The following is a 111,807-nucleotide window of genomic DNA, read 5'->3' as shown; positions in this document are numbered from 1 at the left end:
GGTCGAGCTGCTCCTCACTCAGCCGGCCCTCCAGGAAGGCGCGGGCGTAGATCCCCGGCGAGGCGTGACCCTGGAAGTAGACCTGGTCGTGCTCGCCGTGGAAGAAGTGGTTGAAGCCGACCTCGTAGAGCCAGGCGGCCGAGGCGTAGGTGGACAGGTGGCCGCCGAGCCCCAGCTTGCTGCCCCTGGTGATCATCGCGGCGGCGTTCCAGCGGTCGTACGCCGCTACGCGCTCCTCCAGCTCCAGATCACCCGGGTAGTCGGGCTCGTCATCGGTCGGCACCGTGTTGACGTAGCGGCTGCTCGTGGCCAGCCGCCGCAGCAGGAACTCGGCCCGGTCGGGGCCGGCCTCCCGGCGGACGGCTTCGAGCGACTCCAGCCATTCCGCCGTCTCTTGGGGGTCCCAGTCTGTCTCCATGCATCCATCCTATGATCGATCATCCCATGTGCGAAGACGGCTAGGATCGTGGCGTGAAACCGGTGGTGAGGGTCCCGCTGCGCGACCGGATCCGATCCTCGATCATCGAGGGTCTGATCGACGGCCGATGGGCGCCCGGCGACCGCATCGTCGAGCGCCGGCTCGCGGCGGAGCTCGGCGTCAGCCAGGCCCCGGTCCGCGAGGCGCTGCGCGAGCTGGAGACACTGCGCCTGATCGAAACCTCCCCTAACAAGGGCGCACAGGTGCGCGGCTTCACCGAGGCCGACCTGCGTGAGGTCTACCAGGTGCGAGCCGGCCTGGAGGAGACCGCCGTCCGTCTCGGCCGCCCCTCCCCCGACGCGCTCCGAGACAACCTAGCCCACCTGCGGCAGGCCATCGCCACCGGCTCCCGCACCGACCAGGTCCGCCACGGCGTCGCCTTCCACCGCGAGATCGTCGCGGCGGCCGGCAACGAGGTGCTGCTGGCGGTGTGGGAGTCACTGGGCGTCGAGGTCTGGACCCACCTGTCGATCCGCCTGCTGGGCCTGCGCCCCCACGAGAACGCCCTGGACCACGAGCCCTTGGTGGAGGCGATCGAACGCGACGACCCCGCCCTCCCGGTCCTCATGAGAAACCACGTCCTCGCCTACGCGCCCTGACACGGGCAAGGGCGATCGGGCAGGCGCTCGACCAGCGTCGCCACCGGCTGCGAAGCCATGATCATGGGCCCGAGGGAAGGAATACCAATTCCCGCTACCGGCGCACGCAAGCCCGCGAAAAAGACCAGCGAATACCGCCATGCCCCTATTAGAGTTCGATAAGTCGGCGGAAAGCGACAAAGGGGCGAAATAAGCACAGACGACCGCACGGCCCAGGAAATCAAAAGAGGCCATCCGCGTGATCACGAATGGCCTCCGAGCTGCGGTGGGCGATACTGGGGTCGAAACAGTGACCTCTTCGGCGTAAAGCAACAACGACGGTTGCGAGACCTGGCGTTTGCCCTGGTCAAAATAATTGGTGACCTGCGCGGATGTGCGCAGGTGGGCATGCCGGAGCACGTCGGGTGTCACTCAGTTTGTCACCTACGTGGGGGCAGCGAAGATGGGGATGCTGCTTCAACCAGACGTAATCTCATGCTTCGCTGCGAGAACTGCTGCGGCGCCGGTCACGCAGGTACACGATCATACGAGTCTGTTGTCCATCCGATACCTGGCTGCGATGTGGGGGGCGCCACCTTGCCCTACCGTGGCCGATCATGATGCGGGTTGTCTGTTCGAAAAAGCTTCATGCGATAGAGACAAACGAGGTGGTGATAAGGACGGCTGGTCACTGGTCCCTGAGGGCAGCCGAGGCAGCCGGCACCGATGAACATGCGCAGCGATGGCTAGGTTGGCCTTCTGACGTGGTGCGAGCCTACGAAAGCTCGCGGGACGAGCTGCTGGACCGCGAACTGGAAGATGAGCCGGACCCCGCCGACCCTCGTTGGTTTGCACTCATCAGTAGGCGTAATCGCCGGATTATGGGAGCTGTAGTTATTACATCGTCGCGATCGAGCAGGCCTGAGATGGGCGGGTATCTGGCGCCGCGATACCGGGGTCAGTTAGCGTCCACGGAAGTGGTGTACGAGTTTGACCTGGTCAGCAGGTGTGGCGTCGTGAAATGCGAACGGTCATCGCGTGATCCTTCGTAGCAACGATTCCAAGGAGAACGGCGATGACCGCGGACAACAGTGTGACGCCTGAGCGGTGGCCGGCGCAGCAGATCGAGACCGGTGACCCGGACATGTTGCGATCCATGGTGAAGACCATGGCCGAGACGTTGATGTCGGCCGAGGTCGACAGCCTGTGCGGGGCCGCCTATGGCCGGCGCAGCGAGGAGCGTACGAACTCGCGTAACGGCTACCGGCTGCGAGAGTGGCACACCCGCGCGGGAACGATCGACCTGGCGATCCCGAAGCTCCCGCCAGGGCTCGCTGCACCGCCGAACGACGCATGCGCGCACTCGGCCTGCAAGGCGCCCGGCGGGGAAAGAAGCCGCCCGACGAGTTCGAGGCCATCTACTACGCTCACCACCACCCCCACGAAGCCCTAGCAATCAACCGCTGAGGTCTCCACCAAAGCCGGGGCGATTCACGGGCAGCTTCAACCATCGTCACGAAGCGGACTCTGGCCGAGAAGCACATCGTTCCGGACCTCGGGGCCTGCAAGGTCCGGGAGCTTGGGTAGGTCTGGACGGCCGTCCAAGGCTCACCATGGAGCGGGCGGCAGCGGTCCTGGAGGCCGGCGAGACGGCCAAACCGTGGCTGCGGGCCTACGTCCTGGTGTCGCTCCTCGTCGGCCTGCGCACCGAGGAGGTACGCGCACTGCGCTGGGCGTACGTCGTAGCCCTCGACGAGAGGACCGGGACCTGGTCGTCCGTGAAGGAGGCCGGATGGGATCACAGCGAGTTCGGGATCTACGTATGGCGATCCGTGCGGACCGGCGGGGACACCAAGACCCCGCGATCACGTCGGACTCTGAAGCTGCCTCAGCGATGCGTCAGCGCTCTACGGGCTCTCTGGGCTCACCAGAGTGACGTCCGTGAAAAGGCCGGCGATCGGTGGCACGACGACGATCTCGTGTTCGCCACTCGTACGGGTGCCAAGCTCAGTGCCGCCAACGTTCGGCGGGAGGTGCGGCGTGTGATCAAGAGGGCGGGACTCGTGCCCGAGGAGTGGACTCCTCGCGAGCTACGGCACAGCTTCGTCTCTCTGCTCTCCGCTGATGGCCTGCCCATCGAGCACATCGCTCGTGTGATCGGCCACGCAGGAGGGTCGGCCGTGACGGAGAAGATCTACCGGCAGCAGATCCGTCCGGTGATGCAGGAAGGGACCGTGATCATGGATCGCATCTTCGCCGCGCCGGATCACAGCAGCGAGGAACCGTAAGTCACTCACTTTGTCACTCAGAAGATCAGAAAGGCCGCTTCCCGACATGGGAGCGGCCTTTGAGCTGGTGGGCGATACTGGGATCGAACCAGTGACCTCTTCGGTGTGAACGAAGCGCTCTCCCGCTGAGCTAATCGCCCGCCCTGCCGGCCCCTTGCGGTTCCGACGGGGAAAACCATACCGCACTCCGGGACGTACGGCGAAACCAATAGCCCGGGGAGGCCCGCCGTGGGCCGCGTCAGAGGGATTCGGGTGAAACGCGGCGGTTGCCCACCGGCGCGGCGGGCGTGTGGCATACCATCGTCCTGTCCGGGAAGCATCGGCCACGATCTTCGGCCAGGATCTTGAGCGGGAAACGTTCATGGACGGCGCGTCCGGGGCAGGCTCCACAGCACGCAAAACCCTTGCAAATACGACCCGATTGATGCCGTTTAGCCTGGTAGATGCCTAAATGTCCAGCTGTGATGTGCGTTACAGAAGGCCCCTGGGGCGGAATCTTTCCTACAGGTTTCTTCGTTCCGCGTCATAGCTCCGGACGAAGTCCGTCAGAGCAGTGAAAGCCCCGAAGAGGGGACCTACGACGAAAAGGTTTGGCTGACGATGAACAGCACCACCGTCTCCGCCGAGCTTGGCCTTCGGCTTGTGGTCCCCGACCGTACTACCGTCCCCCTGCTCGCCGGGCTGAGCTACACAGCCGACGATCCGTACGCCATCCGCATGGCCTTCCACGTAGGGAACGACGAGCCGGTCGAGTGGATCTTCGCCCGCGAGTTGCTCACCGTGGGCATCGTTCGGCGTGTCGGTGACGGCGACGTGCAGGTGTGGCCCGCGCGCGCCGACGGCGAACGCACCCTGCACATCAGCCTCACCTCCCCGTTCGGGCAGGCGTTGTTCGAGGTGCCGCTGGCTCCGCTCACGGAGTTCCTGCACCGCACGTACGAGAAGGTTCCGGCCGGTCGCGAGACCGACTACATGGACCTGGACGCCGAGCTGACCAACATGCTCTGGCCGTCCTGACCGAAGAAGGCGGCACGTCGTCCGGCGATCTCCCCCAGGAACGCCGGACATGATCATGCAGGGGCCCCTCACGCCGGCAGCGACTCCAGCACCCGTCGCATCCGTGCGATCTCGATGCTCTGCCCCGAGTAGACGTCCTTGGCGAGCAGTCGCATGCGCTGGTCGCGCCCGCCGGCCAATTGCTCGCCGGCCATCTTGACCGCGCCCTCGTGGTGGCGGGTCATGAGCTGCAGGAACAGCCGGTCGAAGGCGCCGTTCCTGGCGCCCCGCAGCGCGTTCAGCTGCTCCTGGGTGGCCATCCCGTACGCGGCCCCCTGCGTGTGGTCGTGACCGGCGGGGGCGCGGCGGCCGAGCTCGGCGAGCCAGTTCGTCATGACCTTGATCTCCGGCGTCTGGGCGGCGGAGATCTGGCGGGCCAGCGAGCGGATGCTCCCGTTCGTCGTACGGGCCTCGACCAGCGCGGTCATCTCCAGCGCCTGGCGGTGATGGGGGATCATGCCCTCGGCGAAGCGCACGTCGGCGGCGACGGCGGCGGAGGGCGTGCGCCCGACCCGCTCCCCCGGCCGGGCGGTGCGGGCGGGAGCCCCGGGGCTGCCTGGCACGATCACCGGCGCCTCGGTGCCCACGGGTGATGGCCCGGCCGGCGCGGGAGGCTCCTGCGCACAACCCGCAAGGGCAAATGTCGCCATAAGTGTGACGATTACCGTACGCGTCCCCGATCCTGCTGACATAGCTTCCATAGTGAGCTACGAGACAAAGGGGATGCGCGTTGATCTTCGCCATGTCGCGCGGTACCAAGGTGCGCGGCACCACGCTGCGGGCCACGCTGGTGTCGGCGGTGCTGGTCCTGGCCTCCGCCTGCGCCGCGGCGCCCGCCGCCGAGCCGGGAGCGGCGTCCTCCGCCGAGCCCCCGCCGGCCACGACCGGCTCCCGGGAGGGCGGCACGTCCTCGGGCGGGAGCGGCGCGCAGACCAGCCCCAATATCCGGCATGTCGCCAACGTGCCGCGGACCGCCCCGCTGAACGGCGAGGAGGACTTCAACACCGACCTCGCTTTCCAGGGCGACTACGCGTACGTGGGCAACTTCGGCGGCTTCGCGATCTACGACATCGGCGATCCGGAGAAGCCCAGGGTGGTCAGCCAGGTCTCCTGCCCGGCCCAGCAGAACGACGTCACGATCCACGGTGACCTGCTGATCCTGTCGATCGACGAGCCGCGCGCGGGCCCCGAGTGCGACGCCGCCGACGGCCCCCGCGCGTGGGAGGGCCTGCGGATCTTCGACGTCAGCGACAAGCGGAGCCCGCGGTACGTCGGCGCCGTCCAGACCGAGTGCGGCTCGCACACCCACACGATGGTCCCGGCCGGTGAGACGCTCTACGTGTACGTCTCCTCGCCCGGCCCGGAGCCCGACTCCCCCACCTGCCCGGCCCCGCACGAGCTGCTGCAGATCGTGGAGGTCCCCCTGGCGGCCCCGGAGAACGCGAAGGTGGTCGCCAAGCCGAACCTGTTCCCCGACCGCGCGACCAGCGACCTCGACTCCGGCTGCCACGACATCACCGCCTACCCGGAGAAGAAGGTGGCCGCGGCGGCCTGCTTCGGCGACGGCGTGCTGCTCGACATCAGCGACCCGGTCGATCCGCGGGTGGTGCAGGAGCTCACCGACACCGAGAACTTCCAGATCTGGCACTCGGCGACGTTCAACAACGAGGGGACGAAGGTGGTCTTCGGCGACGAGCTGGGCGGCGGCAGCCAGGCCACCTGCGACCGCAACACGCCGCAGACCAAGGGCGCGAACGCCATCTACGACCTGGTGGACGGCCGGCTGGAGAAGCGCGGCTACTTCAAGATCCCGCGCGAGCAGCAGCAGAACGAGAACTGCGTCGCGCACAACGGCTCGCTCATCCCGGTGCCGGGCAAGGACGTCATGGTGCAGTCGTGGTACCAGGGCGGCGTGTCCATCTGGGACTTCACCGACTCGGCGGCCCCGAAGGAGATCGGGTTCTTCGACCGCGGCCCGTTCCCGGGCGACGGCATCGCGGGCACGTGGTCGGCGTACTACTACAACGGCTACATCTACTCCAGCGACATCAGGGCCGGCCTGGACGTGCTGAAGATCGACGACCCGCTCACCGACCCGGCGGCGAAGGTGAAGATGGACGACTTCAACGTCCAGACGCAGCAGTCGTACTGACCCGGGCGGTCAGGCGGGCCGGCCGGACGACGAGCGCTTGGCGGCGCGGGCGATGGCGGCGCCGTCCAGCGTGACGGCCGTGAGTTCTGACGCGGGCCCACGGCCACTCCAGGGTGAGCAGCAGCTCGTCGGGCGGCGGCCCCGCCGCGCGTCACGACGGGGCGGCCTGGGTCACGGGTTGAGGTCGGCGGCGGAGCGCTCGGCGAAGATCCGCATGGCCTTGGTGGTGATGGGGCCGGGGGCGGCGGGCAGCTCGGTGTCGTCGACGAGCTTGATCGGCTGCACGTCGCGGGTGGTGGAGGTGAGAAACGCCTCGTCGGCTTCGTACAGGGCCTGGAGGGGGACGTCCGCCTCCTCGGCGCCGCACCATTCGAGCACCAGCGCGCGGGTGACGCCGGCCAGGCAGCCGGAGGCGAGGGTGGGGGTGAGCAGGCGGCCGTCGCGGACGACGAAGATGTTGGAGCCGGTGCCCTCGCAGAGGTCGCCCGCCAGGTTGCCGAAGATCGCCTCGCCGCCGCCGCGCCGCTTGGCGTGCAGCAGGGCCTTGGCGTTGTCGCCGTAGGAGGTGCTCTTGACGCCGGCCAGGGCGCCGCGCTCGTTGCGCGGCCAGGGGACGACGGCGACGTTCGCGGTGGCGGGGAAGGGCTTCTGCTCGTCCACGATGACGACGCTGGTGGTGCCCTGGTCGCCGCGGTCGGAGCCGAGGGGACCGGGGCCGCTGGTGTAGGTGACGCGGATGCGGCCCAGCTCCCAGGCGGGGGCGGCGTCGAGCAGCTTGTCGATGCCGGCGGCGATGGCCTCGACGTCGGGCTCGGGCAGGTCCATGCGCTGGGCGGAGAGGGTGAGCCGATCGAGGTGGCGGGTGAGCGCGAACGACTTGCCGTTCATGATCTTGATGGTCTCGAAGACGCCGTCGCCGACCATGAGCCCGTGGTCGAAGACCGAGACGGTGGCCTCAGCGGGGTCGATCAGCTCCCCGTTGACCCAGACAGGGATGTTCATGCAGTTGCCTCCTGTGATGCCAGCGCGATCAGCCTGGCTGCCTTGAGCTCGGTCTCGAGCCATTCGCGCCCGGGGTCGCTGCCCCAGGTGATGCCCGCTCCCGTGCCGAACCGGATCTCGCCGGCCGAGATCTCGAATGTTCTGATGCCTACGGCCAGCGCCGCCCTGCCTCGGTCGGCGTCGACCCAGCCCACGGCCCCACAGTACGGGCCGCGCGGTGCTGGTTCGAGCTCATTGATGATGCGCAGGGCCGACGACTTGGGCGCGCCCGTGACGGACCCGGGCGGGAACGTCGCCTCGAACAGCTCCGGCCAGCCCGCGCCCGCCTGGAGCCTGGCGCGCACGGTGGAGACGAGGTGGACGGAGCCGGGGTATTCCTCGGCCACGCACAGCGCGGGCACCTCGACCGAGCCGACCTCGGCGACCCTGCCCAGGTCGTTGCGGACCAGGTCGACGATCATGACGTTCTCGGCGTAGTCCTTGTCGAGCAGGTCGGCCTCCGTGACGCCGGTGCCCTTGATCGGGCGCGACTCCACGACGTCGCCGTCGCGCGACAGGTAGAGCTCGGGCGAGGCCGTGACGACGCTCAGGCCGGGCAGGCTGATCACGCCGCCGTACTTGGCCGGGTTGCCCGCCGCCAGCCGGGCGGCCAGGGCGAGCGGGTCGGCGTCGGGAGCGAGCGGCGCGGTCAGGACGCGGCAGAGGTTGGCCTGATAGACCTCGCCCTGCTCGATGTGAGCGCGGATGGCCTGGACGCCCCGCTCGTACGCGGCGCGGTCGAGCGAGCTGCGCCACTGGTCGGACCGCGGGCCGCGCCACGGCCCCGAGGGCGTGGGCAGGGGCGCCGGGCGGACGTGGTCGAACCGGGCGCACGTCACCTTGCCCTCGTAGTCGACGACGACGGCCCACCAGCCCTCGCCGTCGAGCGCGGCGAGGTCGGAGGTCACGTCACGCAGCCCGGTGGCGAGAACGTGTCCTAAGTGGGCGTAATCGCGGTACACATCTCCCATTGTCCCAGCATTTCGACCAGCTCCAGCGCGGCGGGCAGTGGCGTATCGGGCAGGGCCGCGTAGACCTTGCGTGCGGGCTCCGTACCCCTGAGGGGTTTGAGTACCAGCCCTGCCGGTACGGCTCCCGCCGCCAGCTCCGGCACCAGCGTCACCCCGAGCCCCGCCGCGACGAACCCGAACTTGCCCGACCATTCGGCCACCCGCAGCCCGCCGCGCGGGGTGAACCCGGCCGCCGCGCACGCCCGCAGCAGCAGCGTCGGCTGGCCGCGCGGGGCGGCCTCGATCCAGCTCTCCTCCGCGAGGTCGCGCAGGTCCACGTCGGGCTCGGCGGCCAGGCGGTGCCCGGCGGGCAGCGCGACGAGCAGCCGGTCGGCCAGCAGCGGGACCGTACGCGTCTCCTCGGCGGGCAGCCCGGCCGGGTAGTCGCTGATCACCGCCACGTCGAGCGCTCCGGCGTGCAGCCGCTCGACCAGCGGCGCGCTGAGCCCCTCGGTCAGGCGCAGCTCGACGCCGGGCCGCCGCGCCGCGAACCGCCTGAGCGCGTGCGGCACGAGCGCGACGTTGGCGGTGGCGAACGAGCCGACCCGCAGCTGTCCGCCCTCGCCCCGGTGGATGGCGGCCAGCTCCTCGCCGGCCCGGCCGAGCCGGTCGAGCACCGCGACGGCGTGCCGGTGCAGGGCCGCGCCCGCGGGGGTCAGGCGGACGCCGCGCGGCAGGCGTTCGAACAGCGGCCCGCCCGCGGCGCGTTCGAGTGCGGCGATGCGCCGCGAGAGCGCCGACTGGGTGTAGCCGAGCAGCTCGGCGGCGGCGGTGATGGACCCGCTCCGCGCCACCTCGTCGAACAGCCGGAGCGTGCCGGTGTCAAAGGCATTCGCGTTGGGCATGGCAGCCATGCAATCAAGTTGTTGGTGGAATACCAAACGGTCGGCTTCACTCGGAGCCGTGATTGCTTTTCTGGGACAGGGACGCATGGGCGTCCCCATGGCCCGGCGGCTCGTGGACGCCGGGCACAAGGTGACGACGTGGCGGCGGGCGGACGGTCCCGTGGCCGCCGCCGTGGAGGGTGCGGAGCTGGTCATCACCATGCTCAGCGACCCTGCCGCGGTCCGCGAGGTGCTGACGGCCGCGCTACAGGGGCTGCGGCCGGGGGCGACCGTCGTGGAGATGTCCACGATCGGCCCGGAGGCGGTGCGCGAGCTGCGCGCGCTGCTCCCGCCGTCGGTGAACCTGGTGGACGCACCGGTGCTGGGCAGCGTGGGGCCCGCGGCCGACGGCACGCTGACCGTGCTGGCCGGCGGTGACGTCTCGGGGTGCCGGGAGGTGCTGTCGGTGTTCGGGCAGGTGCGCGAACTGGGCCCGCTGGGGGCGGGCGCGGCCATGAAGATCGCCGTCATGAGCGCGCTCGTGCCCGCCCAGGTGCTGCTCGCGGAGACGCTCGCGTACGGGGAGGCGCACGGCGTGGATCGCGACGCCCTGGCGGACGTGCTGGGAGCGACCCCGCTGGGCGCGCTGGCCGAGCGGCTGCGCACCCCGGCCGCGCAGACCCGCTACTCGCTCGGCCACGCGGCTAAGGACCTGGCGCTGGGCGCCTGGCAGGACGCCACCCTGGCCACCGCCGCCCGCGCCCGCCTCCAGGAGGCCGAGGCGGCCGGCCTGGGCGGCCACGACCTGACGGCCATCGCCACCCACCTCACCGGGCCTGTGAGCGGGCCTGTGAGCGGGCCTGTGAGCGGGCCTGTGAGCGGGCCTGTGAGCGGGCCTGTGAGCGGGACGGCCGTCCATCGGGCGGTGCCGCTCAACCTGCCGACGATCCCCGCCACGAACGGCGCGTACTCGCACGCCACCCGCGTCGGAGACATGCTCTACATCTCCGGCCAGGCCGCCTTCGACGAGCGCGGGCAGGTGGTCGGCGAGACCATGGAGGAGCAGGCCGAGCACGTCTTCCAGGTCATCGCGCGGATCCTCGAAGACCAGGGCGCGACGTTCGAGGACGTGGCGTTCATCCGCACGTACCTGACGGACATGGACGACCGTCTCGCCTACGGCGCGGTGCGCCGCCGCTACCTCACCGGCACTCCCCCGGCCAGCACGACGGTGGAGGTGTCGAAGCTGTTCATGCCGGGGTTGCGCCTGGAGGTGGACCTGATCGTGGCGCTGCCGCACCGGTAAGGGGTCAGTCCAGCGGCCCCGTCACGGACTCGGCGGCGGCGACCACGCCGCCCTCGGCGACCAGCCGGACCGCGGCCTCGATCTCGGGGGCCAGGAACCGGTCGGGGCCGGGGGCCGGCACGGTCTCGCGCAGCGCACGTACGACGGCGGCCGTCGCGGGGGCGGGCTCCAGCGGGGCGCGCAGGTCGATCGCGCGGGCGGCGGTCAGCACCTCGACGGCCAGCACCCGGGTGAGCCCGTCCACCGACTTGCGCAGCTTGCGCGCCGCCGACCAGCCCATGGAGACGTGGTCCTCCTGCATGGCCGAGCTGGGGATGGAGTCGACGCTGGCGGGCACGGCCAGCCGCTTGAGCTCGGAGACCAGGGCGGCCTGGGTGTACTGGGCGATCATGTGGCCTGAGTCGACGCCGGGGTCGTCGGCGAGGAAGGCCGGCAGGCCGTGGTTGCGCGCCACGTCGAGGAACCGGTCGGTACGCCGCTCCGCCATCGACGCGAGGTCGGCGGCCACGATCGCGAGGAAGTCCAGCACGTACCCCAGCGGCGCCCCGTGGAAGTTGCCGTTGGACTCGACCCGGCCGTCGGCCAGCACGGCCGGGTTGTCCACGGCACTGGCCAGCTCCCACCCGGCGACGGAGGCGGCGTGCGCGATCGTGTCACGGGCCGCGCCTGCCACCTGCGGGGCGCAGCGCAGCGAGTACGCGTCCTGCACGCGCGTGCAGGCGGCCGGGTCGCGATGGCTGGCCATGATGCCGGAGCCGCGCAGCACCTTCACCATGTTGGCGGCCGAGCGCGCCTGGCCCGGGTGCGGGCGCAGCTCCTGCAGCTCGGGCGCGAACACCCGGTCGGTGCCGAGCAGCGCCTCGACGCTCATCGCGGCGCTCACGTCGGCGGTCCTGACCAGCTTGGTGAGGTCGTGGATGGCGAGGATGAGCATGCCGAGCATGCCGTCGGTGCCGTTGATCAGCGCGAGGCCCTCCTTGGCGGCCAGCTCGACCGGGTCGATCCTGGCCTGCTTGAGCGCCTCCGCGGCGGGCCGCACCGCGCCCGACGCGTCCCTGACGACGCCCTCGCCCATGAGCGTCAGCGCCACGTGCGCCAGCGGTGCCAGGTCGCCCGAGCAGCCGAGGCTGCCGTACTCGTGCACGATCGGCGTGATGCCCGAGCTGATGAGCGCGGCCAGCGTCTTGGCGGTGGTCGGCCTGATGCCGGTGTGGCCGGTGGCCAGGGTGTGCAGGCGCAGCAGCATGAGGGCGCGCACCACCTCGGTCTCCACCTCGGGGCCGCTGCCTGCCGCGTGCGAGCGGACGAGGGAGCGCTGGAGCTGGGCGCGCAGCGCCGGGTCGATGTGCCGGGTGGCGAGGGCGCCGAACCCGGTGGAGATGCCGTAGTGGGGGACGGGGGTCTCGGCGAGCTCGTCCACTCGCTGCCGGGCGGCGGCGATGGCGGCGACGGCGTCGTCGCTGAGGCGTACGGGGGCGCCGTGGCGGGCCACCCTGATGACGTCGTCGAAGGTCAGCGGTTCTGGGCCGACGGTCACGACTTCGTTGTCGCGCATGGTGCGTCTCTCTCGCTTAGGTAACCGGCGTACCCGATGTTAGCTCCTTACTTCCGAAGAGTTCCTCCAGCCCCTGCCGTCCCGCGTCCGTCAAGGTCACGGCCCTCGGCACGGTGCCCCGGCGCAGCCATTCGCGCTCGAACAGCACCTCCGTGATCGCCGCGCCGAGCGCGCCGCCGAGGTGGGCCCTGCGCTCGGTCCAGTCCAGGCACTCGGGCGCGAAGCGCCGCCGCGACCTGCGCGTGCCGGCGACGTCCACGCCGAGCCGCGACAGCAGCCGCTCCCCCCGCCCGGTCAGGTCGTGGCCGTCGTAGTGGCCGCCGTCCTTGAGCCGGTCGAGCAGGCTCACCCCGGCGCGGCCCGCGAGGTGGTCGTAGCAGGTGCGGGCCTCCTCCAGTTGCCTGGCCTGCCGCGACTGGCGCAGCGAGCGCACCGGCGGGCGGGCGCTGATCCGCGCCAGCACCTCCAGCACCTCGGCGATCTCGTGCCCGGCCAGGCGGTAGTAGCGGTGGCGGCCCCGGCGGACGACGGCCACCAGCCCGCCGTCCAGCAGCCTGGCGAGATGGGCGCTCGCGGTGGCGGCGCTCACCCCCGCCATCCTGGCCAGCTCACCGGCGGCCAGCGCGCGCCCGCCGAGCAGCGCGGTCAGGATCGCGGCCCGCGCGGGCTCCGCGATCAGCGCGGCCACGGGCGCGATGTCGGCGTCTGCGGCGATGTGTTCCATGCCTCGACGCTAGTACGGCGACATTTCGCTGCGCGTCGAAGGGTTACCGCTTGCCCAATGCCTTGCGGAGCATGTCGCGGGCCCGGTCCATGATCGCCATGGGCGTGCCCACCAGCACGTTCTTCGTCATCGACTCGGTGCCGGGGTGCGGGCGGGTCGGCGCCATCGACTCCGCCGCGCGCACGGCCGCCGCCATCGTCCGCCGCTCCGCCACCGACGTCCGCGCGCGCAGCTTGGCGAACTCGTAGCGCTCCTCGCTGCGGGCGTGCGCCGTCACCGCGGTACGCAGCTCCGCCAGCCCCTCCCAGAACCGCGCGTCGTCCACGCCCGCCTTGTGCAGGTCGAGGAGCAGGCGCTTGGCCTTGTTCTCCTCGGCCAGCCGGTCGGCCACCAGGCCCTGGCCGTTGTCGAGCTTCCTGCGCGCGTACGGGTGGACGATCTCCTCCTCGGCGGTCTCGTGCACCGACAGCAGGCGCGTCAACCGCTCGAACGCCTCCCCGACCTTGTCCGGAGGCGCCTGCTCCACCTCGTCGAACAGGTCCCTGATCCGCCCGTGCTGGGCCATCAGGAGCTCGATGACATCGTGTTCAGCCACGTGTTCAGCCACGTCGAGCGCCCTACCCCGGCGACGTGCCGGCACGCGCCGCCTTACCGAACGCGGGCTTTTCGAGCACCGAACGCGGAGGTTGCCCGGCACGGGCGGGGGTACGCGCAGCGACATGTCCTTCGACCCACTCCAGGAGCGGGGTATCCCGCTGGACGAGCAGCTGCGCACCTGGCGGGAGCTGAACGTCGCCCCGATCGACCCCGACGCCGCCGATCCTTACACGCGGTGCCGGATCATCACCATGAACGGCATCGAGGCCGAGGCCGTCATGTTCAGCCACCACCTGGCCAGGCACTGCGCCGACCTCGAGGTCGAGCGGCGGCTCGCGCGGGTGCGCTACATCGAGGCGCAGCAGCAGAAGGCGGTCAACTGGCTGTTGCCGGGCTCGTCGTCGGTGCTGGAGACGACGATCGCGTACGAGCAGGTCGCGGTGGACCTGACGGCCTGGGTGGCGCGGACGGAGCCGGATCCGTACCTGAAGCAGGCCTACCAGTTCGGGGTGCTGGAGGACTTCGACCATCTCTACCGGTACGCCAACCTGTACGAGCTGATCGAGCGCCGCAAGGCGGAGAAGATCGTCGACCAGCTCACCGAGGTCATGCCCGGGCGGCCGACGTACCAGCATCATCGCGACCCGATCGACAACGTGCGCCGGCCCTACGAACGCCGCGAGACCGAGCCGCTGTCGCGGCTGCACGCGCTGACGATCATGGCGGCCGAGCAGCAGACCATGAACTTCTACATGAACGTCGGCCCCACCTACATGGAGCCCATCGCGCGGCAGCTCTACCAGGAGATCGGGCTCATCGAGGAGGAGCACGTCACCCACTACGAGTCGCTCGTCGATCCCGGCGAGAGCTGGTGGGAGATGCTGCTCAACCACGAGTACAACGAGTGCTACCTGTACCACTCGTTCCTGGAGACCGAGTCCGACCCCAAGGTGCGCGCGATCTGGGAGCTGCACCTCATGATGGAGCTCGAACATCTGCGGCTGGCCGCCGAGCTGTTCAAGCGGTTCGACGGGCGCGACCCCGACCAGGTGCTGGCGCCCGCGCTGCCGCCGCCCGTGACGTTCGAGCCGAACAAGGGCTACCTGCGCGACCTGCTCACCACGCAGGTGGACGTCACCACCCTGGGCACCGGCTATGTGCGCGAGGCCCACGAGCGGTTCACCCGCATGCAGGAGGCGGTCATGGGCGGGGAGCAGCCGCCGTCGGAGCGGGTCATCGAGCACAACCGGGCGATCAACGGGCGGGAGTACCGGCTGGAGACGGAGGGTCCCCATCCGGTGGACGTGCGGCTCACGCCGTAGGCGTCCGGATTCCAGTTTGGGGAGTGGGCCGAGATTCGCTAGAGTTCTCTACGTCACCCGGCGGCGACCGGGGCGACACGCGGAAGTGGCTCAGTGGTAGAGCATCACCTTGCCAAGGTGAGGGTCGCGGGTTCGAATCCCGTCTTCCGCTCGGAGCTTCCGGCTCGGTGGCGTGGCCGAGAGGCGAGGCAGCGGCCTGCAAAGCCGTCCACACGGGTTCAAATCCCGTCGCCACCTCACACCAAGGACGATTAGCTCAGCGGGAGAGCGCTTCCCTGACACGGAAGAGGTCACTGGTTCAATCCCAGTATCGTCCACTCCTTTCGAAGCCCCAGCCCTCATCGGCTGGGGCTTCGTGTTCTCCGCCCCGGGTGGTCACCGTGGCCGCCTCGAAGGGCTGCTGGCCAGGAGCCTCGCTCAGCGCGACGATCACCCTATGGACGCGCAGGAGATCGCCGACCGATCAGAGATCACGGAGCTGCTGGCCCGCTACACCAGGGCCGTCGACTCGGGGCACTGGGACCTGCTGGACGAGGTGTTCACCCCGGACGCGAGCATCGACTACCGCTCGTCCGGCGGCATCAGCGGCACCCGTGACGAGGTCAAGGCGTGGCTGGCCGAGGTGCTCTCACACTGGCCGGGGAGATCGCATCTGGTGGGTACGGCCACGTTCGCGTTCGCGGGCGATGAGGCGCGGGTGAGCGCGCCGTTCCTCGACACGCTCGCCCCCACGCGGGAGATGACGGGCGCGCGGACCAAGGGGTTCCTGCACGGCGGCGGCTGGTACCACCACCGCCTCCGCCGCACCCCCGGCGGCTGGCGCAGCGTGGAGCTGGTCGAGGAACAGTCCTGGCGCACCGCCACCTGAGCGGCGGATCATCATGCCGGCCCTGACCGCGGCGTCCCCGCCACGGTGGCCGGTCCTGTGGCCGGCCCTGTGGCCGGTCCTGTGGCCGGTCCTGTGGCCGGTCCTGTGGCCGGCCCGGTGGCCGTCGCCGCTACCGGCCGTGCGCCGGAGCAAGGCCGTGCAGGCGTAGCAGGTTCTCCCCCAAGATCTTGCGCTTGGCCTGGTCGGTGAGCTGCGGGTAGCCGTACCCCTCGCACAGGTCCTGCGGGATCTGGAAGTCCCTGAACGCGCGCAGCGCCCACTGCGGGTGGAAGATCGGCGCCTCCGAGCCGTAGATGATCTTGTCCTCGCCGCACCAGAAGAGCAGCTTGCCGAGGATCTCGGCGAACATCCTGGGCGCCCGCACGATGAAGTTGATCGTGGCCGCGAGGTCGGCGTACAGGTTGGGGTAGCGGATGAGCTGCCAGCAGGTCTCGTCCAGGAACGGCAGGCCGACGTGGAAGATGACGAAGTTGATGTCGGGGAAGTTGGCGGCGGCGCCGTCCATGTCCCACGTCTGGGTGTGCTCGATCGGCTGCGGCCCCAGCGGGACGCCCTTGTGCACGCCGATCAGGTTGACGCCGAGGTCGCGGGCCTTCTCGAAGATGGGGAAGGCCACCCGGGGGTCGTCCATCCGCCACGGGTACGGCGAGCCGTAGTCGTAGCGGACGTTGTAGAGCTTGAACGCCCGCGCGTTGTACTCCCCCACCTGGCGTTCCATCAGGTCCAGCGCCTTGCGGCCCTCCAGCGGGTTGACCGAGCCCCAGAAGACGACCCGATCGGGGTCGCGGGCGGCCAGCTCGGCGCACTCCTGCCAGGGCGACAGCCCGTCGTGGTAGAGGTCGGTGAGCGGCAGCGGCATGGCCACGAGCATGTCGGTGTCGGACTCGTCGAAGACCATGCGGTGGATGTCGTCGATCGTCCACTGCCGCAGGAACTCCTCGGGCGGCAGCTTGGGCTCCCCCTCCGGGGTGAGGGTGGTGTGGAAGGCGTACAGGTGGTTGGAGAACATCCGGCCCGGGTCGCCGAAGGCGTTCTTGGGCTCGAAGTTGAAGACGTGCGCCACGCTGTCGAACACGAAGAAGTCGTCGATCACCGTCGTTCCCTTCTCGCGATGTAGGCGGCTTTGTCGGGCACCTGCGCGGGGTCGGGCAGGAAGCGCAGCAGCCGGTCCGCCCTCGGGGAGAGCCGCTCCGTCGTCCACACCTCGTCCCAGACGATCTCGACCTCGGCCTCGCGGACGCCCGGCTGCTCCTCGATGCGCTCGCGCACCTCCGACAGCACGCGGGCGGCGAACGGGCACCAGCCCGACGTCAGCAGCAGCTCCACCCTGGCCATCCCGTCGCGCACCTCGACGGACCTGACGAGGCCCATCTCCACGACGGAGATGCCCTTCTCCCGGCAGCACGGGTCGTAGACCCCCGCCAGCGCCTCACTGGCCCACTGCGGTATCTCCGGCATGGCCCCATCGTCGGACGGGTGTGCCGCCTGGGGTAGGCGTCCGATTTTCAGATAGCGCACATGCTTGAGGGATGACCGAAGAACCGAGCGATCTGATACGCAGCGTCTCCCGTGCCCTTCGTGTCCTGGAGGAGGTCTCGCGCGCCGACCGGCCGCTGTCGGTCAAGGTCATCGCACGGCGGTGCGGGCTCAACCTGTCGACCTCCTACCACCTCGTCCGCACCCTGTGCTACGAGGGCTACCTGTACCGCTGCCCGGACGGCGACTACCTGCCGGGCACCCAGGTCGCCGAGCGGTTCCACGAGATGATCGACGCCTTCGACCGCCCGCCCCGCGCCTCGGTCGTGCTGCGCCACCTGTCGGCGGTGACGGGGCACACCGCGTACCTCGCGCAGCTGCTCGGCGGCCGGTTGATCGTGCTGGACGTCGCCGAGGGGCCGCGCTCCCCCTGGCTTGAGGACCTTCAGGCGGGCCTGGACACCGCGCCGCACGCCACCGCGCTCGGCAAGGCGCTGCTGCTCTCGCTCCCGCAGCGGACGCGGCGTGACATATTGACCGAGTACGGCCTGCGCCGCTTCACCTCCTCCACCCCCGCCAGCGTGGAGGACGTCGAGGAGGAGCTGGCGGGCTTATCCCCGGGGCAGGTGGTGGAGGAGCACGGGCAGTTCAGGGACGAGGTGGCCTGCGCGGGCGCGGTGGTGCCCGGCACGTCGTGGGCCATCGGCATCTCCGCCCGCGGCCTGACCATCCCCGCCCGCGCCCGCGCCCGCCTGGAGGAGGCCGTCGGCGACCTGACGTGAGAGGAACGGCATGAAGGTGATCCTGTTCGGGGCGACCGGCATGATCGGGCGCGGCGTGCTCAGGGAGTGCCTGGCCGACGAGCGGGTGACGGCCGTGCTGGCGGTCGGCCGCGCCCCCACCGGGGTCGCGCACCCGAAGCTGCGCGAGGTGAGGCATGCCGCGCTCGACGACCTGAGCCCGATCGAGGACGAGCTGCGCGGCCACGGCGCCTGCTTCTTCTGCCTCGGGGTGTCGTCGGCGGGCATGCGGGAGCCCGGCTACCGCCGGGTCACCTACGACTTCGCGCTGGCGGCCGGGCGGACGCTGGCCAGGCTCAGCCCAGGATCGACCTTCGTATACGTGTCGGGCATGGGCACCGACGCCGGCGGGCGGGCCATGTGGGCCCGGGTGAAGGGCGAGACCGAGAACGCGCTGCTGGCGCTGCCGCTGGAGGCGTACATGTTCCGGCCGGGCTACATCCAGCCGGTGCACGGGGTGACCTCGCGCACGGCGCTCTACCGGCTGGCGTACATGGTGACCAGGCCGCTCTACCCGATCCTGCGGCGGCTGTTCGCCGCACAGGTGACCACGACGGAGCGGATCGGGCAGGCGATGATCGCGGTGGCCGAGCGCGGGGCGCCGAAGCGGATACTCGGGCCCGCGGACATCAACGCGCTCTGAAGTGATGATGGAATAACCCGGCGTGCTCTGGCGCTACCGTAGTCGTCAAATATTCAACAGTCCTGGATGGTGACTAAAATGCAGTTCGGCATCTTCAGCGTGGGTGACGTCACCGCCGACCCCACCACCGGCAGAACCCCGTCGGAGCACGAGCGGATCAAGGCGATGGTGGCGATCGCGCTCAAGGCGGAGGAGGTGGGTCTCGACGTCTTCGCGACCGGCGAGCACCACAACCCGCCCTTCGTGCCGTCCTCGCCCACCACCATGCTGGGCTACATCGCGGCCAGGACCGAGCGCCTGCAGCTGTCCACGGCCACGACGCTGATCACGACCAACGACCCCGTGAAGATCGCCGAAGACTTCGCCATGCTGCAGCACCTCTCCGACGGCCGGGTGGACCTCATGCTGGGGCGCGGCAACACGGGCCCCGTCTACCCGTGGTTCGGGCAGGACATCAGGCAGGGCATCCCGCTGGCCATCGAGAACTACGCGCTGCTGCACCGGCTGTGGCGCGAGGACGTCGTCGACTGGGAGGGCCGCTTCCGTACGCCGCTGCAGGGCTTCACCAGCACCCCGCGCCCGCTCGACGGCGTGCCGCCGTTCGTGTGGCACGGCTCGATCCGCAGCCCCGAGATCGCCGAGCAGGCCGCCTACTACGGCGACGGCTTCTTCGCCAACAACATCTTCTGGCCGAAGGAGCACTTCATGCGCCTGATCAACCTCTACCGGCAGCGCTACGCCCACTACGGCCACGGCACGCCCGAGCAGGCCGTCGTGGGGCTCGGCGGGCAGGTGTTCATGCGCAGGAACTCCCAGGACGCGGTACGCGAGTTCCGCCCGTACTTCGACAACGCCCCCGTCTACGGCCACGGCCCCTCCCTGGAGGAGTTCATGGCCGAGACGCCGCTCACCGTGGGCAGCCCGCAGCAGGTCATCGACAGGACGCTCGAGTTCAGGGAGTTCTTCGGCGACTACCAGCGCCAGCTCTTCCTCATGGACCACGCGGGCCTGCCGCTGAAGACCGTGCTGGAGCAGCTCGACCTCCTCGGCGAGGAGGTCGTGCCGGTGCTGCGCAAGGAGTTCGCCAAGGACCGCCCCGCCGAGGTGCCCGGCGCGCCCACGCACGCGTCGCTACTGGCGGCGCGGGACGCGTCCGCTCCCGTCGGCGCCTGACCTGCCTTCCTCCGCTGCGAAAGGAGACCTCCCCTCATGAAGCTCGTCGTCGTCACGGCGGGACTGACCCAGCCCTCCTCCACCCGCCTGCTCGGCGACCGCCTGGGCGAGGCTGTCGCCCAGGCGGTCGCGGGGCGGGCGGAAGCCGCCGAGGTCGAGACCGTGGAGCTGCGCGACCTCGCCGTGGACATCGCCAACGCCTTCGTCACCGGCTTCCCCAACGGCCGGCTGCGCGCGGCCATCGAGACCGTGACGGCGGCGGACGCGCTCATCGCGGTCACGCCGATCTTCAGCGGGTCCTACAGCGGGCTGTTCAAGTCGTTCTTCGACGTGATCGACAACACCGCGCTGACCGGCAAGCCGGTGCTCATCGCGGCCACCGGTGGCACCGCGCGGCACTCGCTGGCGCTGGAGCACGCGCTGCGGCCGCTGTTCGCGTACCTGCGGGCCGTGGTCGCGCCGACCGCCGTGTACGCGGCCTCCGAGGACTGGGGCGGCGGAAGGGACGCCTTCACCGACGGGCTGGGCGAGCGCATCGAGCGCGCCGCCGAGGAGCTGGCCGCGCTGCTGCTGCACCGCGTGCCCCGGCGGGCCGAGCCCGAGGCGGTCGTGCCGTTCGAGCAGCAGCTCGCGGCGCTGCGCCCGGGCGACCCCGGGTAGCGGCGAACGCCCCGGAGCGGTGCCCCGGGGCGGATGATCAGCGCTTGACCGAGACGACGTCGTACTTCGTGTCGGGGGTCGGGGTCGTGCTGAAGCGGGCGTTGGGGAGGTAGAGGCGGTGGCCGCGGGCGGCGACCGTCGTGGGCACGTCGAACTCGCGGGGGGTGATGCGCTTGACGAGCCTGCCCGATTCGCCGTCACGGGACAGACTGATCACCGCGATCCGGTTGTCCCTGTTCTGGACGGCGTACAGGGTGCGGCCCTCCAGCAGCAGGCCGTCGCCGTTGGTCAGGTTCGTGCCGCGCAGCCTGACCTCCTCGGTGAACCCGGTCCGCGGGTTGACCTCGAAGAGCTTGCCGGTGTTCGACTGGACGACGAGCAGCGAGCGGCCGTCGGGGCTGGCGACGATGCCGTTGGCGTTGATGCCCTCGCCGTACGTGATGTCTCCCCTGAGCCGGATCTTGACGGCCTTGGCGGGCAGCCTGCCGCGGCGGCCGAGGTCCAGCTTGTACAGGACGGGGTTGCTGGAGTCGGTGAAGTAGGCGGCCCGGCCGACGATGATCACGTCGTTGACGAACGACGTGCCGGCGGCGAGCCGGTACGACTTGAGCACCCTTCCGGTGCGCAGGTCGATCACCCGGGCGTCGCCCGCGTTGCCGCCCGCCACGAACAGCCGCCCGCGGCCGTCGGTCTCCAGGCCGAGCGACGGCGTGCCGGGACCCTTGCTGATCACCCTCCCCCTGCCGGTACGCAGGTCGGCGCGGTAGATGTCGCCGGTGGCGCGCGAGCCGAAGTAGGCGTGGCCGCCGGCGATCGCGATGCCCTCCGGCTGGAAGCCGTCGGGCAGGGGGAACGTGTCGGTTCTCGTCGCCGCCTGCGCGGAGCCGTGGAGCGTGGCGCCGAGCAGGACCGCGGCGAGTGCGCTGAGTGCGGTCTTCTGGATCGCGGATCTCATGCGCCCACGATGCCCGCGGGATCTTCTGCGGCAAAGACCCGTTCGCGGCTTCTCAGATACTTTTCAGATTGTCCGCCCCATAGGTGATGATTCGTGGGTCCCGCGGCGGGCGGGCCCAGCGAGTAGGTTGGGACAGAGCCAAGCAAGCGGGGTAGATCATGACAAATAGTGCCCGTCACGCTCTGGGAGTGCTCGCCGGGCTGTTCCTGCCCGCCCTGCTCGCCGCCGGCCTCTGGTACGGCGTGGGCGAGCTGTCCGTCATCGCCCAGCGGGAGCTGCGCGTCTCCTGGGTCGCGCTCGGGGTGCTGGCCGTCTCGGGGATCCTCCTCGCCTTCCTGGCCGGCTCGCGGCTGTCGCCCGTCGCCTCGCTGCTCGGCGGGCTGGCGTACACGGGACTGGGTGTGCTGCCGTTCGCCGAGATCAGCACGGGGACGCGGCTGCTGCCCGACGCGTTGCTGCCGTCCGCTCTGCAGAGCGGGTTCATGACGATGACGTACTCGGGGCTGCAGTTCCTGCTCGGCGTGGCGCTGCTGGTCGTGTCGGCGTTCCCGTCGCGGTGGCGGGGGCGGGCGCGGGCCGTGGACCCGTACGAGGGGCAGTGGCAGCCGGGGCCCTCCCCCTACCTGCCGCCCCCCACCGGGCGACCCGAGGACGCCACGCGCCCGATGTACCGCGAATGAGCCTGCCCGGGCCTGACAGAATGCCGCCATGCGCGACACGACGATCGACGACTTCCTGAGCCGGCTGGCCGGCCGGGCGCCCGCGCCCGGTGGCGGCGCCACGGCGGCCCTGCACGCGGCCCAGGGCGCAGCGCTGCTCGGCATGGTGGCCCGCTACACCACGGGCGAGAAATACGCCGCCCACGCCGAGACCGTCGACGCCGTGATCGCCGAGACCGACACGCTGCGGGCGCGGGCTCTGCGGCTGGCCGAGGAGGACGCGGCCGCCTTCACCGCCGTCACCGACGCGTACCGGCTGCCCAAGGGCGAGGAGCGCACCGCCACCATCGCCAGGGCCCTGGCCGGGGCGGCCGAGCCGCCCGCCCGCGTCATCGAGGCCGCCGCGCGCGTGGTCGAGCTGTGCGAGCTGCTGCTGCCGATCTGCAACCGCAACGTCCTCAGCGACGTGGCCGCCGCGGCGGACGCGGCCCGCGCCGCCCTCAGCACGGGCCGCGTCAACGTCGAGATCAACATCGGCGGCATCAAGGACGAGCGGGTACGCGAGGAGCTGAACATCCGCATGTCAGGTGTCGACGCCGCCGTCGCCAGGGCAGACTGGGTGACCGCCGAAGTACGCGAACAGATCAAGCCGTGAGATCGGATGGCGGCGGCCTGGGAGCAGAGAGCGAGCTGAGCGGTGATCGCGGCGGCGGGTGAGGACAGGTGGCGGGTCCGGTGGGGGCTTCCGTCCGACAGCAGGGGGCAGGACGACCGTTGAAGACGCTGACCGGCAAGGACCTGGCGGCCGCGATCAGGGCGCAGACGCAGGCGGAGGCCGCCGCGGGGGTGCAGCCGCGACTGGCCGTGGTGGTGGCCACCGCCGACGAGGCGAGCCTGTGGTACGTCCGCTCGATCGCCAAGGCGGCGGCCGGCGTCGGCATCGCCTGTGACGTCGTCGACCTCGGTCCCGAGGCCGCCGCCGACCAGATCGCCGAGACGCTGGCCAGGCTCTCCGCCGCGCCCGACGTCCACGGCGTCATGCTCCAGACCCCGCTGCCCCCGGGCGCGTCGGCGCAGCGGCTGGCCGCCGCCATCGACCCGCGTAAAGACGTCGACGGCGCCAACCCGCTCTCGCTCGGCCGGCTGGCCGCCGGGCTGCCCGCGTTCCCGCCCGCCACGGCGGCCGCCGTGATGGCGCTGCTCGACCACTACGAGGTGCCGCTGGAGGGGCGGCGGGCCGTGGTGGTCGGCCGCTCGACCGTGGTCGGCAAGCCGCTCGCCCACCTGCTGCTCGACCGGCACGCCACGGTCACCGTCGCCCACTCGCGCACCCGTGACCTCGCCTCGGTCACCGCGCGGGCCGAGGTGCTGGTCGCCGCCGCCGGACGCGCCGGCCTGATCGGCCGCGACCACGTGGCCCCCGGCGCCGTGGTGATCGACGTCGGCACCAACCCCACCGACGACGGCGGCCTCACGGGCGACGTCGACGCCACCGTCGTCGCGGACGTGGCCGCCGCCCTCACCCCGGTGCCCGGCGGCGTCGGCCCGGTCACCACCGCCCTCCTCCTCCGCCACACCGCCAGGGCAGCCAATCTCCCGTGACCTCACCCCGGCCCGCGCTCAACCCCGCTCCTTGCCGTGCCCACCCGGCGGAGGACCGCGCCTTCGTTGAGCTGCTCCATCGCTCAGATCGACCACCAGCCTTGATCGTTCATCTTGCCTATCTCGTGGAGGCCGGCGTTGCCTGACGTGCTCATCATTCAGAACAGCAGGAGCGGCGGTCCCGGCCGTCTGGGCGACTGGCTGACCGAGTCCGGGTTGCGGCCTGACGTCGTGCTCGCCCACGAGGGGGCCGCGTTGCCCGAGCGGCTGCGGCATGATGCCCTGATCATGCTCGGCGGCGGTTATCTCCCGAGTGAGGACCACCGTGCGCCCTGGTTGCGGGACGCCCGCCGGCTCATGGGGCAGGCACTGGCCGACGAGGTGCCGGTGTTCGGCATCTGCCTGGGCGGGCAGATGCTGGCCGAGGTGGCGGGCGGCGAGGTGACCGGCGACACCGGCCTGCCCGAGAACGGCAGCCTCCCCGTCACCATCAGGGCCGAGGCCGCCGCGGACCCGCTGTTCCACGGCCTGCCGCCCGTCGTGCCCGCCATCGAGCACCACAAGGACGCCGTCACCCGGCTCCCCGGCGGCGCCGTCCACCTCGCCGAGACCGAGCGTTGCCCGTACCAGGCGTTCCGGGTGGGTGAGCGGGCGTGGGGGGTGCAGTTCCATCCGGAGGTGGTGCCGGCGCGCATACGTCAGTGGGAGGCCGACGGGTTCGACCCCGACGAGGTCTACGCGCGGGCCGTGGCCGACGAGCCGGTGTCCACGCCGGTCTGGCGGCAGGTGGCCGGCCGTTTCGCCGCCCTGGCCACCGCACCCGGGCCGAGCGAGCGGCGCCGCTCGGTCAGCGGAGCGCGTCCGTGATGGCGCTCACGGCGGCCTGCCAGATCGGGGCCGTGGGAGCGATCACGTCGAAGTGCCCGCCGGGCAACTCCAGGTACGTCACGTCGTCCCCCGCCGCCCTGGCCGCCACGGCGTAGCGGCGGGAGAAGTCGACCAGGTCCAGGTCGTCCTCGGCCCCCTGGACGATGAGCTGCGGCACGCCCAGCGGCACGCGCCGGAGAGGCGACGACTCCGCGTACCGGTCGGACCGCGAAGGCCCCGGCGGTCCCGGCGGCCGGCCGAGCGACGGGTGGCCCAGTGCGGCGGCGACCGCGCCGGCGCTGAGCCAGCGGCGGTCGCCTGCTTCGAGGTCGAGTACGCCCGCCAGTGACACGGCCAGTGTCACGCGGGCCCCGTCCGCCGCTGCCCGCAAGGCGAGTTGCCCTCCTGCCGAATGGCCGGCGACGGCCACCCTGCTCAGGTCCAGCCCCGCCGCGCCGGTGGCGCCCGTGTCGTGGAGGGTGGACAGGGCGGTGGCGATGTCGCTTGTCGTGGCGTCCCAGCCGTGCAGATCCGGGCGGCGGTACTCGATGTTCCACACGGCGAAGCCGCGTCCGAGGAGGTCGGCGCAGAGGGGCTCCATGAGGTCGGCGGCCCAGATCGAGCGCCAGTAGCCGCCGTGGATCAGCGCCACCACCGGGAGACCGGTCTCGGCGGTGGTCCACGGCTTCTGCGCCCCGTCACGCCCGTTCTCATGGCGGCGCGTTTCCGGCACGTACAGATCGGCCCACTGGTCGGGCTCGGTACCGTAGGTGACGCGCCTGATGCCGGGGTAGCGCATGCGGTGCACAGCGTGTCGGATGCCCCACGCCAGCCCCTGGACGCCGCGCCCTTGTATGCGCCGCACACCCTCTCCTGAGTCCGTTCGTTCGAGGTCCACCCAGACGGTCACCGGTGGGGTCGTCACCTGGCCGGTGGGTCGATCGAGGACCACGGCCGCCTCACACGTCCCGAGCAGGACCTGCAGGTGGGTGGGGTCTTCTGCGAACGCGACGGCCCCCGTCACTCCCTGGGACGCGAACTCGCGGTCGGCGATCTCCCCGAGCAGCCGGGTGTCCGCCACCACCCCGGGACCGACCACGACCAGGACCTCGCTCATGATCCCCGACCTTACAGAACGGGATAGCTTAGGCGGGTGCATGTGGAGCAGCTTCATCCCTGGCCGTCGAGCGTTCCCGAGGCGGAGGCCATCCAGGATCGGCTCAGGTCCAGGGTCGAGCTGGACGGGCCGTCCACGTTCGAGCTGATCGCGGGGCTCGACGTGCACTATCGCGGCGACGACGCGCTGACGGCGGCCGTGGTCGTGCTGGACGCGGGCACGCTGGAGCCGGTGGAGCAGGTGGTGGCGCACGGGGAGGCGGCGTTCCCGTACGTGCCGGGGCTGTTCGCCTTCCGCGAGCTGCCCGCGCTCGTGACGGCGCTCGAACGGCTCAAGGCCACGCCCGACCTGCTCGTCTGCGACGGGTACGGGCTCGCGCACCCGCGCGGGTTCGGCCTGGCGTGTCACCTGGGCGTGCTGACCGGGCTGCCGTCACTCGGAGTGGGCAAGACGCCGTTCGTCGGCACACACGAGCCGCCCGGAGACGAGCGCGGCTCCTCGACGCCCATCGTCCACGAGGGCGCGACGGTGGGTCGCGCCCTGCGCACACAGCGGGGCGTCAAGCCGGTGTACGTCTCCCAGGGCCACCGCATCTCGCTGGACGTCGTCACCGAGCAGGTCCTGCGCCTGGCGGCCCGCTACCGCCTGCCGGAGCCGATCCGCCACGCCGACCACCTCGCCAGACACCCGTAACGGTCGCCGGGCCCGGCCCCCGCCAAGCCCGTGCGAGGGCCGGGCGGGGGCCGGGCGGCCGAGCCCCGGCCCCCGCGGGTCAGCGGCGCCAGGCCCGGACGAGCAGCCAGACGCTGAGCCCGAAGAGCGCCATCCCGAGCGGTACGTGCGCCGCCACCGCCCCCGACCCGCCCAGCATCGACTGGACGAACCCGAGCAGCAGCACCCCCGCGCTCACCACCGCCGGCCACCCGGCGCCCCGCCCCGGCCGCCACAGCAGCACGGCGGCGACGAGCTGCACCAGCCCCAGCAGGTGCACCGCGCTCGCCCCCATGCCGTGCAGGCCCGCCGCTCCCCCGCTCATGAGCTGCCCGGCCGTCACCGCCTGGAGCAGCACGGCCAGCGTGTTGAGCACGGTGACGACCTTGAACGTGGTGGCGTGTCCGGTCTTGCCGGCGACCTCGGTGACCACTCGACTTCTCCCTCTGACCGCTTCGGACGAAGGTCTTCAGCATGTCGGCGGGCAATCGGGCGGGCATCCGCCGTACGTCGCGGTCCTGTCTACACCCGCTGATGTATCAGGTGCGTCGGTGCTCACCTGACGAGGCCAGCGGCGGCAGGATCGCCTGGGCGTCCGCGCCGCCGAACCACAGGCCGATCACGAACGCGGCCGTCGCCTCCAGCAGCATCGCCCGGTCGAGGCCGCCGCCGTCCACGGGGGTGCAGCCGAGGGCGGTGACCAGCGTACGGGCGGCGTCCAGCGCCTCCTGGTCGTCGCCGCACAGGGGCACCGCCAGCGGACGGCCGTCGAACACCGGCGGCGTCATCCGCCACACGTCCACGTTGCACAGGGTGAACGCCTTCACCACGTGGCCGCCTGTGACGTCGGCGATCAGGCGGGCGATGGGGCGGGTGGGGTCGTAGGCGAAGATGTCGGCGGTGTTGACGACGTCGATGAGCGGCTTGCCGCGCAGGGCCGTACCGGTGGCTCCGAGCGTGTCGAGCAGCCCCGCCTCCCTGACCGCCACCACGACGGCCTCACCGAACGCGGCCGCCTCCGCGAACGACCCACCCCGCACCTCCCCCGGCCCTCCGGACGATCCCGCCCGCACCTCCCCCGACCCGCCAGGGGAGGTCGGCCGCACCTCGCCCGGCGCGGCGGTGAGGGCGGCGGTCATGGTCTTCGCACGTGTGACGCCGCTCGACTCGTCCCGGCCGCTGACCATCACCTCGTGTCCGGCACGTGCCCACTGCGTGCCCAGGGCGTCCGCCATGCCGCCCGCGCCCAGGATCCCGATCCGCATATGTCCGTCCTTCCAGTCATAAGTCCCCCGATATGGGGCTTTACCGTGATAGGAGGACACTAGAAAGCTCGTCGCACACCATTCGGTGCCTAACGGAGGCCGCTGTTGTTCCTCGCCGACTGCCAGGCCAGGCTGGCCTTCGACCTGCTGGGCAACACGTGGAACGCGGTCGTGCTGTGGGCGCTGCGGCACGGCCCGCGCCGGCCGGGAGAACTGCGGGACACGATCGGCGGCATCAGCACCAAGGTGCTCACCGAGACGCTGCGCCGCCTTGAGTACAACGGCCTGGTGACCCGTCACGCGTACGCCGAGGCCCCGCCCAGGGTCGAGTACGAGCTCACCGCGCTCGGCCGCTCCCTGCTGCCCCCGATCGCGGCGTTCGGCGAATGGGCCTTCGAGCACGCCGACGAGGTGCTGGAGGCGCAGGACCGGGTGGAGGGCACCCGTTCTCCCTGAGTTCACTTGGACTCAGTGTTACTGGATAACTACTCTGGGTAACTAGTTGGAGGTTGTTCCTCACCAACTCCCAGGAGGTTCCATGCACGTCGCTTTGCGCAGGGCGGCCGTCGCCGCCGTCGTCGCCGGTGGGCTCACGCTGCTGGCCGCACCCGCGTCGTACGCCGTCGTCGATCCCGCCCTCGTGCTCGGCTGCGTCTCCACCGCCACCGACCTCACCACGCTGATCGACCCCACCGCTCCCGGGCTGCCGGCCGAACTGCCCCTGACGGGCTGCCTCGCGCCCTGACGCGGCACAGGTAAGGGACCACCCCTCGACACGGTACGGACGGCGCCTCCATGCCGTCCGGTCCCAGCCATCGAAGCGCAGCAGCAAGGAGTTCCGTTGAAGGCACGAGTCCTGCTCGCCGTCGCCGCCCTGGCGATGGCGTTCGGCACGCCCCCTATCGTCCTCGACACTCTCGGCTCGTTGGATCCCCCACTCATTGAGATGCACACCTTCGTCCAGCACATCAACATCCTGACGTCGTAGTGCGTCTCGCGCAGGTGCCCGTGACCGACACGCCGGCCGGGCCGGTGTCCCCGCTCCGGCGTGTCGGTTACGTCATGTTCCTCAGCCGATGGATCCAGGTGCCGCTCTACCTCGGGCTGATCGTGGCCCAGGTCGTCTACGTGTGGCGCTTCATGGCGGAGCTGGTCCATCTGGTCCACCTGGGCTTCGGCGGCACGCCGGCGGAGACCACCGTGATGCTGATCGTCCTCGGGCTCGTGGACGTCGTGATGATCTCGAACCTGCTCATCATGGTCATCATCGGCGGCTACGAGACGTTCGTCTCCCGATTGCGCATCGAGGGACACCCCGACCAGCCGCAATGGCTCTCGCACGTGAACGCCAACGTGCTGAAGGTCAAGCTGGCGATGGCGATCATCGGCATCTCCTCCATCCACCTCCTCCAGATATTCATCAACGCGGCACGTCCCGAAATCACCGACAGGGAGCTCATATGGAAGACGCTGATCCACCTGACCTTCGTGGTCTCGGCCCTGGCGCTCGCCATGATCGACCGCATCATGGCGGGCGGGCGTCCCAGCCACGGCACCGGCAGCAGCGAAGACTCCGGCCAGCTGCCGCAGGAGCGGATGGCCGCCTAGAGCGGCCGGACGGGGCGCGGCTCCCCGGCGCGGCCGCAGGGGCGGCCGCAGGGGCGAACACAGCAGGGGCGAACGCGGCAGGGGCGACGGCGTTCACCCCGGGTGGGCTGCGGGTCGCTCGGCTTGGGGGTGCGGCCGGGATCGCGGTCGTGGCGATGGCGCTGCTCTGCGGCCCCGCCCACGCCGTGCAGCCGCCCCCGGCGCAACCGGCCGCGAACGCTACCGAACCCGCACAGCCCGCAGAACCGCAGCCCGCCGAGCCTGCGCAGCCCGCCGAAGCCGCGCAGCCCGCCGAACCGCCGGAGCCCCCTGAGGCGGCCGAGGGGCCGCCCAAGACCGGCGGGTCCCTGATCGGCAACGTCATCATCTTCAATGACGAGATCGTCGAGCCGGTGTCGCTGCCCGTGACGACCTGCGGCGGGCTGGTGCCGCTGCTCAGCAAGGCACCCGGGTCCTGCCCGGGCGCTTCGCGGGTATCGGACGACGACGCCTGAAGAGGAAGGCGTGCGGACGTACGTGCCCGCCCTACGCACGGGCGGGCACGCCTCACCCCGTCACCGTCACGAAATCCCGCCAGGGAGGCTCAGGGGAAGAGCGCCTCCAGGGCGGCGGCGACGCCGTCCTCGTCGTTCGACAGCGTGCGGTGCCGGGCCGCCGCCAGCACGAGCGGGTGCGCGTTGGCCATCGCGTAGCCCGCGCCCGCGTACATGAGGACGGCCAGGTCGTTGGGCATGTCGCCGAACGCCACCACCTCCCCGGCGTCGATCCCCCGCTCCTGGCAGATCCGGTCCAGCGTTGCCGCCTTCGTCACCCCGGCCGCGCTGATCTCCAGCAGCCCCTCCACTCCCGAGTACGTGACCTCCGCCAGGTCACCGATGGCGTCGGCCACGGCGGCGTACATGTCGTCCGCCGTGTGCGCGGCCGACATGGCGAGCAGCTTGACGATGGGCTGGCCGGCGTCGAACACCGAGGCGACCTCCCGGTAGAAGGCCATGTCCGCCTCGACCCGCCGGGTGTAGGCGGACTCGGCCAGCACGTTCCTGCCCGTCTCGACGGCCAGGCCGACGCCGGGCAGCACCTGGGCCAGGGTCTCGGCGACCTCGCGGGCCGCCGACGGGGTGAGCGGGTTGCTGTGGGTGATCTCGTCGGTGGCGACGTCGTACACGATGGCGCCGTTGCTGCAGATGGCGGTGCCGTCCACGCCGGTCCGCGCGGCGATCTCCCTGACGCCGCGCGGGGCCCACGGCCGCCGGGCGGTCGAACCCGCAGCCCTCGCCGGAATCAGATGCGCATCTCCGAAGGAAGGAGGCCGGTGGCGTCGGAGAGTTCCAGGCCGAGGAGGCGGCCGGAGTCGCCGTAGTCGATGACCACCCCTTCGGCGGCGACCTGACGAACCACCTCACCTGGCACTATTTCGTTCTTCATCGCGATATAGGCGATGTTCCGTTCGTCGTCCACGGTGACGTACACCGTCTGGGCCCGCTGACCGCCCGGCATGCCCTCCCACGACAGCAGCCCTTCCTTGGCCTCGTGCGAGCCCGCCAGCGCCGCCCGCACCATGACCATCGCCCGCTCGACCGCCTCCAGCGAGTCGAGCCCCGTCACCTTCCGCTCGTGCTCCCACCCCTCCAGCCCGTCGATCCGGTACGGGCACGACCATTCGCCGGTGGGCTCCTCGTACGGCAGGCCGATGGTGACGACGACGTCACGCGGCGGATCGGTACGCAACGCCAGCACCCGTTGGGCGATCTCGTACATGTCTGCTGATCTACCCATAGGGCCGCGCGCGGAAGACTCGGTTAGGCAACGCCGGGCCCCGTGCCTTATCGTCGCCGGAGAACCATTCGTGCCACGCCGCCCAGGGGCCGCCGCCGTCGCGGCCGTGAGGAAGCCTCCATGAACGAGTCGTTCGGGACCCGCCTTCGCGCCAGGCTCGACGCGTACGGGCCGCTCTGTGTCGGCATCGATCCCAGCCCCGCGCTGCTGCACGCCTGGGAGCTCGACGACGCGCCGGCCGGGATCGAGCGCTTCAGCCGCACGGTCGTCGAGTCCGTCGCCGACGTCGCCGCCGTCGTCAAGCCGCAGTCGGCCTTCTTCGAGCGCTGGGGCAGCCGCGGCATCGCCGTGCTGGAGCGCACCATCGCCGACCTGCGCGAGGCGGGCACGCTGGTGCTGCTCGACGCCAAGCGCGGCGACGTCGGCAGCACCATGACCGCCTACGCGGAGGCCTACCTCGACCGGGGCAGCCCGCTCGCGGCCGACGCGGTGACGCTGAGCCCGTATCAGGGGTTCGGGTCGCTGGAGGGCGCGATCACGTCGGCGGCGGCCAACGACGCGGCCGTGTTCGTGGTGACGCGCACCTCCAACCCCGAGTCGGCGGACTTCCAGCGGCCGGTGGCCGGGCAGGTGCTGGCGGGCGCCGTGGCGGCGAACGCGGGGCACACGCCGTTCGGGCCGGTCGGCCTGGTGATCGGGGCGACGCTGCGGCGGCTCGACCTGCCGCTCGACGACCTCAACGGCCCCATCCTGGCGCCGGGGATGGGCGTCCAGGGGGCGACGCCGGCCGACGTGGCGCGGCTGTTCGGGCCGGTACGCCACGCCGTCGTGCCGTCCGTCTCCCGTGCCGTGCTCGCCGACCCGAAGCGGCTGCGCGCCCGCGTGCTGCGCTACCGCGACGAATGCGCCGCCCACCTGTCACCTCAGACCGCCGCTCAGGTCTGAACGGCGGTCCCTCAGGGCCGCTCAAACGTGAACGGCTGCCGCCTCGCGGGCCCGCGCGACGGCGGCCATGACGGCGTGCACCGACGCCGTCAGCACCGAGGTGTCCTGGGCCGCGCCCCAGCGGGTGACGCCGCCCGCGCGCACCTCGACGTACGCGATGGCCCTGCCGCCCCTGCCGGGGTCGAGCGCGTGCTCGGCGTAGTGCAGGATGTCCACCTCCGTGCCGCCGGCGACGAGCGCCGCCGTGAGCGCGGCCAGCGGGCCGTTGCCGGTGCCGTGCAGGCGGCGACCGCCGGGCAGCGTCCCCTCGAACACGTGCGCCCCGGGAGCCGTCTCCACCGTCCTCCACTCCACGGGCGCGGCGCTCTCGCCCGGCGCGACGTAGGTGGCGTGGAACAGCTCCCACAGCTGCTCGGCGGTGATCTCCTCGCCGCTGCCGTCGGTGGCCCGCTGCACGACCGATGAGAAGTCGATCTGCAGGCGGCGCGGCAGCTCCAGGCCGTAGCGGGTGTGCAGCAGGTACGCGATGCCGCCCTTGCCCGACTGGCTGTTGACGCGGATGACCGCCTGGTAGTCGCGGCCCACGTCGGCGGGGTCGATCGGCAGGTACGGCACCTCCCACGGCGCCCGCTCGGGCGGCACACCCAGGTCGGCGGCCCGCTCGGCGTGGTGGGCCAGGCCCTTGTTGATGGCGTCCTGATGGGTGCCGGAGAAGGCGGTGTAGACCAGGTCGCCGGCGTAGGGGTGGCGGTCGGGCACCGGCAGCCTGTTGCAGTGCTCGGCCACCCGGCGCACCTCGTCGATGTCCGACAGGTCCACCATCGGGTCGACGCCCTGGGAGTGCAGGTTGAGGGCCAGCGTCACCAGGTCCACGTTGCCGGTGCGCTCGCCGTTGCCGAACAGGCAGCCCTCCACCCGCTGCGCCCCCGCCAGCACGGCCAGCTCGGCGCAGGCCACGCCGGTGCCGCGGTCGTTGTGCGGGTGCACCGACAGGATCACCGCGTCCCTGCGGTCGAAGTGGCGGTGCATGTACTCGATCTGGTCGGCGTACACGTTCGGGGTCGCCACCTCGACCGTCGCCGGCAGATTGTGGATCACCGGGCGGTCGGGCGCGGCGTCCCACAGGGCCGTCAGGCCGTTGCAGACCTCCAGGACGTAGTCCGGCTCGGTGAGGTTGAACACCTCCGGCGAGAACTGGAAGCGGATGTCGCGGTCGCCCGCCAGGCGGGCGACGTGCTCGGCGGCGTCCCTGATCAGGGCGTGCAGCTCGGCCCTGTCGTGGCCGAGCACGACCTCGCGCCAGGTCGGCGCGGTGGCCGTGTAGAGGTGCACGACCACGCGGGACATGCCCTCGATGGCGGCGAACGTACGCTCGATCAGATCGCGCCTCGCCGCCGTGAACACCACCACGCTCACGTCGTCCGGCACCACGCCCGGGGTGGCCAGGTGGCGGACGAAGTCGAAGTCGGTCTGGCTGGCCGAGGGGTAGCCGACCTCGATCTCCTTGTAGCCCATCGTGGTGAGCAGGTCGAACATGCGGCGCTTGCGTGCCGGGTCCATCGGCTCGGCCAGGGCCTGGTTGCCGTCGCGCAGGTCCACCGGGACCCACAGGGGCGCCTCGGTGATGCGCCGCGCGGGCCAGGCGCGGTCCGCCGTCGGCACCTCGACGCGGTCGTGGGCGGGGCGGTAGCGGTGGTACGGCATCGCGCTCGGACGCTGCCGGTTCCAGTCGTACATCTCTCTTCGTCCTTCGGTCGCTCTTCGGGGGACCGGCGGGCACCCTGACCACCGCGGCGGGGTGCCGGTCCGGTCAGGCCCCGCCGCGGCGGCCGAGAAGCAGCAGACCGTACGACGACATGCGGGCTAGACTAACCACAGCACAGGTCCTCAGACAACCTGAGAGGTTGACGCCCATGCCGCTCGGCTCCCTTCGCCCCAGCCCGCTCGTCGAGCAGGCCACCGAGCATCTCCGCGAGCAGATCACCCAGGGAGAGTGGCCGGTCGGCACCCGGCTGCCCGGGGAGAACGCGCTGGCCAAGACGCTCGGCGTGGGGCGTTCGACCGTGCGCGAGGCGTTGCGGGCGCTCGCCGGTGCCGGGCTTGTCCAGGCGCGGCAGGGGTCCGGTGTCTACGTGATCGCCACCGAGCCGGCCGAGGACTGGCCCGCCCGGCTGCGGCGGGCCGCCATCACCGACGTGTACGAGGTCCGCGTCATCGTCGAGACCCAGGCGGCGCGGCTGGCGGCGGAGCGGCGTACCGAGGAGGACGTGGCGGCCCTGGAGGCGGCGCTGGCCGCCCGCGCCCGTGCGGCGGATGGCGACGACGCCGCCTTCGTCGCCGCCGACATCGCCCTGCACGCGGCGGTCGTGGCGGCGGCCCGCAACCCCGTGCTCACCGACCTGTTCGAGGAATTCGCGCCCGTGCTCAGGGAGGGGCTGATCTCCCTGGTGGAGCTCCTGTCGCTACGCGAACACGATCCCAACATCGGCCACGACACACACGCGGCGCTGGTGGCCGCGATCAGGAACGGCGACGCCGACGCCGCCGCCGAGATCCTGCACACCGAGCTGCACCAAACCCTGACCCACCTCCACACGCACCCCGCACCCCGCAGCTGACCGCAGTCACCACCGCCGCCCTCAGGAGGTGAAGGGCGACCAGCGAACTTATCCGCCGACCGCAGCCACCAGCAGTACCTCCACCGCAACAAAAACGGATACTGCAAGATCAGTGGGACGGGCGTCGCCTGCCCGGTGGGCTGACCTCCGCCGAGGAAGGCGTGCCGCCTGCGGCAGCCCGCCGCGCCCCGCTCTATCAAAAAACCTCGCGGTAGACGGCCAAGGGCGTCACGGAGATCGATGGGTAAGTACGCCATCGACGCTGTGGTCGCGGCCACCGCACTACGCTCGGTGCGCCCTGCCGTCATTCTGACGTCTGACGCGGACGACATGAGCAAACTGTGTGGGAAAGCAGCGCAGGTGGTCCCTGTCTGAGGCGGCAGGCGTTATTTGCATTTTTTTGCAGAGGAGGCCGGAGGACCGCCCGTCCCCTGGACAGAGGAGACGGTGGCCCTCTGAAGGGCCGGTCAGCCGGTGGGGCCGATGTCGGGGCGGGTGACGTCCTCTTCCTCGTCGACCAGTCCTTCCGGTTCTGGTTCGTCCAGCTCGTCGGGTGGGTCTGCGGAGACGGGGCGGCGGGTGCGCGGGGTGTTGCAGCCCGAGCGTTCGGCGACGATGTCGCTCTCGCCGTCCACTCCCCCGACCGCCGCCGGGAGCTCATCGGATATCTTCCTCATGTCCCCCACCTGCCCTGATGCCCGGTTTGCTACCTTCCGGTCATGCCCTTACGCACGCAGCGTCCCACCGCCCGCGTCATCCTGGCCGAACCCGGCGACCGGGTCCTGATGCTCCGGTTGATCCCGCCGGATCCCTGGCCGCACGTGCTCTCCTGGCACCTGCCCGGTGGCGGCATCGAGCCGGGTGAGAGCGCGGCCGACGCCGCCGTACGGGAGGCGTGGGAGGAGACCGGCCACGTGCTGGACCCGCGGACCCTGGGCGGGCCGGTGGCGACCAACGAGGGACCCTGGTCGCATCTGGGACGCCACTACTACAGCGTCCACACCTACTTCTTCGCCCGAGTCCAGGCCGCGACGCTCGAGCCGGGCGCTCTGGAGGACTACGAGGTGGAGGAGCTGGCGAGGGGACACCGGTGGTGGCGCGCCGACGACCTGGCCGCCTCCCCGGAGCCGGTCTTCCCGCCCGGCCTGGCCGGCATCCTGCCCGCCCTGCTCGCCGGCGACAGACCGGCGAAACCGGTCAAGCTCGGCTGGTGATCAGGCGAGGGCGGCTTCGATGGCGTGGCGGGGCGGCATCGAGGTGCTCGCGCCCTCCTGCTGCACCGACAGCGCCGCCGCCGCCGAGGCGAACTCCAGCGCCCGCGGCACCGCCATCCCCTCGGACCGGGCGACGGCGAGCGCCCCGACGAACGTGTCACCGGCCGCGGTCGTGTCCACGGCGTTCACCTTGACGGCGGAGACCCGGTGCCGCTCCCCCGAGCGCGCCCCGTAGAGCGCGCCTTCCGAGCCGAGCGTGATGACGACCTCGGGCACGAGGTCGAGCAGCGCGTCGAGGGCGTCGTCCGGGTCGGAGACGCCGGTGATGGCGGCCGCCTCGTGCTCGTTCGGGACGATCGTGGTGACGGCCTCGAGCAGCTCGGCCGGCAGTGGCTGGGCGGGCGCCGGGGTGAGGTAGACGTGGACGGCGGACACCCGGGCGGCCTGCGCGGCCCCGACGACGGCCTCCATGGGCAGCTCCAGCTGGAGCAGCAGCGCCTGGGAGCTCGCGATGGCGGCCAGGTCGGAGCCGGACGGCCCGGTGACCGTGCCGTTGGCGCCGGGGACGACGATGATCGAATTGCCGCCCGAGTCGTCCACCACGATGTGCGCGATGCCGCTGGGCCCCGGCACCTGGCGCAGCCCGCGTACGTCGACTCCTGCGTCGGCGAGCGTGGCCCGCATCTCGGCGCCGAACCCGTCGTCGCCCACGGCCCCCAGGAACGCCACCTCACCGCCCGCCCGCGCCGCGGCGATCGCCTGGTTGGCGCCCTTGCCGCCGGGCACGGTGCGGAAGCGGTGGCCGGTGACGGTCTCACCACGCCGGGGGGCCTGGGAGACGTACGCGACGAGGTCCATGTTGGCGCTGCCGAAAACCGAGATCATGACGTCATCATCTCCTGTGTACGCGCGGCCAGCTCGGCAAGACCCACCCCGTCGAACCCGGTCAGGCTGCTGGCCAGGCTGTCGCGCATGCGCCAGCGCTCGGGCACGCCGCCGCCCAGCGCGCCTGCCACGGATCCCGCGGTGGCTCCCGCGGAGTCGGTGTCCCAGCCGCCGGCGACCGCGCCCGCGATGGTGGCGGTGAAGTCGCCGTGGCCGTGCACGAGGGTGGCGGCGACGAGGGCGGCGTTGTTGACGGTGTGCACCCAGTGGAGGTGCCCGTGGCGTTCGTGCAGGCGGTCGATGACCCGCTCGAAGTCGGGCTCGCTCCGGGCGTCGGCAACGGCGAGGGTGACGGCCTCGTGCAGCCGCGACCCGGCGGGCACCACGGACAGCCCGGCCTGGACGACCTCGTCGGCCGACGTGGCGACCAGCGAGGCGGCGCACATCGCGGCCGTGAACATGGCGCCGTAGACGCCGTTGGCGGTGTGGGTGAGGCGGGCGTCGCGCCAGGCGTACTCGGCGGCGGTGGCCGGGTCGCCCGGGTTGACCCAGCCGTACACGTCGGCCCTGATGAGCGCGCCGATCCACTCCCTGAACGGGTTGCGCCGGGTGGCGGTGGCGGGCGGCTCGACACCGTCGAGGAGGTTGCGGTACGCGACCCGCTCGGCGGTGAACGTGCGCCCGGCGGGCAGCTCGTCCAGCCAGAGCTTGGCGACGTCGTCGGTGGTGAAGCCGCGCCCGTGGCGTTCGAGCACGGACAGGGCGAGCAGCGGGTAGTTGAGGTCGTCGTCCTCGGGGACGCCGTCGATGTTCTCGGCCAGCGAGTTGACGGCGCTGCGGCGGTTCCACGGCCAGCGGCGGGCGACGTCGTCCGGCAGCCCCTCGGCGGTGAACCAGCCGGTGATCGGCCAGTTGCCGGTCGACTCGGCGATCTCTCTGATGCCCTCACGCGGGATCTTCTCGACGGGCTTGCCGAGCACGCAACCGGCGGCCCGGCCGAGCCAGGCGCCCAGCACCCGCCCGGGGGCCACGTCCGCGCTCCCCTGCCGGGGCGCGGGCCAGTCGGGGCAGGCGGCGATGATGCCGTCCAGGTCGGACGGCTCGCCGGGCGGCACCGGGAGCGCGGCCAGCTCGTCCAGCAGCTCCTCCGCGAGGCCGCGCAGCCGGGCCGCGGCAGGCTCGGACGCGCCGGCGCGCGGCGGTGCGTCGTGGCCGCCCGCGGCGTGCCAGCGGGCGGCGATCTCGCGGGCGTCGCGGCCGTCCTCGGCGGCCTGGCGCAGCTCGTGCCCGATCAGGTCCTCGGGCTGGACCCAGGTGAGCCGGATCATGCGCGCTCTAGCTCGGCGAAGGCGGTCTCGTGGGCGCGGCGGCGGGCGACGTCGGCGGCGTGCAGGCGGCGCGCGACCTCGGCGATGGCCCGTCCCGGGGCCACCAGGTCCGTACGGCTCGCCGTGCCGACCTGCTCGACCCACTCGGCCGGCACACTGGACAGCCCGCCGAGCGCGCCCGCGATGGCGCCGCCCATGGAGGCGATCGAGTCGGCGTCGCGGCCGTAGTTGACGCCGCCGAGCACGGTGTCACGATAGTCGCCCTTGGCGATCACCAGGAAGGCGAGGGCGAGCGGCAGTTCCTCGATGCTGTGCACCCGGCTCGGCCTGCGCGCGCCCAGCCCCTGGTCGCGGTAGGTGTCGGCGACCGTGTCGTACGGGCGGACGGCCGCGCGCAGCGCCTCGAACGAGCCCTCCCAATGGCCGAGCCCCGAAGCGGTCTCGCAGACGGCCTCGATGGCGGCCCTGGTGCCGTCCTTGGCCAGGCGCAGGCAGGCGCCGACCACGGAGTCCACGGTGGCGCCCGGCCGCATGGCCTCGGCGACGGCGGCGGCCATCACGCCCGCGGCCTCGCGGCCGTAGCTGGACTGGTGGGCGCCGGCCAGGTCGAGCGCCTCGGCGTAGGCGGCGTCGGGGTCGGCGGCGTTGACGATGCCGACGGGGGCGACGTACATGGCGGCGCCGCAGTTGACGATGTTGCCGACGCCGGCCTCGCGCGGGTCGGCGTGGCCGTAGTGCAGGCGGGCCACGATCCACTTCTCGGCCAGGAAGATGCGCTGCAGCGGCAGCGCCTCGGCCTCAAGCTCGGGGATCCAGCGCTTCTCGCCCATCAGTTCGGGCACGAGGTGCTCGGCCACCGCGTACGCGTCCAGGTGGCGTCCGGCCTTCTCGTAGACGCGGATCAGCGCGTGCGTCATCAGGGTGTCGTCGGTGATGTGGCCGTCACCCTTGTGGTAGGGGGCGATGGGCCTGGCGTTGCGCCAGTCGGCGTTGTACGGCGGCACGATGCCCTCGACGCGGCCCCCGTAACGGTCCACGATCTGTTCGGCGGTCCAGCCCTCGGTGGCGCCGCCCAGCGCGTCACCGACCGCCGCCCCCGCCACGCAGCCAGTCGCCCTGTCCTCAAGCGGCGTCATGCGATTCCCTCCGAAAGTGTGTCCGCTATCTCGATCAAGTCTCGGCCCGCCAGGCCGGGCAGGCAGCAGCCGGTGAGCGTGCGGGACGAGGCGGTCCACCCCTCCGGGACCGCCTCGTACCCGCCGCAGGCTCCGGTGAGCGCTCCGGTGAGCGCGGGCGCCGAGTCGGCCAGCGCGGCCAGGCAGGCCGCCGCCGGCACGGCGCGGGTGAGGTCGCCGCCCGCCGCCTCGGCCAGCGCGAGCGCGGCCGGCACGGTCTGCGCGGCGCCGACGCCGTAGCTGTAGACGTGGTCGACCAGGGCCGCGTCCAGCGCGGGGACGGCGGAGAACGCCTCGCCCGCCTTCCGCGCGACGGCCAGCGCGAGCCGGGCGTTGTGCCCGATCGCGGTGTCCTCGGGCAGCTCGGCCAGTGCCGCCTCGACCGCCGCGCCCACCCGGCCCGACGCGACGGCCTCCGTTACGGCGGCGGCCATCGCGCGGGCGGCCAGCACGCCGTCGCCCGCGTTCGTCACCTGCGCGTCGGGGGTCGGGTCGCGGCCGACGACCCCGTACGCGACCGCCCTGACGGCGGCGGCGTCGTCGAAGTGGTGCGGGTTGTCGTGGCCCGACGCGGGCGGCGCGATCCCCCTGGCCAGGTTGTCCAAGGCGGTCGCGACGGAGATGCGGGCCCTGATGCTCTCCGGCCCGGTGCCAGGGCGTACGGGCACCAGCTCCTCGTACGCCTCCGCGCGCGGCCTGCCGATGGTGAGCGCCGTCCAGGCGAGCCATTCCGCGTCGTCCGACGGGCCGATCCGCAGCGGCGCGACCGGCTGGTTCAGCGCGAACGGCACCGGCAGCGTGGTCACCCGATGCTCCTCGGCGAACGCGTCGAGCTCGCGGTGCAGGCGGCGGCTCCAGGGCGCGTGCCGGGCCGAGCGGTGCCGGGTCGCGGGCCAGCCCGCGGCGTCACCGGCGGCGAGCCCGGCGAAGGCTCCCCTGATTCTGTCCCCCGACATGTGATCTACAGTCCTTCCGCCAGCTCGTCGGCGACGTCCAGCACGTGTCTTCCCGCCACGACGGGCAGGCATTTGCCCGTCACGGGCCCGATCCGCGCGGCCCAGCGCGCCGGCACGCCGTCCTCTCCCTGGGAGGCCCCGGCCAGCGCGCCGGCGATGGCGCCGATCGTGTCGGCGTCCCTGCCGAGGCCCACGCCGTACGTCACGGCCGCCTCGACCTCGCCGTTCCCGGCGAGGAACGCGGCCATCGCCAGCGCCACGGCCTCGGGCGCGACGTCGGTCCACGGGTAGTGCCTGACGACGACGGCCTCGTGCAGGGGATCGCCCGCTTCGAGGGCGTCCCTGGCCCGTGTGATGTTCCGCGCGGTCCACGAGTCGGGCGGGACGACCGAGAGCGCCGCGTCGACGACCTCATCGGGACAGGCGCCGCCCATGGCGGCGGCCACCCCGCCGGCGACCGCCCGGCCGCCCATGATGCCCTCGCCCGACCCGCTGACCAGCCCGTCCTGCTCCACCAGCCGGGCCGCCTCGGCCGGGTCACCCGGGCAGAAGATCCCGTACGGCGCCGCCCGCATGGCCAGGCCGTCGGACCAGCCGTGCGAGTGCACCAGGCCGGTCAGCGGCGGTTCGAGCCCGCGGCGAAGCGCTTCGACGGTCCCCAGCTCGGAGAACCCGGCGCCGCGCATCGGCCCCGTCACGCCGGGGATGACCTCGGCCCGGTAGGCCGCCGCCACGTCGGCCGCGGTGAGCCCGTGACCGTGGCGGACCAGCAGGGAGGCGGCGAAGACGGCGTACTCGGTGTCGTCGGTGCCGCCGCCCTCGATCTCGGTGAGCCGGCCCCACCGGCGGCGGATCTCCTCCGGGGTCAGGTTCTCGGCAGGGGCGCCGAGGGCGTCGCCGGCCGCCAGGCCGAGCAGGCACCCCCGGGCCCTGTCGCGTGGTGAGATCACCGGTAGTACCGCTCCAGCACCTTGTTACCGTCCTCGACCAGCCGCTTGGCCGCGTCGTCGAGGGAGATCTTGTTGGCGAAGTACTCCTGCAGCACCGGCGTGGCGACCTTGGTCTTCCACTCGTCGAACCCGTTCACCTTCAGGAACGGCGCGACGACCAGGTCCTTGGCGGAGGCGGTCGCCACGTCCCAGCCGTTCTCCTTGGTGGTGATGGCGGGGTCGGCGGCGGCCTGCCGCGAGGTCGGCAGCAGCCAGTCGCCCTTGGCGAGCTTGGCCTGGTTGGCGCCGTTCAGGAAGAACGCGATGAACTTCATCGCCTCGTCCGGGTGCTTGCTGTCCTGCGCGATCGACAGCGTCTGCGAGACCGCGCCCTGCGAGGCGCTGGTGCCCTTGGGCGCGGGCAGCGTGACCCACTCGAAGCCGTCGGGAGCCTGCTCGGCCACCTGCTGGCGCAGGTAGACGCCGGTCGGCAGCATCGCGAACTTGCCCTGGTAGAAGGCGGGCAGCGGGTCGGCGGTGCCCTGGCCGAGCGCGGCCGGGTCGGCCGACTTGTCCTTGTAGAGCTGGTCGTGGATGCGCTGGAGCACCTCGCGCTCCTCGGGGCCGACCTTGACGGTGGTCTTGCCGTCGGCGGTCTGGAAGAACGTGCCGCCGAAGTTGAGCGCCAGGTTGAGCGTCTTGTTGACCGGCGACTTCATCGGCCAGGCCACGCCGTACTTGCCGCCCTTGGTCATCTTCTTGGCCGCCGCGGAGAACTCGTCCCACGTCCACGGGTCGTCCGGGGTGGGCACGCGGACGCCGGAGGCGTCGAGCAGCTTCTTGTTGGCGATGATGACCTGCGACTCCTGCAGGAACGGCACGCCGTACACGCCCTGGCCGCCCTGGCCGTCGTCGAAGGTGACGGTGTCCCAGGCCGGCTGCGGGATGTCGTTCTTCAGCTCGGCGGGCAGCTTGTCCTTCAGGTCCAGCAGGTAGCCGTCGGAGGCGAAACCGGACAGCGCGGGCGAGTCGTTGTGGATGACGTCGGGGGCCGTGCCGCCGGAGAACTGGGTGACGAGCTGGTCGTTGACGTTGTCCCAGCTGCCCTGGACGTAGGTCACCTGGATGTCCGGGTTGGCCTTGTTCCACTCGTCCACGAGCTGCTTGTTCGCGGCCACCGACTCCTTCTGCCACGCCAGGCTGAGGAAATCGATCGTGACCGGCTCGCCGGGAGCCGGCGACTCGCCGCCTCCCCCGCCGCACGCGGCGGCCAGCGTGAGGACCGCCGCCACCGCCAGAGCGGACGTGATACGCATATGAGCCTCCTAGCCCTTGACGGCGCCGGCCATCAGACCGGACTTCAAACGCCGCTGGATGATCGAAAAGAAGATCAGGCTCGGGATCGTCGCCATGAGCGACGCCGCGGCCAGCGGGCCGAGCCTGGCCACCCCCTCCGGGCCGGTGAAGCGCACCAGCGTCAGCGGGAGTGTCATGACGTCGGGGTCCTGGAGGATGACGAGCGCGAACATGAACTCGTTCCAGGACGAGATGAAGGAGAACAGCAGCGTCGCCACCACGCCGGGCGCGAGCAGCGGGGCCACCACGGACGCGATCGAGCGCAGCCGCGAGGCGCCGTCCACCGCCGCGGCCTCCTCCAGCTCGGGCGGCACCGCGCGCACGTACCCCTGCAGCATCCACAGCGCGAACGGCAGCGTGAACGTGACGTGCACGAGCACCAGCCCGGGCAGCGTGTTCACCAGCTCCAGGTCCCGCAGGATCATGAAGAGCGGGATGATGATCAGGATGAACGGGAACACCTGGCTGACCAGCACCCACCCGATCGCGATCTTGTTGACCAGGCCCCGGTAGCGGGCCATCGCGTAGGAGGCGGGCAGCGAGATCAGCACCGTGATCACGCTGGCGAACAACGCCACCACCAGGCTCCGCAGCGACGCGCCGACCAGGTCCTGCTCGCCGAACGCGGCGCCGAAGTTGGCCGGCGTCGGCTCGCGCGGGATCCACGTCGGCTCGGTCAGCGCCATCTCCTGCGGCGTCTTCAGCGCCGTGGACAGCAGCCACAGCAGCGGGAACGCCAGGAAGACGACGTACGCGAGCAGGGCGGCGTACTGTGAGACGCGCTTCACCTGGCCTCCCTCATCTGGCGCCACAGGTAGAGACCGAGCACCGCGAGCACGACGATGGCCATGGCGAGGCCGAGCATCGAGGCGTAACCGGCCATGCGGTACCTGAACGCCTCCTCGTAGGCGAACAACATCGGCAGCCGGGTGCGGCCACCGGGTCCGCCCTGCGTCAGCACGTAGACCAGGCCGAACTGGTTGATGTTCCACACGAAGTCGAGCGAGGTGATCGCCACGATCACCGGGCGGAGCTGCGGCAGCGTGATGTTCCAGAAGCGCCGCCAGGTGCCCGCGCCGTCCATCGCGCCGGCCTCGTACAGCTCCTTCGGGACGTTCTGCAGGCCCGCGAGCAGCACGACGGTCGTCTGCGGCATGCCCGCCCAGACGCCGACCACGATGATCGCCGGCAGCGCCAGCGAGAAGTCGGCCAGCCAGTTGACGTCGGTGCCGAGCAGGTCGTTGAGCACGCCTGCGTCGGGGTGGTAGACGAGCTTCCACATCAGGCCGACCACCACCGGCGGCATCGCCCACGGCACCACCGACAGCACCCTGGCCACGCCGCGGCCCCTGAGCTTCTCGTTGAGCAGCAGCGCCAGGCCGAGCGCGGCCACGAACTGCAGCACCGTCACCGACACCGACCAGATCGCGCCGATCTGGAACGACGCCCAGAACTCGTCGTCCGTCATCAGCCGGGTGAAGTTCTCCAGGCCCACGAACTCGGTCTGGTGGTTACGGGTGTTGCGGGCGTCGGTGAACGCCAGGCCGATGCCGTACAGCAGCGGGCCCACGCTGAACAGCACCACCGGCACCATCGCCGGCAGCATCAGCAGCCACATCTCGCGCCGCTGCCGCGACACCGCGCGGCGCCGGGCTCCCGGCCGCCGCGGGGGCGCGGATCGCGTCACGGTCGCCGTCACGCGCCGCCCTCCTTCCTCTGGGTTCGCTCGTAGTCGGGGCCGGCCGTGGAGGCGCGGATCGCCAGCCGGGGCGCCACGGTGACCCGTTTGGGGTCGCCGTCGTCGCCCTGCAGCCGCTCCAGCAGCAGCTCCGCCGCCGCCTTGCCGCGCTCGGCCGAGCCGAGCGAGACGCGGGTCAGCGACGGCCACGAGGCCGCCGCCAGGTCGGTGTCGTCCATGCCGACCACCGCCACGTCCTCGGGCACCCGCCTGCCCTTCGCGCGCAGCACGTCGAGCGCGCCGAGCGCGATCAGGTCGTTGGCGCACATCAGCGCGTCCACCTCGGGGGCCCGCGCGAGCAGCTCGGCCACCGCGCGGCGGCCCTCCTCGCGGTAGAAGTCGCCGATCTGCACGAGGTTCTCGTCGTAGGGCAGCCCGAGGTCCGTCAGCGCCTCCCGGTACGCGGCCCCGCGCGCGGCGCCGGGCACCGTGTCGAGCGGGCCGTTGACCATGGCGATGCGGCGGCGGCCGAGCGCGTAGAGGTGGTCGACGGCCAGCCTCACACCCGTGCGGGAGTCGGCGCGTACGTTGTCCACCCGCGTCCCGTCGGGCACCGAGCCGATGATCACGACGGGGGCCCTGGCCGTGGCCAGCATCTGCAGGTGCGTGTCGGTGACGCGCAGGGGGCTCATGATGAGGCCGTCGACGTACCGCTCGCCGAGGCTGTGCAGCACGTCGATCTCGTCGGCCACGACGGCGTCGGTGGAGTGCAGCACGAGCCGGTAGCCGGCCGCCTTCAGCACCGGCTGGATCTCCCGCAGCATCGCCAGGTAGGCCGGGTTGCCGACGTCGGCCATCGCGAACGCGATCTGGTGAGTGCGGCGCGACTTGAGCGACCTCGCCACCGCGTTGCGCACGTAGCCCAGCTCGTCGGCGGCCGCCATCACCTTGCGCACGGTTTCCTGCCTGGTCGGCAGGCCGTTCAGGACCCGCGACACGGAGGCGATCGAGACACCGGCGCGCTCGGCGATGGTGGTGATCGTGGGTCCGTCGCCCAAGGCTGTCCTTCCCTCGTGATGTAAACGTTTACGATGGCTCTGCTGTAAACGTTTACGGCGTGGGCCACATGAAACCTGGATGTAACGTGCGGGTCAAGTCACGATCGCATAACACCAGGTCAGAGCCCATGAACGCAAACCGGCCGCCCCGCCGGACGGCGGCGGGGCGGCCTTCGGACTTGTCAGTCGTGCACGGAAGCGGGGGCCGGGCTCGTCTCCGGGGACGAGGTGGCGGCGGGAAGGGCGAGCAGGGCGCGGATGGCCGGGGAGCCGGCCGCCGTGACGACGGCCGCCAGCACGGCCGGGATGAACAGCGCCACCGGCAGGGACGCCGCCTCCGCCACGAAGCCCAGCACCGCCGGGCCCAGCAGCAGGCCCGTGTAGCCGAAGGCGGTCACCATGGCCAGCGCCCTGCCGACCCGGCCGCCGGCCGCGCCCACCGCGCTGAACAGCACCGGCACCACCGTCGCCAGCCCCACCCCGGCCAGCGCCCACCCGGTCCACGCACACACCACCCGCAGCGGGTCGCCCAGCAGCGGCGAGACCAGCACGAGGACATATCCGGCGGTGGCGAGCACGCCCGCGAGCCTGATCGTCAGCACCGAGCCCAGCCGGGCCCTGATCGGGTCGCCGAGCAGCCGCACGGTGGTCATGGCGATCGAGAAGATCGTGTACGCCAGCGGCGCCAGCGCGGGATCGGTCTCCAGCACCATCCTGGCGTGCAGCGCCGCCCAGTCGATGGCCGCGCCCTCGCTCAGATGCCCGGCGAACGCCGCCACCCCGAGCAGCGCGATGAGCCCCCACTTGAGCGACCCGCCACCTGAGCCTCCGGCAGCGCCTTCAGCGGGCTTCCCCGCGTCCCCGTCCGCGCTCCCGTCCGCGTACACGCCCTCGGCCGCGTGCTGCGGGGCGGGGCGGGTGTAGGCGTCGGGGAGGAGGAGGCGGGCGGCGGGCAGGTACAGGAAGGGCACCACGATCGCCGCCACCACCAGCAGCCCCTGCGCGTCCAGCCCGGCCTGGAGCACCAGCGAGGTGATGCCGCCGCCGGCCGCGCCGCCCAGGCTCCAGGTGCCGTGGAAGGCGGAGATGACGGGCCGGCCGTAGCAGCGCTCGACCTCCACGGAGTGGGCGTTCATGGCGATCTCCATCACCCCGAGCCCCATCCCGAACACCACCGCCAGCACCATCAGCACCCAGGCCGACGGCGCCAGCGCGGGCCCGAGCAGGGCCACCCCGGACAGCGGCCCGGCGATCCAGCACAACCGCCTGCTCCCCCACCGGTCCACCAGCCGCCCGGCGAGCAGCATCGACGCCAGCGCACCGGCGGAGATCAGCAGCAGGACCCGGCCGAGCAGGGCGGGGCCGAGGTCGAGCCGGTCGTTGAGCGAGGGCAGCCCGGCCGCCCACAACCCCATGACAAGACCGGCGAGAAAGAAGAATCCGAAAACTCCGACACGAGCCCGTCTGGCGACAATGGCGGTTTTGTTCACGACTAGAGCATAAACTGTGAAACGTGAATGGTGCTACGACGAGTGGCGAGCTGCGCGCGCACAACCGGGTCAGGCTGCTGCGCGCCGTGCACGACTGCGGGGCCACCCGCACCCGGTCCCAGCTCACCCGCGACCTGCGGCTGGCCAGGGGCACGGCCTCGGTCCTGGTGGCGGGGCTGGCCGAGGACGAGCTGCTGCACGAGGAGCCGGCGCGCGAGCACGTACGCGGGCGGCCGACGCAGGTGCCTGGGCCGCATCCGTACGGGCCGGTCGCGCTGGCCGTGGACGTGCGCGAGGACGCGTGGGAGCTGGCGGAGTGCGAGCTGGGCGGCCGGGTCACGGTCCTTGAGGTACGCCCGCACGACGGCACCCCGGAAGGCGCGCTCCGCCCGCTGGGCGAGGCCCTGGCCGCCCACCGCGACCGCCTCGGCCACCGGGTCATCGGCACGGGTGTGGCTCTGGCCGGCCCGGTACGCCACGGCGGCCTCGTGGACATCGCCCACCTGAACTGGCACGGGGTCGACGTCCCCGCCCTGCTGGCGGCCGACGACCGGGATGAGGCGGGCCCACCGGCCGGGACGCCGGTGGTGGGGAACGACACCGCGTTCGCGGCGGTGGCGGAGGCGCGGCGTGGGCGGCTGCGGGACGTGCGGGTGGGGCTGCATCTGCATGTGGACTTCGACCTGGGCGGCGTCCTGATGGTGGACGGGCGGCCGGTCGCCGGGGCGGGCGGGGTCGGCGCCGAGTTCGGCCACATGCCGCTGGCGGAGAGCCGGCGACCGTGCGCGTGCGGCGCCCTCGGCTGCTGGGGCGCCGACGTGGGCGCGAACGCCCTGCTGCGGCACGCCGGCCTGGCCCACGGGGGCGGCCGGGGACGCGAGCAGGCCGAGCACGTGCTCGCCAACGACGCGGCGGCGGTCGAGGCGACCGCGCGGATGCTGGGCCGGGGCATCGCCGCCCTGGTGAACGCGCACGATCCCGAGGTGGTCACCCTGTCGGGCCACGGCCCTGAGCTGTTCGAGCGGGCGGGGGCGGCGCTCCTGGCGGCCGGTGAGCCTTACCTGATGGCGATCCGCCGGGAGCGGCCGCCGCGCATCGAGGGGTCGGCGCTCGGCTGGCGGGGCGCGTTGCTGGGGGCGATGGAGTCGGTGTTCGACGCGTTCCTGACCGTCGAGGGCCTTGAACTGTGGCGCGATAACCACCCTGACCAGGCCCGCGACACGCCCGACCGGCAAAGTGTGACGCATTCCACCCCGGACGGGGATAGGGCGCTATAACGCCTCCCCTGAGAGCCCCGTAGGCGATCTTGCCAGGCCAGAGAGCCGGAAGCCCGTACGGAACCGTCCGTAGCCGCCTCACCCGTCCCGGCCCCGGGGTAGGTGCCCGTACGTCCTGGACCCGCGCCCCGCGCGGGCGAGGCGGCCGTCGAGCTGGGGTTCGATGACACTCAGCGATCTTGGTCCCGACGGTGGACGGGGCGGCGGGCCCGGCGTCCGCCCAGCTCATGACAGGTCACGAGATCGGCGAGCCGACGCCGGCGGGTGACGCGCGCAAGGCGTCGGCGGGCGTTCGCGAAGGCCGGTGGTGACGCCGGAAAGGGGGCGGGCAGGCGGGCCCGGCGGGTGCCGGATTCATCCCATAGAAAGCGGCATGCCGCTCTTTTCGGGCTACGGTGTGACAGAACGCGTGGTCGGCGGCATAGGGGTCAGCGGGGGCACCGTCCTTCCGTGCGTGACGTGTGCGGGGGCCGCCGCATCGATGCGGGAGGCACGTTGACAGGGCGCTTTCCGCAACACGAACCGCTGGTATCCGCCATGATTAGCCACTGCACCACGGGTAACAGAACCCGAACGTAAAACTCCCCGAGGAGAGAACTGAGATGGCACTTCCCACTCTCACCCCCGAGCAGCGTCAAGCCGCTCTGGCCAAGGCCGCCGAGGCCCGTGCCGCCCGCACGGCCCTGCTGGCGAAGGTCAAGGCGGGCGAGCTGACGTTCGCTCAGCTGCTGGAGCGTGACGACGACATCGCGAAGAAGATCAAGGTGTCGCAGGCGCTGCGCGCCGTCAAGGGCGTGGGTCCGGCCAAGGCCACCGCGCTGATGGAGGAGGCGGGCGTCGACGAGAAGCGCCGCCTCGGCGGCCTGGGCGCCCAGCAGCGCAAGAAGCTGGTCGACGCGCTCGGCTGATGCCGGGCGGCCAGGTCCGCGCGCAGCGCCGCGCGGACCGGCCGGCGACCCCTCATAGCCCGGCCCCCCACAGCCAGGCAGGGCCCGGCGAGCGGAGCCGCCCCCGCTCGACCGGCGGGCGTCCCACGGAACCCCCACTTCCGCCCGCCCAGAGGGGTCACACCCCCACCCCTTAGAGCAGACTCCCCCAGGCCCGCGGGCCGGTCACAACCGCGACTCAGCAGAACGCAGGCGGCTCCATGACGCAGGCCCGCCGGGAGCGCACGCCGGTCAGGAGCGTAGGTAGGTCAGGACGGCGAGGACGCGGCGGTGCTGGTCGGTGTCCTCGGCGTAGAGGCCGAGCTTGCTGAAGATGCTCCTGATGTGCTTTTCCACGGCGCCGTCGCTGATCACGAGCTGCCGTCCGATGGCCGGGTTGGAGCGGCCCTCGGCCATGAGCCCGAGCACCTCGCGCTCGCGCGGCGTGAGCTGGGCCAGCGGATCGTCCTTGCGCCTGCGCACCATCAACTGGGACACCACCTGGGGATCGAAGACCGTGCCGCCCGCGGCCACCCGCCGCAGGCCCTCCAGGAACTCGTCGACGTCCACCACGCGGTCCTTCAGCAGGTAACCCACCGCGCCCCTGGCGTCGGCCAGCAGGTCGTCGGCGTAGGAGACCTCGACGTACTGCGACAGGATCAGCACCGGCGTGCCGGGCACCCGGCGGCGGGCCTCGACGGCGGCCCGCAGCCCCTCGTCGGTGAACGACGGCGGCATGCGCACGTCGACCACCGACACGTCGGGCTTGTGCTTGTCGACCGCCTCCACGAGGGCGTCGCCGTCGCCGACGGTCGCCACCACCTCGCAACCGAACTCTTCGAGCAGCCTGACCAGGCCCTCCCTGATCAGCACCGCGTCATCGGCCACGACTACCCGCACGGAACCTCCGCCACGATCACCGTGGGCCCGCCGTCGGGCGACTGGACGGTCAGCTCACCGTCCACGGCGCGCAGCCGGTCGGCCAGCCCGGCGAGCCCATGTCCCTTGGCGACGTGTGCGCCGCCGACCCCATCATCCCCGATCGTCAGCATGAGGACGTCACCGAGGCGGACGAGCTGCACGGTGCAGACGGTCGCGCGGCTGTGCTTGGCCACGTTCGTGAGGGTCTCGGCGCAGACGAAGTAGATGGCGTTCTCGACGGCGGCCTGGTAGCGCTCCACGGTCTGCACGTCGAGGTCGACCGGGACCGTGCACCGGCCGGCCAGCGCGGCCAGCGCGGGCGCGAGGCCGCGGTCGGACAGGATGGGCGGGGCGATGCCGCGCGAGAGCGCGCGCAGCTCGTCGAGGGTCTCGCGGGTCGCGCTGATGGCCGACTTGAGCGTGGCCTGGGCCGCCTCGGGGTCCTTGGCGAGCTGCCGCTGCGCCCTGGACAGCTCCATGGCGAGCGAGACCAGCCGCTGCTGCGGCCCGTCGTGGATGTCGCGCTCCAGCTTGCGCAGCGCGTTGGCCTCGGCGGAGACGGCGGCGGCCCGGCCCTGCGCCAGGTCGTCGATGCGCTCGTGCAGCTCGGCCACGCCGGTCAGCAGCGCCCGCCCGAGCCCGGCGCGCAGGAGCGCGGCGCCGCGGATGACGAGCGGCATCAGCAGCAGGAAGAGCAGGCCGACGAGGAAGTAGAAGGTCGCGTTGACGACGTAGCCGTCGCCCAGGCCGAGCAGCTCGGGCAGCTCGACGTTGCCGGGGATGCGCGAGGTGACGATGCCGTAGAGCGGCCAGGTGAGGCCGGCGATCGGCACCGCCCAGAACACGACGGTCAGCACGAACGCGAGGATCGCGAACGGCAGGTTGATGATGCCGTGCAGCAGGTCGAGCCAGGACTGCCCGCTCGTCATGGGGTTGACGAGGCGGCGGAAGCGGCCGGCGCCCGGCGGCGCGGGCTTGTAGCGGGGCCGTACGGGCGGCCTGCGCAGCACGTCCGACAGCCAGCCCCGCTCCGCGTCCGCGAACCCGCGCGCGATCAGCAGCGTGCCGGCCAGCAGCGGCACCCCGACCCAGATGACCATCGTGCCCAGTCCGGCGGCGAAGCCCGGCAGCATGAGCGCGAAGCCGATCAGGGTCGTCGGGAAGCCGACCAGTGTGTAACGGGTGTCGAGGAGGACACGCCTCGTCAGGGAGCGCATGGTGACCACGGTAGGTCGTGGGGCGGGCACGGACGAGCGGGTGCGCCGGTGTCCCTTGGTAGGGCTGGCCCTACCCCCGGGGTGGTGGCACGCCGACCTGAGGACTGCGGCTCGCGTCAATGTGCCCGCAGCCGCAGGGCGGGAGCCTTGAGTGCGTTCGCTTCCCCTTGAGATGAGGCCTCCCCCATGACCGTCTTGCTGGACCGCCCGGCCGTCGCGGCACCCGCGCCGCCCGCGCCCGCGCGCCGTGACCACTTCATCGACCTGTTGCGGGTGGCCGGCATGGCGCTGGTAGTCCTCCAGCACTGGACGATCCCGGTGCTCGACTACGAGGACGGCCGGCTGACGACCGGCAACGCGCTGTCCACGCCGGGCGTGTGGGTGGTGACGTGGCTGAGCCAGGTGATGCCGCTGGTGTTCTTCGCGGGCGGCGCGGCGAACGCGATCGGTTTCGCCCGCGCGCGGCGGGCCGGGACGCCGGCGCCGGCGTGGCAGGCGGTGCGGCTGCGGCGGCTGGCCTGGCCGCTGCTGCCGCTGGCGGCGGTGTGGATCCCGCTGCCGCAGCTGCTGCTCACTATGGGCGTGCCGGCGCAGCCGCTGGAGGTGGGGGCGAGGCTGACCGGGCAGTTGCTGTGGTTCCTCGCGGTGTATCTGCTGGCGGTGGTCGCCACCCCGTACGCGCTGCGGCTGCACGAGCGCCACGGCTGGCGGGTGCCGACCGTGCTGGCGCTCGGTGCGGTGGTGACGGACGTGGCGCGGTTCTCGACCGGGCTCGACGCCGTCGGGTACGTGAACGTGGTGTTCGTCTGGCTGGCCGTGCACCAGCTCGGCTTCTTCTACGCCGAGGGCCGGCTGCGCGGGACGGGCCTGCTGGCGGCGGGCGGGTTCGGGGCGGCGGCGCTGCTGGTGGCGTACGGGCCCTACCCGGGCAGCATGATCGGCCTGCCCGGCGCGGAGGTGTCGAACATGGCGCCGCCCACGCTCGCCATGCTGGCGGTCGGCTTCGGCCAGATCGGGCTGGCCGTGCTGCTGCGTCCCGCCCTGATGCGGCTGCCGCTGGCCCGCCTGCTGGACTGGGCGGGGCCGCGCGTCATGACGGTGTACCTGTGGCACATGCCGGCCCTGTTCGCGGTGACCGGGGTGGTCGTGGTGCTGCTGGGCGTGGACACGCCGCGGCCGGGCAGCGTGTTGTGGTTCGCCGGGTGGCCGGTCTGGTTCGGGCTGCTGTGCCTGGTCATGTGGCCGCTGCTGAAGGGGTTCGCCCGGTTCGAGGCGCCGCCCGCGCTGCCGTACGGCACGGCCGGGCAGGGCGGCATGCTGGTGGCGTCGGGCCTGGTCGGCGCCGGGGTGCTGACGCTGACCGTGGGCGGGTTCGCGCCCGGCGCCGGGCCGTTCCTGGCGGTGCTGGCGCTGCTCGCCGGTCTGCTGATGACGGCGCCCAGGCTGCGCGCGTGATGGGCAGGAAACACGGATGTCATCCGCCGATCACGACAATGACGGCATGACGACGATTCGCCCTCTTGAGGACAAGGACCTGCCGGCCGTCGCCGAAATCTACGCCCACTACGTGACGGTGACCGCGGTGACGTTCGACGAGACGCCCCCTGAGCTCGCCGGCTGGCGGGCCAAGGCCGCGGCCGTCGCGGCGGCGGGGCTGCCGTTCCTGGTGACCGAGGTGGACGGCGAGGTCGCCGGGTACGCCTACCTCGCGCAGTACCGCCCGAAGCCCGCCTACCGCCACACGCTGGAGGACAGCATCTACCTGGCCCCCGAGTACACGGGCAAGGGCCTGGGCGGGCGGCTGCTGGGCGAGCTGATCGGGCGGGCCCGCGAGACGCACGCCAGGCAGCTCGTCGCGGTGATCGCGGACGCGGGCGACCCGTCGTCGGCGCGGCTGCACGAGAAGTTCGGCTTCCGCGCGGCGGGCCGGCTGAGCGGAGTGGGGTTCAAGCTGGGCCGCTGGATCGACACCGCGCTCTTCCAGCTGGATCTGCGCGCCACCTGACCCACTTGGGCCTGTGCGGTCCGACCACCCGGCAAACTTCGGCAGGATAGGGGTGTGAGCCTACTCGTTGACCGCCTGCCCGAAGACCTCGACGCCGACCCCGACGCCATCTTCGACGCGTTCGTCGCGTGGAACGCCGAGCGGGGGCTCACCCTTTATCCCGCCCAGGAAGAGGCCCTCATCGAGGTGGTCTCCGGCAACAACCTGATCCTGGCCACGCCGACGGGGTCGGGCAAGTCGCTGGTGGCGGCGGGCGCTCACTTCACGGCGCTGACGCGCGACATGCGCACGTTCTACACCGCGCCGATCAAGGCCCTGGTGTCGGAGAAGTTCTTCGACCTGTGCGCCATCTTCGGCACCGAGAACGTCGGCATGATGACCGGCGACGCCAGCGTCAACCCGGGCGCGCCGATCATCTGCTGCACGGCCGAGATCCTCGCAAACGTGGCGCTGCGCGACGGCGCCGGGGCCGACATCGGCCAGGTCGTGATGGACGAGTTCCACTTCTACGCCGAGCCCGACCGCGGCTGGGCCTGGCAGGTGCCGCTGCTCGAGCTGCCCGACGTGCAGTTCGTGCTGATGTCGGCCACGCTCGGCGACGTCACGATGTTCAAGGAGGACCTGACCCGCCGCACCGGGCGGGAGACCGCGGTGGTCAAGCACGCCGAGCGGCCGGTCCCGCTGGTCTACTCCTACCGCATGACGCCGCTGCACGAGACGCTCGAAGAGATGCTCAGCACCGGCCAGGCGCCCGTCTACGTCGTGCACTTCACGCAGGCCGCGGCGATGGAGCGGGCCCAGGCGCTGATGTCGATCAACATGGCGACCCGCGAGGAGAAGGACGCGATCGCCGCGATGATCGGCGGCTTCCGCTTCACCACCCGCTTCGGCCGGGCTCTGTCGCGGCTGGTGCGCCACGGCATCGGCGTCCACCACGCCGGCATGCTGCCGAAATACCGGCGCCTCGTCGAGCGGCTGGCCCAGGCCGGGCTGCTCAAGGTCATCTGCGGCACCGACACGCTGGGCGTCGGCGTCAACGTGCCGATCCGCACGGTGCTGTTCACCGCCCTGTCGAAGTACGACGGCAACAAGGTGCGCAGGCTGCGGGCCCGCGAGTTCCATCAGATCGCCGGCCGGGCCGGGCGCGCGGGCTTCGACACCATCGGCTACGTCGCCTGCCAGGCCCCCGAGCACGACATCGAGAACGCCAAGGCGCTGGCCAAGATCGGCGACGACCCCAAGCGGCGGCGCGGCTACGCCCGCAAGAAGCCGCCGGAGGGGTTCGTGGGCTGGAGCGAGGAGACGTTCGTCAAGCTCCAGGAGGCCGAGCCCGAGCCGCTCACCTCGCGCTTCAAGGTGAGCAACGCGATGCTGCTCGCGGTCATCAACCGGCCGGGCGACTGCTTCCAGGCGATGAAGCACCTGCTGACCGACAACCACGAAGACCGCAAGTGGCAGCGGCGGCACATCAGCCAGGCCATCGCGATCTACCGGTCGCTGCTGGCGGGCGGCATCGTGCAGCAGTTCCCCGAGCCCGACGAGCAGGGCCGCAGGGCTCGGCTGACGATCGAGCTGCAGGAGGACTTCGCGCTCAACCAGGCGCTGTCCACGTTCGCGCTGGCGGCGTTCGAGCTGCTCGACCGCGAGTCGCCGTCGTACGCGCTCGACATGGTCTCCATCGTCGAGTCCATCCTCGACGACCCGCGCCAGATCCTGTCGGCCCAGCTGAAGAAGGCCAGGGGCGAGGCCGTCGCGCAGATGAAGGCCGACGGCATCGAGTACGAAGAGCGCATGGAGCAGCTGGCCGAGGTCATGTACCCGATGCCGCTCGACGACCTGCTGCTCGGCGCCTACGAGACCTACCGGCGCGGGCACCCGTGGGTGGCCGACTACACGGTCAGCCCGAAGTCGGTGGTGCGCGACATGTACGAGCGGGCGATGACGTTCGCCGAGTACATCCAGTTCTACGAGCTGGCCCGCTCCGAGGGCACGGTGCTGCGCTACCTCGCCGACGCCTACCGCACGTTGTCGCGTACGGTGCCCGAGCACCTCAAGACCGATGACCTGGTCGACCTCATCGAGTGGCTGGGCGAGCTGGTGCGCCAGGTCGACTCCTCGCTGATCGACGAGTGGGAGAAGCTGACCAACCCGGCGGCGGCGCTGGAGGAGCAGCAGCAGCTCGAGGCCAAGGTGCGGCCGGTCACCGGCAACCCGCGGGCGTTCAGGGTGCTGGTGCGCAACGCGATGTTCCGGCTGGTCGAGCTGTGCGCGCTGGAGAAGGAGGAGGAGCTGGAGGAGCTGGCTCCCGACGTCGACTGGGGTGCGGCGCTCGACGCGTACTACGACGAGCACGAGGAGATCCACACCGACGCCGACGCCCGCGGTCCCGCGCTGCTGCGCATCGAGGAGGAGAGCGGGCTGTGGAAGGTGCGCCAGACGATCAAGGATCCGGCCGGCGACGGCGACTGGGGCATCGACGCCCAGGTCGATCTGGCCGCGTCCGATGAGGAGGGCCGGGCGGTCCTGCACGTTCAGGGGCTCAACCGGCTGTAGAAGGGCCGGGAGACATGAACAAGCCGTGTGCCGGAACGGACTGGCAAGGGCGTCCCGGCACCGGCCTGTCACCTTCAGTGTCGGTCGGAAAAGGTCGGGGATGTGTCATCATCGTGTCCCAAGATCGAGACATTCCCCGCATCGGGCGGTCGGCGGCAGTGCGATCTTCCAGGTCGGGCCGGTGATAAGGCGTGGCGGCGGCGTCACGATCCACGACAAAATGGGCCGGTGAACGACGAAGAGATCAGGCGTGTCCTCGGGCTGCTCTACCAGGACGACACGTTGCGTGCGTTCGCCTCACTCGTGCTGGGGCATCCCGACGGCCACTCCCCCGAGGCGCTGCGCAAGCTGGCGGCGGGCGGGCTGGCCGCGTGCGACGAGAGCGGCAAGTGGCACGCCACCCCTGAGCGCTTCCGCGACCTGCTGCGCTCGCGCGCCGAGCCGGCCGCGCAGCTGAGCCAGGAGGAGCGGGTGCTGCGCACGTTCCTGGTGGACGGGCGGCTGACGACCCTGACGATGCGCCGCGACAAGCGGCTCATCCTGCTGCGCCACATCTCGCGCGTCTTCGAGCCCGGCGTCCGCTACCCGGAGAAGGACGTCGACGTCGCCCTGCGCGCCTTCCACGACGACCACGCCGCCCTGCGCCGCTATCTGGTGGACGAGGGCCTGCTGGCCCGCGAGGACAACGTCTACTGGCGCAGCGGCGGCCCGGTCGAGATCTGAGAGGGCTCGCGGGCGTACCGTCGCGCGGCCCGGGTCCGTAGCGTGGGCGGCATGAGTCTCGACGGGTCACCGGCCCCCACCAGCGTCAGCCGCCGGAGATGTCGGACTCGGCGTCGGCGCCGGGGATCGGGCAGTCCCACGGGTCGTCCAGCCAGCCGTCGGGCAGGAGCACCTTCGACCGCTCACCCGATTTGCCGCGCGGCGTGTCGGTGTTGAGCGGCCACGGCTGGTCGCGCTCCAGCTTCGCCAGCCCGGCGCGCAGCCCGTCGAGCGACTCGGCCGTGGCCAGCTCGCGCCGCAGCTCGCTGCCGACCGTGAACCCCTTGAGATACCAGCCGACGTGCTTGCGGAAGTCGGCCACGGCGTAGCGCTCGATGTCGAAGCACTCCGTCAGGCCCTCGGCGTGCCGCTCCATGACGTCGGCGACCTCGCCCAGCGTCGGCGTCGCCCGCTCGGAGCCGCCGTTGAAGGCGTTCTCGAGGTCGCGGAACAACCAGGGCCGCCCCAGGCAGCCGCGCCCCACCACGACGCCGTCGCAGCCGGTGCGGGCCACCATCCTCAGCGCGTCGTCGGCGCACCAGATGTCGCCGTTGCCCAGCACGGGGATCTCCCGCACCGCCTCCTTCAGCCGGGCGATGGCCTCCCAGTCGGCGACGCCGCCGTAGTGCTGCCGGGCCGTGCGGGCGTGCAGCGCGATGGCCGCCACCCCCTCCTCGGCGGCGATCCGGCCGGCGTCGAGGTAGGTGAGGTGGTCGTCGTCGATGCCCTTGCGCATCTTCATCGTCACGGGCAGCGAACCGGCGTTCGCGACCGCCTCGCGCAGGATGCGCCGCAGCAGATTCCGCTTGTACGGCAGCGCCGACCCACCGCCCCGCCGGGTCACCTTGGGCACCGGGCAGCCGAAGTTGAGATCGACGTGGTCGGCGAGGTCCTCCTCGACGATCATCCGGACCGCCCGCCCGACCACGGCCGGATCGACGCCGTAGAGCTGGATGCTCCTGGGTCGCTCCGACTCATCGAACCTGATCATCCGCAGCGTCTTCGGATTGCGCTCGACCAGGGCCCGCGTCGTGATCATCTCGCACACGAACAGCCCCGAGCCCTGCTCGCGGCAGAGCACGCGGAACGGCGCGTTCGTGATGCCCGCCATAGGCGCCAGCACCACCGGGGGCCACACCCCGATCGGCCCAATCTTCACCCCGTCAGTTGTAGCGCAGGTCAGGCCGTAACCGGTATTCCGCCGATAGTCTGTGATCGGCATCTTCGGTTGAGGGGGATGGATGCTTCTTCGCGTACGCCTCACGCTGCCCGACAGGCCGGGCTCGCTGGCGCAGGTGACCAAGGCCCTGGGTGCGTCGGGGGCCGACATCACCCAGGTGACCGTGCTCGAACGAGGCGACGGCCGGGCGGTCGACGACATCACGGTCTACTGCCCCGACGACATCTCCAGGCAGGACCTGGTCAAGAGCCTCGAAAGCCTCGAAGGCGTGGCCGTCGACGGCGTCTGGCCCACCCGCGAGGCGCCCGGCACCTACCCGGAGCTGGAGATACTCAAATACATCACCACGGCCGGCGACCGGGCGCTGACCACGCTGATCGACTCGCTGCCCGTGCTGTTCAGCGCCGACTGGGCGGCCACCGCCGCCGAGGGCCGCATCGTGTACGCGAGCTGGCGCGCGCCCGAAGACTTCACCGTCCCCGCCGAGACGCCCGCGCGGCCGACGGCGCTGACCGTCGAGGGCGGCCCGCACCTGATCCACGCGCCGCTGCCGCCGCTGGCGCTCTCCCTCATCCTCGGCCGCAGCGAAGGCCCCGCCTTCCACCGCATCGAGGTCCACCGCCTCACGAGGATCCTCGAGATCTTCCTGAGCCTCCCCGCCACCGAGCGAAGCGTGGCCCGCCAGCTTCGCAAGTAAGCATCCGGTCCGGAAACGCGCTATTGTTAACCACGCAACAGCGCGGAAGTGGCTCAGTGGTAGAGCATCACCTTGCCAAGGTGAGGGTCGCGGGTTCGAATCCCGTCTTCCGCTCGGAGAGGGGTTTGACTCGGTGGCGTGGCCGAGAGGCGAGGCAGCGGCCTGCAAAGCCGTCCACACGGGTTCAAATCCCGTCGCCACCTCCAAGGACGATTAGCTCAGCGGGAGAGCGCTTCCCTGACACGGAAGAGGTCACTGGTTCAATCCCAGTATCGTCCACCACCTCTCAGAAAACCCCCGGCCGCTCGGCGGCCGGGGGTTTTCTCGTGGGAGGGGCGCGTCGGCCGCGTGATCCTTCCCTCGGCGGGAGGGGGATGCCCGCCGCGTGGGGTTTCTCCTGCGGCGGTGGGGAGGGGTCGCCCGAGCCCACCGCATGGGGTCTCCCCCGGCGTCACTGGCCGGCGAGGCCGGTGTGGGCGACGCCGCGGATGATCTGGCGCTGGAAGAGCACGAAGACGATGAGCAGCGGCAGCCCGGCCAGCACCACCGAGGCCATGATCTGCGCGTACCGCAGGCCGAAGGTGCCCTGCACGACGTTCGCCAGGCCCACCGGGAGCGTCATCGTGTTCGGGTCGGTGGAGACCAGGAACGGCCACAGGAAGTTGTTCCAGGTGCTGATGAACGTGAAGATCGACACCGCCGCCAGCACCGGCCGCGACAGCGGCAGCACGATGGTGAAGAACACCCGCCACCGCCCCGCCCCGTCCACGAACGCCGCCTGCTCCAGCTCCTCCGGCACGTCCTGGAAGAACTTGACCAGGATGTAGACGATCAGCGGCGCCGCCACCTGCGGCAGGATGATCGCCCACCAGGTGTCCACCAGGCCGAAGGCGACCATCTCGGCGAACAGCGGCGCGATCAGCACCTGCGGCGGCACCATGATGCCCGCCAGGATGAGGCCGAGCAGCGCCCGCCGCCCCTTGAACCGCGTGCGCGCGAACCCGTACGCCGCCATCGCCGAGAACAGCACGGTCAGGAACGTCACCGCCACCGCCGTGACCGTCGAGTTGATCGCCCACTTGACGATCCCGCCGGTGCCGAGGACCAGCTCGTACGACTCCAGCGTGAGCGTGCTGCCGAACCACTCCAGCGGCAGCTTCGTGGTCTCCGACTCCGGCTTGAGCGACGTGGCCACCGCCCACGCGATCGGGGCGAGCCACAGCACCGCCAGCACCAGCGCGGCCACCAGCAGGACGAACTGGCTGAAGCTGAACCGCTTGGTCACGACGCGACCTCCTCGCGCTTGCGGAACAGCCGGAGCTGCGCCAGGGAGACGATGACGATGAGGGCGAACAGGATGTAGGACACGGCCGAGGCGTAACCGGTGCGGTAGCCGGTGAAGCCGATGTCGTAGGCGTACTCGATGATCGAGCGGGTGGCGTCCTCGGGGCCGCCGCCGGTCATCAGGTAGACCTGGTCGAACACCTTCAGCGAGGCCACGAGCTGCAGCACCACGATGAGCGCGGTGGTGCGGCGGAGCATCGGCAGGGTGATCGAGCGCAGCTTGTCCCAGGCGTTGGCGCCGTCGATGGCGGCGGCCTCGTACAGGTGCTGGGGGATGGACTGCAGGGCGGCGAGATAGAGCAGGAAGTTGAAGCCGACCGTCCACCACACGGTGGTCAGCACCACCGACCACATGGCCAGAGACGGGTCGCCCAGCCACACGATGTCGGTGCCGAGCGTGCCGTTGATCAGGCCGTACTCGGGCGGGTAGATCATCTGCAGCCACAGGATCGACACCACGGCCGACGGCAGCAGGAACGGCCCGAAGAACGACAGCCGCCACAGCCACTGCATGAACCGCAGGTGGTGCACCAGCAGCGCGAGCACCAGGCCGAGCAGGACCAGCGGGATCGTGCTGAGCACGGTGAAGACGAGCGTGTTCCACAGCGAGCGCCACATGCGCGGGTCGGCGAACGCCTCGGCGTAGTTGCCGAAGCCGATGAAGTGGTCGTTGCCGCCCGCGACGTTGACACTGGAGAAGCTCATCTGGAAGCCGAGCAGCGTCGGCCAGACCAGGAAGACCAGGTAGATCAGCAGGAATGGGGCCACGAACAGCAGGCCGTGCTCCGTCCAGCCGCGCCGGACCTTCGACTGCACGGCCGCGACGGCGGTCGCGGTGGGCGCGACGGTGGCGGTCATGAGCGCTCCTCGGCGTCCTCGGCGGGGAAGGGGTCGGGGGCCGACAGCAGCCGGTTCAGCGACGCCTTGGCGGCGGCCAGGCCCTGCTCGGGGCTGCGCTCGCCGCTGATGACGGGCGAGAACGCCTCGCCGAACTCGATCCACAGGCGCGAGGCCGAGCCGGCGAACCACGCCTGCGGATCCAGCGCGACCTCCGTGATGACCGAGCGGTACTCCGACTGCGGGTCCAGCGCCAGGTAGTCGGGCTCCTCCAGCGCCGGCAGGTACGCGGGCACATGCCCGGCGACCGCCCAGTCGGCGCTGTTCTTGACCAGGTAGGCGATGAAGCGGTAGGTGGCCCGCTCGATCTCGGGGTCCCTGCTGCGCTGGTGGGGCAGGACGAACGCGTGGCAGTCGGCCTGCGCCGCGCCGCTGCCGAAGACGCTGGGGAGGCGGGTCATGCTGAACGGCGTGCCGCGCTCCTTCAGCCCGGTGATCTCCCAGTCGCCGTTCCACAGGAACGCCGCCTCGCCGTTGGTGAACTTGGCGACGGAGGCGCCGTAGTCCGTACGCGGGTCGCACAGCTCTTCCTGCCCGAGCCGCTGCATCAGCCGCAGCGCGTCCAGCGCCTTGGCGTCGTCGACGGCGATCGCGGTGTTGTCGGGCGTCAGCAGCGTGCCGCCGCTCTGCCCGTAGAGCGAGTACCACACCCGCCAGGGGCCGACCGTGCCGAGGCCGAGCGCGTCCATGGTGAGCGGCGGCTTGCCGCCCATGGCCTCCTTGGCCTTGGTCAGCATGGCGATCAGTTCGTCCACGCCCGTGGTGGGCCGCAGCTTGCCGTCCGCGCCGAGCAGCCCGGCCTTCTCGCAGATGTCGGTGTTGTAGTACTGCACCATCGGGTGGGCGTCGAGCGGGATGGCGTACAGGACGCCGTCGAGGTGGGCGCGTTCCCAGATGGGCGGGCTGAAGTCGGCGGCCTTCAGGCCGGCCTCCTCCAGCAGTTCGGTGTCGATGGGGTCGAGGATGCGCCCGGCGCCGATGCCGGCCAGCCGGGCGAGGTGGAACGTGGCGAGGTCGGGCGAGCGTCCGCCGGCGCCGGCCATGGCGATCTTCGTGTAGTAGGGCTCGCCCCACTGGAGCACGTTCTCCTCGACGAAGACGTCGGGGTTCTCCTTGCCGAACGCCTTGACCATCCCGTTCATCGTGATGCCGTCGCTGGCGCCGAGGAAGTGCCAGTACCTGATGCGGGTCTGGGACGAGCCGAACCCCACGGGGAGCGCGCATCCCGACGCGGCGGCGGCGATCAGGGCGAGGCCGCCGCCCAGGAGGTGCCGGCGGTTGATGTGAGGGGGACCGTGCACTGGATGGCCTCTTCCTTACACCGGGGCTGTGGTCTTGGGAAAGGGCGGGTGAGGGCAGCAGAGGGGGCCTCCCGTCGGAGGCGGACAGGCGGCACGTCCGGGTCGCGGCGGCCGCCGTGCGCACCCCGGTGTTTCGCCGGGGTTACCCGAGTGTTAGCGGTAACAAGCGGCCTGTCAAGGGCCCTCGGGCAACCGCTTACCAGCTCTTGACCTGGCCTGTGATAGCGCTAACAATCGGGAGCACGTAACGTCGCGGAAACCCAGGGAGTCTCCCCCGTGCACCACGCCAGCCTCACCCTCGACCCGGCCTTCAAGGTCGCTCCCGTGCGCCGCCGCACGTTCGGCACGTTCGTCGAGCACCTCGGGCGGTGCGTCTACACCGGCATCTACGAGCCCGGGCACCCGCTGGCCGACGACGACGGTTTCCGCCGCGACGTCCTGGAGCTGACCAGGGAGCTGGGCGTGTCCACCGTCCGCTACCCCGGCGGCAACTTCGTCTCCGGCTACCGCTGGGAGGACGGCATCGGCCCCAAGGACCGGCGGCCCCGCCGGCTCGACCTGGCCTGGCGCAGCACGGAGACCAACGAGGTGGGCGTGGACGAGTTCGTCCTGTGGTGCCGTAAGGCGGGGGTGGAGCCCATGATGGCGCTCAACCTCGGCACGCGCGGCATCGCCGAGGCGCTCGACCTGCTCGAATACTGCAACCACCCGTCCGGCACGGCGCTGTCGGACCTGCGGGTGAGCCACGGCGCCAAGGAGCCGCACGGCATCAGGATGTGGTGCCTGGGCAACGAGCTGGACGGGCCCTGGCAGACCGGCCACAAGACGGCCCGCGAGTACGGCCGGCTGGCCGCCGAGACCGCCCGCGCGATGCGCATGGTGGACCCGCGGCTCGAGCTGGTGGCGTGCGGCAGTTCCAGCTCCAGCATGCCGACGTTCGGCGCGTGGGAGGCGGAGGTGCTGGAGGAGACGTACGAGCTGGTCGACTACATCTCCTGCCACGCCTACTACGAGGAGCGCGGCGGCGACCTGGGCAGCTTCCTGGCCAGCGACACCGACATGCAGTACTTCATCTCCTCCGTGGTGGCCACCGCCGACCACGTCGGGGCGCGGCTGAAGTCACGCAAGCGGATCGACCTCTCCTTCGACGAGTGGAACGTCTGGTACCAGTCCCGCTTCAGGGACGCCGGCACCCCCGACGACTGGCCGGTCGCGCCACCGCTGCTGGAGGACCACTACCACCTGGCCGACGCGGTGACGTTCGGCGGGCTGCTGATCACGCTGCTGCGCAACAGCGACCGGGTGACCGCCGCCTCGCTGGCCCAGCTCGTCAACGTGATCGCGCCCATCATGACCGAGCCGGGCGGGCGGTCCTGGCGGCAGACCACCTTCCATCCGTTCGCGCAGGCCTCCCGGTACGCGGCCGGCGACGTGCTGCGGGTGGAGCCGGTGTCGCCGCTGTACGAGACGGCGGCGTACGGGGAGGTGCCGCTGGTGCACGCGGTGGCCACGCATGACGCGGACGGCACGACGCTGTTCGCCGTCAACCGCTCGGTGGACGGGCCGCTGTCGCTGGAGATCGACGCGCGGGCGCTGGGCGCGGTGCGGGTCGTCGAGGCGACCACGTTGACCGACCCCGACGTCTACGCCCGCAACACCGCCGACGAGCCGGACCGCATCACGCCCAGGCCGAACCGGGACGTCGAGAAGGATCCGCTGCGTGTGCTGCTGCCGCCGGTCTCCTGGAACGTGATCCGCCTGGCCCCCTGAGCGCCCGCCGCCTCAGGAGGGAAGGGCGCCGTGGCGGACCCGTGCGGACCCGGGGCGGACCCGAGCCGGCTCGGGCGGGCTTCGCGCGGGCTCAGGCGGGCGCGGGCGGGCTCAGGCGGGCGCGGTGCTGTCGCGGACCACCAGCTCGGGCTCGATCAGGCGGCGGCTCTCGGGCTCGGCCCCGGCCATGCGGTCGAGCAGCATGTGGAAGGCGTGCCTGCCGACCTCGCGGAAGTCCTGCCGCACGGTGGTCAGCGGCGGCCAGAAGTAGGCGGACTCGGGGATGTCGTCGAAGCCCGCCACGCTGACGTCCTCAGGCACCCGCCTGCCCGCCTCGCGCAGCGCCCGCAGCACGCCGAGCGCCATCTGGTCGTTGGCCACGAACACGGCCGTGGCCTCGGGCTCGTCGGCCAGGCGGCGGCCGAGCTGGTAGCCGGATCTGGCGCTCCAGTCGCCGCGCAGCACGTCGGGCACAGGCCGCCCGGCCGCCTCCAGCACGCCGCGCCAGCCGTCGATGCGGCCGTTGGCGTCGAGCCAGTCGGCCGGGCCCGCGACGTGCCACACCGTGCGGTGGCCGAGGTCGAGCAGGTGGCGGGTGACGCGGGCGGCGCCGGCGACCTGGTCGACCTTCGCCACCGGGACGGGGATGTCGTCGGCGGCGTCGACCGCGACGACCGGCATCTCGGGCGGCAGGTGGCGCAGCCCGTCGGCGGCCGACTCATGGGGCGCGACGATGATCACGCCGTCGACCGCCTGGGTGCGCAGCCGCTGCACGCCCTCCTCCATGGAGGTGCGGTTGAGCGAGCTGAGGCTGGCGATGGAGACGTTGTAGCCGGCGTGGCGGGCGGCCTGCTCGATGCAGTAGAGCGTGGTGGCCGGGCCGTAGAGCGTGGTGTCGATGCTGACCACGCCGAGCACGCCGGAGCGACCTGTGACGAGCTGGCGGGCCGCCTGGTTGGGGCGGTAGTCCAGCTCGCGTACGGCGGCCAGGACGCGGGCCCTGGTCTCGGCGCGTACGCGGTCGGGTGTGTTGAGCACCCGTGAGACGGTCATGGTGGAGACACCGGCGAGCACGGCGACGTCCATGAGCACCGCAGGCCGGCCGGCTTTGGATTTCACCACGGCTCACCCCCCTTAGCGGTAACGCTAACAGGCGGAACGCGCGAACGCGCGATCGTAGCCCCCGCGTCACGAGGGGGTCCTGCCCCGCCCCGCCGGGCGTTCTCAGCTAACTACCAGGAACGGAGAGTAACCTGCGTCGGCATGGATGCGCCGAGGAGGACGAACAATGTGCTGGTCACGGCCCTGAGGCGCGGTGCGCGACGCCGCGGCGGGAGCTCCGGCCCTGTCGCAGGCCCTGTCTCAGGCCCTGTCTCCGGCTGGGGGTGCGGCAGATGAGGATCCGCTACCTCATGCTGCACGCGTACGGCATGGGCGGCACGGTCAAGACCGTGATCAGCCAGGCGAACGCGATGGCCGCCGCCGGGCACGAGGTCGAGCTGGTCAGCCTCGTACGCCGCCGCGAGCGGCCGCACTTCGCCGTCGATCCGCGTATCACCGTCACCACGCTGGTGGACCAGCGCGGCGGCCGGGTGCCGGACTCGCTGGCCCGGCGGGCCTGGCGGCGGGTGCGCGGGAAGGTGGTGCCGCGCGGCGAGTTCGCGGCCGGCTACTTCACCGAGCGGGTCGAGTGGGCGGCGATGGAGTACTGCGCGGGGCTGGACGACGGTGTCCTCGTCACCAGCCGGCCCGCGCTCAGCCTGATCGCCGCCCGCCGCGCCCGCAAGCCGGTGATCAAGGTCGCCCAGGAGCACATGAACCTGTCGGCCTATCCCGAGACGATCCGCAGGGAGATCGCCCGCCACTACGCCGCCTTCGACGCGATCACCGTGCTGACCGAGGCGAACCTGCGGGACTTCCGGCGCCTGCTGCCGGCCACGCCGGTCGTGCGGATCCCCAACGCCGTGCCGACCGCGAAGCGTGAGCGGTCGCGGCAGAGCGCGCCGGTCGTGGTGGCGGCCGGGCGGCTGGTGCCGCAGAAGGGGTTCGACCTGCTGATCAAGGCGTTCGCGCAGGTGGTGGCCGAGCGTCAGGAGTGGCGGCTGCGGATCTTCGGAACCGGGCCGCGCCAGGGCGAGCTGGCGGGCCTGATCGAGCAGTACGGGCTGGCCGAGCACGTGTCGCTGGTGGGGCGTACCGGGCGGATGGACAAAGAGCTGGCCGGCGCCTCGGTCTACGCGGTCAGCTCCCGGTACGAGGGGCTGCCGATGACGATGATCGAGGCGATGGCGCACGGGCTGCCCGTCGCCGCCTTCGACTGCCCCACCGGGCCGGGTGACGTGCTGACCGACGGGGTGGACGGCCTGCTGGTGCCCCCCGAGGACGTGGACGCGCTGGCCGAGGCGCTGCGCCGGCTGATCGCCGACCGGGAGCTGCGGGTGAGCATGGGGAAGGCGGCACGGCGGACCGCGCGGGCGTACGCGGCCGAGCACGTGATGCCCGTGTGGGAGGACCTGTTCGCAGAGCTGGCGGCGGGCGAGCGGATCGGCGACACCTTCTGGCCGGCCCACTGACCCGGCCGGCTGACCTCCTGGCCGACCGCTTACCCCGACCGGCTGGCCTCCTGGCCGGCCCCCTGGCCCCGGCCGGCTGACCTCCTGCCCTGGCCGACCGATTCTGGCTCTCCCCCGGGCCTTGGCCCTCCCACGGGCCATGGCCGGCCTGCCGGCCGGTTTCCGGGCAAAAAGATTTACCTCCCGATTTTCCCGGAAAAATCGGGGTTTCTGGATACTCCTGTCTAAAACATCCCTCATTTCGGCAAAAGCAGGCCCAAGAGGGCGGCACTCTGGGCCGCATGCGTGACCGGAAAGCTTTTCTGACTGCCATGGCAGGCGCCCTTGCCCTGGTCACAGGGCTCACGGCGCCGGCCCAGGCCACCACGACCACCGCCGCACCCGCCTCTCCCACCGTCCGCCAGGATGCCCCCGCCGTGTACGGGCGGGCCGCGTACCTGATGGACGCGAGCTCCGGCGACGTGCTGTTCGACAAGGCCGGCGGCAAGCGCATGCCGATCGCCAGCCTCACCAAGACCATGACCGCGTACGTGGTGCTGAAGACCGCCAAGCCCACCGACGTCGTACGGATCAAGGCGGCGGACGTCGCGTACGCGGAGGACGGCGGCGGCACCACCGCGGACCTGCGCCCCGGCGACCGCATCACGGTCGGCGAGCTGCTCTACGGCCTGATGCTGCCCTCGGGCGCGGACGCCGCCCACGCGCTGGCCCGCACGTACGGGCCGGGCGTGAAGGGCTTCGTCGCCAAGATGAACGCGACCGCCCGAGAGCTGGGCATGAACGACACCGAGTACGTCAACGCCGACGGCCTGCCCACCCCGGCGGGCGACGGATATTCCACCGCCAGGGACCAGGCCGTGCTGGCCGCCGCCGCGCTGAAGGTGCCGCTCATCAAGGAGGTCGCCGGGACCCGCCGGCACCATCTCGACGGTACCGGCGAGCACCGCTCGTACGTCTGGCGCAACACCAACCGCCTCATCGGCACGTCGGACGCGATCGGGCTCAAGACCGGGTTCACCCGGGCGGCGGGCTACTGCCTGGCGTTCGCGAGCGAGCGCGACGGCCGGCCGCTGGTGGGCGTGCTGCTCGGCGAGTCGAGCTCGAGCCGCCGCTTCGGCACCGCCGAGGAGCTGCTGACCTGGGGCGCCGCCCAGCAGCGCGCCTGAGTCTCAGCGCACGCCGCGGGGCCGGAACTGGATGCTGATGCGGGGCCCCGCGGGGCGGCCCGTCTTGGGAATGGCGTGCTCCCATGTGCGCTGGCAACTGCCGCCCATCACGATGAGGTCGCCGTGGCCGAGGTCGTGGCGGACGGAGGGGCCACCGCCGCGCGGGCGCAGCATGAGCGAGCGCGGGTCGCCGACCGACAGGATCGCGACCATGGTGTCCTCGGTGCTGCCCCGGCCGATGGTGTCGCCGTGCCAGGCCACGCTGTCGCGGCCGTCGCGGTAGAAGCAGAGCCCGGCGGTGCGGAACGGCTCGCCCAGCTCATCGCCGTAGTGGGCGTCGAGTGCGCGCCTGGCGTCGTCGAGCACGGGGTCGGGCAGGGTGTCGCCCTCGCCGTAGAACGCGAGCAGGCGCGGCACGTCGACCACCCGGTCGTACATGCGGCGCCGCTCGGCCTGCCAGGGCACCTGCTCGGCCAGCCGCTCGAACAGCGTGTCGGCGCCGCTCAGCCAGCCGGGCCGCAGGTCGATCCAGGCGCCGTGGCCGAGGTGGGTGCGGCGGACCGAGCCCGCCAGGGAGCCCAGCCCGAGCTCCTCGTCGAAGCCGAGCAAAGATGCTTGGAACGCGGCTGTCATGCTGCCGAGTGTATGCCATTCTTCAAACACGCATTCGACTTGGGTGGAAGTGCGTCGCTGGGCCCCGCCCACTCCGACTACCGCTTCTGCCAGGTCGGCGGGCGCACCGTGGCCGGCATCAGCCCGCACCTGCCGCCGCGCGGTCAGCGGCGCTGGCGCAGCGGCTCGGCGGCACGCTGCGGGGGCCCGCGACGACCACGGAAGGGGTCGGACGGACGGCGTTCGCCGCCGACCCGTTCGGCGCCGCGTTCGCGGTGATCACCAGCTCGGCCTGACCGGCGTCACAGCGGGCGGCGGCCGGCGAAGCCCAGCTCCGTACGGTGATACCAGCCCAGCTCGCGCTCGCCCTCGATCCAGCACAGCCGCACCGAGACACCGTCGAGCACGGCGGGGAAGTCGACGAGCACCGGCGCGATGCCCTTGACCTCGATGCCCTGCTCGCTCCAGCCGCTGACGATCTCCTCGATGCGCGCCTGCAGCCCCTTCAGCTCGGGCAGCCCGCCCCGCTCCGACCTGCCGCCCGAGCGGCGGGCGAAGTCGATCTCGGCCAGGTCGGCGCGGGCGGCGATCACCTCGGCGGCGTCGTGGATGACGCCGGGGAGCAGCGCGCGGGCCTCGTCGAGGGTGAAGAGCCGGTCCATGCCCGACAACGTTAGCGGTTGGGCTCGTAGGCGTGGATGAGCAGGCGTTCCGCCTCGTCGAGGTAACTGTCGAGGTAGGCGGCGGCCTCGTCGGGCCGGCCTGACTCGATGAGGCCGAGCAGCACGTGGTTGCGCTCGACGAACGGCTCGTGGAAGGCGCGCGGGTTCTCCATCACGTGGAAGACGAGCCGCAGCTCGGCGAAGAGCTGGCGCATGGCCTCGTCGATCCTGGGGCTCTCGTTGAGCGAGACCAGCGCCTGGTGGAAGCGGATGTTGGCGGTGCCGACGCCCTGCCAGTCGTCCTGCGCGACCGCGCGCTCGGCGTCCTGGAGCGACTCCTTGATCAGGGCCAGCGCGCGGCCGGACGGCGGGCGGCGCACGGCGGCGCCTTCGAGCACGCGGCGGACGCGGTAGAGGTCGGAGACGTCCTCGGCGGAGGGGAGCCGGACGAAGACGCCCCTGTTGAGCCGGTGGTCGAGCAGGCGTTCGTGGCCGAGCAGCCGGAACGCCTCGCGCAGCGTGTTACGTGAGACGCCGAGCGCCTCGGAGATCGACTCCTCGGAGAGGCGCTGGCCCGGCTGGAAGAAGCCCTCGCTGATGCGGTCACGCAGGATGTCGGCCACCCGCTCGGCCGTGCTGCTACGTCCCAGACGGGGCCGGTCCTGGGAGAGATCAGCGACCACGTTATCCACATTTGACAGATAATCATGGAGCAAACCTCTTGTCGAATTGTTCAACGATCCTTACGTTGAAACTACTCCCCATTCGACATAAGGAGCGATCCGATGTCAGGCTCCACGCAACAGACCCGGCGGGTGATCCTCGCCAGCCTGATCGGCACGTCGCTGGAGTGGTACGACTTCTTCCTCTACACCACCGCCGCGACCCTGGTCTTCCCCAAGCTGTTCTTCCCCTCACTCGACCCCTTCACGGCGGTCCTGGCGTCGCTGACCACCAACGCGGTGGCGTTCGTGGCGCGGCCGCTCGGCGGCGTGGTGTTCGGCCACTTCGGCGACCGGGTCGGCCGCAAGACCGTGCTGGTGGTGACGCTCCTCATGATGGGCGTCTCGACGTTCCTCATCGGCGTGCTGCCCGGCTACGCCGCCGTCGGCGTGCTGGCGCCGGTCCTGCTCGCGCTGCTGAGGTTCGTGCAGGGGCTGGGGCTGGGCGGCGAGTGGGGCGGCGCGGTGATCATGTCGCTGGAGCACGGCGACGGGCGCAGGCGCGGCTTCAACGCGAGCTGGCCGCAGGTCGGCGTGCCCGCCGGTTACGTGCTGGCCACCGGCCTGCTGACGATCATGTCGTTCACCATGTCGGATGCCGCGTTCCTGTCGTGGGGCTGGCGGGTTCCGTTCCTGCTGTCGGGCGCGCTGGTCTTCGTCGGGCTGTGGGTGCGGATGCGGATCACCGAGTCGCCGTTGTTCGCCGAGGTCTCCGAGCAGGGCGCGACGGCCAAGATGCCGCTCATCGAGGTGCTGCGCACGCACCCGCGGGCGCTGCTGTCGGCCTTCACCGCGCGGATCGGGGTGGACGTGGCGTTCTACACCTTCACCGCGTACATCATCGTCTACATCACCGGGACGCTGAACCTGCCGCGCTCGTACGCGCTGAACGCCGTGCTCATCGGCTCGGCGCTGCAGCTCGCGCTGATCCCGCTGGCGGGCGCGCTGTCCGACCGGTACGGCCGCCGCCCCGTCTACCTGGCCGGCGTGATCGCCGCCGCGGTGTGGGTGTTCGTCTTCTTCCCGCTGCTCGACACCGGTTCGTTCCCGCTGATCGCGCTGGCCGCCGTGGTGGCGCTGGTGACCCACGCCGCGATGTACGGACCGCAGGCCGCGTTCATCGCGGAGCTGTTCAGCACCCGCCTGCGCTACAGCGGCGCCTCCATGGGCTACCAGGTGGCGGGTGTGGTGGGCGGCGCGCTCGCCCCGATCATCGCCCTGCAGCTGTATGAGTCCTTCCAGTCCACGATCGCGGTCTCCGTGTACGTCGTCGCCGCCCTCGCCGTCACCGCCGTCGGTTTGGCCATCGCGCCGGAGACCCGCGACGTCGACCTGGCCGAGACGCCGGAAGAGGCCAAGAAGGCCCCGCAGGTGGGCCCGTTCGCCTGACAGACCTCGCAGGGGATGCCGCGAGAGCCGCGGGCGGTGGCTGCCGACACCGCCCGCGGAAGCTTTTCGGGGCGCGGAAGCCCCTAGTCAACAGGGTTGTGACCGTATCGCCATCGATTCACAGAACAACCGTCTCCGAATAGGCATAAACTGCCCGCCTGTGAGCCTGCCTGTACGAGAACGTTCCCCCCGGCCGGGCGGCGGTCGTCACCGCCGTCCCGTGCCCACGTCCTTGCCGCCCGACGCCCCCGTGCTCGTGCTCGCCACTCCCGGCACGACGGACGGCGTGGCCGAGGAGATCGCGGCCGTGGTACGCGTCGACAACCCCCAGATCGAGGTGCGCCTGACGAGCGTGAGCGACCTGGCAGACTCCCTGCCCTCCGGCCGCGAAGCCGTCGTCGTACCGCTCCTCACCTGGGACGATCCCGCCGTCCTCGCGGAGATCGGCAAGGCCGTCGCCGCCACCGGCACCGGGGCCGCCGTCACCGAGGCGCTCGGCCCGCATCCGCTGCTGGCCGAGGCCCTGCACATCCGGCTGGCCGAGCGCGGCCTGGCCAGGGCCGACCGGGTCCGCCTGCTGAACGTCTTCAGCCCCGTGGACGCCGTCATCCTCGGCACCGTGGGCGGAGAGCGTGCAGTGCACGCCGTGCAGGCCACCGCGGTGCTGCTGGCGTCCAGGCTCACGCTGCCGGTCGTCGCGGCGTCGCTGGACAGCGAGCCCGGCGTGCCGGTCGCGGCCCAGCGGCTGCGGGCGGCGGGCGCCGAGCGGCTGGCCATCGCGCCCTGCATGATCGGCCACGAGGCTTCGTACGCGCTGATCGAACAGGCCGCGGCGGCGATCAACGCCGGCCACGCCGAGCCGCTCGGCTCGCACAGCGCCGTCGCCGAACTTGTCGCGCGAGCTTACGGCAGTCAACTCGCGACTTGACAAGGGCTTGTAAAGATCACGGAACTCGCGTTACGGTCGGCGCATGCGCCGCGTGGTCTGCGAGGGCGAACGCGTCTGCCTCCGTGACGTCACGGAGGCGGACATCGCCGCTCTGCACGGCGTCTACGGCCATCCCGTCGCCACCCAGCACGCGCCCTTCGCGCCGCGCGGCCTCCAGGAGGTGACCGGCCTCGTCGAGGAGGCCGTGCGGGCGGCCACCGCCGAGCCGCGCCTGCTCTACGTGCTGGCCGTGCTCGACACGGGCCGCCGCGACGTGGTCGGCGTCGCCCGGCTGCGCATCGAGGCCGAGCTGCCGCACAGCGCCGAGATCGGGTTCGGGCTCCATCCCGAGCAGTGGGGGCGCGGCATCGGCACCGACCTCGTACGCCTGCTGCTGTCCTTCGGCTTCAAGCAGCTCGGGCTGCACCGCATCTGGGGCGCCCGCTCCCCCGCCAACCTGCCGGCCCAGCTCGCCATGCTCACCGCGGGGATGGTCGAGGAGGGCCGCATCCGCCACCACCTGCCCACGCCGAACGGCTGGCGCGACTCCATCGTGCACTCGGCGCTGGAGGACGAGTGGGTCGAGCGCTGATCCCCACTTCCCGCGCTTCGTGAGCGCCGGGTCAAGTCCGGGCGCAGTCGCGGGTCCCGGGATTGTCGGTGCGGCATCCTACGATGAGGCCTCTCACGGAGGGATAGTCACATGCTCGACTCGCTGATCGTGCCCCTGTTCGTCACCACGGACCTGCCGCCCGGGGCGGACCTGGCCGAGTTCGGCGAGCTGCTCGCCGAGACCGCGCGCTCGCTCGGCGACGAGGGGGCGGGCTATCCGGCGTTCCTGGCGGGCAACGTGTTCTGGCTCGACCGTCCCGTGCTGCCCGGCCAGCGCCCGCCGGCCGAGGGCGAGCTGCGCTTCGCCGGCATGCTCGGCTATCTCGCGGCCTCCGGCTCCGGGCAGGGGCCCCGCGAGGTGGTGGCCGACGTGCGGCGGGCGATCGGGGCCGCCGTCACCGCGCGCTACGGCGACGTGGGCGTGCCGCCCGCCGTGTTCGCCATCCGCGATCACGACGTCCGCGAGCGCACCCCCGGCAAGGCCATCTACGTCGACACCCGCGACGGGGCCAGCGAGCTGGTGAGCGCGACCCGGTCCTATCTCTAGCCCTGCTTCCCCGGCTCGTGCGATCGTGAGCCCATGGCGCTGCTCGCCTCGCCCTCGGTCTTGGCGGTTACGCGGTGGGGCTGTCGGCCGCGTTCTTCGGCTATCTGGTGCTGGTGACCCTCATGCCGGGGTCGAAGTGGACGGGTGAGCCTCCCGGCGGGCCGATGAGCACGTACGACGCCCAGAGGTCCGGCTCGACAGAGCCGTAGAGCTCGCGCAGCCCCAGCACGGCGGCGCGCAGGGCCGTGGCGGGCGCGTCTCCCGCGCGCAGGCGCATGATGAGGTCGTGCGCGAGGGTTCGGGAGATCTCCTTCGCGACCGGCCACAGAGGGAGCAGCACGGCGCGGGCTCCCGCGTGCAGGAACGCCTGACCCAGCGCGGCCACGGCCGTGCCCGTTCCCGGCGTCGCGGTGTGCGGGGTGAGCATCACGAGGTCCGCCGCCACGTTCATGGTCATCAGGCGGCGGGCGGTCAGGAGGCCGTCGGCCAGCACGACGCCAGAGCCGAAGGGGTCCTTCTCGTCCAGCACCATGTCGGTCGCCAGGTGCAGCACGGGACGCACGCCCCGCAGGCCGGCCGCGGTGGCGGTGACGGGGGTGGTGCCGAGCAGCGCCGCCGCCTCTTCCTCCTGGCCGATCACCATCGGTGTGCCGCGCCGCGCCTGCGGCCGGCCCTCCGTCGTGGTGGCGGGGGCGTAGGTGACGGGGCCGTGCTCGATCAGGGCTCGGCCGCCGGAGGGTGTGAGCGCGTGCAGGGGGATGCCGTGCAGTCCTGGGCCTGGGAGCAGGTGGAGCAGGTCGCCGCTCTGGAGGTCGAGGTTCCACAGGACCTCGGCCAGCAGGCCGTCGGCCAGGCGCCGCCAGACGTCGGCGCGGTGGCGGCGGGCGTCGATGTCGAGGAGTCCTGGTCTGGGGGCGTACGTGGTGCGCAGGAAGTCCGCGAGCAGTTCCCGGCCGACGGCGGTCGTGCAGGCCCGGGGCTCCGGCCAGCCCGTACGGTGGGCCAGCACGGTCGTGGTGCCGGCGCTTGCGTCAAGGTGGAACGCCAGCATGGCGACCGTCCCACGTGTCCCCGGTGTGGAGGTGGACCGGCGGCGCAGGGACACGTGATGGGGGGCCGAGGGGGCCATGCGGCGCCACACGGACTCCAGGTCGGTCCTGGCCGCGCGGGCGCGGTGGATGAGGCGGGCGGCCCGGTCCGGATCCCTGGTGTGTCCTGCGGCCGTCATCAGGGTCTGGACGGTGGTCAGGGCCTGCTGCTCGGCCTCCAGGAGGTTGGCGGGAACACCCTCGGGCGCCGGCCAGGGCCGGTCGTCCAGGTGGGCGGCGAGGGCGGCGACCCTGGCCTGCTCGGCGTGCTCCCAGGCCGTCCCGCCCCGTCCGAGGGTGACGGCCAGGCGGACGGCTCTCTCGCGCGAGGGGACGTGACCGAGCGCGCAGGCCCGCTCGGCGTCGGCCAGCGCTCCTGCGAGGTCGCCCAGCTCTTCCGCGGCGACCGACCTCAGGTGGTACGCCGTCCGCAGCTCGATGTCGTGACCCAGGTCGGTCAGGGTGCCGATGGCCGTACGGAGGCGGTGCCCGGCCCGGTCGTACGCGCCTGAGCCCAGGTCGAGGACCGCGAGCCGGCACTGCGCCACCGCCTCCCCCGCCCTGAACACGCCCTCCTGCGCCAGCGCCACGGCCTCCTCCAGCCACCTGACGGCCTGGATCCTGCCGGTCCGCCCGACGGCCAGACGGCCGAGCGCCACCAGGGCGAGGACGGTGCCGCGAGCATCGCCGTGAGCGCGTTGCAGGTGCAGGGCACGCTCGGCGAGAGACCGGGCCCCTTCCGGATCGCCCCGAAGCTCGTGGACGAACGCCAGGTCCGCGTAGGCGGCGGGCAGGTCTGCGGGGCGGCCCAGCTCCTCACCGAGCGCGATGGCGTCACGGTAACGGGCGGCGGCCTCGTCCAGCTCATCGAGCTTGAGGTGAAGAGCGGCACGCCCGATGAGGAGCGGAACGCGAAGGAAACGCCACACGAAAGGCGCCGTCAGCGCCAACCCCTCCTCGTGAACTTCACCGGCCTCCCGCCACCTCGCCGCATCGGCATAGGCCGCCCCGAGCAGCGCGAGCGCCCCGGCGAGCTGCGCAGGCACCGCACCCCGGGCCTCCTCGACGGCCGCCTCAAGGTGCGTGATCGCCTCCTCCGCCCGCCCCAGCTCCAGAGCCGCCGCCCCAAGATTCCGCAGATGCTCACCCACCCGCTCATCACGCAACTCACACCCTCGCGCGGCGTACGCGTAGGCGGCAGGCAGATCGCCCAGGGCCCGGCAGTACCCCGACAACTTGACCAGCAGATACGACCGATCCCCAGCCTCCACCCCCGCGAGAAGCTCCCCGCCCTCCGAATCGCGGACCCGCGTGGAGGCGCCCGGCGTGGCGGTGCCAGGTGCGGGGGTGCCAGGTGCGGAAGCGCCCGATGCGGGGGTGGTGTCGGTGGGTGGGGATGGGGCGGGGGCGGTCAGGGCCTGGGTGGCGAGGGCGCGGGCCTGGGCGAGGTCGCCGGCCGCTTCCGCTTCGGCGAGCTGAAGCCAGAACTCCAAGCGGGCCACCGCGTCGCTCCAGCGGCCGCCCGCGCGCAGGGAGGTGAGTGCGGCGCGGCCACGGGTGAGGTCGCCGAGGGTCAGGTGGAGGGTCGCCAGGCGGGACAGGGCGGCGGCGTCGATGTCGCTGTTCATCGCGGCGATGAGCTCGAACGGCGCTTCCTCGACCGCTCCGTCAGCTGAGCCACCCGCAGGACCTTCTGCCGGAGCGCCCCCCGCACCGCCCACAGAGCTCAGCGCTTGAGCGCCCGAAGGACTGAGGGCGCTTTCCAGACTCTGGCGGGCGGCGCGGTAATCGCCGCGATGTTCCAGGGCGAGGCCCAGCTTGATGGCGGTCAGGGCCGCTGGTTGGGGGTGGCCGGCGGTGTGGAAGGCGGACAGTGCGGCTTCGAGGGCGGCGACCTGGGCGTCGAGGTTGCCCGTACGGCCGTGTAAGGCCGCCAGGCGGTCCTGTACGACGCCCTCCGCCAGCCGGTCGTCGCCCGCCAGCGCGAGGGCTGTGTGGAGGCGTTCCCCGGCCTCACCGAGGTGGCCCAGCTCTGCGTCCACGGCCGCGCGGCCAAGGGTGGCGACAAGGAGGGCGTAAGGGTCGGAGGTGGCCGTTTCGAGCGCGTGGTCGAGGTCGGTCAGGGCGTCGTCCGGGAGGCCGAGGGCGGTCAGGCAGGCGGCGCGCATGGCCAGGGCCAGCGACTCCTTGACCGGGCTGTCCAGCCGGGCGAACGCCTCCGCCGCCGCCCCGAACGCCTCCATGGCCTGCGCGGTCTCACCCTCTCCGTACGCGAGAACGCCCAGGTTGTACCGCACAGAGGCGGCACCGTCGGGGTTGCCAAGGGCGTCGTACTCGCGTCCGGCCAGCTCGAAGGCGACCCGTGCCCCACCCGCGTCACCCCGGCCCCGGCGCCGCTGCGCGATCCGGTACCACTCGTCGGCCGGCTCGCGCCGCCGCCCGTGCCGCCGCACGATCTCCACGAGCCGGGTCTCGCAGGCGGCGGCCTGCCCGGGGTGGCCGCGTACGGCGTGCAGGACGGCGTGCGCGTCGAGCGCCCGGCACGCCTCCTCCCAGTCCCCGGCCGCCTCCAGCTCGATGGCGCAGGCGGTGATCCGTTCGCCGGCGGCGGTGAGGTCGTCCTGGTCGAGCGCGGCGCGGGCGGCGATGACGAGGGCGAGCGCGGCGGGGACGGGTTCGCCCGCGCTCAGGTGCAGATCCCGCGCCCGGGCGGCGCACTCGACGGCGGCGGCCGGGTCGCCTGCGGCGAGGTGGGCTTCCGCGGCGTGCCGGAGGTGCGAAGCCTCGTCGGCGGCCAGCCCCGCGTCCTCGCACAGGCCGGCGGCCCGCCGGTGGAGGCCGGCGGCGCGGGCGGGCTCACCGGTGGCGAGGTGGAGCAGGCCCATGCGGGTGAGCTCCTGCGCCTCCGCACGGGCATCTCCGAGCTCATGGTGGACGTCCACCGCCCGCGCGTACGCCGCCAAAGCCCGCTCAGGCTCGGCCAGCCCGCCCAGCCGGGACAGCACGGCGGCGGCGCGGGACCGTTCCCCCGCCGCCTCGAACGCCTCCGCCGCCCGCTCCAGGACGCGACCCGCGGCGCCCGCCCGCCCGGCCTCGGCCAGCCGCTCCGCCGCCTCGGCGAGGAACTCACCGCGCTCCGCCTCGCTCGCGGCCCGCCGCTCCGCCACCTGGAGCAGCGTGAGCGCCCGTTCCTCGGGCGGCGACCGCAGCGCCAGCTCGGTCGCGGTCACCGCGAGCTGCTCATCCACCTCCCCCGCCCCGTCGAGCACGCGCGCCAGGGCCGCGTCCAAGGCGGCGTCCAAGGAGGCGTCCGAGGCGGCGTCCAAGGAGGCGTCCGAGGCGGCGTCCGAGGCGGCGTCCGAGGCGGCGTCGGGTTCTCGGCCGGTCTCACCGGTCAAGGACAGTGCTTCGGCGAGGTCGCGGGGGTCCTGGTACGCCGTGTGGCGCGCCAGGAGCGCCTCCACCAGGGCGCGCCGGGCGCCGGCCTGGCCGTGTGCGTCCTTCGCGGCCAGTTCGACGGCCTGGCGGGCTGCTTGGACGGCCTCCCGCAGATCGGCGGCACGCCGGTCGCCGTCGGCACTGGAGGCTCCCCGGCGCAGCACCTCCGACATCAGCCCGTACGCCTCGGCCCGCCGGGTCAGGCCTGCACCCGCCGCGAGTGCCTCGCGCAACACGGAGACGGCCTCGCCGGCGGGGTGAGGTACGCCGTGCGGTGCGGGGCCGGTCGTCAGAGGGAGGGTGAGGGCTTCGGCGAGAAGGAGGAGCGTGTCGGGGCGTTCTGGGGCGTGGTCGCCGTATGCGGACAGGGCGGCGCGGGCCGCGGCGATAGGGGCGGCCGGGTCGCCGCCCGTCAGGGCCGCCAGTTCGAGCAGTGCGGTGGCCAAGGAAGTGAGGAGAGCGGGCTTGGCGGGGTGGCCGTCAGGGACCATGGCGAGTGCGTCGCGGCGGGCCTCGACGGCGGACTCCAGGTCCGCGGGGTCGCCGCTCACCTCGTGGCGGCGCATCCTGCGGTCGCCGAGCAGGCGCAGCCGGACGAGCGGGTCGGGCAGGTCGCGTACGTCCTCGCCGGGGGTGACGCGCAACGCGTCGAGCATCTCCAGGCCGGCTTCGAGCGAGCGTTCGTCGCCCGTGACGACGTACCACTCGATGAGCCCCGACGCGTACGGCGCCAGCACCCCCGGATGCGCCCACCGCTCGTGCCAGAAGTCCAGGGCGCACTGCCCGACCCTGATGAACGCCAGCAGGTCGTCGTCGGCCCAGGAGGCGACCGCGCGGGCACGGGTGAGCTCGACGAGCGCGAGCAGCGCCCGCGACCGGTCCCGCTCCCCCGACTCGGCGGCCGCGAGGTACGCGGCGGCCGATTCGTCGTCGCCGGGCGCCGCGAGCGCGAGGGCGGCGGCCAGGTAGCGGGTGTAGGCGGGCTCGCCGAGCGCGGCGCGCAGCAGCATGTGGACGGCGTCATCGATGATCTCGCGCTCGCCGGTGGCCTCGTAGAGCCGCATGAGCCCGGCCCCGAGCGGCCCCAGCGCGCCGGCCGCCCACGAGGGGTCGGACGAGCGTACGGACTCCTGCAGCAGGAACTCGCCGAGCCGCTCCGACACCTCCGCGACCGGCTCGGCCATGGCCCGCCGGACCAGGGCGTGGATCAGCAGCCCGACATGCCGGTACGCGCCCGGGTCGACGTGCCTGAACACCTCCTCGACCAGTCCCGCCCAGGTGCCGGCCGACTCGCCCGGAGGCAGTTGGGAGCCGCGCAGCTTCTCCGGCAGCCGGCCGGGGTCGACGACGGCCACGGCGGCGAAGAACGCGCCCGCCACCGCCGCGTCGCGGGTGGTGCGCGGGTCGAGCCGGTAGCGGGCCAGGTGGAGCATGCCGATGAGCCGCCAGGTGGCCGCGTCGGAGCGGTCGCCGGAGCAGGCCAGCATCGCCTGCTCGGCCTCGGACAGCGCCGCGGGATCCCAGATCAGCTCGGGATCCGCGACCTGTTCGAACCGCTCGATGCGGGCGGCCAGCGCCCCGGCCGGATCGGTCATGGGCACAGACTCTCATCGGCGTGCCGCCCCGTACAGCGGCTCCCGGTGAGGGCGGGCGCGTCCTGGGTAGGTGCGTTCGCATGCTCTACGGCAAGGAACACGTTCGGCGTTATCAGGAGACCGACGGGGCCGAAGGCCACGACTGGAACAACACCGTCGTCCTGCTCCTGACCACCAAGGGCCGCAAGTCCGGGCAGCCCTTCACCACCCCGCTCATCTACCAGCGCTTCGGCGACGACTATCTCGTGGTGGCGTCGAAGGGCGGCGACCCCGAGCATCCGCAGTGGTACAAGAACCTGCTGGCGGAGCCCGAGGTCGAGGTGCAGGTCAAGGGCGACAAGTTCCGGGCCCGGGCGCGTACGGCCGAGGCGTCGGAGAAGCCCGAGATGTGGCAGGTCATGGCCAGGACCTGGCCCGATTACGACGAGTACCAGAAGAAGACCGACAGGGAGATCCCGGTGGTCGTGCTCGAACGCGTGGGCTGATCACCCGGTCAGCGTCTCGTACAGCCGCATGGTGCGGTGGGCGATCCGTTCCCAGGAGAAGTGCTCGATGGCGCGGGCCCGGCCCGCCTCGCCCATCGCGCGTGCCCGCGCCGGGTCGCCGAGCAGGGCGTTGACCCGCTCGGCGAGGTCGGCGGCGAACCGCTCCGGGTCGTGCGGCGTGCCGTCGGCGGCCTGCGCGATGGGCACCAGCAGGCCGGTCTCGCCGTCGGCGACCACCTCGGGGATGCCGCCCGTCGCCGTCGCCACGACGGCCGTCTCGCAGGCCATCGCCTCGAGGTTGACGATGCCCATGGGCTCGTAGACCGACGGGCAGACGAACACCGTGGCATGGGTCAGGAGCTGGATGACCTCGGGCTTGGGCAGCATCTCCTGGATCCAGAACACGCCGGCGCGGTCGAGCCCTTCGACGAGCTCCGTCACCTCGGCGGCGATCTCCGGCGTGTCGGGCGCGCCCGCGCAGAGCACGAGCTGCGCCGCGGGGTCGAAGGAGCGGGCCGCGTGGAGCAGGTGGACCAGGCCCTTCTGGCGGGTGATGCGGCCGACGAAGACGACGTAGGGCCGCGTGGGATCGACGCCGTACTTCTCCAGCACGTCGGTGCCGCGGTCGGGCGCGTATTGGGTGGTGTCGATGCCGTTGTGGATCACGCTGACCCGCTCGGGCGGGATCTCGGGGTAGGCGGCCAGGACGTCGCGCCGCATGCCCTCGGAGACCGCGATGACCGCGTCGGCGGCGGACAGGGCGGTGCGCTCGGCCCACGAGGAGATCGCGTAGCCGCCACCGAGCTGCTCGGCCTTCCACGGCCGCAGCGGCTCAAGACTGTGTGTGGTGACGACGTGCGGCACGCCGTGGAGCAGCTTCGCGACATGCCCGGCGAAATTGGCGTACCAAGTATGGGAGTGGACGACCGACGCGCCCGCGCACGCGGCCGCCATCTCGAGGTCGACGCCGAGCACCTGCAGGGCCGCGTTCGCGCCCGCCAGGCCGTCGGGCACGCGGTAGGCGGAGACGCCCGGCTCGACGCGGGCGGCACCGAAGCAGCGCACGTGGACGTCGGCCAGCTTCCGCAGCTCCCTGGCCAGGTATTCCATGTGCACCCCTGCCCCGCCGTACACCTCTGGCGGGTATTCCCTGCTGAGCAGATCAACGCGCATGAGACGACACTACGGGCTGGTTGAGCACAGCGAACACAGCGACAAACCAAAGCTCGGCAACTCCGGTTCGTACATTGCATCGCAAATACCGACACACGGGAGGATCCCGCTGCGGCCTTTCGTCGATAGATCGGCCATTTGGGGGTAGCGTCCTGGGCATGAGGTCCCGGAGGGTGCTTGCGGTTGTGCTGGCAGGTGGAGAGGGCAAGAGGCTCATGCCTCTCACGGCGGATCGGGCGAAACCGGCGGTGCCGTTCGGGGGGATGTACCGGCTCATCGACTTCGTGCTGTCCAACCTCGCGAACGGCGGGTTCCTGAAGATCGTCGTGCTGACGCAGTACAAGAACCACAGCCTTGACCGGCACGTCTCGCGTACGTGGCGGCTGTCGGCGATGCTGGGCAACTACGTCACGCCGGTTCCGGCGCAGCAGCGGCTGGGGCCGAGATGGTTCTCCGGCTCGGCCGACGCGTTGTTCCAGAACCTGAACCTGATCTACGACGAGGAGCCGGAGCACGTCATCGTGTTCGGCGCCGACCACATCTACCGGATGGATCCCCGGCAGATGGTCGAGCAGCACGAGGACTCCGGCGCGGACGTGACGGTCGCGGCGATCAGGCAGCCGCTGTCGCTGGCCGACCAGTTCGGCGTGATCGAGACCGATCCCGAGGGGCGCCGCATCGTGGCGTTCAGGGAGAAGCCGAAGGACGCCGTGGGGCTGGCCGACTCCCCCGACGAGGTGTTCGCGTCGATGGGCAACTACGTGTTCAAGACGCAGGCGATGATCGACGCGCTGCGCGAGGACGCGCTCGACCCCTCCAGCAAGCACGACCTCGGCGGAAACATCATCCCGATGCTGGTGAAGTCGGGCGGCGCCGACGTCTACGACTTCGCCCACAACATCGTGCCGGGCTCCAGCGAGCGCGACCGCGGCTACTGGCGCGACGTGGGGACGCTGGACGCCTACTACGAGGCCCACATGGACCTCATCTCGGCGCATCCGGTGTTCAACCTGTACAACGACAAGTGGCCGATCTTCACCGGGCACGACCCGCTGCCGCCCGCCAAGTTCGTGCACAACGACGGCGACCGGGTGGGGCGGGCGATCGACTCGCTGGTCTCCCCCGGCGTGATCGTCTCCGGCGGCACGGCGATCAGGTCCATCCTGTCGCCGAAGGTGGTGCTCCACTCCCACTCGCTGGTGGAGGACTCCGTGCTGATGGAGAACGTCAAGGTCGGGCGGGGCGCGGTCGTGCGCAAGGCGATCATCGACAAGAACGTCGTCATCCCCGACGGCGCCCGCATCGGCTTCGACCTCGAGTACGACCGCAGCAGGTTCGCGCTGACGAGGGGCGGGGTCGTGGTGATCGGCAAGAACGAGATCGTCGACCGCTGACCCCGGCAGGTCGCGCCCCGGCCGCGAGCCGGGGCGCGGGCAGGGGCGCGAGACGGGGCGCGAGACGGGCATGCCGACGGCCCCGCCGTGCGGACACGACCGGGCCGAGACGTCATGGGAGGGGGCGGCCTCCAGGGAGGCCGGCGGGTGCTACAGGGGGTGGAGGGTGCCCGGGGCACCGTGAAGAGCGCCCCGGGGCTTGACGGCCGGCCCTATGAGTCAGGATCGGCCGGTGATGTCACTCCTGGCCGTATTACCAGGTGCCCGGCCAGTTGTAGCCGTTCCAGTCGGCCTGACGCGCGGCGCCGTAACCGTGACCCCAGCCGTAGCCGGGGCCGAAGCCGTTGTGCCAGCCGCCGAACTCCGCCTCGTCGCCTTCGTCGTCGTCCTCGAACTCGTCGTCCTCGAACTTGTGGTCCTCGAACTTCTTCTTGGCCTGGCAGGCATTGGCGTGGCGCTTGCCCGCGTGCACACCCCACGGAGTGATGCTCAGCGAGTGGGTGCGGTCGCCAACGCTGAGGTCGCAGCGGTTGGCCGCCTCGGCCGGCGTGGCCATGGCACAGAACGTGGCAGCGGTGGCGAGCACGCCGCTGACCGCTATCAGCTTACCTTTCATATCTCCCCCTGTAGTCACCGTGTGACAACGACAATCACTCTACGTAGTCGTCCTCTGGATGGGAATACCGCTCACTCGTGGCCTTACGTGAGCGTGAACGACTAATTGGGTCTTGTTGTGACGGCAGTCCGGGATCACCCTGGGCGGCAGGAGGCAGTGAGATGTCGCACCCACTCGGAGTCAGCCGTCCTGACCTGGAAGTCGCCGATCTGCCCACGCCGGAGGAGGTCTTCAAGGTCTCCAGGATCGGCCCCAAGGAACTCTTCAAGTACGCCGTCGGCCCCAGCCTGATCGCCCTCGGCATCTCCATCGGCAGCGGCGAATGGCTGCTCGGCCCGCTCAGCGTCGGCCAGTACGGCTTCGTCGGGGTCGGCTGGGTCATCGTGGTGTCGGCGCTGCTGCAGACGTTCTACAACGTCGAGTGCTCCCGCTACGTCGTCGCCACCGGCGAGGCCCCCGTGGTCGGCTGGGGGCGGGTGCCGCCGGGCTGGCCGCTGTGGGTGCCGCTGTCGGTGCTCATCGTGATCTTCTCGTTCATCGCCGGCGGCTGGGCCGCGTCGGCCGGCCAGGGCGTGTACGCGCTCGTGCACGGCGTCCCGCCGGCCGCAGACGCGGTCGAGCCGCGCCTGTGGGCGATCGGCCTGCTGGTGCTGGTGTTCCTCATCACGGCCGCGGCCCGCCGGATCAGCCGGGTCCTGGAGCTGGTCAACTGGGTGATGATCGGCACCATCCTCATCGCGCTGCTGGCCGTGGACCTGCTGGTGGTGCCGATCAGCCAGTGGTGGGAGGCCATCCGGGGCTTCCTCACCCCGGCCGCGCCGCCCGCCGGCATCACCGCGACCCAGCTCGGCGCGCTGGCCGGGTTCACGGCGCTGGCCTCGGGCCTGAACTGGTACATCATGGGCCACTACCGTGACAAGGGCTACGGCATGGGCCACCGGGTCGGCTACATCTCCGGCCTGCGCGGCGCCAGGAAGGCGATCCTGGCCAGCGGCGTCACCTTCCCCGACGACGAGAAGAACCGCGGCCTGTGGCGGCGCTGGTACCGGCTGCTCCTGGTGGACATGTGGGGCGTGTTCTTCGTCGGCGCGATCCTCGGCATGCTGCTGCCCACGCTGCTCATGGCGCAGGCGGTCACCCTGTCCGGCGAGCGGCCGACCAGGGCGAACGTGCCGACGTTCGTGGCCTCCGCGCTGGGCGACGAGTACGGCAGGGTGGTCTTCTACGTCGCGCTGGTGGTCGGGGTGCTGGTGCTGTTCTCGACACAGCTCGGCATCTTCGAGGCGATGGTCCGGGTCACCACCGACGCGGCCAACGCCACCAGCCCGCGCCTGCGCCGGCTGATCGAGGGCGACCCGCGCCGCTTCTACTACCCGTTCATGCTCTTCCTGCTGGTCATCATCTCGATCGTCATCTTCCAGTCGCTGCCGGTGGGCCTGGTGGAGTGGTCGGCGAACATGTCGAACCTGGGGGCGCTGCTCTACCCGTTCCTGCTGATGTACCTCAACAGCAAGCTGCCGCGCCCCGCCAGGCCGCGGCCGTGGCACTACGTGATCCTGGTGCTCAACGTGCTGTTCTTCGGGTTCTTCTTCGTCAACTTCATCGCGGACTTCGTCGGGGACCCGCTGGTGACGTTCTGACCGGCCGTACAGGGAGGAAGCTTTCACGTCAGCCGAAGTGATCTCCGGAGATGATCGGGCGTTGCTAGCGTGCGCGAAGGCAAGGGGGCGTGCCGGACTGCTGCGGGCCGGCGCGCCCCTTTCTCCCCCTCAGCGGCGGTGGTAGAGCTCCAGGAGCTCCTCGGCGCGATGGGTGCGGCCCACCCAGACCTCGCGGCCGCGCCGCTCCCTGGTGATGAGGCGGGCGTCCCTGAGCCGGTCGCAGTGGTACGTGATGCTGCTCGGCGTGACCTTCATGTCGGCCGCCAGCATGCTCATGGTCATCGGCCGGCCGATCGCGCAGAGCAGGTCGGCCCGTACGGGGCCCATCAGCGCCGACAGCTCGTCGAGCGCCGGGGCGGCGGGCCTGCTCCACAACGTCTGCGCCCCCGGCAGCGGGTACGCGATCCACACGGCCTCGGGGTCGTCGAGCCCGGCGATGACCGCGTCCTTGCCGGCCAGCATCGGCACCAGCACGATCCGCCGGTCGCCCAGCTCGTGCCTGCCGCCGTCGAGCCCCGCGACGCGCAGCCCGCCGCCGCCGCAGGTGATGCGGTCGCTGAGCGCGCCGAGCAGCAGCTCGGGGCCGCCGCGCACGGCCGCCACGCCGACCCTGGTGATTTCCTTGTCCAGCAGGGCGCGGGCGCGCTTCCAGAGGGGCTCGGCGGCGGTCCAGACGTCGGCGACGGCGCCGGCGTAGCCGTGCAGCCACTGGCGGGGCCGCTCGGCGGCCGAGCGCCACTGGACGGGCAGCGGCCCGCTGCCGAACGCCTGCTCCAGGTCGCGGACGAGACGTTCTGGCGGCAGGTCGCGCAGGGCGGCGAGCTGGTCCTGGATCGGGACGTCGCCGTCGCCCGGCGGGCGGGGCACGAGGCAGTCGGGCCCCACGTGGCTCCCCGGGGCGGCGAGCGGGCGTACGGCCTGGTGCCCGAGACGGGAGACGCGGGCGCCGATGGCCTTGCGCCACAGGTCGGGCAGGCCCCTGCGGCGGCCGGCGAGGGCGTCGGTGATCCAGGCGAGCGCCGTGAGATGCGGGGAGATCGAGAGGGACAGCTGAGGCGTGGAGGTGAGGTGCAGCTCGCTCCACACAGTCGTGCTGGTTACGTCGGCTCCTAGAGGTCGGCTCTTACGGACAGTGAGCCAACCTATTCATGCCGCTTTCTCCTGACTTACAGTGCGATTGCAGAGTTGAAGGTGCTTTGTCGGTGTACGGCTGACCTGGCCGTACGCACAAGAACCGCCCCCGGCGGCGCGAGTCCGGGGGCGGGATGCATCAGGCGGCTACCAGTCGTCGCCCTCGTCACCCTCGAAGAACTCCTCAACGACCTCCTCGACCACCTCGCCGGCGACGAGCCCGCCGACCACGCCGGCGGCGCCCGCGGCGGCCACCATGCCGAGGCCGGGACCCCCGTGGTGCCCGCCGTGGTGCCCGCCGTGGTGCCCGCCGTGGTGCCCGCCGTGGTGCCCGCCGTGGTGATCGCCGTAGTGGCCCTCGTGGTGACCGTAGGGGGCGGCGTGGCCGTACTGGGAGAGCGAGTCGAGCCAGCGGCTCAGCTCACCGGCCCAGTCCGTGCGCAGCGCGTCGTCGTGGCTGACCTGGAAGCGGCCGATGGCGTCGCTGGAGGAGTAGCGGCCCGTGCGCTTGTCGGCCTCCAGCACCACGTCGAGACCGGCCGGGTTCGCGACGAAGGTGACCTCGACCTCGCCCACCCGGCCCGCGTAGTCGCCCCCGGGGAAGAACTCGATCTCCTGGTAGAACGGCAGCTGCTGCGCCACGCCGTAGAGCTGCCCCGCCTCCAGGTCGGCGGACTTGAACGCGAACCCGAGCTGCAGGAACGCCTCCAGGATGCGCAGCTGCGAGGGCAGCGGCTCGACGGCCACCATGTCGAGGTCTCCCTTGTCGACGGCCTTGGCGATGGCCAGCTCGGTGCGCACGCCCACCGCCATGCCGCGCAGCGGCTGCCCGCCGATCTCGCTGATCGGCGCCTCCCACGGCACGGGCAGCTGGAAGGCGATCACGCGGTCCTCGCCCTTGCGCAGCGTGAAGGGGCCGGAGACCTGGGCGCGGGAGAACTCGCCGAGCCCGGCCGCCTCACCGCCGCCGTGCTCGATCTCGACCTGGGCGACCAGGCCGAGGGTGACGTGCTCGATCTCGGCGTCGAAGTCGCCGCCCTTGAGTCGCACCTCACCGTCCAGCGTGCCGCCCGGCTGGGTCCGCGGCGTGGACAGGACGGTGTCCACGGAGGGCGCGCCGACGCCGAACGCTCCCAGCATCCTCTTGAAGACCACGGCTCTGTTCTCCCTGTTTCGAAGATCGACTTGTGTGCCGCTGGCGTCAACGATCGGCCCGTGACCGGAGTTCCGGCGGGCCCGCACGCATATCGATCCGGTCTGACGTGCCTGGCCAGGAGGTTTCAGGTGCTAGCGGCCTGTCCACTTGATCTCGTACGCCTTGAGCCGGTACTCCTTGCCGTCCACCGTCGTCGTCACGGCCGCGTCCGAGGTGTTGACCAGCAGCAGCTGCTCGGGCTGGGCCAGCACCCGCACGGCGGGGTCGGATGAGGTGACGGGGTCGAGCCCGGCGCCGGCAGGGAACCAGCGGGTGAAGTTCGCGACCAGCCGGCCCGTCGGGGTCTCGGCGCCGCTGCGCGGGTCCCACATGCAGCCCACGCACGCGCCCTCCTTGGCCTGCGGGTTCCAGTAGAGTGCGGTGGACACGCCGCTGCGGGCCAGCTCGATCATGGAGACGGCCTGCACGGCGAGTCTCCTGGGCTCCTTCCAGCGGGTGCCGTCCTCGGGCACGAAGTACCACTCCGACCACCAGATCGGCAGGTCGCCGGTCTTCTTCCGCAGCCATTCGGTGACGTCGGCGAACTTCGCCAGCGCGCCGAACTCGTCGGGCAGCAGCTCGTGCGCGTCGGTGGGCGAGGCGCCGTCCACCACGATGAAGTCGGCGCCCTTCTTGTGCTCGAACCAGTAGTCGAAGGCGTCGATCACGTGCTGGTTGACGACCCCCCAGTCGCCGCGCAGCTCGGAGTCGCCCTTGCGGTTGCTGTCGAAGCCGAGGTAGGGGCCGCCGATCATGGCGTCCGGCCGTACCTTCTTCACCGCGTCGTACACCTTGTTGTAGAGCTGGGTGTAGCCCTTGTAGTCGGCCGGCTTGGCGTGGTCCTTCCAGAAACCCTTGAGCTCGTTCCACACCAGGAAGTACTTGACGTCGCTGTAGCGCTCGGCGACCGCTGCCGACAGCTTGGCGAAGTCGTCGAAGTGCTGCGGGTAGGGGGCGTCCTCCAGGTGCTCGGCCCAGGCCGACTCCTTCGTGGGCCCCTGCGGGCCGCCCTTCATCCAGTCGGGGGCGCAGCACAGCGTGATGACCGGCGTGGCGCCCGACACCTTCATGAGGTTGAGCCGGCTGTCGAGGTCCTCCCAGAAGAACTCACCGGGGTACGGCTCGGGGTTCGTCGCGCCGAAGCCCATGATGTGCTGGTTCTGCAGCATCGGCGTGCGTTCCAGCGAACCGGCCACCACCTGCTCGAAGCGCCGGGTGACGTTGTTGGCGCTGACGCCGGTGTGCGTGAAGCCCCAGCGCGGCCAGTCCTGCGCCACGGGCGGCGGCTTGACGGCGTCGCCCTCGGGAGCGGCGCTCTGGGTCCGCGGCGCGGCGGCGGTCTCCTGCGGCGGTGTCCCCTGCGGTGTTCCCTGCGGCGGCCCCTGCGGCGGCCCCTGCTCGCCGGTGCCGGTGGTGCCGCAGCTCGCGAGCACGGCCGCCAGGGCCGTGACGCCCACGGCCCTCCCCAGCCTGCGCCAGAACGATCCCCCGTTGTCCGTAACCACCCGTGCTCACCTGACTTCAACCGCGTGTATGCCGCTCGTAGCGTTCCATGAGTAAGCGAGGGGTCACATGCCGGGGCCAGATTTCTCAGACTTTTCTCAGGCAATCGTTATCGACGCGCAAGGGCCCGCCGAGCAGCGCGAACGTCAGCCGAACAGGGTTGCGGGGACCGCGGCGGCCAGCGCGCGATAGCCGGCCGGGCTCAGGTGCAGGTGGTCGCCCTCGTCGTACGCGGCGCCCAGCCGGTGCGGCGCGGCCGGGTCGCGGACCGCCGCGTCGAAGTCGATCACCGCGTCGAACCGGCCCGCCGTCCTGATCCAGTCGTTGACCCGGCGCCGCGCGGCCTGCCGGTGCCCGTCGGGGTCGTCGTAGGGGTCGTGCCCGCCGAACGGCGTCAGCGTGGCCCCGTACACCGGCAGGTCCCTGGCTCGCGCCCGCACGACGATCTGCTCGTACGCGGCGGTCAGCGCCTCCACGGCCTCCTCCTGCGCCGCCCTGGTGGCCGGGGCGGTGCCGAGGTCGTTGACGCCCTCGAAGACGACCAGCCACCGAGCGCCGCTCTGCGCCAGCACGTCGCGGTCCAGCCGGGCCAGCGCGCTCGGGCCGAGCCCGTCGTTCAGCACCCGGTTGCCGCCCGCGCCCTGGTTGGCGACCGCGATGCCGGGCAGGCGGTCGAACAGCAAGTCGGGCCAGCGGTCGTTGCCGTTGGTCGTGGAGCCCCTGCCGTCGGTCAGCGAGTCGCCCACCACGACCAGCGTCCCGACGCCGGCCGGGGCCCACACCTCGACGGCGCTGAGCAGGTACCAGTGGTCGACGGGCGTGGCGCCGGGCAGGTCATCGGCCGTGACGTGGTCGCCGCCGATCAGGTGGGAGGTGGTACGCGAGCCTGGATGCGAGGTCAGCTCCCCCGACGCCAGCCCCTCCGCCAGGTGGACGGTCACGGTCAGCACCGATCCCGGCGCCAGGTCCAGCTCCACCGGGTCCGACACCACGTGCGCGCCCTTGGGCACGACGGCCGACGCCCGTCCCGAGAACGTCACGGGCCGCGAGGTGCCGGGCAGGATCGCGCTCCCGCCGGCCGCGCCGCCGCGCGGCAGCGCCACGGAGACGCGGGTGAGCGGCAGGGGCGCGCCGCCGAACGCGTTCGACAGCCGCAGCCGCATCCTCCTGCCGCCGGCCGACACCCGGACGGTCTGCCGCAGCGTCGTGTCGGGCAGGCTCAGACCCTCCTTGGCGTACGGGGGCGGCGGCATGTTGTGGGGCTCGGCGAGCTGGGGCATGGCCGTCCAGGTCGTCACCCAGTGCCGGGCGGGGCGGATCGGCTCCTGGCCCATGTCGGCGTGCTCCCCTCGGTAGGTCGAAATTTTCGGCACCATATCGAACTTTCGCCCTTCCGCTGGGCCGGGTGGGCTTTTACCGGCGCTTGCCGATCACCTCGTGGTCATGGCCGCTCCTCGCGCCTAGGGTCGCGTTCATGGACTCTCCTGAGGGCGAGCGCCGGGAGCTGATCCTGCGAACGGCGACCCGCCTGTTCGCCGCGCTCGGCTACGACGTCACCTCCACCGCGCAGATCGCCGAGGCGGCGGGCCTCGACCCGGCGGAGGTCGCCGCGCACTTCCCGGCCAAGCGGGAGCTGTACATCGAGGTCATGCGGCGGGCCCGCGACCTCCTGGCGGCGGTCATCAAGGAGCGGGCCGACGAGCTGCTGGCGGCGCCGCCCGAGCGGCGGAGCGAGGCGCTGCGCCACTTCATCGACGCCTACCTGGACGGGTGCGTGGCCCACCCGGAGATCCCCGCGCTGTGGATGCACCGCTGGCTGTCCGACGCCAGCGACGTGGTCGACCTGGAGATCAAGAGCGCGCAGCCGCTGACCCAGCACGTCGTCAACGCCATGGCCGAGCTGGCCGAGCCGGCCGGGGCCGATGCGCTGCACACGACGTACACGGTGATCTGGTGCATCCACGGCTTCGTGCTGAGCGGCGTCCTCGACGGCACGGGCGTGCGCCGCGGCGCCGACGACCCGGACCAGCTGGCCCGCTTCCGCGCCCACCTCCACCGGCTCCTGGCCCGCGGCCTCCGCTTCCCGGACGCCTAGCGCGCCCTCCACCAGCTCGGCGGGCTCGGCGGAGAGGGAGATTAGCGGAACGTGACGGATTGTTTCCTCTGCTGAGCGTATTCTGCCCTTATGCGAAATTTCTTCTGGGGGCCATGGTCACGTACCGTGAGCGAGGTGTGCTGAGCACGTGCTCGAAGAGCACGGTCACAGGCGCGGCGCGACGAACGAGTCGTCTCGCCTCGACGGGCTGCTGACCGAGGCCGTCACCGGAGCCGGCGCCCACATCGGCGCCGCGTACCTGCTGGACGAGGGCGGCCAGGTCCTCCAGATGGCCGCCGTGACCGGCCTGCCCGCCCCGATCGCCCGCGCCTGGTCCAGGGTGCGCACCGGCGATCCCATCCCCATCGCCGTCGCCGTACGCGAGCAGCGGCTGATCTGGATCACCGGCCGCGAGCAGCTGGCCCGCGAGTACCCCGAGGCCGCGCTGACCCTGCCGTACCACTTCGCCGCCGCCCTGTCCCCCGTCTGCGCCGACGGCCGGGTCTGCGGCGGGATCATGATGCTGTGGCCCGCCGGCCGCATCCGCGAGCTCTCCGGGCATCGACGCGAGATCATCGAGCGGGCCTGTGACGAGATCGGCCGCTTGATCAACGGTTCGCTGAGGGCGGGCCGGCCGGTCACCGCGGGCCCGCTGCCCCGCATCCTGCCCCCGCGACCGCCGGACCAGGCCGACCCGCGCCTCGTCGCCCTCGACTGCCTCAACCGCCTGCCCGAGGGCCACTGCGCGCTCAACACCGACGGACACGTGACCCTCCTCAGCGCGCCGGCCGCCGACCTGTTCGGCCGCTCACCGGCCGACCTGATCGGCGAACGCCTGTGGGACGCGCTCCCGTGGCTGCGCGACCCCACGTTCCAGGACGCCTACCGCGCTGCCATCGTCGGCCACGAGATCACCGACGTCACCACCCGCGCACCCGGCGGGCGCGCCCTGTCGTTCCGCATGTTCCCAGGCCCCTCGGGCGTCACCCTGCGCATCACGGCCGCCATGGACGTGCACGCCTCCGGCGGCCGGCCGCCGCGCGTCATCGCCGTGCACGAGATGCTGCGGCTCGCCGCCGCGCTGGCCCGCGCGGTGACCGCGCAGGAGGTCATCGACCTGGTCGCCGACCACGTCATGCCCGTCTACGACGTGCAGGCGCTGGCCATCCTCACCTCCGTGGGCGGCAGGAAGCGGGTGGCCGCGTCGCGCGGCTTCAGCAGGCGGGCGGTGGTGGAGTTCGACGGCCGCCCGGACATCGGGCCCACGCCGTCGGGACGCGACCGCCCCGGCTTCTTCTCGACGTGGGAGGAGTTGCACGAGGCCTATCCCGACGCGCTGCGCTCCGACGGCATGTGCGCGTGGGCGTTCCTGCCGCTGATCACCTCGGGCCGGCCCATCGGCTCCTGCGTCCTCGCCTACGACCGCCCGCACTCCTTCGGCACCGACGAGCGCGCCACGCTGACCGCGCTGGCCGGGCTGATCGCGCAGGCGTTCGAGCGGGCCCGGCTCTACGACGTCAAGCACCAGCTCGCGCAGTGTCTCCAGGCGCGGCTGCTGCCGCACACCCTGCCCCGGATGACCGGCCTGGAGGTGGCCGCCCGGTACGTCCCCGCCACCCCCGGCATGGACATCGGCGGCGACTTCTACGACCTGATCAGGCTCGGCGACGACATGGCCGCCGCCGTCATCGGCGACGTGCAGGGCCACGACGTGACCGCCGCCGCGCTCATGGGGCAGGTGCGCACCGCCGTACGCGCCCACGCCACGGCCGGCGCCGACCCCGGCGAGGTGCTCGCGCACACCAACAGGCTGCTCACCGAGCTGAGCCCCGACCGGTTCACCAGTTGCCTGTACGTCTGCCTGGACCTCGGCGGGCACACCGTGCACCTGGCCAGCGCCGGGCACCCGCCCCCTGTGCTGGGCCGGCCCGACGGCCCCGGCGAGGTCGTCGGCACCACGCCTGGCCCGCTGCTCGGCGTGGACCCCGAGGCCACGTACGCGACCACGCCCCTGCCGATGCCGCCCGGCTCGGTGCTGCTCCTCTACACCGACGGGCTCATCGAGGAGCCCGGCATCGACCTGGGGGACTCCATGGCCGCCCTGGCCGCCCGCTTCCGCCCCGAGCCCGGCCTGCCCCTGCACGGCCTGGCCGACGCGCTCACCGATCCGGCCGCGATCGAGCAGCGTCCCGACGACATCGCCGTGCTGCTCCTGCGCAACTCCTGGCAGCCCGGTTAGCGGCGGGGCGCCAGCCGCAGCACGGCCTTGCCCGAGGACAGCGAGACCACCTTGACGCCGATGTTGTTGACCGACCCCGACGTGCCCTTGCCGAGCCAGGCCTGCGAGGTCACCCCCGGGCCCGTGCCCTTGACGTGGACCCTGGTGGAGGAGAAGGAGATGGCCAGGCGGGTGATGCCGTACCGGGAGCTGACCCGGAACGAGACGGACTTGGTGAGGGTGAGGTTGCACTTGCCGTCGTAGCAGGCCCGCAGGTTCGGCTTCTTCGCCGCGGCGTGGGCCACGGTGGTGTGGGCCACGGTGGCGGGGGCCGTCGTGACGGCGGGGGCGAGCGCGAGGGACGCGGCCACCGCCAGGGCGGTGGTGATCGTGGCGGGCATGACTCTCCTAGCTCTCCGCTGCTGATCGCTTACCGGATCGTACGGAAGGGGACGCCTTCCGTCAGCCGCCCCAGTATGCGATGCCCGGCCCGGGACCGGTCCCGGGGCTCAGCGGGTGTCGCGGCGCAGGGGGTGGTCGCCGGGGATCTCGACCAGCACGACGCTGTGCCCGTCGGGGTCGGCGATCCACAGCTCGACCAGGCCCCACGGCTCCATGCGCGCCTCGCGCAGCACGGTGACGCCCGCCTGCCTGAGCCGCCGCTCCTCGTGGGCGACGTCGCGTACCTGGAGCCACAGGGTGTGCGCCGAGCCGTCCGGCGCACCCTGGCCTGAGAGCTCCAGGAAGCCTCCGCCGAGGAAGAACACCGTGCCGGGATGGTCGGGGGGCCCGAACTCGCGGTAGACGGCCAGGCCGAGGATCTCGGCGTAGAAGCGGCGGCTGCGCTCAAGGTCACCTGGACGCAGCAGCACGCGGCTGCTCAGCACCTCCATTCCGGACGTGTTCCCCGCGAGGCGCCCGAGATGCGGGGGCGGGGAGACCGGGCTCCCCGCCCCCCGGGGCGTCACACGACGGCTCCCGTGCCCCGGCGCTCACGCTTGACCTTGGGTGCGGGCGGCGCGGGCGGCGGCTTGCGGTCGAAGCGGGACAGCAGGATGGCCACAGGACCGGCCACGAAGCCGGACGACAGCGTGCCCACCACGATGCCCGTCACCAGCGCGATCGCGAAGTCCCGCAGCGAGTCGCCGCCGAACGCCATGAGCGCGACCAGGATGAACAGCGCGCCGAGCCCGGTGTTGACGGTACGCGGCAGGGTCTGCAGGATCGCCCCGTTCACCGACGAGGCGAACGGCTCCTTGCGCCGGATCGCCCACAGCTCCCTGACCCGGTCGAACACCACCACCTTGTCGTTGACCGAGTAGCCCACGATGGTCAGCATCGCGGCCAGGAACACGCCGTCGATCGGCTTGCCCAGCCAGGCGAACATCCCGCTCACCAGCACGACGTCCACGATCAGGGCGGTCACGGCCGCCGCGCCGAAGGTCCAGCGGAAGCGGAAGGCGAGGTAGGCCAGCTGCATGGCGACGGCCACGCCGAGCGCGATGAGCGCGTTGCGGCGCAGCTCCTCGCCCAGGCTGGGGCCGATGAACTCCTCGCGCCGCTTGGTCACCTCGCCGGCCTCGGCCTTCAGCTCCTGCTCGATCCTGGCCGTCTCCTCCAGGCCGAGCCGCGCGGCGCGTACGGTGACGCCGTCGTCGCCGGTCTGCACCACGGCGCTGGGGAATCCGGCCCGCGCGACGGCCTGCCCAGCCGCCTCGGCGGACACCGGCCTGGACGTGCCGAACTCGACGAGCCGGCCGCCGGTGAACTCGACGCCGAAGTTCAGGCCGCGTACGGCCAGCCCGGCGACGGCCGCCGCCGCAAGCACGCCGGCCATCGCCAGCCACAGCTTGCGGCCCCGCATGAGCTGCGGGTTCCTGCGGTTGAGCCACGTCCTGACGGTTCCGGGCGAGCCGAGCCCCGACACGCGCGGCCCTGCCCTGTTCATGACGGCCTCGGTGAGCACCCGGGTGATGACCATGGCCGACACGAGCGAGGCGATCACGCCGACGCCCAGCGTCACGCCGAACCCCTTGACCGGGCCCGACGCGAGCCAGAACAGCAGCCCGGCCGCGATCAGGGTCGTGATGTTGGAGTCGGCGATCGCGCTCCACGCGTTCCTGAAACCGCGGACGAGGGCCGCGCGCAACCCTCTCTTCTGCGCCTGCTGGTACTCCTCTCTGGCCCGTTCGAAGACGAGCACGTTGGCGTCGATGGCCATGCCGATGGCCAGCACGAACCCGGCCAGGCCCGGCAGGGTGAAGGTGGCGCCCATCGCGACGAGCGCGGCGTACGAGATGAGGCCGTAGCAGAGCAGGGCGATCGTGGACAGCAGGCCGGACAGGCGATAGACGGCCACGATGAAGACGGCGGTCAGCAGCAGCCCGGTCACCGCGGCCTCGGCGCTGGCCTTGATGGCGGCCTCGCCGAGCGTCGGGCCGACCGTGCGCTGCTCCACCAGGTCGAGCGGCACGGGCAGCGCACCGCCCTTGATCAGCACGGCCAGGTCGCGGGCCTCCTCGTGGGTGAACGACCCGGTGATGTCGGTGCTGCCGCCGGGGATGCCGACGCGGCAGGCCACGGACGGGTCGACCGACGGAGAGGAGATGACCTCCTTGTCGAGCACGATGGCGACGCGGCGCTTCGGGTCGCCGTACGGGTGACAGGCGGCCTCGCCGGTGAGCTTCGCCCACGCCGCGCCGTCGCGGAAGTCGATGCTGACCCACCAGCCTGGGCCACGCTGGGGGTCACTGCGCTCGGCGGCGTCGGTGACGCCGTCGCCGGTGATGACCGCGGGACCGATCTTGAGCGGCGCGCCGCTCTCATCGCGTACGGCCGACTTGTCGCCCTCCTCTGCCGTGCCGAGCACGGCGTGGAAGGTGAGCTGCGCGGTACGCCCGATCACCTCGGCGGCCTGCCGGGGGTCGAGCACGCCCGGCAGCTCGACGATGATCCGCTTCTCGCCTGAGCGGACCAGGGTGGGATCGACCACGCCGAGCGCGTCGGCCCGCTGACGCAGCACGGTGATCGCCCGGTCGGTGGCGGCGGCGTCGGCCTTGACCGTGGGCGAGTCCTTGGTCTCGAAGACGAGCTGGGTGCCGCCACGCAGGTCCAGTCCTAGACGCGGCGTGGCGGAGAAACTGACGATCACTGAGATCGCGATGACGGCACAGGCCGCCAGCGCACGCCAGAGCGGCGCACGTTTCATGGGAGCCTCCACAGGGCTTGCCCCGCCCTCCGCCCACGCCTGTCCGGCGGGCAGGGAGGGTCACGCGCATCGCGGGAGCGACGTGCGGGGGCGGGTCGTTATGAGAGGGACGTCGTCAGTGCCCTGTGGAGGGCGGCGCGCGAGGCGGCGTCGCTGGTGGCCGGCATCCCGCCGGAGCGCCGCAGGCGGCCCGCGGGACGACGACCGCCCACGAGCCCCCGGATCCGCCCTGCTCGGGCTGCGGCGGGGCGACCCCGCCCGGCACCGCGCCGCCGGCCCAGAACGGCGACCAGACCCGCACGACCGGCGGCAGCTGCGGCACCTGCCGCAACACCGCGTGGTCCTCCTGCTCGGCCCGCCCAGGAGCCGCATGGGCAGCCGCCTCAACGGCCGCGTGGGCGGCGAGCTGCTGGGCGGCCTGTGCGTGGACGGCCTGTGCGTGGACGGCCTGTGCGTGGGCGGCGGGCGGCAGGAACCAGGACAGGAGAAGGAGCAGCGCGGCAGACAGCCGAGTACGCATGACGCTCCCCTCCCTTCGCGCCTCACCCTAGCCGCCCCAGGCCCGCCCGGCACCGCGCCGCGCAGGGATCAGGCGGGCAAGGGGTGAAGGGGGAGGCCCCCTGACCGGTCGGGGGGTGGTCAGGTGGCGGGGCGTTCGGCGAGGAAGACGAACTCGCGGCCTGGGCGGTCGGGGGCGTCCCTGACGTCCTTGAGCGTGTAGCCGTGGGCGGCGAGGTCGGCCGCGACCTCGCCGCGTTCGCGGAAGCGCAGCGTGGAGTCCGAGGTCAGGACCTGGCCGTCGGAGGCGAACACGTACGTGCCGCGGAAGGTCACCAGCGGCCCGCTGACGTCGAGCAAATCCACCCAGTGCTCCACCACGCCCACCCCGGGGACGTCGGCCCGCACGTACGTCTCCTCCCGGTTCCAGCCGAGCCACGCCCGCCTGGCCGGGTCGCGGGTCTCGAACACCAGGTGCCCGCCGGGCCGCAGGGCCGCGTGCACGGCGTCGAGGGTGGCCGACCAGCCGGTGGGCTCGGCGATCGCCTGGGCGACGTTCGCGGTCATGGTGGCCAGGTCGGCCGACATCGGCGGCACGGCCGTCGCGTCGCCGTGGATCCAGCGCACCCGATCGGCGCCCGGCTTGGCCCGCGCCACGTCGAGCGAGGCCGCCGCGGGATCGACGCCGGTCACGTCGAGCCCGCGCCCGGCCAGCAGCAGCGCGAACGTGCCCGTCCCGCACCCGACGTCGAGCACCCGGCGCGCCCTCAGCTCGGTGGCGACGGCGGCATAGGCGTCGAGGTCGCTGCGATCGGGGTCGAGGGGATCGTAGACGGCGGCGAGACGGGGGCGCTCGAAATGTGCGTCGGCCATGCGATCACGCTACGCCGCTCCTGATGGTGTGGTGTTCGGCGCGGCTTGATACGTTGGTGACAGGTGTGCCGGGAAGTCTGGTCGGCGATGGTCGTCGTCGTTCCTTGAGGAGGCACCCGCCGCATGCCCAGCACGCTCCGCCCGCAGGCCTGCTCGTGACGTTCATCGCGTGGGCCGCGGTGGCGGTGTTCCTGTTCGCGTACGCGCTGATCGCCAGCGAGAAGGTGCACCGCGTGGCCGCGGCGCTCGGCGGGGCCGGGGTCATGCTGCTGATCCACGCCACCGACGCGCAGGCGGCGTTCTTCTCGGAAGAGACCGGCATCGACTGGAACGTCGTCTTCCTGCTGCTCGGGATGATGGTCATCGTCGGCGTGCTGAAACAGACCGGGGTCTTCGAATATCTCGCGATCTGGGCGGCCAAACGGGCGAAGGGCCGGCCGTACCGGCTGATGGTCCTGCTCGTGGTCATCACCGCGCTGGCCTCGGCGCTGCTGGACAACGTGACGACCGTGCTGCTGATCGCGCCGGTGACGTTCCTGGTGTGCGAGCGGCTGGCGCTCAACGCGGTGCCGTTCCTGATCGCGGAGGCGATGGCGTCGAACATCGGCGGCGCGGCCACGCTGGTCGGCGACCCGCCCAACATCATCATCGCCAGCCGCGGCGGGCTGAGCTTCAACGACTTCCTCGTGCACATGGCGCCGATGGTGGTCGTCCTGATGGTCGTCTTCATCGGGATGTGCCGGTTCCTGTTCCGCAAGTCCTTCATCTACGACCCGGAGCGCGCGGCCGAGGTCATGGCGCTCGACGAGCGCGAGGCGATCGCCGACCGGCGGCTGCTGTGGCAGTCGCTGGCCGTGCTGGCGCTGGTCATGGTGGCGTTCGTGCTGCATCCCGTGCTGCACTACGAGCCGTCCGTGGTGGCGGTGCTGGGCGCCGGCGTGCTGGTGGCGGCCACCAGGATCACCACGTCCGAGGCGATCCGCGAGGTGGAGTGGCCGACGCTGGTGTTCTTCGCCGGGCTGTTCGTGATGGTCGGGGCGCTGGTGCACACGGGCGTGATCGAGCAGGTGTCGCAGGCCGCGGCCGACGCGACGCAGGGGCGGCTCGGGCTGACCACGATGGTGCTGCTCGGCGCGTCGGGCGTGCTGTCGGCGATCGTGGACAACATCCCGTACGTCGCCACCATGAGCCCTATCGTGGCCGACCTCGTCCAGGCGGGCGGCGGCAACGAGCACGCGCAGGTGCTGTGGTGGGCGCTGGCGTTCGGCGCCGACCTGGGCGGCAACGCCACGGCCGTCGGGGCGGCGGCCAACGTGGTGGTGCTCGGCATCGCCGCCCGCAACGGCACCCCGATCAGCTTCTGGCAGTTCACCCGGTACGGCCTGGTCGTCACCGTGGTCACGGTCGCCCTGTGTGCGCCGTACCTGTGGCTGCGTTACCTGGTCTGAGTGCTCGCCTGAGTACGGAACCAGACGGCCTCCAGCGCCAGTTCGTCACCGCCGCTGACGGTCACGCGGTCGCCCGCGCAGCGCGGGCACACGTATGCCCCGTCCGGCTCATCCAGCTCGTCGAGCTCGTCGAGCTCGTCCAGAGAGGGGCCGGGCACGGGTCCGGCCGCGCCGGCCGCCGCCTGGACGCGGGCGGGCGTCCTGAGCGGCGGATCCATCGACTCCGTACGCCGGCCGCAGCCGTCGCAGTCGATCGTCGCCGGGGAGACGACCAGGTGGACCGCCGCGTCCTGCGCGGCCGTGCCGCGGGCGGCCCGGCAGAAGGCCTGCCTGAACGTCTCGACGGCCACCGCGTGCCTGGCCCCGACGCGTACGCGCACCGCGGACACCCGCCGCCCCGCCGCCTGGCGGTGGATCACCTCGACGAATTCCGCGCAGAGCCCGCTCTCGTACCCCCGCATCCGTCCCCTCCTCCTGTGCCGGCCGTCCGGCCGCTTTCAGAAGCGCCCATACCGCATGGCTGACCTGCACAAACGCGACTGGTCGAGGGAACACTTGACCACGGAACCCGACAAACGGTGACCATTGTGTAGCGCAAAGTGTCGCAACCCCGCCTTGAAGGAGGACGTGGCCCCCGGCGCACACTCAAGGCGAACGCTGAAGCTTCGGGGGTGGTTCCTCGTGCGCGACGGGTTCGATACCCGCGAGTCCTGGCTCTTCGAGTGCCTGCACTGCCTGCACGTCTGGGAGGAGGGCTACGTCGTCAGGCACCTCGGCGACGGCCGCGGCCGCACCGTCCGGGTCTGGCTCAAGCACGGGGTGCCCGTGCAGCCGCCCTGGTCGGGGCCGTGCTGCCCGGCCTGCGGGTCGTCGTCGCTGACCTCGTTCCCGCCCGGTTACCTCGACCGCCATCCCGAGCTGGTGGCGGCCGACCCGCTGCCGCCCGCCAGGGTGCCGGCGCTGCCCGTGGAGCCGGTGCCGCGGCCCGCCGTACGCGCGCCGCTGCCGCGCCGGTTATTGGTCGTGACGGGGCTGCCGGTGCTGGCGCTCGTGGCGTACGAGCTGTACCGGTATCTCCTCATCTCTGGGGTTCCCCACCATTGACCTCGCCCAGGCGGCGTACGGGCGAGGCGAACCCGATCGCGGTGCCCGCCAGCATCAGGCACGAGCTGACGACCGGCGTCGCCTTCAGACCAGCGCCGCCATCTCGGTGGCCGACGCCCCCAGGTGCACGACCGCCGTGAGCGGCAGCGCCACGGTGGTCACGCTGGAGCCGAGCAAGGAGATCGTGTTGCCGGTGAACAGCCGCCGGAAGTCCGCGTGGGCCCGCAGCACCGACCGCTCTCGCGGTGCGTCTCGCCTGCGGTCATGCGGCACGCTGACCCGGCCGGGCGGATCCGGCGAAATCGGTCAGGACAGGGTGAGGGCGTCTATGTCGATGTGAAGGTCGGCGAGGTGACGCGTGGCGCGGATGGCGGCGGCGTTGGGCTCGTCCACCGAGGCGACCCACCGGGCCGCCTCGTCGGGCGTCTTGCCGAACTCGACGTGCCGCCTGGTCAGCCGGTCGAGCCGGATGCGGTCGTCGAGGTCGGCGTACCAGACCTCGGTCATGGCGGCCCGGACGGCGGGCCACGGGCCGGTGCGCGACAGCAGGTAGTTGCCCTCGCTGACGACCACGCGGGCGCCGGGCAGGACGGGGATCGCCCCGGCGACGGGCTGCTCGATGTCGCGGTCGAAGGACGGCGCGTACACGATGGAGCCGGTCTCGGTGCGGGCCCGCCGCAGCAGCGCCAGGTAGCCGTGGGCGTCGAAGGTGTCGATGGCGCCCTTACGCCCTCGGCGGCCGAGGCGGTCGAGCTCGACGTCGGCGAGGTGGTAGCCGTCCATGGGCACGTGGACGGCGGGCAGCCCGGCCTCGGTCAGGGCCCCGGCCAGCCAGGCGGCCAGCGTCGACTTGCCGGCGCCCGGGCAGCCGGCGATGCCGACGATCACCCGCTCCCCGCCGCCGCACAGCCCGCGCACCCGCTCGACCAGCGCCTCGCCCATCACCGCACTCCCCCGTCCGCCCGGATGACCGAGTTCATTATGCGGCGTTCATCATGCGGCGTTCATCATGCGGCGTTCATGGGGCCCGGCTACCAGGTGACGGGCAGCTCGTAGACGCCGTAGACCTGGCCGTCGTGCTTGAACGGGATCTCCTCGATCGGCACGGCCGCCGCGAGGGTGGGGATGCGCCGGTAGAGGGTGCCGTACACGACCTGCAGCTCGACCCTGGCCAGCGGCTGGCCGAGGCACTGGTGCACGCCGAAGCCGAAGGCGACGTGCCGGCGGGCGTCGCGCCGCACGTCCAGCCGGTCGGGGTCGGGGAAGACGTCGGGGTCGCGGTTGCCGATGTCGTTGGGCATGATGATGCCCTCGCCGGCGCGGATCACCTGGCCCGCGATCTCCACGTCCTCCAGCGCCACGCGGCGGCGTCCGCTGTGGGTGATGTTGAGGTAGCGCAGCAGCTCCTCGGCCGCTCCCGCGACCAGCTTGGGGTCGTCGGAGTCGCGCAGCAGGGCGAGCTGGGCGGGGTTCTGGAGCAGGGCGAGGGTGCCGAGGGCGATCATGTTGGCGGTGGTCTCGTGGCCGGCGATGAGCAGCAGCACGCCCATCTGCGCGGCCTCCTGCCGGGTCAGCTCGCCGTCCCGCACGCGGGCGGCCACCTTCGACAGCAGGTCGTCGGCGGGGTCGGCCAGCTTCTCTGCCACGAGCCCGTCGAGGTACTCGTACAGGCGGCCGAAGGCGACGGCGCGGTCCTCCGGCGTGACGCTCCGCTTGATGATCGTCTTGCTGTTGTGGCGTGCCGGGTCACGAACCAGGGGGTGCTGCCGTCCCAGAGCCGCACCTTCGTCAGCGGCCCGCTCTCCTGCAGCACCCGCAGCTCGGGCGGCGGGTCGAAGGGGCAGCGCGCGGCCCTGACGCCGGGGAACTGCGGGACCTGCTCCTGGCCTGCGGTCTCGTGCACGGTGCCGGTCATGCGTCCTCGCTCACGTCGAGGGCTCCTGTGGGGCAGACGGCCGCGGCCTCGCGTACGGCGGCGTGCAGCCCCTCGGGCGGCTCCGCGTCGAGCAGCAGCACGATGCCGTCGTCCTCGCCCTGGTCGAACACGTCGGGCGCGAGCAGCACGCACTGCCCGGCGCCGCAGCATCTGTCCCGGTCCACGGTGACCTTCATGACGATCTTCCTTCCTTGACGTCCCTGGTGACCGGGGCGGTCCAGATCGCGGTGATCGCGTCGATCAGGCCCGTCGCGGCGTCGTGCCAGGTGGAGCGCGGGGTGGGCAGGTCCTCGGCGAGCGCGCGCTCGCGCTGGGCGCACATGTGGACGAGGAGCTGGCCGGCCATCTCGTCGCGCTCGGCGCGTACGTCGGAGGGCAGCTCGGGCAGGCAGCGGCGCAGGCCCTCCAGGACACGCATGAGGGCGGGCGAGGTGAGCGCCTCGTCCCGCATGATCTTGCGCAGCGCGGGGTCGGTCATGACCTGGGCGGCGAAGCGGGCGTACCAGGTGGGGGTGCCGAGTGCGGCCAGGTGCTCGGTGAGCGAGCGGACGAGGCAGCCGACCCAGTCGCGCACCTCGGCCGTGCCCTCTGCCGTGCCCTCTGCCGCGCCCTCGACCTCGGCCAGGAGGCGGCGTCGCTGCCGTTCGACCTGGTCGGCGTGCTTGCGCACGATGGCGCGTACCAGGTCGGCCTTGGTGCCGAAGTGGTAGCCCACGGCGGCGTTGTTGCCCTGGCCTGCGGCCACGCTGACCTGGCGGTTGGAGACGGCGTACACGCCGTGCTCGGCGAAGAGCCGCTCGGCGGCGGTGAGTATCTGCTCGCGGGTGGCGTTGACCCTGGCCGTCCTGGTCGCCATGGTCCACCTCCCACGCTGACAGATCCTGACTGGATCCTGTCGAATTCGGGCGCTACCAGCCAATCAAGCAGGTGGGCGTAAGTCAAGCGACTGCTTTAACTTTTGCTCCACCATGACGCCCCACCGGACGGAGACGCCGCCGGCGGCGATCATGACACCCTGGCGGCAAATCGGACATCTTGCCGCTGACCAGGCAACTCTCCGCCCGATCACGCCATTTCATGGGGTCGGCTTTGAATGGTCATGCATTCGTGTGTATATACTTCTACTCGTGTCCAAGATGCTCACCTCCCTCCCAGTAGGCGAACGCGTCGGGATCGCCTTCTCCGGCGGCCTCGACACCTCCGTGGCTGTCGCGTGGATGCGCGAGAAGGGTGCGGTGCCCTGCACCTACACCGCCGACATCGGCCAGTACGACGAGCCCGACATCGCGTCGGTGCCCGGGCGTGCCACGCAGTACGGCGCCGAGGTCGCCCGCCTGGTCGACTGCCGGGAGGCCCTCGTCGAGGAGGGTCTGGCCGCGCTGGCCTGCGGGGCGTTCCACATCAGGTCCGGTGGCCGCACCTACTTCAACACCACCCCGCTCGGCCGCGCCGTCACGGGCACGTTGCTGGTGCGCGCCATGCTCGACGACGAAGTGCTCATCTGGGGCGACGGCTCCACCTTCAAGGGCAACGACATCGAGCGGTTCTACCGCTACGGCCTGCTCGCCAACCCGTCCCTGCGCATCTACAAGCCGTGGCTCGACGCCGACTTCGTCAGCGAGCTGGGCGGGCGCAAGGAGATGTCGGAGTGGCTGCTCGCCCGCGACCTGCCCTACCGCGCGAGCACCGAGAAGGCGTACTCGACGGACGCGAACATCTGGGGCGCCACCCACGAGGCCAAGGCTCTCGAGCACCTCGACGCCGGCATCGAGATCGTCGAGCCGATCATGGGCGTGCGGTTCTGGGACCCTGAGGTCGAGATCCCGGCCGAAGACGTCACGATCGCCTTCGAGCGCGGGCGTCCGGTCAGCATCAACGGCAAGGAGTTCCCCTCGGCCGTCGACCTGGTGCTGGAGGCCAACGCCATCGGCGGGCGGCACGGGCTCGGCATGTCCGACCAGATCGAGAACCGCGTCATCGAGGCCAAGAGCCGCGGCATCTACGAGGCTCCCGGCATGGCGCTGCTGCACGCCGCCTACGAGCGGCTGGTCAACGCCATCCACAACGAGGACACCCTGGCCAGCTACTACATCGAGGGCCGCAAGCTGGGCCGGCTGCTCTACGAGGGGCGCTGGCTCGACCCGCAGGCGCTGATGCTGCGCGAGTCGCTGCAGCGCTGGGTCGGCATGGCCGTCACGGGCGAGGTCACGCTGCGGCTGCGGCGCGGCGAGGACTACACGATCCTCGACACCACCGGCCCCGCCTTCAGCTACCACCCCGACAAGCTGTCGATGGAGCGCACCGAGGACGCCGCGTTCGGCCCGCTCGACCGCATCGGCCAGCTCACCATGCGCAACCTCGACATCGCCGACTCCCGCGCCAAGCTGGAGCAGTACGCCGGGCTCGGCATGGTGGGCAGCCCCCACCAGTCGCTCCTCGGCGCTCCGCAGGCGGCGGCCAGCGGCCTCATCGGCTCGCTCGACGAGGGCGGCGCCGAGGCCATCGCGGCCCGCGGCGAGTCGATCACGTCCCGCTCCGATGTTCCCGAGGACGACGAACTGCTCGACCACGCCGCCATGGAGTCCGGTACGGACTGATCCGACCCGCATCGACCGCCCCGCATGCCCGCGAGCACGCGGGGCGTCGTCGTCTCCAGGGGAAGTTCGCCCTGTTCAGACCCGGTGCCGCCCTACCGGGAGCCGTCGTACGGCCCTGCCGAGGCGCACTCAGAGCTTCTTGCCACGATGATTCTGGTAACAAACATTTCCCAAGATAACCGGTCTATCGGGTTGTCATTGACTGGAATTGTTGGAACATATGGTTCGAGTCCTGAGTGAGGTCCAAAGATCGCTTACCGCGAATAAGGGTCGGCGGCGAGGGGAAAGGGGCAACGCTCATGCACCAGCGTGCTGTCCGGAATTTGGCCAAGTTGGAGACCACGCAGGCCAGGATCACGCGTATCTTCGACGCGGCCGCCGGCGGGAAGAACAACTTCCTGGTCGACAAGGACGCGGTGCGCCATTTCGACCAAGCCGCCCCGGCCCTGACGAACGCGGCCCACGCGGTGCTGGAGTTCTTGTCGCGGGTGATCCGTCACCTGGCAGTGCAGGAAGAAGTGGATCAATTCCTGATCGTCGGCAGCGGAATTCCGAGCGGGCTGTCCGCCGGGCGGAATCTGCACGATGTGGCGAAGCACCCGGGCGGGCCCGCCCCGAGAGTCCTGTACGTCGAGAGCAACCCCATGGTGGTGACCTTGGCGCAGGCCACCATCGAGCCGTTCACCGACCTGGTGCGCGTGGTGGAGGGGGACGTGCGGGAGATCGACGAGGTGCTCAACCACCACGTGGTCAGGACCTTCATCGACTGGGACCGCCCGGTGGCGGTGCTCCTGCTGTCGGCCTACAGCCTGCACGATGAGGAGTATGCCCACTATGTCATCAAGCGACTCCGCCACACGGCTCCCGCCGGTAGTTTTCTCACCCTTCTGCACACCACGTTCGACGGCGTCCCACCGGAGTTGCTGCCCGCCATCGACGACCTGCTCGCGATGACGCTCCCCCACCTGGCCGTACGCTCGAAAGAGGAAGTGGCGGCCCTGTTAGAGGGACTCGATCTGGTGGCGCCTGGCCTGGTCTGGGTACCGGAGTGGCGGCCGCTGGGCGAGGAGCTCTCCTGCCAGGAGGAGCCCAGCAAGTCCGGCAACTACGGCGCTGTCGCCCGCATCCCCTGAAAGCACGGCACGTCTCGTTCGCAAAGTTGTCCGGTGCGCATTCACAAGAGTGAGGGCGAGCGTTTATCGTGGAGTTGGGAGCGCTCCCAAAACCGAGAGATGTGATGCGTATGGCCCTCCAACAGGGGTCCTTGTCAGCGCCACCGGCTCACATGGTGGAATACCTGCTGCCGTCCGTGCCGTCGGGCGTCGGCAGGGCCCGCGAGCTGATCAGGACCGATCTGACCGAGTGGGGACTCGCGCACATCGTCGACGACTGCCTGCTCATCGTCAGCGAGCTGGTCACCAACGCCGTACGCTACGGGGGCTCCGCCTACGCCCTGCGCCTGGAAGAGCGTGCGGGCGAGGTCTACGGGGAGGTCTTCGACCCGGGCGGGGGCGTGCCGCGCCCGCGGACCGCGGACATGGACGCGATCTCGGGACGGGGGCTGCAGATCGTCGGGGCGATCGCCGACGCCTGGGGCGTGACGGCCACGGACAACGGCAAGGTCGTGTGGTTCTGCGTCACGCCGTGAACACGGTGCGCCATGTCTCATGCCGGCCGGGTAAACTGCAAGGGTCCTTCAGGCAATCCCCAGGTAAGACAGGTAGCCTCGCTCGGCATGAAGTGGCAGCGCACAATCAACGGAGCGCTGGCCAGGTACACAGGATTCCAGCTCAACCGAGTAGGTAATGCGGGGCAAGTGGCGGCGCCCAAGCCCGCCCCGGAGAAACGGCCGCAGTCGCCGTTCCGCCCGCCCGCCGATCCCGAGACCGACCGCCTCGTCAAGGCGCCGGTGTTCATCATCTCGCCGGTGCGCTCGGGCTCGACGCTGCTGCGGGCGATGCTCAACGCCCACCCCGACCTGCACGCTCCCCATGAGCTGCACGTACGCCGGTTGCGCGTGGAATTCGATACCTCGCTGGCGGAGAAGGCCATGGAGGCCCTCGGGCACAACAGGGCCGATCTCGAACACCTGCTGTGGGACCGCGTGCTCCACCGTGAGCTGGTCCGCAGCGGCAAACGGTTCATCGTGGAGAAGACGCCGGCGAACGCGTTCGCGTACGAGCGGCTGGCGGCCTGCTGGCCGGACGCGCGGTTCGTGTTCCTGCTGCGCCACCCCGCCTCCATCGCGGCCTCCTGGTACGAAGCCAGCCCGGGCAAACGCACCCGCGACGAGGCGGCGGCCGACGCCCTGCGCTACATGAAGGCCGTGCAACGGGCCCGCAAGGCCCTGCCCGGCCTGACCGTGCGCTACGAGGAGCTGACAGCCGAGCCGGAGAAGATCGGGCGCGGCATCTGCGACTTCCTGTCGGTGCCGTGGTCGCCGCAGCTCCTGTCGTACGGCAAGCCCGAGGTGGTCACCAAGGGGCTGGGCGACTGGAAGGACAAGATCCAGTCGGGCACCGTGCAGCGCGGGCGCGACCTGCCCGGCGCCGACGAGATCCCCGGCGTGCTCAAGGACATGTGCCGGACCTGGGAGTACCTCTCGTGAAGATCCGCTACATGCTGCTGCACGCCTACGGCATGGGCGGCACCATCCGCACCGTCGTCAACCAGGCGCACGCCATGGTCGAGGCGGGCCACGACGTCGAGATCGTCAGCGTGGTCCGCCGCCGTGACGAGCCGCAGTTCGCCATCGACCCGCGGGTGCGGCTGTCCACGCTGGTCGACCAGCGCGACGGCATCGCGGCCGACTCGCTGGCCCGCAAGGTGTGGCGGCGCGCCCGTGGCAAGATCGTCCCGTACGGCGAGTTCGCCGCCGAATACTTCACCGAGCGGGTGGAGGGGGCGGTCATCGACTACGTCTCGGGGCTGCGCGACGGCATCCTCGTCACCACCCGCCCCGCGCTCAACCTGATCGCCGCCCGGCGCGCCAACGCCGGCGTGATCCGGGTGGCCCAGGAGCACATGAACCTGGCCTCCTACCACGAGGCCGTACGCGAGCAGATCGGCCGCCACTACGGCCGCTTCGACGCCATCGCCGTGCTCACCGAGACCAGCCGCCTCGAGTACACGGAGCTGCTGTCCGGCACCCCTGTGGTCCGCATCCCCAATGCCGTCCACATGGACCAGCGCAAGCACACCGACCAGAGCAACCCCATCGTGATCGCGGTGGGGCGGCTGGTGCCGCAGAAGGGCTTCGACATGCTCATTCCGGCCTTCGCGGCCGCGGCGGCCGAGCATCCGGGGTGGAAGCTGCGCATCTTCGGCACGGGACCGTCGAAGGAACGGCTGCAGGAGCGCATCGACGAGAGCGGCATGCGCGACCGCATCAAGCTCATGGGACGCAGCAACCGCATCCACGACGAGCTGGCGAAGTCGTCGATCTACGCGCTCAGCTCGCGCATCGAGGGCCTGCCGATGGCCATGATCGAGGCCATGGGCCACGCCCTGCCGATCGTCGCCTTCGACTGCCCCACCGGGCCCGCCGACGTGCTGACCCCCGGCAAGGACGGCATCCTGGTGCCGCCCAGAGACGTCGACGCGCTCGCCCGGTCGCTCAGCCACGTCATGGGCGACCGCGACCTGCGCGTCCGCCTGGGCGCCGCCGCGGCGGAGACCGCCCACGGCTACACGCCCGAGGTCGTCATGCCCCTCTGGGAGAAGCTCTTCGCCGCGCTGGCGGCGGGCGCCCCGCTCACGGACCCCGCCTGGGCGGCCCGCTGAATGACCGGCCGCCCTGTGCGGCCGGTCCCTGCGGCCGGTCTCTGCGGCCCGGTGTGTGCGGCTTGCCGAAGCATTTGCGAGCCCATAGCCATTGACGCGCCGTCCGCGGAAAGCATCCCGGTGTGCGGAACGTCGAAACGGTGCTGGCCGGTCTGGACGCCGCCAGGCCCGGCCTGGAGGAGCTCTACCGTGACCTGCACGCCCACCCGGAACTCAGCCACCAGGAACACCGCACCGCCGCCAAGGTGGCCGACGAGCTGCGTGCCCTGGGCTACGAGGTGCACTGCGGCATCGGCGGCACCGGCGTCGTGGGCGTGCTGCGCAACGGCGCGGGCCCGTGCGTGCTGTCCCGCGCCGAGCTGGACGCGCTGCCGCTCGAGGAGGAGACCGGCCTCCCGTACGCGAGCACCGCGACCGACGACGGCGGCCGCCCGCTCATGCACGCCTGCGGCCACGACCTGCACACGGCCTGCCTCCTGGGCGCGGCCCGGCTGCTGTCACAGGCCGGCGGCGCCTGGCGGGGCACGCACGTCGCGCTGTTCCAGCCGGCCGAGGAGACCGGCGACGGCGCCCGCGCGATGCTCGCGGACGGGCTGACCGAGCGCGTGCCCAGGCCGGAGGTGTGCCTGGCCCAGCACGTGCTGCCCTATCCCGCCGGCCAGGTGCTCACCCGCCCCGGCGCGGTGCTGTCGGCCGCCGACGACTACCGCGTCACCCTGTACGGCCGCTCGGCCCACGCCTCCGCCCCCGACCGGGGCGTCGATCCGGTGGTGCTGGCCTCGATGCTGGTGGTGCGGCTGCAGACGGTCGTCGCGCGGGAGGTGAGCCCGCTGACCCCGGTGGTGCTCACGGTCGGCAGCATCCATTCCGGTACGAATCCCGGCAACATCCCGGAGCGGGCCGAGATCCAGATCAACGTGCGGACGTACCGGGAGGACGTGCGGCGGCGCGTCAAGGACGCCGTCACCCGCATCGCCCGCGCGGAGAGCGCCGCGTCCGACGCCCCTCGGCCGCCGGAGATCGACCACTTCGGCATGTTCCCGCCCACGGTGAACGACGAGGCGGCCACCGCGAAGGTCGCCGCCGCCTTCGCCGCCCGCTTCGACGGCCGGGCGGTGCCGCTCGACCTGCAGACGGCCAGCGAGGACTTCAGCCAGATCCCTGACGCGTTCGGGGTGCCGTACACGTACTGGGGGTTCGGCGGGGCGGATCCGGCCGCGTACGAGGTGGCGGCCGGGCGCGACACGATCGCCGCCGACGTCCCCGGCAACCACAGCACCCGCTTCGCCCCGCCGATCCGGCCCACGTTGGACACCGGCGTGCAGGCGGCCGTCGTCGCGGCCCTCGCCTGGCTCGCCCCTGACCCTTCGACAAGCTGAACTGCCAAGAGCATCAGGGACTTTCCCGTCTTCAACCACAGACTCCAGCACAAGCCCGTCAACTGACGGAAACCGTGGACGACGAGATCGGCCGCACTGCCACCTCAGGCCACTTCTGGATTCAACGCCCCGGAGGCCGGGCGGCGGCCAGGCCGGGCGGCGGTCGCACCGGGCGGCGGTCGCACCGGGCGGCGGCTCTTGGCCGGGCAGCCGTCACACCGGGCGGCGACTCTTGGCCGATCATGCCTGGTCATACCGGGTGTTCGGGGGTCAGGCGCCCGATGGCGGACGCGGCTGCGGGGCGGCTCGCAAGCCCTCGTGAAGGGCCATTTTTCGCGCTAAATGAAAAGCCACATGTCCTGAAAAATCGGTAAATGTAGCTGCGCTCGCGACGCCCGCCTTATCGGGAAATGATTGTCGTTATTGCCGCGCACACGTACGCTGTCCCTGACCTTTCAAAGAAAGGACATCTGGTGCGCAAGGCCCTGATCCCGTTACTTGTCACCATCCTGGTGGTGTTCTCGGCCCAGCAACTCCTCACCCCCGTCCTCGCCCCGCTCTCCCGCGAGCTGCATCTGACCGAGACCCAGCTCGGGCTCGTCGTCACCGCCGCCGCCACGTCCCTGACCATCGCCAGCCCGCTGTGGGGTGTGGCGCTGCGGCGGCTCGGGTTACGCCTGGTGCTGCTGTGCGGGCTCGGCCTGGCGACGGCGGGCATGACCGGGTTCGGGGTCGTCGCCGCGGTGGGGCTCGACGGCCACCTGTCCTCCCCCGTGCTGTTCGGCCTGCTGCTGGTGACCCGCAGCCTGATCTTCGGCGCGGGCCTGGCCGCGCTGCCGGTGGCCACGCTCGCCGTCGCCGCCGCGAGCACCACCACGCAGGCCGAGCGCACCCGGGCCACCGGGCTGATCGGCGCGGCGCAGGGGCTCTCCCTGGTGCTCGGCCCGGCCGGCGGCGGCGCGCTGGCCGTGGTCTCGCTCATGCTGCCGCTCTACCTGGCGCCCGTCGTGTGCCTGCTGCTCACGGCGTGGGTGCTGGTCACCGTACGGCCGCCGGCGGCGCCCGCTCCCCCGCCCGAGCAGCCGGTGGCGCGGCTGCGCCCGTGGGACGCGCGCATGTGGCCGCTGCTCGCGATCGGCTTCTGCCTCTATCTGTCGCTCGGCCTGGTGCAGGTGGTCGTCGGCTTCCTGCTGGCCGACCGGCTCCACCTGGGGCCGCAGGAGACGGCGGGAGCGGTGGGCGTCACGCTGGTCGCGGCCGGGCTGGTGCTCGTGGCCGTGCAGGGCGCGCTCATCCCGGTGCTGCGCTGGCCGGTGCTGCGGCTGATGCGGGCCGGCGCCCCGCTCACGGCGGCGTCCTTCGCGCTGCTCGCCGTGGCGGACACGCTCTGGCTGATCGTGGCCGCGTTCGTGCTGCTGGGGCTGGGGCTCGGGCTGGCGGCGCCGGGCTTCACCGCCGCGCCGACCCTGGTGGCGGGGCCGGGCCAGCACGCCTCGGTGGCGGGGCTGGTCAACGCCACGATCGGCACCACGTTCATCGTCGGCCCGCTGCTCGGCACCGCCCTGTACGAGGTCGCCGCCGTCCTGCCGATCCTGACCGCGCTGGCCGCCGCGACGACGGCGCTCGCGCTGAGCTGGCTCTCCCCCGCCGCACGCCAGGCCGTCCCCGTGACGCCCTAGGGACACGCGGGGCAGCCCGTGCCGGCCGCCAGCCTCGACACGGTCTCCTCGACCAGGGCGATCCGCTCGTCCGGCGGCCCGGCCGGCACGTCGATGAGGTGGTAGCCGAACGCCCGGTAGGTCTCCTCGTGGAGGCGTTCGAACTCCAGGGACTCCTCGAAGGTGATCCTGCGGGCGTCGGTCGGCTCGCAGAAGCCGAGGTTGCGGACGAAGAAGACGTGCCGGTCGTAGACCCCTTCCCGGGCCAGCCGCTCGATCTCGGCGGTCAGGGCGGGCGGCACGGGGTGGCCGACGTACGCGGCGAGCGCGTGGGTGCAGACGGGCGACCGGTCGAAGAACCGCACGGCGCCCCCGCCCAGGCCCCTGGCGCCTCCGGCCCCGCGCCGAGCGCCGCCCGAGCCCTCGCCGGAAGGCCATGGGGCCGCGTCCGCCTGCTCCTGTCTGCGGCGCTGCAGGTCGGCGACCTTGGTGATGAAGGCGGGGCGGGTCCACGGCTCGGCGTCGCCGCGGGCCTGCTCGGCCGCGATGACCGCGGTGGCCGCCTCCTCGACGGTGACGTGGCCGCGCGCGGCCAGGCCGCGCAGGATCGTGGTCTTCCCGGCCCCGGGAGTGCCGGTGAGGATGTAACGCATCGTCCTCACATGATCGCAGGGGTGGGCGCGGCGGCCCACCCCGGGGTGTGCGGTCAGATCTCGTCCACGCTGCTCGGCTCACGCCGGGACAGGTCGATACCGAGCTCCTCCGCTGCGCGGAAGACGTCCTCGTCGGTGTCGCGCATCTCGATGGACGAGCCGTCGCTGGAGAGCACCTCGACGTTGAGGCACAGCGACTGCATCTCCTTGATGAGCACCTTGAACGACTCAGGAATGCCCGGCTCGGGGATGT

Annotated in this window: 111 protein-coding genes, 7 tRNA genes and 1 pseudogene (1 of these 119 only partly in view); 60 read left to right on the top strand and 59 right to left on the bottom strand. The window is 71.7% G+C overall.

Going from position 1 to position 111,807, the window contains the following annotated elements; genetic code table 11:
• Positions 1–418 carry the 5' portion of a pyruvate dehydrogenase (acetyl-transferring), homodimeric type gene (gene aceE, locus ABZW11_RS09010; RefSeq protein ID WP_355414278.1) on the bottom strand. Its footprint begins 2,042 nt before the window's first position, so 418 of the gene's 2,460 nt are visible here — the first part of the coding sequence; it begins with the start codon at positions 416–418; its stop codon lies beyond the left edge, outside the window.
• 62 nt (positions 419–480) lie between these two features.
• Between aceE and ABZW11_RS09005 the strand changes: the two genes are divergently transcribed.
• From ABZW11_RS09005 to ABZW11_RS08995, 3 genes and pseudogenes are all read left to right on the top strand, one after another.
• Positions 481–1,077 (top strand): GntR family transcriptional regulator, encoded by a 597-nt coding sequence (locus ABZW11_RS09005; RefSeq protein WP_355414456.1) that lies wholly within the window; start codon positions 481–483, stop codon positions 1,075–1,077.
• Positions 1,078–2,131: 1,054 nt separating this feature from the next.
• A pseudogene (locus tag ABZW11_RS09000) lies at positions 2,132–2,377 on the top strand (transposase); the annotation flags it as partial.
• Between the two features lie 292 nt (positions 2,378–2,669).
• Complete coding sequence (locus ABZW11_RS08995) at positions 2,670–3,344, top strand: tyrosine-type recombinase/integrase (RefSeq protein ID WP_355414276.1); 675 nt, start codon at positions 2,670–2,672, stop codon at positions 3,342–3,344.
• 65 nt (positions 3,345–3,409) lie between these two features.
• Here ABZW11_RS08995 and ABZW11_RS08990 read toward each other — a convergent pair.
• A tRNA-Val gene (locus tag ABZW11_RS08990) sits at positions 3,410–3,484 on the bottom strand.
• Positions 3,485–3,944: 460 nt separating this feature from the next.
• Between ABZW11_RS08990 and ABZW11_RS08985 the strand changes: the two genes are divergently transcribed.
• Positions 3,945–4,361, top strand: a complete 417-nt coding sequence (locus tag ABZW11_RS08985) for an SsgA family sporulation/cell division regulator (RefSeq protein ID WP_103958541.1) — start codon at positions 3,945–3,947, stop codon at positions 4,359–4,361.
• 68 nt (positions 4,362–4,429) lie between these two features.
• Here the strand turns inward: ABZW11_RS08985 and ABZW11_RS08980 are convergent, their stop codons facing one another.
• Positions 4,430–4,969: a DUF305 domain-containing protein gene (locus tag ABZW11_RS08980; RefSeq protein WP_355414274.1), complete on the bottom strand. Its 540-nt coding sequence runs from the start codon at positions 4,967–4,969 to the stop codon at positions 4,430–4,432.
• Positions 4,970–5,142: 173 nt separating this feature from the next.
• Here ABZW11_RS08980 and ABZW11_RS08975 point away from each other — a divergent pair, with 173 nt between their 5' ends.
• Positions 5,143–6,552 (top strand): hypothetical protein, encoded by a 1,410-nt coding sequence (locus tag ABZW11_RS08975; RefSeq protein ID WP_355414272.1) that lies wholly within the window; start codon positions 5,143–5,145, stop codon positions 6,550–6,552.
• A 171-nt stretch (positions 6,553–6,723) separates the two neighbouring features.
• On the opposite strand, the gene ABZW11_RS08970 is transcribed toward ABZW11_RS08975, so the two are convergent.
• From ABZW11_RS08970 to ABZW11_RS08960, 3 genes are read right to left on the bottom strand one after another with little or no spacing between them, the layout of a single operon-like run.
• Positions 6,724–7,554: an aminotransferase class IV gene (locus ABZW11_RS08970; RefSeq protein WP_355414270.1), complete on the bottom strand. Its 831-nt coding sequence runs from the start codon at positions 7,552–7,554 to the stop codon at positions 6,724–6,726.
• Complete coding sequence (locus tag ABZW11_RS08965) at positions 7,551–8,564, bottom strand: chorismate-binding protein (RefSeq protein ID WP_355414268.1); 1,014 nt, start codon at positions 8,562–8,564, stop codon at positions 7,551–7,553. The genes ABZW11_RS08970 and ABZW11_RS08965 overlap by 4 nt, the downstream gene beginning before the upstream one ends.
• Positions 8,531–9,448 (bottom strand): LysR family transcriptional regulator, encoded by a 918-nt coding sequence (locus tag ABZW11_RS08960; RefSeq protein WP_355414266.1) that lies wholly within the window; start codon positions 9,446–9,448, stop codon positions 8,531–8,533. The genes ABZW11_RS08965 and ABZW11_RS08960 overlap by 34 nt, the downstream gene beginning before the upstream one ends.
• Before the next feature lie 58 nt (positions 9,449–9,506).
• On the opposite strand from ABZW11_RS08960, the gene ABZW11_RS08955 reads away from it, so the two are divergent.
• Positions 9,507–10,733 (top strand): Rid family hydrolase, encoded by a 1,227-nt coding sequence (locus ABZW11_RS08955; RefSeq protein WP_355414264.1) that lies wholly within the window; start codon positions 9,507–9,509, stop codon positions 10,731–10,733.
• 4 nt (positions 10,734–10,737) lie between these two features.
• On the opposite strand, the gene hutH is transcribed toward ABZW11_RS08955, so the two are convergent.
• Genes hutH through ABZW11_RS08940 form a run of 3 tightly spaced genes read right to left on the bottom strand, consistent with a single transcriptional unit; the run spans position 10,738 to position 13,607 of the window.
• Complete coding sequence (gene hutH / locus ABZW11_RS08950; protein WP_355414262.1) at positions 10,738–12,288, bottom strand: histidine ammonia-lyase; 1,551 nt, start codon at positions 12,286–12,288, stop codon at positions 10,738–10,740.
• A 16-nt stretch (positions 12,289–12,304) separates the two neighbouring features.
• Positions 12,305–13,012: a helix-turn-helix domain-containing protein gene (locus tag ABZW11_RS08945; RefSeq protein WP_355414260.1), complete on the bottom strand. Its 708-nt coding sequence runs from the start codon at positions 13,010–13,012 to the stop codon at positions 12,305–12,307.
• Between the two features lie 43 nt (positions 13,013–13,055).
• Positions 13,056–13,607: a hemerythrin domain-containing protein gene (locus tag ABZW11_RS08940; protein WP_355414258.1), complete on the bottom strand. Its 552-nt coding sequence runs from the start codon at positions 13,605–13,607 to the stop codon at positions 13,056–13,058.
• Between the two features lie 124 nt (positions 13,608–13,731).
• On the opposite strand from ABZW11_RS08940, the gene ABZW11_RS08935 reads away from it, so the two are divergent.
• From ABZW11_RS08935 to ABZW11_RS08915, 5 genes are all read left to right on the top strand, one after another.
• On the top strand, positions 13,732–14,931 hold the full coding sequence (locus ABZW11_RS08935; protein WP_355414256.1) for a hypothetical protein: 1,200 nt from the start codon (positions 13,732–13,734) through the stop codon (positions 14,929–14,931).
• Between the two features lie 79 nt (positions 14,932–15,010).
• Positions 15,011–15,082, top strand: a tRNA-Gly gene (locus ABZW11_RS08930).
• Positions 15,083–15,097: 15 nt separating this feature from the next.
• Positions 15,098–15,168 (top strand) — tRNA-Cys (locus ABZW11_RS08925).
• Between the two features lie 8 nt (positions 15,169–15,176).
• Positions 15,177–15,248 (top strand) — tRNA-Val (locus tag ABZW11_RS08920).
• A 119-nt stretch (positions 15,249–15,367) separates the two neighbouring features.
• Positions 15,368–15,799 (top strand): nuclear transport factor 2 family protein, encoded by a 432-nt coding sequence (locus ABZW11_RS08915; RefSeq protein ID WP_355414254.1) that lies wholly within the window; start codon positions 15,368–15,370, stop codon positions 15,797–15,799.
• Between the two features lie 130 nt (positions 15,800–15,929).
• Here the strand turns inward: ABZW11_RS08915 and ABZW11_RS08910 are convergent, their stop codons facing one another.
• Together ABZW11_RS08910 and ABZW11_RS08905 are read right to left on the bottom strand one after the other, a co-directional pair.
• Positions 15,930–16,913 carry an amidohydrolase family protein gene (locus ABZW11_RS08910; protein ID WP_355414252.1) on the bottom strand — a complete coding sequence of 328 codons (984 nt, stop codon included), beginning with the start codon at positions 16,911–16,913 and terminating at the stop codon, positions 15,930–15,932.
• Positions 16,910–17,278, bottom strand: a complete 369-nt coding sequence (locus ABZW11_RS08905; protein ID WP_355414250.1) for a metal-sulfur cluster assembly factor — start codon at positions 17,276–17,278, stop codon at positions 16,910–16,912. The genes ABZW11_RS08910 and ABZW11_RS08905 overlap by 4 nt, the downstream gene beginning before the upstream one ends.
• 71 nt (positions 17,279–17,349) lie before the next feature.
• Here ABZW11_RS08905 and ABZW11_RS08900 point away from each other — a divergent pair, with 71 nt between their 5' ends.
• The 4 genes from ABZW11_RS08900 (at position 17,350) to ABZW11_RS08885 (ending at position 20,572) form a co-directional block, all read left to right on the top strand.
• Positions 17,350–18,078: a helix-turn-helix domain-containing protein gene (locus ABZW11_RS08900; protein WP_355414248.1), complete on the top strand. Its 729-nt coding sequence runs from the start codon at positions 17,350–17,352 to the stop codon at positions 18,076–18,078.
• A 10-nt stretch (positions 18,079–18,088) separates the two neighbouring features.
• Positions 18,089–18,739, top strand: a complete 651-nt coding sequence (locus tag ABZW11_RS08895) for an epimerase (protein ID WP_355414246.1) — start codon at positions 18,089–18,091, stop codon at positions 18,737–18,739.
• A 78-nt stretch (positions 18,740–18,817) separates the two neighbouring features.
• Positions 18,818–19,912, top strand: a complete 1,095-nt coding sequence (locus ABZW11_RS08890) for an LLM class flavin-dependent oxidoreductase (protein WP_355414244.1) — start codon at positions 18,818–18,820, stop codon at positions 19,910–19,912.
• A gap of 36 nt (positions 19,913–19,948) precedes the next feature.
• On the top strand, positions 19,949–20,572 hold the full coding sequence (locus tag ABZW11_RS08885; protein WP_355414242.1) for an FMN reductase: 624 nt from the start codon (positions 19,949–19,951) through the stop codon (positions 20,570–20,572).
• A 37-nt stretch (positions 20,573–20,609) separates the two neighbouring features.
• Here the strand turns inward: ABZW11_RS08885 and ABZW11_RS08880 are convergent, their stop codons facing one another.
• Positions 20,610–21,527, bottom strand: a complete 918-nt coding sequence (locus ABZW11_RS08880; protein ID WP_355414240.1) for a superoxide dismutase — start codon at positions 21,525–21,527, stop codon at positions 20,610–20,612.
• Positions 21,528–21,715: 188 nt separating this feature from the next.
• Here ABZW11_RS08880 and ABZW11_RS08875 point away from each other — a divergent pair, with 188 nt between their 5' ends.
• The 4 genes from ABZW11_RS08875 to ABZW11_RS08860 all read left to right on the top strand — a co-directional run bounded on the left by ABZW11_RS08875 (position 21,716) and on the right by ABZW11_RS08860 (position 24,655).
• Positions 21,716–22,207, top strand: coding sequence for a hypothetical protein (locus tag ABZW11_RS08875; protein WP_355414238.1), 492 nt, complete (start codon positions 21,716–21,718; stop codon positions 22,205–22,207).
• 28 nt (positions 22,208–22,235) lie between these two features.
• Complete coding sequence (locus ABZW11_RS08870; protein ID WP_355414236.1) at positions 22,236–22,841, top strand: cyclodeaminase/cyclohydrolase family protein; 606 nt, start codon at positions 22,236–22,238, stop codon at positions 22,839–22,841.
• 119 nt (positions 22,842–22,960) lie between these two features.
• Positions 22,961–23,788 carry a bifunctional 5,10-methylenetetrahydrofolate dehydrogenase/5,10-methenyltetrahydrofolate cyclohydrolase gene (locus tag ABZW11_RS08865; protein ID WP_355414234.1) on the top strand — a complete coding sequence of 276 codons (828 nt, stop codon included), beginning with the start codon at positions 22,961–22,963 and terminating at the stop codon, positions 23,786–23,788.
• A 147-nt stretch (positions 23,789–23,935) separates the two neighbouring features.
• Positions 23,936–24,655: a type 1 glutamine amidotransferase gene (locus ABZW11_RS08860; protein WP_355414455.1), complete on the top strand. Its 720-nt coding sequence runs from the start codon at positions 23,936–23,938 to the stop codon at positions 24,653–24,655.
• Here ABZW11_RS08860 and ABZW11_RS08855 read toward each other — a convergent pair.
• Positions 24,636–25,772, bottom strand: a complete 1,137-nt coding sequence (locus ABZW11_RS08855) for an alpha/beta hydrolase (protein ID WP_355414232.1) — start codon at positions 25,770–25,772, stop codon at positions 24,636–24,638. The genes ABZW11_RS08860 and ABZW11_RS08855 overlap by 20 nt on opposite strands.
• A 36-nt stretch (positions 25,773–25,808) precedes the next feature.
• On the opposite strand from ABZW11_RS08855, the gene ABZW11_RS08850 reads away from it, so the two are divergent.
• A complete protein-coding gene (locus ABZW11_RS08850; RefSeq protein WP_355414230.1) occupies positions 25,809–26,465 on the top strand; it encodes an endonuclease V in 657 nt (218 codons plus the stop codon).
• Positions 26,466–26,544: 79 nt separating this feature from the next.
• Here the strand turns inward: ABZW11_RS08850 and ABZW11_RS08845 are convergent, their stop codons facing one another.
• Positions 26,545–26,916: a hypothetical protein gene (locus ABZW11_RS08845; protein ID WP_355414228.1), complete on the bottom strand. Its 372-nt coding sequence runs from the start codon at positions 26,914–26,916 to the stop codon at positions 26,545–26,547.
• Positions 26,917–27,022: 106 nt separating this feature from the next.
• Positions 27,023–27,748, bottom strand: a complete 726-nt coding sequence (locus tag ABZW11_RS08840) for an NAD(P)-binding domain-containing protein (protein WP_355414226.1) — start codon at positions 27,746–27,748, stop codon at positions 27,023–27,025.
• Positions 27,749–27,853: 105 nt separating this feature from the next.
• Here ABZW11_RS08840 and ABZW11_RS08835 point away from each other — a divergent pair, with 105 nt between their 5' ends.
• From ABZW11_RS08835 to ABZW11_RS08815, 5 genes are all read left to right on the top strand, one after another.
• A complete protein-coding gene (locus ABZW11_RS08835; protein ID WP_355414224.1) occupies positions 27,854–28,204 on the top strand; it encodes a helix-turn-helix domain-containing protein in 351 nt (116 codons plus the stop codon).
• An 82-nt stretch (positions 28,205–28,286) separates the two neighbouring features.
• Positions 28,287–28,493: a hypothetical protein gene (locus ABZW11_RS08830; protein WP_355414222.1), complete on the top strand. Its 207-nt coding sequence runs from the start codon at positions 28,287–28,289 to the stop codon at positions 28,491–28,493.
• 96 nt (positions 28,494–28,589) lie between these two features.
• Positions 28,590–28,736, top strand: coding sequence for a hypothetical protein (locus ABZW11_RS08825; RefSeq protein WP_345386500.1), 147 nt, complete (start codon positions 28,590–28,592; stop codon positions 28,734–28,736).
• A gap of 20 nt (positions 28,737–28,756) precedes the next feature.
• Entirely contained in the window at positions 28,757–29,356 is a 600-nt protein-coding gene (locus tag ABZW11_RS08820; protein WP_355414220.1) for a TIGR00645 family protein, read from the top strand.
• 149 nt (positions 29,357–29,505) lie between these two features.
• Positions 29,506–29,850 carry a hypothetical protein gene (locus ABZW11_RS08815; RefSeq protein ID WP_355414218.1) on the top strand — a complete coding sequence of 115 codons (345 nt, stop codon included), beginning with the start codon at positions 29,506–29,508 and terminating at the stop codon, positions 29,848–29,850.
• Positions 29,851–29,939: 89 nt separating this feature from the next.
• Here ABZW11_RS08815 and ABZW11_RS08810 read toward each other — a convergent pair whose 3' ends face one another.
• Positions 29,940–30,638: an HAD hydrolase family protein gene (locus ABZW11_RS08810; protein ID WP_355414453.1), complete on the bottom strand. Its 699-nt coding sequence runs from the start codon at positions 30,636–30,638 to the stop codon at positions 29,940–29,942.
• Positions 30,638–31,114 carry a DUF2283 domain-containing protein gene (locus tag ABZW11_RS08805; protein WP_355414216.1) on the bottom strand — a complete coding sequence of 159 codons (477 nt, stop codon included), beginning with the start codon at positions 31,112–31,114 and terminating at the stop codon, positions 30,638–30,640. Before ABZW11_RS08805 ends, ABZW11_RS08810 begins: the two co-directional genes overlap by 1 nt.
• Before the next feature lie 138 nt (positions 31,115–31,252).
• Here ABZW11_RS08805 and pyrF point away from each other — a divergent pair, with 138 nt between their 5' ends.
• A complete protein-coding gene (gene pyrF / locus ABZW11_RS08800; RefSeq protein WP_355414214.1) occupies positions 31,253–32,077 on the top strand; it encodes an orotidine-5'-phosphate decarboxylase in 825 nt (274 codons plus the stop codon).
• A gap of 21 nt (positions 32,078–32,098) precedes the next feature.
• On the opposite strand, the gene leuA is transcribed toward pyrF, so the two are convergent.
• Positions 32,099–33,814 carry a 2-isopropylmalate synthase gene (gene leuA, locus ABZW11_RS08795; protein ID WP_355414212.1) on the bottom strand — a complete coding sequence of 572 codons (1,716 nt, stop codon included), beginning with the start codon at positions 33,812–33,814 and terminating at the stop codon, positions 32,099–32,101.
• Positions 33,815–33,990: 176 nt separating this feature from the next.
• Between leuA and ABZW11_RS08790 the strand changes: the two genes are divergently transcribed.
• A complete protein-coding gene (locus ABZW11_RS08790) occupies positions 33,991–34,695 on the top strand; it encodes an FCD domain-containing protein (RefSeq protein ID WP_355414210.1) in 705 nt (234 codons plus the stop codon).
• Between the two features lie 467 nt (positions 34,696–35,162).
• Here ABZW11_RS08790 and ABZW11_RS08785 read toward each other — a convergent pair whose 3' ends face one another.
• Positions 35,163–35,372: a hypothetical protein gene (locus tag ABZW11_RS08785; RefSeq protein ID WP_355414208.1), complete on the bottom strand. Its 210-nt coding sequence runs from the start codon at positions 35,370–35,372 to the stop codon at positions 35,163–35,165.
• A gap of 42 nt (positions 35,373–35,414) precedes the next feature.
• On the opposite strand from ABZW11_RS08785, the gene ABZW11_RS08780 reads away from it, so the two are divergent.
• Entirely contained in the window at positions 35,415–35,909 is a 495-nt protein-coding gene (locus ABZW11_RS08780; RefSeq protein WP_355414206.1) for an NUDIX domain-containing protein, read from the top strand.
• On the opposite strand, the gene rbsK is transcribed toward ABZW11_RS08780, so the two are convergent.
• The 10 genes from rbsK to ABZW11_RS08730 form a co-directional block, all read right to left on the bottom strand.
• Entirely contained in the window at positions 35,910–36,794 is an 885-nt protein-coding gene (gene rbsK / locus ABZW11_RS08775; RefSeq protein ID WP_355414204.1) for a ribokinase, read from the bottom strand. It abuts the gene before it with no gap.
• Positions 36,791–38,122, bottom strand: a complete 1,332-nt coding sequence (locus ABZW11_RS08770; protein WP_355414202.1) for an ADP-ribosylglycohydrolase family protein — start codon at positions 38,120–38,122, stop codon at positions 36,791–36,793. Before ABZW11_RS08770 ends, rbsK begins: the two co-directional genes overlap by 4 nt.
• The gene (locus ABZW11_RS08765) at positions 38,119–39,258 is read right to left on the bottom strand and encodes an ADP-ribosylglycohydrolase family protein (RefSeq protein ID WP_355414200.1); all 1,140 of its coding nucleotides are present in this window, start codon (positions 39,256–39,258) and stop codon (positions 38,119–38,121) included. Before ABZW11_RS08765 ends, ABZW11_RS08770 begins: the two co-directional genes overlap by 4 nt.
• Positions 39,255–40,253 carry an ADP-ribosylglycohydrolase family protein gene (locus tag ABZW11_RS08760; RefSeq protein ID WP_355414198.1) on the bottom strand — a complete coding sequence of 333 codons (999 nt, stop codon included), beginning with the start codon at positions 40,251–40,253 and terminating at the stop codon, positions 39,255–39,257. Before ABZW11_RS08760 ends, ABZW11_RS08765 begins: the two co-directional genes overlap by 4 nt.
• 5 nt (positions 40,254–40,258) lie before the next feature.
• On the bottom strand, positions 40,259–41,203 hold the full coding sequence (locus tag ABZW11_RS08755; RefSeq protein ID WP_355414196.1) for an ADP-ribosylglycohydrolase family protein: 945 nt from the start codon (positions 41,201–41,203) through the stop codon (positions 40,259–40,261).
• The gene (locus ABZW11_RS08750) at positions 41,200–42,498 is read right to left on the bottom strand and encodes a sugar ABC transporter substrate-binding protein (protein WP_355414194.1); all 1,299 of its coding nucleotides are present in this window, start codon (positions 42,496–42,498) and stop codon (positions 41,200–41,202) included. Before ABZW11_RS08750 ends, ABZW11_RS08755 begins: the two co-directional genes overlap by 4 nt.
• A 9-nt stretch (positions 42,499–42,507) precedes the next feature.
• Positions 42,508–43,326 (bottom strand): carbohydrate ABC transporter permease, encoded by an 819-nt coding sequence (locus ABZW11_RS08745; protein ID WP_355414192.1) that lies wholly within the window; start codon positions 43,324–43,326, stop codon positions 42,508–42,510.
• Positions 43,323–44,237, bottom strand: coding sequence for a sugar ABC transporter permease (locus ABZW11_RS08740; protein ID WP_355414190.1), 915 nt, complete (start codon positions 44,235–44,237; stop codon positions 43,323–43,325). The genes ABZW11_RS08745 and ABZW11_RS08740 overlap by 4 nt, the downstream gene beginning before the upstream one ends.
• The gene (locus ABZW11_RS08735; protein WP_355414188.1) at positions 44,234–45,274 is read right to left on the bottom strand and encodes a LacI family DNA-binding transcriptional regulator; all 1,041 of its coding nucleotides are present in this window, start codon (positions 45,272–45,274) and stop codon (positions 44,234–44,236) included. The genes ABZW11_RS08740 and ABZW11_RS08735 overlap by 4 nt, the downstream gene beginning before the upstream one ends.
• 182 nt (positions 45,275–45,456) lie before the next feature.
• Positions 45,457–46,764, bottom strand: a complete 1,308-nt coding sequence (locus ABZW11_RS08730) for an MFS transporter (protein ID WP_355414186.1) — start codon at positions 46,762–46,764, stop codon at positions 45,457–45,459.
• Positions 46,765–46,787: 23 nt separating this feature from the next.
• On the opposite strand from ABZW11_RS08730, the gene ABZW11_RS08725 reads away from it, so the two are divergent.
• The 3 genes from ABZW11_RS08725 to mihF all read left to right on the top strand — a co-directional run bounded on the left by ABZW11_RS08725 (position 46,788) and on the right by mihF (position 48,949).
• Positions 46,788–48,041, top strand: coding sequence for an ROK family protein (locus ABZW11_RS08725; protein WP_355414184.1), 1,254 nt, complete (start codon positions 46,788–46,790; stop codon positions 48,039–48,041).
• Positions 48,042–48,220: 179 nt separating this feature from the next.
• The gene (locus ABZW11_RS08720; protein WP_355414182.1) at positions 48,221–48,352 is read left to right on the top strand and encodes a hypothetical protein; all 132 of its coding nucleotides are present in this window, start codon (positions 48,221–48,223) and stop codon (positions 48,350–48,352) included.
• Positions 48,353–48,643: 291 nt separating this feature from the next.
• A complete protein-coding gene (gene mihF / locus ABZW11_RS08715; protein WP_043641121.1) occupies positions 48,644–48,949 on the top strand; it encodes an integration host factor, actinobacterial type in 306 nt (101 codons plus the stop codon).
• A gap of 270 nt (positions 48,950–49,219) precedes the next feature.
• On the opposite strand, the gene ABZW11_RS08710 is transcribed toward mihF, so the two are convergent.
• Together ABZW11_RS08710 and ABZW11_RS08705 are read right to left on the bottom strand one after the other, a co-directional pair.
• Positions 49,220–49,867 carry a response regulator transcription factor gene (locus ABZW11_RS08710; RefSeq protein WP_355414180.1) on the bottom strand — a complete coding sequence of 216 codons (648 nt, stop codon included), beginning with the start codon at positions 49,865–49,867 and terminating at the stop codon, positions 49,220–49,222.
• Positions 49,858–51,105 (bottom strand): sensor domain-containing protein, encoded by a 1,248-nt coding sequence (locus ABZW11_RS08705; protein WP_355414178.1) that lies wholly within the window; start codon positions 51,103–51,105, stop codon positions 49,858–49,860. Before ABZW11_RS08705 ends, ABZW11_RS08710 begins: the two co-directional genes overlap by 10 nt.
• Before the next feature lie 186 nt (positions 51,106–51,291).
• Between ABZW11_RS08705 and ABZW11_RS08700 the strand changes: the two genes are divergently transcribed.
• From ABZW11_RS08700 to ABZW11_RS08685, 4 genes are all read left to right on the top strand, one after another.
• Positions 51,292–52,560 (top strand): acyltransferase, encoded by a 1,269-nt coding sequence (locus ABZW11_RS08700; protein ID WP_355414176.1) that lies wholly within the window; start codon positions 51,292–51,294, stop codon positions 52,558–52,560.
• A gap of 46 nt (positions 52,561–52,606) precedes the next feature.
• Positions 52,607–53,110: an N-acetyltransferase family protein gene (locus ABZW11_RS08695; RefSeq protein ID WP_355414174.1), complete on the top strand. Its 504-nt coding sequence runs from the start codon at positions 52,607–52,609 to the stop codon at positions 53,108–53,110.
• 54 nt (positions 53,111–53,164) lie between these two features.
• A complete protein-coding gene (locus tag ABZW11_RS08690) occupies positions 53,165–55,663 on the top strand; it encodes a DUF3516 domain-containing protein (protein WP_355414172.1) in 2,499 nt (832 codons plus the stop codon).
• A 228-nt stretch (positions 55,664–55,891) separates the two neighbouring features.
• Positions 55,892–56,386, top strand: a complete 495-nt coding sequence (locus ABZW11_RS08685; protein ID WP_355414170.1) for a DUF2087 domain-containing protein — start codon at positions 55,892–55,894, stop codon at positions 56,384–56,386.
• An 85-nt stretch (positions 56,387–56,471) separates the two neighbouring features.
• Here the strand turns inward: ABZW11_RS08685 and dusB are convergent, their stop codons facing one another.
• Positions 56,472–57,584, bottom strand: a complete 1,113-nt coding sequence (gene dusB / locus ABZW11_RS08680) for a tRNA dihydrouridine synthase DusB (protein WP_355414168.1) — start codon at positions 57,582–57,584, stop codon at positions 56,472–56,474.
• An 82-nt stretch (positions 57,585–57,666) separates the two neighbouring features.
• Between dusB and ABZW11_RS08675 the strand changes: the two genes are divergently transcribed.
• The 4 genes from ABZW11_RS08675 to ABZW11_RS08660 all read left to right on the top strand — a co-directional run bounded on the left by ABZW11_RS08675 (position 57,667) and on the right by ABZW11_RS08660 (position 58,584).
• Positions 57,667–58,302, top strand: coding sequence for an ACT domain-containing protein (locus tag ABZW11_RS08675; RefSeq protein ID WP_355414166.1), 636 nt, complete (start codon positions 57,667–57,669; stop codon positions 58,300–58,302).
• A 42-nt stretch (positions 58,303–58,344) separates the two neighbouring features.
• A tRNA-Gly gene (locus ABZW11_RS08670) sits at positions 58,345–58,416 on the top strand.
• An 18-nt stretch (positions 58,417–58,434) separates the two neighbouring features.
• Positions 58,435–58,508: transfer RNA gene (locus ABZW11_RS08665), tRNA-Cys, on the top strand.
• A 1-nt stretch (position 58,509) separates the two neighbouring features.
• Positions 58,510–58,584, top strand: a tRNA-Val gene (locus ABZW11_RS08660).
• A gap of 169 nt (positions 58,585–58,753) precedes the next feature.
• Here the strand turns inward: ABZW11_RS08660 and ABZW11_RS08655 are convergent.
• From ABZW11_RS08655 to ABZW11_RS08645, 3 genes are read right to left on the bottom strand one after another with little or no spacing between them, the layout of a single operon-like run.
• Positions 58,754–59,587, bottom strand: coding sequence for a carbohydrate ABC transporter permease (locus tag ABZW11_RS08655; RefSeq protein ID WP_355414164.1), 834 nt, complete (start codon positions 59,585–59,587; stop codon positions 58,754–58,756).
• A complete protein-coding gene (locus tag ABZW11_RS08650; RefSeq protein WP_355414162.1) occupies positions 59,584–60,504 on the bottom strand; it encodes a sugar ABC transporter permease in 921 nt (306 codons plus the stop codon). Before ABZW11_RS08650 ends, ABZW11_RS08655 begins: the two co-directional genes overlap by 4 nt.
• Positions 60,501–61,844 carry an extracellular solute-binding protein gene (locus ABZW11_RS08645; RefSeq protein WP_355414160.1) on the bottom strand — a complete coding sequence of 448 codons (1,344 nt, stop codon included), beginning with the start codon at positions 61,842–61,844 and terminating at the stop codon, positions 60,501–60,503. The genes ABZW11_RS08650 and ABZW11_RS08645 overlap by 4 nt, the downstream gene beginning before the upstream one ends.
• Before the next feature lie 276 nt (positions 61,845–62,120).
• Here ABZW11_RS08645 and ABZW11_RS08640 point away from each other — a divergent pair, with 276 nt between their 5' ends.
• Entirely contained in the window at positions 62,121–63,614 is a 1,494-nt protein-coding gene (locus tag ABZW11_RS08640; protein ID WP_355414158.1) for an alpha-N-arabinofuranosidase, read from the top strand.
• A 111-nt stretch (positions 63,615–63,725) separates the two neighbouring features.
• Here ABZW11_RS08640 and ABZW11_RS08635 read toward each other — a convergent pair whose 3' ends face one another.
• Positions 63,726–64,736 (bottom strand): LacI family DNA-binding transcriptional regulator, encoded by a 1,011-nt coding sequence (locus ABZW11_RS08635; protein WP_355414156.1) that lies wholly within the window; start codon positions 64,734–64,736, stop codon positions 63,726–63,728.
• Between the two features lie 272 nt (positions 64,737–65,008).
• On the opposite strand from ABZW11_RS08635, the gene ABZW11_RS08630 reads away from it, so the two are divergent.
• Together ABZW11_RS08630 and ABZW11_RS08625 are read left to right on the top strand one after the other, a co-directional pair.
• The gene (locus ABZW11_RS08630) at positions 65,009–66,187 is read left to right on the top strand and encodes a glycosyltransferase family 4 protein (RefSeq protein WP_355414154.1); all 1,179 of its coding nucleotides are present in this window, start codon (positions 65,009–65,011) and stop codon (positions 66,185–66,187) included.
• Positions 66,188–66,498: 311 nt separating this feature from the next.
• Complete coding sequence (locus tag ABZW11_RS08625) at positions 66,499–67,353, top strand: D-alanyl-D-alanine carboxypeptidase family protein (RefSeq protein ID WP_355414152.1); 855 nt, start codon at positions 66,499–66,501, stop codon at positions 67,351–67,353.
• Positions 67,354–67,356: 3 nt separating this feature from the next.
• Here ABZW11_RS08625 and ABZW11_RS08620 read toward each other — a convergent pair whose 3' ends face one another.
• From ABZW11_RS08620 to ABZW11_RS08610, 3 genes are all read right to left on the bottom strand, one after another.
• On the bottom strand, positions 67,357–67,986 hold the full coding sequence (locus tag ABZW11_RS08620) for an alpha-ketoglutarate-dependent dioxygenase AlkB (protein WP_355414150.1): 630 nt from the start codon (positions 67,984–67,986) through the stop codon (positions 67,357–67,359).
• A 281-nt stretch (positions 67,987–68,267) separates the two neighbouring features.
• The gene (locus tag ABZW11_RS08615; RefSeq protein ID WP_355414148.1) at positions 68,268–68,627 is read right to left on the bottom strand and encodes a DUF2203 domain-containing protein; all 360 of its coding nucleotides are present in this window, start codon (positions 68,625–68,627) and stop codon (positions 68,268–68,270) included.
• A gap of 11 nt (positions 68,628–68,638) precedes the next feature.
• Positions 68,639–69,310, bottom strand: a complete 672-nt coding sequence (locus ABZW11_RS08610) for a GntR family transcriptional regulator (RefSeq protein ID WP_355414146.1) — start codon at positions 69,308–69,310, stop codon at positions 68,639–68,641.
• A 102-nt stretch (positions 69,311–69,412) separates the two neighbouring features.
• Between ABZW11_RS08610 and ABZW11_RS08605 the strand changes: the two genes are divergently transcribed.
• The 4 genes from ABZW11_RS08605 (at position 69,413) to ABZW11_RS08590 (ending at position 72,825) form a co-directional block, all read left to right on the top strand.
• The gene (locus ABZW11_RS08605) at positions 69,413–70,738 is read left to right on the top strand and encodes an MFS transporter (RefSeq protein ID WP_355414144.1); all 1,326 of its coding nucleotides are present in this window, start codon (positions 69,413–69,415) and stop codon (positions 70,736–70,738) included.
• Between the two features lie 220 nt (positions 70,739–70,958).
• Positions 70,959–71,666, top strand: a complete 708-nt coding sequence (locus ABZW11_RS08600; RefSeq protein ID WP_355414142.1) for a hypothetical protein — start codon at positions 70,959–70,961, stop codon at positions 71,664–71,666.
• 43 nt (positions 71,667–71,709) lie between these two features.
• Positions 71,710–72,258 (top strand): GNAT family protein, encoded by a 549-nt coding sequence (locus ABZW11_RS08595; RefSeq protein WP_355414140.1) that lies wholly within the window; start codon positions 71,710–71,712, stop codon positions 72,256–72,258.
• 111 nt (positions 72,259–72,369) lie between these two features.
• Positions 72,370–72,825 carry a hypothetical protein gene (locus tag ABZW11_RS08590; RefSeq protein ID WP_355414138.1) on the top strand — a complete coding sequence of 152 codons (456 nt, stop codon included), beginning with the start codon at positions 72,370–72,372 and terminating at the stop codon, positions 72,823–72,825.
• 100 nt (positions 72,826–72,925) lie between these two features.
• Here ABZW11_RS08590 and ABZW11_RS08585 read toward each other — a convergent pair whose 3' ends face one another.
• Entirely contained in the window at positions 72,926–78,946 is a 6,021-nt protein-coding gene (locus tag ABZW11_RS08585) for a CHAT domain-containing protein (protein ID WP_355414136.1), read from the bottom strand.
• A gap of 80 nt (positions 78,947–79,026) precedes the next feature.
• Between ABZW11_RS08585 and ABZW11_RS08580 the strand changes: the two genes are divergently transcribed.
• Positions 79,027–79,431, top strand: a complete 405-nt coding sequence (locus tag ABZW11_RS08580; protein ID WP_355414134.1) for a nitroreductase family deazaflavin-dependent oxidoreductase — start codon at positions 79,027–79,029, stop codon at positions 79,429–79,431.
• On the opposite strand, the gene glgA is transcribed toward ABZW11_RS08580, so the two are convergent.
• Positions 79,432–80,604, bottom strand: coding sequence for a glycogen synthase (gene glgA / locus ABZW11_RS08575; RefSeq protein ID WP_355414132.1), 1,173 nt, complete (start codon positions 80,602–80,604; stop codon positions 79,432–79,434).
• A gap of 158 nt (positions 80,605–80,762) precedes the next feature.
• Between glgA and glgC the strand changes: the two genes are divergently transcribed.
• Positions 80,763–81,998: a glucose-1-phosphate adenylyltransferase gene (gene glgC, locus ABZW11_RS08570; RefSeq protein ID WP_355414130.1), complete on the top strand. Its 1,236-nt coding sequence runs from the start codon at positions 80,763–80,765 to the stop codon at positions 81,996–81,998.
• 253 nt (positions 81,999–82,251) lie between these two features.
• Here the strand turns inward: glgC and ABZW11_RS08565 are convergent, their stop codons facing one another.
• Positions 82,252–82,614, bottom strand: a complete 363-nt coding sequence (locus ABZW11_RS08565; protein WP_355414128.1) for a hypothetical protein — start codon at positions 82,612–82,614, stop codon at positions 82,252–82,254.
• A 161-nt stretch (positions 82,615–82,775) separates the two neighbouring features.
• Here ABZW11_RS08565 and ABZW11_RS08560 point away from each other — a divergent pair, with 161 nt between their 5' ends.
• On the top strand, positions 82,776–84,254 hold the full coding sequence (locus ABZW11_RS08560) for an Nramp family divalent metal transporter (protein ID WP_355414126.1): 1,479 nt from the start codon (positions 82,776–82,778) through the stop codon (positions 84,252–84,254).
• 129 nt (positions 84,255–84,383) lie between these two features.
• Here the strand turns inward: ABZW11_RS08560 and ABZW11_RS08555 are convergent, their stop codons facing one another.
• The 4 genes from ABZW11_RS08555 to ABZW11_RS08540 all read right to left on the bottom strand — a co-directional run bounded on the left by ABZW11_RS08555 (position 84,384) and on the right by ABZW11_RS08540 (position 89,438).
• Positions 84,384–85,361, bottom strand: coding sequence for a winged helix-turn-helix domain-containing protein (locus ABZW11_RS08555; protein ID WP_355414124.1), 978 nt, complete (start codon positions 85,359–85,361; stop codon positions 84,384–84,386).
• Positions 85,362–85,553: 192 nt separating this feature from the next.
• The gene (locus ABZW11_RS08550; RefSeq protein WP_355414122.1) at positions 85,554–86,561 is read right to left on the bottom strand and encodes a sporulation protein; all 1,008 of its coding nucleotides are present in this window, start codon (positions 86,559–86,561) and stop codon (positions 85,554–85,556) included.
• 132 nt (positions 86,562–86,693) lie between these two features.
• Complete coding sequence (locus ABZW11_RS08545; RefSeq protein ID WP_355414120.1) at positions 86,694–88,058, bottom strand: xylan 1,4-beta-xylosidase; 1,365 nt, start codon at positions 88,056–88,058, stop codon at positions 86,694–86,696.
• A gap of 192 nt (positions 88,059–88,250) precedes the next feature.
• Positions 88,251–89,438, bottom strand: a complete 1,188-nt coding sequence (locus ABZW11_RS08540) for an SGNH/GDSL hydrolase family protein (protein WP_355414119.1) — start codon at positions 89,436–89,438, stop codon at positions 88,251–88,253.
• Between the two features lie 140 nt (positions 89,439–89,578).
• On the opposite strand from ABZW11_RS08540, the gene ABZW11_RS08535 reads away from it, so the two are divergent.
• Together ABZW11_RS08535 and ABZW11_RS08530 are read left to right on the top strand one after the other, a co-directional pair.
• Positions 89,579–90,199, top strand: a complete 621-nt coding sequence (locus tag ABZW11_RS08535; protein WP_355414117.1) for a TetR/AcrR family transcriptional regulator — start codon at positions 89,579–89,581, stop codon at positions 90,197–90,199.
• Positions 90,200–90,347: 148 nt separating this feature from the next.
• Positions 90,348–92,438, top strand: a complete 2,091-nt coding sequence (locus ABZW11_RS08530) for a SpoIIE family protein phosphatase (RefSeq protein WP_355414115.1) — start codon at positions 90,348–90,350, stop codon at positions 92,436–92,438.
• Here the strand turns inward: ABZW11_RS08530 and ABZW11_RS08525 are convergent.
• The 5 genes from ABZW11_RS08525 to ABZW11_RS08505 form a co-directional block, all read right to left on the bottom strand.
• On the bottom strand, positions 92,435–92,818 hold the full coding sequence (locus tag ABZW11_RS08525) for a hypothetical protein (protein WP_355414113.1): 384 nt from the start codon (positions 92,816–92,818) through the stop codon (positions 92,435–92,437). The genes ABZW11_RS08530 and ABZW11_RS08525 overlap by 4 nt on opposite strands.
• 108 nt (positions 92,819–92,926) lie before the next feature.
• Positions 92,927–93,310 carry a VOC family protein gene (locus ABZW11_RS08520; protein WP_355414111.1) on the bottom strand — a complete coding sequence of 128 codons (384 nt, stop codon included), beginning with the start codon at positions 93,308–93,310 and terminating at the stop codon, positions 92,927–92,929.
• A gap of 71 nt (positions 93,311–93,381) precedes the next feature.
• Entirely contained in the window at positions 93,382–95,625 is a 2,244-nt protein-coding gene (secD, locus tag ABZW11_RS08515; protein ID WP_355414109.1) for a protein translocase subunit SecD, read from the bottom strand.
• A 115-nt stretch (positions 95,626–95,740) separates the two neighbouring features.
• Entirely contained in the window at positions 95,741–96,145 is a 405-nt protein-coding gene (locus tag ABZW11_RS08510; protein ID WP_355414108.1) for a hypothetical protein, read from the bottom strand.
• 119 nt (positions 96,146–96,264) lie between these two features.
• A complete protein-coding gene (locus ABZW11_RS08505; RefSeq protein WP_355414106.1) occupies positions 96,265–96,996 on the bottom strand; it encodes a class I SAM-dependent methyltransferase in 732 nt (243 codons plus the stop codon).
• A gap of 155 nt (positions 96,997–97,151) precedes the next feature.
• Between ABZW11_RS08505 and ABZW11_RS08500 the strand changes: the two genes are divergently transcribed.
• A complete protein-coding gene (locus tag ABZW11_RS08500) occupies positions 97,152–98,444 on the top strand; it encodes an ArsB/NhaD family transporter (RefSeq protein WP_355414104.1) in 1,293 nt (430 codons plus the stop codon).
• On the opposite strand, the gene ABZW11_RS08495 is transcribed toward ABZW11_RS08500, so the two are convergent.
• A complete protein-coding gene (locus tag ABZW11_RS08495; protein WP_355414102.1) occupies positions 98,432–98,905 on the bottom strand; it encodes a hydrogenase/urease maturation nickel metallochaperone HypA in 474 nt (157 codons plus the stop codon). The two genes, ABZW11_RS08500 and ABZW11_RS08495, sit on opposite strands and share 13 nt — an antisense overlap.
• A 220-nt stretch (positions 98,906–99,125) precedes the next feature.
• Between ABZW11_RS08495 and ABZW11_RS08490 the strand changes: the two genes are divergently transcribed.
• Complete coding sequence (locus ABZW11_RS08490) at positions 99,126–99,548, top strand: hypothetical protein (protein WP_355414100.1); 423 nt, start codon at positions 99,126–99,128, stop codon at positions 99,546–99,548.
• 84 nt (positions 99,549–99,632) lie between these two features.
• Here the strand turns inward: ABZW11_RS08490 and ABZW11_RS08485 are convergent, their stop codons facing one another.
• The 5 genes from ABZW11_RS08485 to ABZW11_RS08465 form a co-directional block, all read right to left on the bottom strand.
• Complete coding sequence (locus ABZW11_RS08485; RefSeq protein ID WP_355414098.1) at positions 99,633–99,779, bottom strand: hypothetical protein; 147 nt, start codon at positions 99,777–99,779, stop codon at positions 99,633–99,635.
• 75 nt (positions 99,780–99,854) lie between these two features.
• Positions 99,855–100,490: a nucleoside/nucleotide kinase family protein gene (locus ABZW11_RS08480; protein WP_355414096.1), complete on the bottom strand. Its 636-nt coding sequence runs from the start codon at positions 100,488–100,490 to the stop codon at positions 99,855–99,857.
• 89 nt (positions 100,491–100,579) lie between these two features.
• Positions 100,580–101,194, bottom strand: coding sequence for a cytochrome P450 (locus ABZW11_RS08475; protein ID WP_355414094.1), 615 nt, complete (start codon positions 101,192–101,194; stop codon positions 100,580–100,582).
• Positions 101,195–101,459: 265 nt separating this feature from the next.
• Positions 101,460–101,660, bottom strand: a complete 201-nt coding sequence (locus ABZW11_RS08470; protein WP_355414092.1) for a ferredoxin — start codon at positions 101,658–101,660, stop codon at positions 101,460–101,462.
• Positions 101,657–102,340, bottom strand: a complete 684-nt coding sequence (locus ABZW11_RS08465; protein WP_355414090.1) for a TetR family transcriptional regulator — start codon at positions 102,338–102,340, stop codon at positions 101,657–101,659. The genes ABZW11_RS08470 and ABZW11_RS08465 overlap by 4 nt, the downstream gene beginning before the upstream one ends.
• A gap of 271 nt (positions 102,341–102,611) precedes the next feature.
• Between ABZW11_RS08465 and argG the strand changes: the two genes are divergently transcribed.
• The 7 genes from argG to ABZW11_RS08430 all read left to right on the top strand — a co-directional run bounded on the left by argG (position 102,612) and on the right by ABZW11_RS08430 (position 110,922).
• Positions 102,612–104,081, top strand: coding sequence for an argininosuccinate synthase (gene argG / locus ABZW11_RS08460; protein WP_355414088.1), 1,470 nt, complete (start codon positions 102,612–102,614; stop codon positions 104,079–104,081).
• 323 nt (positions 104,082–104,404) lie between these two features.
• The gene (locus ABZW11_RS08455) at positions 104,405–105,214 is read left to right on the top strand and encodes an SAM-dependent methyltransferase (protein WP_355414086.1); all 810 of its coding nucleotides are present in this window, start codon (positions 104,405–104,407) and stop codon (positions 105,212–105,214) included.
• 152 nt (positions 105,215–105,366) lie between these two features.
• Positions 105,367–105,729, top strand: coding sequence for an ATP-binding protein (locus ABZW11_RS08450; RefSeq protein WP_355414084.1), 363 nt, complete (start codon positions 105,367–105,369; stop codon positions 105,727–105,729).
• Positions 105,730–105,816: 87 nt separating this feature from the next.
• On the top strand, positions 105,817–106,689 hold the full coding sequence (locus ABZW11_RS08445) for a sulfotransferase (RefSeq protein WP_355414082.1): 873 nt from the start codon (positions 105,817–105,819) through the stop codon (positions 106,687–106,689).
• A complete protein-coding gene (locus ABZW11_RS08440) occupies positions 106,686–107,864 on the top strand; it encodes a glycosyltransferase family 4 protein (RefSeq protein WP_355414080.1) in 1,179 nt (392 codons plus the stop codon). Before ABZW11_RS08445 ends, ABZW11_RS08440 begins: the two co-directional genes overlap by 4 nt.
• 122 nt (positions 107,865–107,986) lie before the next feature.
• Positions 107,987–109,243, top strand: coding sequence for an amidohydrolase (locus ABZW11_RS08435; protein ID WP_355414078.1), 1,257 nt, complete (start codon positions 107,987–107,989; stop codon positions 109,241–109,243).
• Positions 109,244–109,716: 473 nt separating this feature from the next.
• Positions 109,717–110,922, top strand: a complete 1,206-nt coding sequence (locus ABZW11_RS08430; RefSeq protein WP_355414076.1) for an MFS transporter — start codon at positions 109,717–109,719, stop codon at positions 110,920–110,922.
• Here ABZW11_RS08430 and ABZW11_RS08425 read toward each other — a convergent pair.
• Both ABZW11_RS08425 and ABZW11_RS08420 read right to left on the bottom strand, forming a co-directional pair.
• Complete coding sequence (locus tag ABZW11_RS08425) at positions 110,919–111,554, bottom strand: AAA family ATPase (protein WP_355414074.1); 636 nt, start codon at positions 111,552–111,554, stop codon at positions 110,919–110,921. The two genes, ABZW11_RS08430 and ABZW11_RS08425, sit on opposite strands and share 4 nt — an antisense overlap.
• A gap of 53 nt (positions 111,555–111,607) precedes the next feature.
• A partial coding sequence (locus tag ABZW11_RS08420) for a hypothetical protein (protein WP_355414072.1) occupies positions 111,608–111,807 on the bottom strand: 200 nt, incomplete at its 5' end.

Source organism: Nonomuraea sp. NPDC004580 (assembly GCF_040609855.1).
Taxonomy (GTDB): domain Bacteria; phylum Actinomycetota; class Actinomycetes; order Streptosporangiales; family Streptosporangiaceae; genus Nonomuraea; species Nonomuraea salmonea.
The sequence above is the reverse complement of the archived record's forward strand: the minus strand, read 5'-3'. Positions and strand labels throughout refer to the sequence as shown.

Coding starts and splice junctions, on each gene's coding strand:
- ABZW11_RS08425 (WP_355414074.1), bottom strand. CDS start 111,554: ATGCGTTACATCCTCACCGGCACTCCCGGGGCCGGGAAGACCACGATC.
- ABZW11_RS08630 (WP_355414154.1), top strand. CDS start 65,009: ATGAGGATCCGCTACCTCATGCTGCACGCGTACGGCATGGGCGGCACG.
- ABZW11_RS08625 (WP_355414152.1), top strand. CDS start 66,499: ATGGCAGGCGCCCTTGCCCTGGTCACAGGGCTCACGGCGCCGGCCCAG.
- ABZW11_RS08790 (WP_355414210.1), top strand. CDS start 33,991: ATGCCGCTCGGCTCCCTTCGCCCCAGCCCGCTCGTCGAGCAGGCCACC.
- ABZW11_RS08765 (WP_355414200.1), bottom strand. CDS start 39,258: ATGACGCCGCTTGAGGACAGGGCGACTGGCTGCGTGGCGGGGGCGGCG.
- secD (WP_355414109.1), bottom strand. CDS start 95,625: ATGAAACGTGCGCCGCTCTGGCGTGCGCTGGCGGCCTGTGCCGTCATC.
- ABZW11_RS08595 (WP_355414140.1), top strand. CDS start 71,710: ATGCGCCGCGTGGTCTGCGAGGGCGAACGCGTCTGCCTCCGTGACGTC.
- glgC (WP_355414130.1), top strand. CDS start 80,763: ATGAGGTCCCGGAGGGTGCTTGCGGTTGTGCTGGCAGGTGGAGAGGGC.
- ABZW11_RS08505 (WP_355414106.1), bottom strand. CDS start 96,996: ATGGCCGACGCACATTTCGAGCGCCCCCGTCTCGCCGCCGTCTACGAT.
- ABZW11_RS08465 (WP_355414090.1), bottom strand. CDS start 102,340: ATGGCGACCAGGACGGCCAGGGTCAACGCCACCCGCGAGCAGATACTC.
- ABZW11_RS08880 (WP_355414240.1), bottom strand. CDS start 21,527: ATGAGATCCGCGATCCAGAAGACCGCACTCAGCGCACTCGCCGCGGTC.
- ABZW11_RS08895 (WP_355414246.1), top strand. CDS start 18,089: ATGAAGGTGATCCTGTTCGGGGCGACCGGCATGATCGGGCGCGGCGTG.
- ABZW11_RS08805 (WP_355414216.1), bottom strand. CDS start 31,114: ATGTACGAGATCGCCCAACGGGTGCTGGCGTTGCGTACCGATCCGCCG.
- ABZW11_RS08535 (WP_355414117.1), top strand. CDS start 89,579: ATGGACTCTCCTGAGGGCGAGCGCCGGGAGCTGATCCTGCGAACGGCG.
- ABZW11_RS08960 (WP_355414266.1), bottom strand. CDS start 9,448: ATGCCCAACGCGAATGCCTTTGACACCGGCACGCTCCGGCTGTTCGAC.
- ABZW11_RS08580 (WP_355414134.1), top strand. CDS start 79,027: ATGCTCTACGGCAAGGAACACGTTCGGCGTTATCAGGAGACCGACGGG.
- ABZW11_RS08905 (WP_355414250.1), bottom strand. CDS start 17,278: ATGCCGGAGATACCGCAGTGGGCCAGTGAGGCGCTGGCGGGGGTCTAC.
- ABZW11_RS08870 (WP_355414236.1), top strand. CDS start 22,236: ATGCGCGACACGACGATCGACGACTTCCTGAGCCGGCTGGCCGGCCGG.
- ABZW11_RS08520 (WP_355414111.1), bottom strand. CDS start 93,310: ATGGAGGTGCTGAGCAGCCGCGTGCTGCTGCGTCCAGGTGACCTTGAG.
- ABZW11_RS08975 (WP_355414272.1), top strand. CDS start 5,143: ATGTCGCGCGGTACCAAGGTGCGCGGCACCACGCTGCGGGCCACGCTG.
- ABZW11_RS08675 (WP_355414166.1), top strand. CDS start 57,667: ATGCTTCTTCGCGTACGCCTCACGCTGCCCGACAGGCCGGGCTCGCTG.
- ABZW11_RS08470 (WP_355414092.1), bottom strand. CDS start 101,660: ATGAAGGTCACCGTGGACCGGGACAGATGCTGCGGCGCCGGGCAGTGC.
- ABZW11_RS08915 (WP_355414254.1), top strand. CDS start 15,368: ATGGACGCGCAGGAGATCGCCGACCGATCAGAGATCACGGAGCTGCTG.
- ABZW11_RS08445 (WP_355414082.1), top strand. CDS start 105,817: ATGAAGTGGCAGCGCACAATCAACGGAGCGCTGGCCAGGTACACAGGA.
- ABZW11_RS08650 (WP_355414162.1), bottom strand. CDS start 60,504: ATGACCGCCACCGTCGCGCCCACCGCGACCGCCGTCGCGGCCGTGCAG.
- pyrF (WP_355414214.1), top strand. CDS start 31,253: ATGAACGAGTCGTTCGGGACCCGCCTTCGCGCCAGGCTCGACGCGTAC.
- ABZW11_RS08510 (WP_355414108.1), bottom strand. CDS start 96,145: ATGCGTACTCGGCTGTCTGCCGCGCTGCTCCTTCTCCTGTCCTGGTTC.
- ABZW11_RS08525 (WP_355414113.1), bottom strand. CDS start 92,818: ATGCCCGCCACGATCACCACCGCCCTGGCGGTGGCCGCGTCCCTCGCG.
- ABZW11_RS08840 (WP_355414226.1), bottom strand. CDS start 27,748: ATGCGGATCGGGATCCTGGGCGCGGGCGGCATGGCGGACGCCCTGGGC.
- ABZW11_RS08970 (WP_355414270.1), bottom strand. CDS start 7,554: ATGAACATCCCTGTCTGGGTCAACGGGGAGCTGATCGACCCCGCTGAG.
- ABZW11_RS08480 (WP_355414096.1), bottom strand. CDS start 100,490: ATGGGCGAGGCGCTGGTCGAGCGGGTGCGCGGGCTGTGCGGCGGCGGG.
- ABZW11_RS08565 (WP_355414128.1), bottom strand. CDS start 82,614: ATGAAAGGTAAGCTGATAGCGGTCAGCGGCGTGCTCGCCACCGCTGCC.
- ABZW11_RS08830 (WP_355414222.1), top strand. CDS start 28,287: ATGCACGTCGCTTTGCGCAGGGCGGCCGTCGCCGCCGTCGTCGCCGGT.
- ABZW11_RS08585 (WP_355414136.1), bottom strand. CDS start 78,946: ATGACCGATCCGGCCGGGGCGCTGGCCGCCCGCATCGAGCGGTTCGAA.
- ABZW11_RS08945 (WP_355414260.1), bottom strand. CDS start 13,012: ATGGAACACATCGCCGCAGACGCCGACATCGCGCCCGTGGCCGCGCTG.
- ABZW11_RS08605 (WP_355414144.1), top strand. CDS start 69,413: ATGTCAGGCTCCACGCAACAGACCCGGCGGGTGATCCTCGCCAGCCTG.
- rbsK (WP_355414204.1), bottom strand. CDS start 36,794: ATGATCTCGGTTTTCGGCAGCGCCAACATGGACCTCGTCGCGTACGTC.
- ABZW11_RS08750 (WP_355414194.1), bottom strand. CDS start 42,498: ATGCGTATCACGTCCGCTCTGGCGGTGGCGGCGGTCCTCACGCTGGCC.
- ABZW11_RS08620 (WP_355414150.1), bottom strand. CDS start 67,986: ATGACAGCCGCGTTCCAAGCATCTTTGCTCGGCTTCGACGAGGAGCTC.
- ABZW11_RS08700 (WP_355414176.1), top strand. CDS start 51,292: ATGACCGTCTTGCTGGACCGCCCGGCCGTCGCGGCACCCGCGCCGCCC.
- ABZW11_RS08695 (WP_355414174.1), top strand. CDS start 52,607: ATGACGACGATTCGCCCTCTTGAGGACAAGGACCTGCCGGCCGTCGCC.
- ABZW11_RS08935 (WP_355414256.1), top strand. CDS start 13,732: ATGTCCTTCGACCCACTCCAGGAGCGGGGTATCCCGCTGGACGAGCAG.
- ABZW11_RS08890 (WP_355414244.1), top strand. CDS start 18,818: ATGCAGTTCGGCATCTTCAGCGTGGGTGACGTCACCGCCGACCCCACC.
- ABZW11_RS08770 (WP_355414202.1), bottom strand. CDS start 38,122: ATGATCCGGCTCACCTGGGTCCAGCCCGAGGACCTGATCGGGCACGAG.
- glgA (WP_355414132.1), bottom strand. CDS start 80,604: ATGCGCGTTGATCTGCTCAGCAGGGAATACCCGCCAGAGGTGTACGGC.
- ABZW11_RS08760 (WP_355414198.1), bottom strand. CDS start 40,253: ATGTCGGGGGACAGAATCAGGGGAGCCTTCGCCGGGCTCGCCGCCGGT.
- ABZW11_RS08560 (WP_355414126.1), top strand. CDS start 82,776: ATGTCGCACCCACTCGGAGTCAGCCGTCCTGACCTGGAAGTCGCCGAT.
- ABZW11_RS08885 (WP_355414242.1), top strand. CDS start 19,949: ATGAAGCTCGTCGTCGTCACGGCGGGACTGACCCAGCCCTCCTCCACC.
- ABZW11_RS08985 (WP_103958541.1), top strand. CDS start 3,945: ATGAACAGCACCACCGTCTCCGCCGAGCTTGGCCTTCGGCTTGTGGTC.
- ABZW11_RS08450 (WP_355414084.1), top strand. CDS start 105,367: ATGGTGGAATACCTGCTGCCGTCCGTGCCGTCGGGCGTCGGCAGGGCC.
- ABZW11_RS08855 (WP_355414232.1), bottom strand. CDS start 25,772: ATGAGCGAGGTCCTGGTCGTGGTCGGTCCCGGGGTGGTGGCGGACACC.
- hutH (WP_355414262.1), bottom strand. CDS start 12,288: ATGCGCGACAACGAAGTCGTGACCGTCGGCCCAGAACCGCTGACCTTC.
- ABZW11_RS08590 (WP_355414138.1), top strand. CDS start 72,370: ATGCTCGACTCGCTGATCGTGCCCCTGTTCGTCACCACGGACCTGCCG.
- ABZW11_RS08965 (WP_355414268.1), bottom strand. CDS start 8,564: ATGGGAGATGTGTACCGCGATTACGCCCACTTAGGACACGTTCTCGCC.
- ABZW11_RS08615 (WP_355414148.1), bottom strand. CDS start 68,627: ATGGACCGGCTCTTCACCCTCGACGAGGCCCGCGCGCTGCTCCCCGGC.
- ABZW11_RS08780 (WP_355414206.1), top strand. CDS start 35,415: ATGCCCTTACGCACGCAGCGTCCCACCGCCCGCGTCATCCTGGCCGAA.
- ABZW11_RS08785 (WP_355414208.1), bottom strand. CDS start 35,372: ATGAGGAAGATATCCGATGAGCTCCCGGCGGCGGTCGGGGGAGTGGAC.
- ABZW11_RS08995 (WP_355414276.1), top strand. CDS start 2,670: ATGGAGCGGGCGGCAGCGGTCCTGGAGGCCGGCGAGACGGCCAAACCG.
- leuA (WP_355414212.1), bottom strand. CDS start 33,814: ATGTACGACTGGAACCGGCAGCGTCCGAGCGCGATGCCGTACCACCGC.
- ABZW11_RS08495 (WP_355414102.1), bottom strand. CDS start 98,905: ATGCGGGGGTACGAGAGCGGGCTCTGCGCGGAATTCGTCGAGGTGATC.
- mihF (WP_043641121.1), top strand. CDS start 48,644: ATGGCACTTCCCACTCTCACCCCCGAGCAGCGTCAAGCCGCTCTGGCC.
- ABZW11_RS08705 (WP_355414178.1), bottom strand. CDS start 51,105: ATGCGCTCCCTGACGAGGCGTGTCCTCCTCGACACCCGTTACACACTG.
- ABZW11_RS08900 (WP_355414248.1), top strand. CDS start 17,350: ATGACCGAAGAACCGAGCGATCTGATACGCAGCGTCTCCCGTGCCCTT.
- ABZW11_RS08540 (WP_355414119.1), bottom strand. CDS start 89,438: ATGGGCCAGGAGCCGATCCGCCCCGCCCGGCACTGGGTGACGACCTGG.